The organism is Phytohabitans sp. LJ34 (assembly GCF_052068095.1).
In the GTDB taxonomy this organism is placed as follows: Bacteria; Actinomycetota; Actinomycetes; order Mycobacteriales; family Micromonosporaceae; genus Phytohabitans.
The window spans coordinates 1-92,433 of the sequence record NZ_JBQHDG010000033.1 but is presented as its reverse complement, the minus strand read 5'-3'; the positions used below and the strand labels follow the sequence as shown (position 1 = coordinate 92,433).

Here is a 92,433-nt window from a genome sequence, read left to right as displayed (position 1 = left end):
CTGGGTGCCCGGCTGACCGAGCTCTCCAAGGAGCAGGCCTCGTACCTGGGCGTGCCGATCGAGGGCCCCTACAAGCCCGACCACTACCGCTACTGAGTGAAAGGAGGGCACATGTCGGTCGCCGTCACGGGCTCCATCGCCGTCGACCATCTGATGCGGTTTCCCGGCCGCTTCGCCGAGCAGCTGGTACCCGAGGCGCTGGCGAAAGTGTCGCTCTCGTTCCTCGCCGATGAACTGACCGAGCGCCACGGAGGTGTCGCCGCGAATATCGCCTTCGGCATGGCGCAACTGGGCCTCCGGTCGACGCTCATAGGCGCCGTCGGACAGGACTTCGCCGACTACCGAGCCCGGCTGGAGGCTCACGGCGTGGACTGCTCCTGGGTGCACACCAGCCGGACAGCACACACCGCACGGTTCGTCTGCACAACCGATATCGACATGTGCCAGATCGCGACCTTCTACGCGGGTGCGATGACAGAGTCCGCCGACATCGACCTGACCCCACTGCTCGCGGCCGCCTCCCCGCCCAACCTGGTGCTCATCGGCGCGGACGCACCCGCCGCGATGCTGCGCCACGCTCGGGCGTGCCGCCAATATCCGGTGGCGGTCGCGGCCGACCCGTCCCAACAAATGGCGCGGATGTCGGGTGCGGAGATCATGGAATTCATCGATGGCGCGGACTATGTACTGACCAACGAGTACGAACTGGCACTGCTGAAGACGAAGACCGGCCTCTAGACCGCCGACATCCTGGACCGGATAGGGCACCTCGTCACCACCCTCGGCGCGAACGGCGTCCGTATCCGCCGGCGTGGCGAGCCGGAGATCCAGGTGCCCGCGGTGCCCACCTCCACCGCGCTCGACCCGACCGGCGTCGGCGACGGGTTCCGCGCCGGGTTCTTCGCGGCGATGTCCTGGGGCCTGCCTTTGCCGGACGCGGCGCGGGTCGACTGTCTGCTCGCCGTCGGGGTTCTGGAGGCGGCGGGCCCGCAGGAGTACGCAGTGCGGCGGCGGCCCTTCCTCGACCGGCTTGCCGGTGCGTACGGCGAGGACGTGGCTAGTCGGGTGGCGGATGTCTGGCCAGCGCCATCGATTGCCGTCCGCCGGTAGAGCCTCAACCCGCCGAGAACCCAAGGAGGGACGATGCGTCGGCTTCGACGGTTCTTCCTCCTCGCCGCAAAACACCTGTACCTCGGCCTGGTCTACGTGGGGGCATGGTCAACCCCCGCCGCAATGGGCGAGTTTCTGCACCGCGGGCAGTCCGTCGACGGCTCCGGATGTGGGCCCGCTCCCGGCCATCCCGAGCGGCTCGTTCCAGGTCGACCATTGTCCGAAGTGGAGCGCGGGTTGTGGCGGCAGCTCCTCCCGTGAGCTGCTGTCTGGCCGCTGGCATTCATAAGTGCTGCACTGGATAGTCATCGTCAATGTCCATGGTTCGTGTGGCCAATCCGGACCTGGATACGGCTTAGCATCGAGGCACCGAATCCCTCGGGCCGCGGCGTAAGCGGCCTGATGTCCTGCTGCCCTCGACGTGGACCGGCCGTGCCGGAAGGAGCTGACCGTGAGCGACCAGTTGTGGCAAGCGCTCGATGAGGTTATCGCCAACGTCGTCGCTCCTCAGGCGCAGTTGGTGGATCAACAAGGCACCTTCCCGAGCAAGTCGATGGAGGCGTTGGGGGAGGCGGGCGTACTCGGCGCGACCGTGCCCAAGGCGGACGGTGGCCTGGGCTTCGGCCTCGCTGAGGGCGCCGTGATCACCGAGCTGCTGAGCCAGGCGTGCGGGTCGACCGCGATGGTCACGATGATGCACTTCGCCGCCGTACCGGTCCTCGCCGCGCACGGTCCCCGTGACGTCCTGAGCCAGATCGCGGCCGGCCGGCACCTGAGCACGCTCGCGTTCTCCGAAGCCGGGTCACGCAGCCACTTCTGGTCCCCGGTGAGTACGGCCAGCGCAGCGGCGGACGGCCAGGTGGCCTTGAACGCCCGCAAGAGCTGGGTCACATCCGCCGGCGACGCGGACAGCTACGTATGGTCGAGCAAGCCGCTTGCCGCGGACGGGCCGATGACGCTGTGGTTGGTGCCGGCCGCCACGGCGGGTGTGAGGGTGGCGGGCCCGTTCGACGGGCTCGGGCTGCGCGGCAACGGATCGCGGCCGGTACACGCCGAGAACGCCCGCGTGCCACGGACCGCCATGCTCGGTGCCGATGGCGCCGGACTGGACGTCGCGATGCAGCTGACCCTGCCGTGGTTCCTGGTGCTCAACGCCGCCTTCAGCGTCGGGCTGGCCGAAGCGGCCGTGCGCGAGGCGATCAGCCACCTGACCAGTGCGCGGCTGGAGCACCTCGGCCAGACGCTCGCGGACCAGCCGTTGGTACGCCGTGACATCGGCATGATGCGGCTCCGCACGGACGCGGCACGGGCGATGCTCACCGACACCGTGACGGCCCTGGACGCCGGCCGGGAGGACGCTGGCCTGCGGGTGCTGGAGGTCAAGGCGGTGGCCGCCGAGACCGCGATCGAGGTGACGGACCTCGCGATGAAGGCCTGTGGCGGCGCGGCGTTCCGCAAGGACCTCGGCGTCGAGCGCAGGTTCCGCGACGCCCGCGCGGCCCGGGTGATGGCCCCGACGACCGACCATCTCACCGAGTTCGTCGCCCGCCTAAGCTGCGGCATGCCGATGCTGGACGGTGCCTGATGGCCGGCGCGCTCGTCATGGGAGCGGTCTGCTACGACCCGAAGGTCGTGACGATCTGGACCGGGTTCCGGCGCTGGTTCGTCGACCACGGTCTGCCGTTCGACTTCGTGCTGTACTCCAACTACGAACGGCAGGTGGAAGACCTCGTCGCCGGCCGGACACACGCCGCCTGGAACTCGCCGTTGGCGTGGGTTCGAGCGCGCCGGCTCGCGGCCGCACGCGGTCAGGTGGCCCGGCCGCTCGTCATGCGGGACACCGACCGCGATCTCATATCGGTCGTCGTGGTCCGGGTGGACAGCACAGCCGAGAAGCTGTCCGACCTGGCCGGCTGCACCGTCGCCACGGGCGCGGTCGACTCGCCACAGGCCACGCTCATCCCGCTGGCGAGCCTGGCCGAGCTCGGCGTCGACGTCACAGTGCGCCGCTACGACGTCGGTGTCGGCCTGCACGGCGACCACATAGGCGGGGAACGTGACGCCGCCCGTGCTCTCGCCGCAGGCGAGGTCGACGCCGTCTGCCTGCTCGACGCGACACACCTGACGCTCCTGCGCGAGGGCACGCTGAGCACTGGCGGCACCCGGGTCATCGGCCAAATGGGCCCCTACGACCACTGCAACATGACGGTGGTCGACGCTGCTCCAGCCGACCTCGTGGAACGGTTCGGCGATCTGCTGTTGGGCATGGACTACGGCGACGAGCGATTGCGTCCCCTGCTTGATTTGGAAGGGCTGCACTCCTGGGTGGAAGGGCGGCTGTCCGGCTACGAGGTCCTCGAGACCGCGACGGATCGCCTCGCCTTTTACGGACCCGCCGGACAGCTCACTGCCGCCGGCTATCGGCCGTGATCGAGCAGCGGCTCGACCTGGGCGGACTCGGGTTGGATCGCGGGGCACACCTGCTCCTGCGCCGCGCGCTCGCGCCGCTGCCAGCAGGTACGCGGCTGGCTGTATACGGCCGTGCACCGGCCCTCGCGGTTCACCTTGGCGCCTGGTGCCGCGCGGAAGGCCACCGACTGGAGTCGCCTGAGCCCGCGACGGCGGAACTCCCGGTCGCCGTGGTCGTCCGTGGCGACCGCGACGATCGCCGTTGGCTCGGCGCCACCCGTGCGGGGGCGCCGGACAGAGTCGTCCGGCGCCCACCTGCCCGCTGGGGCCTCGCGCCGAGGGGCGCCCTCGTCGAGGCCGGCGGTCCCGAACCGCGGTTCGACCTCGACGACCGCGACCTGCTCTGGGCCGACGTCGCCCCACGGCTGTACGCGCACGCCGCGGCTCGACAGTGGGATCCGGCCACCGCGGTGCCATGGGACGAGCCGTTCCAGCAGCCCGACGAGGTCGAGGCGGCAGTCGTCCAGGTGATGACCTACCTGACGGAAAACGAGCAGGCCGCCCTGATCGTGCCCGCCCGGTTCCTCGGCCAGATCCATCCACACTTTCGCGAGGTCGTCCAGCTGCTCGCCGTGCAGGTCGCCGACGAAGCGCGGCACATGGAGATCTTCACCCGGCGGGCGCTGCTCCGGCACACCCAGATGGGTACCTCGTCCGCAGGCGGCCGCGCGTCGCTGTTCGCGCTCGTCGAGGAGTCGGACTTCGCGTTGGCGTCGTTCCTGCTATCGGTACTGGGGGAGGGCAGCTTCGTCAACCTGCTGGCGTTCTTGGAAAACCACGCGCCCGACCCGGTCACCCGCCGGGTGGCATGGCTCGCGATGCAGGACGAGCGGCGTCACGTCCTCTTTGGCGTGGCGCATCTGGCGCAGCACGCCGCGGCCGATCCGAAGCTGCGCGGCCGCCTCCGTGCCGCGATCGAACGCCGATACGACGCGCTGCGCGACACCGCTGGGCTCAACGCGGATGTGTTCGACGCGCTCCTACTTCTGGCGGCCGGCGGGTGGAGCACCGAGCAGCTCGAGTCGGGGTACGCGCGGGTGCAGCGGCTGGAACACGACATGGACCAGGGCCGGCGGCGACGCCTGGAGCGGCTCGGCTTCCCAGCCGACGAGGCCGAAGCACTGTCGGCCTTGCACACCCGCAACTTCATGTAGCGCGACCGCGTGTGAAACGCCGGTCCGGACACCGCGCGAGTCTCGGGGCCCGGACCGGCGAGTCAACCTACTGTCGGCGCGCCTCGATGATGTGGTACGGGAAGTAGGCGAGCATCGGCAGCGGCACGACCTGCTCGATGCGGTAGCCAGCGCCGCCGAAGAGCTGGTCGAACTCCTTGCGGGTCCGCTCGCGACCGCCGACCAGCAGCAGCATGGCCAGGTCGATGAGGTGCACCATCGGGTCGAGCGGCGGCTCGTCGCGGACGATGCCCTCGAGCGAGAGCAACGAGCTGCCCGGCTGGGAGGCGCGGTGACAGTTGGCCAGGATCCGCCCGGCCGGTTCGTTGTCCCAGTCGTGCATGATGCCCTTGAGCAGGTACAGGTCGCCGCCGGCGGGCACCTCCTCGCGGAAGTCGCCGCCGATGAGCTCGACGCGGTCGATCAGGCCTTTCTCCGCCATCGTGCGACGGGCCTCGTCCATCACCTCCGGCCGGTCGAACAGCACGCCGGTGGCGTGCGGAGCGGCCGCCAGGATGGCGGAGAGGAAGTGGCCCTGGTTGCTGCCCACATCGACGATGCGCTTGAACCGGGACAGGTCGAAGTTCTGCGCGACAAGTGGGGCTACCATCGCCGTCACCTCGTCGAGGTGCGCGGTCAGCGTCGCCTTCGTCTCGGGATGGGCGTCGTAGTACTCCCACATCGGCATGCCCAGTGCGTCCTGGGCAACCGACCGGTTCTCCATGACACCCGTGTACAAGTGCTCGAACGGCCGAAGGTGGCCCGCCTGGCCCATTCCGAGCGCGAAACCCTGTAGGGACTTGGGACCGGACCGCAGACACTCACTCAACGGCGACGGGCCGAACTTGTCCGAGTCGACGATCTGGCAGAGGCCGAATGCCGCGGCGGCGCGCAGGAAGCGCAGCAGAGACTCCGGATGCGCACCGGTCAGCTTGGCCAGTTCCGTGCTGCTCACCGGGCCGTCAGCGATGTGGTCGGCGATGCCCAACCGGGTCATGACGAAGACCAAGGCGGTGGTCTGGTATCCCAAGCCGAGCCGCATGACCTGCAACGGGGGCGGCTCCTGACCAGGAGCCGCGGTTGGAGAAAACGTTGGCTGTCCCATGGACGCAGGCTATCGACGGCGAACCCCAGCAACACTGGGGTTTCTACCGGTGGGGTCCACTCGCTGGCTCATTATGCTCGCCGCGACCATTCAGCGCCCGGGCCGGGGGTTGCACGATGAGCCTGAACATAGAAGCCCAATGCTGCATCGTGGGCTGTGGCCCGGCCGGAGCGATGCTGGGGCTTCTCCTGGCGCGCCGCGGAGTCGACGTCGTGGTGCTGGAGAAACACATCGACTTCCTACGCGACTTCCGCGGCGACGACATCGCGGCGGCCACCATAGAGATCCTCGACGAGATAGGTCTGGCCGAAGAGTTCCTCGCGCTGAGCCCACGTCGCGTCCGCGCTGTGAAAGCGCATACTGCGTCGGGCACCATGACGCTCGCCGACCTGAGCCTCGTGCGGACGAGGTTCCCGTTCGTCGCGGTGGTGCCACAGTGGGACTTCCTTACCTTCCTGGCGGCCGAGGCGGCGCTCGAACCAGGTTTCCGCTTGCTGACGGGCGCAGAGGCGACGGACATCATCGAGCAAGACGGCGTCGTCCAAGGGGTGCGCTTCCGGAGTGGCGACGAAGAAGGCGTGGTACAGGCGGCGTTGACCGTCGCGGCGGACGGTCGCACGTCCCTGCTACGGGACAAGGCGGCACTGCCGGTCGTCGCCACCGCTCCGCCGATCGACATGATGCTGTTCCGGTTGCCGCGCCGCGCGACAGACGAGGCGAGCGACGCGATCGATATTCACCTCGGCGCCGGCTGGGCCATGGCCCGCCTCGACCGGGGGGACTACTGGCAGGCGGCCTGCATGATTCCGAAGGGAGCGGCCGATGTCGTTCGCGCCGCCGGCGTGGACGCCTTCCGCGACGCCATCGCCGAGGTCATGTCCGATCTGGCCAACCACGTCGGGGCATTGGAGACATGGGATCAGATCCATCTGCTCTCCGTACAGACCAACCGGCTTCGGCGGTGGCACCGTCCAGGACTGCTGTGTATCGGCGACTGCGCCCACGCCATGTCTCCGATCGGCGGCACGGGCGTGAACTTCGCTATCCAGGACGCGGTGGTCGCGGCCAACCGCCTCACCGAACCGATCAGGCGCGGCGACGTCACCACACGCGACCTCGCTGGCGTGCAACGGGAGCGGCAGTGGCAAGTGCGCATCATGCAGCTGCTTCAAAGCCGCCTGACGAAGGGCTACGTAGCGGCCGCCGGCGACAAGCCTGACGGCATTCGCGGCCTCGGGCAACGGATCGGCCCGAAGCTGCTCAACCTGCCCGGGTTCTGCGCGCTCCGCAGCCGGATCACCGCGCTGGGCCTTCGGCGCGTGCACGTCGCGCCGGAGTTTCGGGTCGCGGCGCGCCAGCCTCCGGACGGTAGGCACCCATAGCAACATCCGGTCGCCCTCGGGGGAGGGGCGACCGGATGCCGCCGGGGCGGGAGAGAGTGCTGCCCCTGGCCTACTCTTTGACGGCCCGAGCGACGGCCGAGATCGGCGACACCGCAATCGTCGGCTGCGGACGGAATCCGGCCTGCTCCAGCCACTCGCGGGTCACCTCGGCGCCGTACGGCTCGCCACCCATGGTGTTGTTGACCACGAGGATAAGCCCGATGGTGTACGGGAACGGCGTCTCGCCGTGCTCCCACATGTGCGCGTGGATGACCACCTCGCCACCATGCGGCAGCCAGCCGTACACATGCTGGATCAACGCCTGGGCCCGCTCGGGGTCGAAGCCCTCCACCACATTGGACAGCAGTACCACGTCGCCGTCGGGGAACGTGTCGGTGAAGATGTCACCGGGCCGCACGGTGATCCGGTCACTGAGACCGGCCGCCGCGACGTTCTCGCGGGCGAGGTCGCACACCGCCGGTCGATCGACCGCCGTGACCCGCAGGTCCGGATTGGCCTGGGCGAGGGCGATCGAGTACGCGCACGAACCGCAGCCCAGATCCACCAGGTGGTGGTGCCCCTTCAGGGAGGTGTGCTCGGCAAGGCCGCCGGCCATCATCAGCGACGCCGCGCGAGTGATCCGGGCGAAGCCCACCGGACCGCCGAACGCGGGGTGGTCCTTGTCGCCGTCCAGGCGAATGGGGGCGTTGTCCCGCAACGCCTTCGTCAGCTGCGCGAAGCGGCCGAAGTGCGCGTCCTGGTGAGCGACGAGTGCACCCATGTACTCGGGTGCGCTGCTGACGAGGTGCCGGCTCGCGACCGGCGCGTTGCGGAACACGCCGTCGGCGTCACGGTCTACCAGGCGCTCGCCGTGCAGCGCCATCAGCAGCATGCGCGCGGAGCGGTCCGGCAGGCCGACGCGGTTGCCGATCTCCGCGGCGGTGCCCGGTCGCTCCTCCAGCGCGTCGAACAATCCCAGTTCGACGGCCGAGAACAGGGCCTTCGAGGAGAGGTAGCTGAACATGAGGCGGTGCAACCGGACGGTCTCCTGCGACGGCCAGCCAGCCGTAACGGCGGCACCCGAGGCATCGTCCTGCGCGGATGTCTCGGCCAGTCGTTCGTCGTACTCGTACGGCTCCTCCGACAGGAAGACGCTGCGGGTCGGCGGGCGCTCGGCGGGTGCGACCAGCAGCAGCTCGGCTCGCTCGTCGGGGCCGGTGGCGAGCCCGTGGGCCTCGCCGCGGGGGATGAAGACGACATCACCCTTACGCAGCGCGTACGCGCGGTTCTCCGAGGGGAGCTCGACGCGCAGGCTGCCGCTGAGAACGTAGATCTCGTGCTCCCACTCATGGTGGTGCGGTGGCGTGGCTCCGTTGGGCGACAGCTCGAAGATGCTCATCAGGAAGCGGTCGGCGCCGTCGGGCGTGTCGATGACCCGCCGGATGACCACCTGCTTCGCGCCCGGCTCCCGAACGATGTCCGTAGGCACGTCTTTGGCGTTGACAATCTTCATGTGTGCTCCCGCTCGCAGCTGCGTATCCCTTTGAGATATTTGCGGCACCGACGTGGCGAGGATAGGGGCCGTGGCGCGCGCCATTGACCGGTGCAAACCCTAGGGCGGGCACGCTATGGCGTCGCGCGATCCTCGATCCGGAAGACGGGATAGTTGGTCACCAGCCGGCTCAGGTCCTTGTCCGTCATCCGTTTCGGATTCACCTTGAGCCAGGCCCTTGCGAAGAAGTGGTAGCGAGCGACCAGGTCGCGCATGAAGATCACTTTCTCGTCGCCGGCCAACTCCACCGCCCGGACGGGTACTGCCCGACCTTTCGTGCGGAGCTCTGCCTCCGCGCCGGCACGAAGATTTCGGGCCCACTCCGTCTGGCCATAGAAGCCGACGACGTGCCGGTTTCCGTTGGACACGCTTATACCCACCGGGCGCTCGTACCAGCGACCCGAGCGGCGGCCGCGTACGGCGAGCACTTGGACGCTGTCGAGGCCACCCCGGTCCATGAAGCCGCCGAACCCGAACCGCAGGATGAGCCAGCGCATTGCCGGGTCGTAGACCCGCCGGCGGAACGCGGTCGGCCGCCTGTAGAAGCGCACCGCCGTCATCGCCACCACCGCCTCGCCTGAAGTCTCGTACCCATGGGCGCGGCGGAAGCGTAGCGGCCGGCGGAGCCGGCTGCCCTGGGGTAACCCCCGGTGCGTGGGCCGTTGAGCTGCCGTATCGGTTGCAGGTGCGAGGGTCCTGGAGGCATGTGTGGCAAAGCGGAGGAGAGCGCATGGACGGCGAACCGGTCGGCGGACGGTCAGGCTCGGCAGCCGGGACGGCGGGTGACGCGCTCGACCCCCGACGGTGGAAGGCTCTGGCCCTGCTCGGCATCGCGTTCCTGATGATCATCCTGGACGGGACCATTGTGCTGACTGCGGTGCCCTCGATGAAGCAGGACCTGAGGCTTTCCACTGGTGGCGTGCAATGGGTGATCACCGCATACGCGCTGACCTTCGGCGGCCTCATGCTGTTCGGCGGCCGCCTGGCCGACCTGCTCGGGCGGCGCCGGGTCTTCATGGTCGGTATGGTCCTGTTCGTCGCCGCGTCGCTGTTGTGTGGCCTCGCCTGGTCCGGCGGTGTTCTCGTGGGCGCTCGCGCCCTACAGGGTATGGCCGCCGCGGTATTGGCCCCGAGCGCCCTCGCCATCGTGATGACCACCTTTCCGGAGGGACCGGAACGCAACACCGCCCTGGGCGTCTGGGGTGGGCTCGGCGGGATCGGCGCCACCGCCGGCCTGTTGGTGGGTGGCAGCGTCACCTCGGGGCTCGGCTGGGAGTGGATCTTCTTCATCAACGTCCCGGTCGGCCTCGTGGCGTTGGCCTTGAGCCCGGTGCTGCTTCGGGAAAGCAGCGACCGGAGACGGCCACGGGCCTACGACCCGGGCGGCGCCTTCACCATCACGGCTGCGCTCACGCTAGTGGTGTACGCCGTCGTCAAGGCTCCGTCGACCGGCTGGACGGACCTGCGCACCATCGGCATGCTTTTCACGGCGGCCGCGCTGGCCGCGCTGTTCGTGCTGATCGAGTCGCGTTCGGCCGCGCCACTCCTACCGCTGCGTATCTTCCGATCCCGGACGGTGGTGGGCGGCAACGTGGCCATCTTCGCGGTCGGCATGGCTGTCGACGGCGCTCTTTTCATCCTTACCCTTTACGCCCAGCAGGTACTGGGATACTCGGCCGTCCAGTTCGGCCTCATGACTGCGGTGATGACCGGCATGGCGATCGTCGGTGCGCTCACCGGGCAGGCGGTGGTGACGCGGATAGGCCTGCGGCCGGTGATGCTCGCGGGCATGCTGCTCGTCGGGGGTGGCTGCCTTCTCCTGACGCAAATCTCCGCCGAGGGCAGCTACGTCGACGATCTGCTCGCGGCGATGCTCGTCTTCGGCCCAGGGCTGGGAGCCGCGTTCGTCGCCGCCCAGATAGCCGCGCTCACCGGCGTGCACGAGCAGGAGTCCGGGCTCGCCTCGGGTTTGGTCGACACCGCGTTCAACATCGGCGCCGCGCTCGGCATCGCCATCGCCTCGACCGTCGCCGTCTCGCGGACAGAGGAGTTGCTCGCACGCGAGAACGCCGCCGCTCCAACCGGCTCAGCCCTCACCGAAGGGTTCCAGGTCGCGTTCGCCGTGACCGCGGTCTTCGTCCTCATCGGACTGGTCGCCGCGCTGGTGCTGCCGAGCCGGCAAGACCGGCGCGAAGGCGCGACCGGTACCGCCGAGGCGGCACCGGTCGCAGGTGGCGCCGAGGGGTAGATCCCTAACCGGGGAGCAGGTTCGAAGTCACGCGCGGTCCGCGACGATGATGCGCATGGGTATCTCGGCCTGTCGATGCAGTCGCATGTCCTTGTACCCGGCGGCGGAGAGCATCCGCCGGTAGGTGCCGGCGGAATGCGCCTCGCCATTCTCCGTCCACACGAGCATCAGCAGCGAGAACAGATGAGCCTCTGGGCTGTCCCGGACCGGACCGTCGTCGGCGGTGATACCGACCAGGATCAGCTTTCCGCCAGGGTTGGTGACCGCCGCGACCCGCCGCAAGAGCTCCGTGGCGCGCTCGGGGGTGTGGTGGTGCAGGACGTTTGTGATCAACACGAGGTCGTAGGGTCCGCCGAGGTCGAGCGTGAACATGTCGCCAGCGATGGTCTCCACCCGGTCCGCGACCCCCAGCCTGGCCGCGTGCTTCTGCGCGATCTCGAGGACCCGCGCGCTGTCCACGGACCAGACCCGCGCCTGTGGGTGCTGCTGCGCGATCGTGAACCCATACTTCCCGTGCCCGCAGGCCAGGTCCAGGACGTGCAGACGCTCGCGTTGCGCCGCCCAGTCGTAGATGGTGCCGGTCAACCGGGCCACCGTTGGCTTGGTCACCGCGCTGGCGTGAGTGGCGAACTCCTCGTAATAGCCGTAGTTCAGCTGCTCCGCGTTCTCCGCGATGACCGGGCCGCCGCGCCGCACCGCCTCCGGCAGCCGGCCCATCGCCTCCCACTCCCACCGGCTGGTGAGGATGCGGCTCAGCTCGCCGAGGTACCCGTCGCGCGTGGGATCCAAGGTCTCGGCGGCCAAGGGCGCGAGGCGGTAGACGCCGTCCGCTTCCTCCAGGACGTCGATGGCAACAAGCGCGTTGAGCAGCAGCCGGGACCCCCTGGGTGCCAGCTCGAGGTCCCGGGCGACCTCGTCGGCGGTCGCCTGCTGCTCCGCGAGGCGGGCGAAGACGCCGAGCTCGATTCCGGTGCGGAGCAGGGCGCTCTTCTTGTAGGCCAGCAGCGTCTGGAAGATCTCGGCCGATGCCTGCACGGGCACCTCCCGTCCTGGTCGGGCTTTGTGCGGTCAGGCTACGAAGCCGCCATCGGGCGGATAATCGGGAAAACCCTAGGCCGCACCGGCTTCAGCGGGCGAGCAGGCCTCCGTCGATGACGAAGCCGTGCCCTGTCATGTAGGTCGAATCGTCCGTGCACAGCCAGACGACGGCGTGCGCGATTTCCGGAGGATCTGCCATGCGTCCAACGGGAACCATGTTCGCGTAGATGGACTCGTCCACCGGGGTCCCGTCCGGTAGGACGGGCAGGAACCGCTGCATCATCGCGGTGCGGGTAGGTCCTGGGCAAAGCGCATTGATCCGGATTCCCTGGGCCGCGTACTCGAGTGCGGCGGTCTTGGTGATGCCTATGATCCCGTGCTTGCTGGCAATATACGCGCCGTTGTTGGCGATGCCGATCATGGACGCGGCCGACGCTCCGTTGACGATCGATCCGCGGCCCTGTGCGAGCATCGGCGGCAACTGATACTTCATACACAGCCACACGCCCTTGAGGTTGGTCGCCAGCACCTCGTCCCAGTCGTCCTCGTCGGCCTCGTGCACGACCTGGTCGGCGACGCCGGCGGTGCCGGCGTTGTTGAAGGCGCAGTCCAGCCTCCCGAAGGTCTCCAGAGTCTGGTCCACCATGGACCGGACCTCGGCGCCGTGTGCGACGTCGCATTTCACCGTGAGCGCCCGCCGTCCGAGGTCAGTGATCTGCCGGGCGGTTTCGCCGCAATCCGCCACGTCGGCCAGCGTCACATCCGCGCCCTCCGCGGCGAGCGCGATCGCGGCCGCCTGGCCGATCCCCGCGGCGGCGCCCGTGACGATCGCCACGCGACCGTCGAGCTTGCCCTGTCCCATCATCCGTCTCCTCGGCTTGTCTCGGTGGCATCCAGCAGGAAGCGACCCCGACAGGTCTATGGCCGCATGGTCCTGGACTCCGCTCAGGAACCGCTCAGGCCACGTGGTGGGCGATCCTGACCGGTTCCTGAGCGACTACGGCCATGCTGGGGCGACGCCGACCGCAGAGGAGCGGACGTGGATGAGTTCGTCTTGTCGCCGGAGCTTCAGGCCGTCCAGAAGATCAAGGAGTGCGCCTGGGGCATGGTCTCCACCAGTGTGCTGGTCGCCGCCATCCGGCTCGGTCTGCCGGACGTGGTCGGCGACGAGCCGGCCACCGCGGAGGCGCTAGCCAACAAGGTCGGCGCTGAGCCGGAGACGCTCGGCCGGCTGCTGGACGCTCTTCAGAGCAGGGGTGTCTTCACCCGCACGCCGGACGGCCGGTACCGCCACAACGAGGTGTCCCGCCTACTCCGCGACGACGACCCCAACAGCGTGAGCTACCTCGTGCAGTGGATCGGCCACCCGTTGCTGTGGCCGCTGTGGCCGCGGCTCGACGAGTCGATCCGCACCGGGGAGGCGGTGTTCCCGCAGATATATGGCAAGCACGTGTTCGACTACATCCACCAGGACGACCCGGCTGCCGGCATGCTGCTCAGCCGCGGCATGAACCAAGCCAGCAACCACACCTCCGCAGCGGTCGCGCGGTCGCTCGACCTCTCAGATGCCAGGGTGGTCGCGGACATCGCCGGTGGCCAGGGACACCTCCTCAAGACGATCCTGGAGCAATACCCGGAGATACGAGGCGTCCTGTTCGACCTGCCGCCGGTGGTCGCCGGCGCTCACGCCGACCTGCGCACCGGACCCCTCGCCGACCGCGTCGAGATCCTCGGCGGGGACTGCCGGGCAGAGGTGCCGGTAGTCGCCGACGTCTATCTGTTGAAGAACGTGCTGGAGTGGGACGACGACTCGTCAATCGCCACCCTGCGCAACGTCGCCACCAGCGCCCGCCCCGGCGCCCGCGTGCTGGTTATCCAAACCCTTGCCGATCACAACCCGGAGCCGCAGGTGACCACGGCGCTCGATCTGCTACTGCTACTCAACGGCGCCGGACACAAGCACACCAGCGCCCAGGTGCGCGGCTTGTTCGAACGGTCTGGGCTAAGCTTCGTCGGCGTCCGGCCCACCGGGACATTTCTGTCCTTCGTCGAGGCGGTCGTTCCGGACGCACCGCGATGACCGTCGAGGAGGGTCGGGTCGACTGCTGCATCGTCGGGTGTGGCCCAGCCGGCGCCATCCTTGGACTGATACTGGCACGGGCCGGCATCGACGTGACGGTCCTGGAGAAGCACCAGGACTTCTTCCGCGACTTCCGCGGCGACGCGATCCACCCACCCACCCTCGGCGTGCTCGAGGAGCTCGGCCTGATCGACCGCTACCTCGAGCTGCCGCTACAGCGCGACCTCGCCATCAAGATCGTGACGAACGACGGTGTGCTGCCGCTGACCGACTTCGCCAACCCGAAGGCGAAGTACCCCTACGTGACCTACGTGCCGCAGTGGGATTTCCTAAACCTGCTCACCGAGGAAGCGAAGCGATACCCCAACTTCCGCCTACTCATGCAAGCCGAGGGAGTCGACCTACTCAGTGACGAGGGCGCCATCTGTGGGGTCCGGTACCAGACCCCGGACGGGCTCCGCGACCTCACCGCTCCGTTGACCGTCGCCGCGGACGGCCGCCGGTCACGGATGCGCACCTGCGCCGGCCTCGTCCCCAAGGACTTCGGCGCTCCCATGGACCTTTTGTGGTTTCGAATCTCGCGCCTGCCGACGGACCCGAAAGAGACCTTCGTGCGGCTCGTGCCGGGTTACGTCTTCGCCATGGTCCAGCGCGGTTCGTACTGGCAGGTCGGCTACGTGGTGCCGAAAGGCACCTACCAGAAGCTGCGCGTTCACGACGTCGGCGCCCTCCGCACGATCCTGCGGCATGCGCTGCCGTTCCTCGGTTCTCGCGTGGACGAGTTGCAGTCCTGGGATCTAGTCGGCTTCCTCGAGGTGCAGGTAAATCGCCTCACCAAGTGGCACCGGCCAGGCTTCCTGTGCATCGGTGACTCCGCGCACGCGTCGTCGCCGGTCGCGGGGTTCGGGGTCAACATGGCCGTGCACGACGCGGTCGCAGCCGCGAACGCCGTCGCCGGCCCACTCCTGCGGGGCCGGGTCACCGAGCGCGATTTGGCCCGCGTCAAGCGGAGACGGCAGCTACCCACCATCCTCACTCAGGCGGTGCAGCGGTTGGTACAGCGGGACATCGTCGAGGTGCCCGACCTCCTGGACCCGGAGCGACTCGCCGCGCTGCCGACCACATTGGACTTCGACAACGAGGTGGACCTACCGTTGCCGGTGGCCACCCGACTCTTCCGCCGCCTCACCGGCCGTGTCATCACCGCCGGGCTACGAAGCGAACACATCCGCGTTTGACTACTCAGGCGTCCTGTCCTCGGTGGACATGTCGGCCGGGACGAACGCGACGGCGCGTGTCCAGGCGGCGGTGGCTCCTTCGATCAGCACCGGCAGCGCCATGACGACGTACCCTGTCGCGGGCAGCGCCTGGAGGTTCCGCAAGCGTTCGATCTGGTAGTAGGGCCGCCGCCGGCCGATCATGTGCGCCGGCCACAGGGTCGCCCGGTCACCGGTCGCGAGAAAGCGTCTGATGATCTTGTCGAAGGAGCCGTCGAACCCGTCGGCATCGGTGCCGATCACCCGGACTCCTCGATCCACGAGCTCCTCGACGACTTCCGCGGAGATCGCCTTGTCGCGTTCGGTGTGGATCAAGACGATGGCACCGTCGTAGTCGGCAACTCCGCTGGCCTCCGCCGCCGCCTTGATGTGTCGAAGCTCGACCTGCCAGCCAGATATGCCGGTGACATCGAGCGTCACGCCCGGGCCGACAAAGGCCTCGAGCGGCGCGTCGTTGATATGGCCGCGGCTGCCGTCCTCGGGTGGACCGTAATGGCCAGGCGCGTCGATGTGCGATCCAGCGTGTGCGGAGGCGCTGACCATCTCATGCCGCAGGAAGGCGGCATCCGGAAAGTCGTCGGCGTGCAGCCGTCCCATCGCCTCGGGAACGATGTGGCCAACCATGCGTTCACACAAGATCCGCGCGCCGTCGGCGGCCTCGACCACGTCGATGCGCGTCTCGAACGGCCCCTTCTCGTGGACGGTGACGTCGCAGGACAGGTCGACGATCCGGCACGCCATGAGGTCACGTGCGAGCGTGAACGCGACGCTCATTCTTTCCTCCCCCGTGCGGGTGAGCAGACTGTGGCCATCGGGCCGGCCAGGCGCCAACATTGTGGCCCCACAGGATCAGGCGCCGATCAGGAACGGCTCAGGCCCGCCCTGGTGATGCCCCTAGTCCAGGCGGCCGCCTCGGCCGCTACGTTGAGCCCTGTCCGGAGAGGTGAGGGCGGTATCCGCTCCTCACGCCGTGCGCGGCTGGTCGCCGCTCTAGGCCAGGGGCGAGACATGGATCGCAGATCGGGCGGGATGGACATCGGAGTGCGGATCCAGGTGCTCGGTGACTTCAGCGTGCTCGTCGCCGGCCGCGACGTCACTCCCAGCGCACCGAAACTCCGCCAGATCCTCGCCGTGCTCGCGCTCCGGTGCAACGAAGTCGTTCACCTGGAGGCGCTCGTCGACGAGGTCTGGGCCGACCGTCCACCTAGGAACGCCGCCGCCGCCCTACACACCTATGTGTACGAACTGCGCCGGGAGCTCTTTGCCGAGGTTCCAGCGGATGCGACGAGGTTTCTCCAGACTCGGCAGCACGGATACGTAGCGCAGGTGCCCGCCGAGGAGATCGACGTGACCGTCTTCGAACGGCTCGTGGCCGATGGCGGCACCGCGCTCTCCAACGACGACGCCGCCAGAGCACGCGAGCATCTCGGAAACGCCCTGTCGCTGTACCGCGGTAGGGCACTGGCGAACATCCGCTGTGGCGAGCTCTTGACCGGGCACGTCACCCGGTTGGAAGAGGGCCGACTTCGGGCGCTGGACATGCGCATCGAAGCCGACCTGCTGCTAGGACGCCACCAGGAGGTGATCGGTGAGCTCAGAGCCATCGTTGGGGATCAACGATTCCACGAAGGCTTCCACGCCAAGCTGATGCTCGCCCTCCACCGCTCAGGTCGGCGCAACGAGGCTCTGGACACGTACCAGGTGCTCCGCCGGCGGCTCGTCGAGGAGCTTGGCATAGAGCCCGGGCGGACTGTGCAACGGCTCCAGCGCGCGCTGGTATCCGCCGACGCGGTGCTCGAACCGGCCATCCGCCCGCGTGTTCTCACATCGCCGCGGGCGACCCCGCCGGCGCAGCTGCCCAGAGACATCCCGGACTTCACCGCGCGGGAAACGTTTCTGCGTAGCGCGGAAGCTCGGCTAACCGACAACCAGCGGCGGGGTGCGATCCCAATCCTGTCGATTCGCGGCATGCCAGGTGTGGGCAAGACCGCCGCCGCGGTGCACCTGGCCCACGCGGTCCGGGATTCGTTCCCTGACGGGCAGCTCTTCGCCCGCCTCGGCGGCACCGACGCTACTCCCGGCGGCGCCTCCGAGTTCGCCGCGTTGTTCCTGCGGGGGTGTGGGATGGCCGCCACCGACGTACCGGCCTGCGCGGCGGAGCGCACGGCGGCACTGCGGACGTGGAGCGCCGACCGGCGCGCACTCGTGGTCTTGGACGACGCGGCGTCGGCCGATCAGGTCCAGGCACTGCTGCCCAGTGGCGCCGGATGCGCCGTCATCGTCACCAGCCGGTTGCCGCTGTACGGGCTTCCCGGTGTGGAGACCTCCGAGCTCGCTCCGTTCGATGTCGAGGACGGCCGCAAGCTGCTCGCACGGATACTCGGCGAACAACGGGTGGCCGCGGAGCCGGCGGCCGCTATTGAGATCGTCCGGATGATGGGCGGCCTGCCTCTGGCTCTACGCCTGATCGGGCAGCGCCTCACCGCCTTCCCCGGCATGCGATTGGGCGCTTTTCTGGCCACGCTGTCCCAGACACTCCAGGCCCGGCCGTTGTCCGCGCTGTCCACCGTGGGGCTGGACCTGCACGCCGCGCTGGCGAGCAGCTACCGGAAGTTGAGCGAGCAGGATCAGCGCGCCTTCCGGCTGCTTTTGATGCTCCGGGACGATCAGTTCAGCGCCCGGGACGCTGCACGCGTGCTTCTGGTGGACCCCGTGACGGCCGAGCTGGCTTTGCTGCGGCTCGCCGACGCTCACTTCGTCCAGGTGCTGAGCGCTGGCACTTCGGCGGAACATCGCTACGTCCTACACAGCGTCATGCGGGCCTTCGCCCTGGAGTGCCTGATGACTGACTCGCCGCCCGTCGACGACCAGCCGGCCGACGATCGCCATCTCATCGAAGTCGACCCAACCCCTGACCTTGTCGGCCGCATGCTAGCCCGCATGCCCTGAGGTTGATCGCATGGATACCCCGAATCTTTCCCCGGCCCGTATCCGGCTGATTTTCGCTGGTCTCGCGCTGGCCCTGCTGGTCGCCGCGCTCGACCAGGCAGTCGTGGCCACCGCGCTGCCGACTATCGCAACCGACCTTGGTGGGCTCAGGCACATCGCCTGGGTGGTGACCGCGTACCTGGCTGGCGTGGCGGTGTCGACCCCGCTGTCGGGAAAGCTTGGCGACCTCTACGGTCGCAAGACGGTGTTCCTGGTGGCCGTCGTGGTCTTCGTCGTTGGATCGGCGCTGGTCGGGCTGGCACAGTCCTTGGAGCAGCTCATCGCCTTCCGCGCCCTGCAAGGCGTAGGCGGGGGCGGTCTGCTGACCGTGACCGTGGCGATGGGCGCCGACATCGTGAGCCCGCGGGAGCTTGGCAAGTACCAGGGATTCTTCGGTGCTGCTCTGGGCGGGGCGTCCGTGATCGGCCCTCTCATCGGCGGACTGTTCACCGAGCACCTCAGCTGGCGCTGGGTCTTCTACATCAACCTTCCCATCGGAGCCGTCTGCTTCGCCGTCGTCGCGCTGGCGCTGCCCTCGGCGGTCGGGCGCGGCACCGGCCGCCGCTTGGACTTCATCGGCTCTGCGGTGCTTGCGTGGGCCATTGTCGCCGTTGTCTTGGTCACTTCTTGGGGCGGGGCACAGTACGCCTGGAGCTCCTCCACCATCATCCTCTGGGCGTCGCTCGGCCTGGCCGCGATCGTGGTGTTCATCGCGGTGGAGTGGAAGGCCAGCGATCCGGTGCTGCCGCTGGGGCTGTTCCGGGACCGCGCCTTCAGTGTCGCGTGCGCGTCGAGTTTCTTCGTCGGCTTCGGCATGTTCGGTGCGATCGCATTCCTCCCGTTGTTTCTCCAACTCGCCAAGGGCGAGGGACCGACGGACGCGGGGCTCCTGCTACTGCCACTGATGATGGGCCTCACCGTCGCCGCCGTCGTAGCCGGTTTGGTCATCACCAAGACCGGCAGGTACAAGGTCTTCACCGTGCTGGGGCCATTGGTGGCGGCCGGCGGCATGCTCCTGCTGCAAACGGCGGAGCCGTCGACCTCACGGACCGCCATCACCCTCTACATGATCCTCGTCGGCCTGGGCATCGGCCTGTGCATGCAGGTCCTGGTGCTCGTCGCACAGAACACGGCCTCACCAGACACCATCGGCGTCACGACGTCCACGGTCGCCTTCCTGCGCACGATCGGCGGTGCCGTGGGGGTCGCCGTGCTCGGTGCCCTCTTCAGCCGGCAGGTGACCACCGGCCTCGCCGACCTGGCGCCCGGCGGCAGCATCGACATCCCATCGGGCCCCGGTGCCACCGTGTCCTCCGACGCGATCGCGCAACTGCCGCCGGACGTGCGGGCCACGTACGTCGAGGCGTTCGCGGGCGCACTCACCGACGTCTACTTGTGGATCGCCCCCGCATTTGCCGTGGCCGCCCTGATCGCCGTCGCGCTACGAAATGTGCCCATGCGCCGCGAGGGGCCGGCGGCCGCGCCGGAATCCGCCGCGCGGCGGGACCAGACCGTTGACCCTGAACGAGGAGAGCTGCCATGACGGATACCCACGAGAAACGGATCACCCAGAACGCCTCTGCGCTCGACCTGGCTATGCGGCTACGGCAGATGATCTCGGCCTACCAGGTCTCCCAGGCAATCCACGTCGCCGCGGCCCTGGGTGTGCCCGACCTCCTCCAAGACGGCGCCAAGCCATGCGATCACCTCGCCAGGGTGACCGGGGCGGACGAGGACGGCCTCTACCGGCTGCTGCGGGCCCTCGCCGGCGTCGAGATCTTCACGGAGGTCGCGCCACGGACGTTCGCGCTGACGCCCCTGGCGGCGCTGCTGCGGAGCGACGTCGACGGCTCGCTGCACGCCTTGGCGGTGCTGAACGGGCAGGACTGGTTCTGGCGGCCGTGGGGACGGCTCGCCGACGGCGTCCGGACGGGTAGCAGCGTCTTCGAGCCGATCTTCGGCGTGCACTTTTTCGAGTACCTGCAACAGAATCCGGCCGCTCGCGGCGTCTTCCAGAAGGCACTGGCCGGCGCGAGCTCGCGCGCCGCCGTGGCCGACATGTACGACTTCTCCGCCAGCCGGAGGGTGGCCGACATCGGCGGGGGACACGGTGCGCTGATCGCGGCCATCCTCGGCAAGTACCCGCAGGTGCACGGCATCCTGCTCGAACGCGCGGCGGTGCTCGAGGGCGCCAGGCGCTATCTGGAAAGCGCCGGCGTCCTCGACCGGTGCGACCTGGTGGAGAGTGACTTCTTCGAATCGATCAGCGCCGAGGCGGACACGTACATCCTCTCCCAGGTGCTGCACGACTGGAACGACGAGGCGGCCCACCGGATCCTGTCCAACTGCCGCAAGGCGATGGCTTCCGACGGCAAGATCCTCGTCGTCGAACGAGTGCTCCCCGAGAGCGGGGTGCAGAAAGGCCCCCTGATGGACCTCAACATCCTCGTGCTGATGGGTGGCCGGGAAAGGACCCAGAAGGAGTACGAGGTACTCCTGGCGCGCGCCGGCTTCCGCACCACCCGGGTGCTGGAGATGGGCGAGGCGTGGAGTCTCATCGAAGGTGTTCCTGCCGAGTGAGCTTCGCGAAGCCGGTCTCACACCAGACCCGTACGGGGTAGGTTGCCTGCCGTGGCGTCCGACGATGAAGCAGTGTCCGATCCCGACGTGCTCGTGGTGGGCGCCGGTCCCACCGGGCTGAGCCTCGCGGCTCAGCTACTGCTACACGGTGCCCGGGTCCTCGTCGTCGACCGCCAACCGGATCGGGTCCACGAGTCCCGGGCGCTCGCGGTCCAGCCCCGCACCCTGGAGGTGTTGGAGCCGCTGGGCGTCACCGACCAGCTCGTCGAGCTCGGCAACCGGGCGGTGCAGCTTCGCATGCACTTCCCGCACCGATCCGTGACCATTCCGCTGTTCGACATCGGAACCACCGACACCGCCTACCCCTACCTGCTGTTCATCTCGCAGGCCGAGACCGAGCGGATCCTGGGCGAGCATCTCGCCGCCCGCGGCGTCGTCGTGCGCCGAGGGGTGGAGCTGACCGCGCTCACGCAGGACGGCGACGCTGTCCGGTGCCAGCTACGGGCGGAAGACGGGACAGAGACCGCAGTTCGGGTGTCCTATGTGGTCGGTTGCGACGGTGCGCACAGCACCGTACGGGAACAGGCAGGCATCGACTTCGTCGGCGGCGCGTATCCCCAAACCTTCGTCCTCGCCGACCTGGAGGCGGACGGCATCGAGCCCGGTGCGGCGCACACGTTCCTGTCCGGCCAGGGCATGTTGTTCTTCTTCCCGCTTGGGCGGCCGGCCACCTGGCGGGTGCTCGCCATGCGGCAGCGCAGCGACCCGACGCCACCGGGAAAGCCGGTCACCCTGGACGAGGTGCAACGACTCGTCGACCCGTACACCGGAGGGCGGGTGCGGCTGCGTGACCCGGTATGGATGACTAACTTCCGGCTGTACAACAGGGGTGCGACCCGGTATCGCTCGGGGCGGGTGTTCCTCGCCGGGGATGCCGCGCACATCCACAGCCCGGCCGGCGCCCAGGGCATGAACACCGGCATCCAGGACGCGGTGAACCTCGGGTGGAAGCTCGGTCCGGTCATTGGCGGCCTCGCCCACCCGGCGCTGCTGGACACGTACGAGCCGGAGCGGGCTCCGGTCGGCCGCCGGGTGCTGCGCTTCACCGATCGGGCCTTCACAATCTCCACGTCGACCACGCCGCCGTTGCCTTTCATCCGCACGAGGATCGCGTCCCGGCTGGCTCCGCTGGCTCTGAAGGCCAAGCGGGCCCGGGCGTACATGTTCCGGGCCATCTCCCAGCTGGCCATCCATTACCGGCGCAGTCCGCTGTCGTCCGAGGGTCCCCGCCCGCCGCGGCACGGGCCCAAACCGGGTGACCGGCTTCCCGACGGCTCGGTCGTCCACGATGGACAGGGTAAGACTCTCCATCGGGCGTTGGACCCGGTCGCCTGGACCATCCTGCTGTGCGGTGACGTGGCGGCGTGGGACGCCGACGGCTTGGCCCGGATCCCCGACCGGTTCGCCGCGCCTGTCGCCATCGTGCGGCTGACCCGTCGGGCCGGCGTCCTGACCGACCCGGATGGCCGCCTGCTGCACCGGCTGGGCGTCGCGCCGGGCGCCGCGGCCCAGTATCTGGTGCGCCCCGACGGGCATGTCGCCTACCGGGCCGGCGCCGGTGACCTCGGCGGGCTGGTGCGGGTTCTCGACCGCTGGCTGCTGCCACGCTGACGGGCGAACCGCCGGGTGTCAGTTGTTCGGCCGCGCCGCGTCGGCCGGTGAGGTGGCCCGGTGCCGCTCCTCGATCCGGTCGCGTACGTGAGCCAACTGGGTACGGCTGGTGCGGTTCAGGCGCTCGGTCATGGCCGCGTCGTCAAACGGCGCGTCCGGCTTCATCTGGAAGTCCTGGACCCAGCGCATCGACACCGAGCAGCCGTCGTCCTGGTACTCCCAATAGAGGTTCATGTACTCGAAGGGGCCCGTCTCGATCCGGTGGGCTCGCACGGTCCGGGTGGCCGGGTCGGGCGTCCGCTCGGAAACCCACGTCCATTGCCGGCCGCTTTCGTCCGGATGCGTGGTGAGCCGGAACCGTATCGTCGTTCCGTTGTCCGCGATGATCTCGGCGGATGCGTATTCGCTGAACAGCTCCGGCCAGGAGCGAACGTCGTTTGTCATGGACCAGACCAGGTCCATCGGGGCGTTGATGACGATCGCGTTATCGGTGTGTCCCGGCATGTGCGATGCCTCCAATTGGACTTGGCGGTGATGCTGGGCTGAGCCCTTCGCCGCTGCCGCCCCTCCAGCCATGAGTGGCGGACAGCAGCGTCATGGCGCGACCAGCGGACGACTCCGGAGGGCTTACCGCGGCGGCACCTCGGGTCTCGCGGAACCACACCACGACCTCGCTGTGGCGAAACACCGTGCTGCTGAGGAGCACGCGACCGGGGGCGCCCACGCTGTCCAGCAGGCCAGCGGGCACACGAGCCGGCCCGGTGTGCACCGGCAACAGCAGCGCACACCGGTCGACCCGGCCATCCGCGGCGAGACGGTCACGGTCCATACGCTCGTAGTGGGTGGTCGTCTCCATCACGGTCGCCGCGACGAACGTGGCATCGCCCGATGGTCGCCAGCAGCCGGCCAGCGCTTGGGTGATCGGCGCCCGCCGCGATCGGCCGGACAGGCGAGCGTCAAGGCCGTCGAGGTCGTCCTCCGTGTCGGTGACATGGAGAACCCGGCCATTCTTCGCCAGCGTCATGCCCGGCAGGTAGTACGCCAGCACGCCCGCGACCGCGCCGGCTGTTTCCGGTTCGACGGTGAAGGTGAAGGCGTAGCGATTCATGGGCTATCCACGGTCGTAGTTGACGCATTGCGTACGACGAAATGATTGACGGCTCCGGCCGGCGGTGGTGGGCAGCCTATTCCGGCTGGTCAATCAAGGGCAACACATAAGTCTGCCCCTATGACATTGACAATCGCGGGTGGATATCGGTGAGGCGCGGCCGCAGGACAGTACGTAGCAACGCTACACTAGCGGCCCGATCTAGGCTAGCATCACTACCTATAGCGTTGCTACACCAATCGGTCCCCTGCCGTACGAGGAGTCCCGATCATGAGTGACGAGCCGATCCAGGCCGGCGACCTCCACAAGAGGTACGGGAACGTCGAGGCGATGGCCGGGATCGACCTCACGGTGCCCGCGGGCACCGTGCTGGCCCTGTTGGGCCCCAATGGCGCCGGCAAAACCACGGCAGTGCACATCCTTACCACGCTCGTGCGACCGGACTCCGGATGGGCTCGCGTGGCGGGGCATGATGTCGTGCGCGAGGCGGCGAGCGTCCGCGCCACCATCGGACTTGCCGGGCAGCTCGCGGCGGTGGACGACTTCTTGACCGGTCGGGAAAACCTCGAGCAGATCGGCCAGCTCTACCACCTGGGGCGGCGTGCGTCGCGCCAGCGGGCAAGCGAGCTGCTGGAGACGATGGACCTGGCCGACGCGGCGCACCGCACCGCCCGCACGTTTTCCGGCGGCATGCGTCGTCGCCTCGACCTTGCCGCGAGCTTGGTCGGCCGCCCGCCGGTGCTCTTCCTGGACGAGCCCACCACCGGGCTGGATCCGCAGGGCCGGATCGCCTTGTGGGACGTCATCCGTCGCCTCGTCGACGACGGCACCACCGTGTTGTTGACCACGCAGTACCTGGAGGAGGCCGACCGGCTGGCCGACCAGATCGTCATGATGCACCTCGGCCGGGTGATCTCCCGAGGCACAGCCGACGAGCTGAAATCCGCCTACGGCGGTGATCGCCTAGAGCTGCGCCTCGCTGATCCATCCGACAGCGCCCGGGCGGCGGGCGCGGTAGCCACGCTGGGCACGGGGCAGGCCCAGACAGACGCCGACGCCGGGGTGGTGACCCTGCCCGTCGACGACGGCGCTGCCGCATTGCCGGCTGTCGTCCGCCACCTGGACGGCGCACAGGTGAAGCTGTCCGGCGTCCTGTTACGGAGGCCAAGCCTCGACGACGTGTTCTTGGCGTTGACCGGAAGCAGCCCGGACACGACCGCCGACGCCAAGCGGCACGTGCCCGCCGAAGCCGGCTGAGCCGAACCGGAGGAGCACATGACAATGACCAGCCTGCATCCGGTCTCGACGCCGGTGCGGATCCTGACCGACGTGGCGGTGATGACGCGGCGGAACGTGTACGCGCACCTGCGGATGCCCGCCCTGATCGCTGCGGCGACCGCGCTGCCGATCATGTGGGTGCTGCTGTTCAACTTCGTCTTCGGCGGCGCACTGCGGCCGGCCGGCATGAAGTACATCGACTTTCTCGTCCCCGGTGTGATGGTGCTCGCCGTCACTTTCAACCTCAACAACGCCGCCGTCGGGGTGGCGGAGGACCTCAACCGGGGCATGGTTCACCGCTTCCGGTCCCTGCCGATGACCCGCTGGGCGCTGCTCGCCGGTCGGGCGGTCTTCGACACTACGCGCAATCTGCTCGCCATTTCCGTCGTGTGGGTGGTGGGCGCTCTGGCCGGCTTTCGCTTCCACAACGGGCTCGCCGGGGCGATCGCCGCCGTCGCGTTGGCCCTGGCGTTCGGCTTCGCGATGTCCTGGCTCGGCGCGTTCATCGGGCTTGTGGCGCGCGGCGTCGAGACCGCCTCGATGGCGAGCCTGTTGCTGGCTATTCCGACGGTGTTCGTCGCTTCGTTGTTCGTGCCGGTCAGCAGCATGCCGGGGTGGCTACAGGCCGTCGCCAAGATCAATCCGGTCACGCCGGCGGTGGACGCCACCCGCGCCCTGATTCTCGGCGGGCCGGTGGCGCGGCCCGTGTTGCAGACGCTGGCCTGGACCGTGGGACTGCTGGTCGTCCTGGTTCCGCTAACCGTCGTCCGCTACCAGCGCATCCGCACCTAGCCGGCGCCGCGGTCGGCCTGGGGTTTTCCCTGGGAAGGTTGCACGCTGCCCGTCTCTACCATCGGGTGGCCCGAACGTCAGGAGGTCAGCGATGCCGCGCATCCAACACAGCATCCATATCAGCTGCCCACCCGCCATCGTGTTCGAGGTCACCAACGACATCGACCGATGGACCGAGCTGTTCGACGCCTACCTGCACAGCGAGGTGCTGACTCGGGAGGACTCGGGCAGGTTCAGCAAGCTGACCTTCCGCTTGCGCACCGAGGGCTTCGACTGGCGATCGTGGCGGATCCTCGACCACCGTGACCTCGTCGCTATCTCGGCACGGGAGGAGCCGCTGTACCCGTTCCTGTACATGCATCTGCGGTGGACGTACCGGCCCGAGCGGGACGGCACCTTGATGACGTGGACGCAGGACTTCGAGGTGGACCCTGGCCATTCCGTCAGTGGCGCGGCCATGAAGGAATGGATGGACGAGCACGGGTACAAGAACCAGCAGCGGATCAAGCTCATGCTGGAGTCCAGCGATTTCGTCACGCGGAGGTAGGCATGACCAGCACCGTCCAGTCTCTGGGCCGCCTTACCCAGTACGCGCACGGCGGTGGGTGCGCGTGCAAGATCCCGCCCGGGGAGCTGGAAGAAGTGGTCGCCGGCCTGATAAAGCCAGACGACTTCACCGGTATGCCAGGCGAGCTGCTGGTCGGGCTCGACAACGGTGACGACGCCGCCGTCGTCCGGATCGACGAGCAGCAGGCGGTGGTGCTCACGACCGACTTCTTCACGCCCGTGGTCGACGACGCGTACGACTGGGGACGAATCGCGGCCGCCAACGCCCTGTCGGACATCTACGCGATGGGCGGCTCGCCCCTTGTGGCGGTCAATCTGCTGGCCTGGCCGCGGGGCGTTCTGCCGTTCGACCTCGCGCGAGAGGTGCTACGTGGCGGCCTCGACGTCGCGCGGGCAGCCGCGTGTCACGTGGCGGGCGGGCACAGCGTTGACGACCCCGAGCCGAAGTACGGTATGGCGGTCACCGGTCTGGTGCGGCCTGACCACCTGATGCGCAACGACACGGCGCTGGCCGGCGAGCCGCTGACCCTGACCAAGCCACTCGGCCTCGGCGTTCTCAACAACCGGCACAAGAGCACCGGCGAGGTGTTTCCGCACGCGGTGGAGACGATGGTGACGCTGAACCGCGACGCGGCCGCGGCCGCGGTCCGATCCGGAATCCGTTGTGCCACGGACGTTACGGGCTTCGGTCTGCTCGGCCATTTGTTGAAGGTCGCGCGCGCCAGCGGCGTGACCGCCGTGGTCGACTCCTCCGCGGTTCCGTACCTGGACGGCGCACGGGAGTCGCTGCGCGACGGCTTCGTCCCGGGCGGCAGCCGGCGTAACCTCGCCTGGGCGCAGCCGCATTGCGAGCTGTCCGCGGTGGACGAGGCGGAGGCGATCCTGCTCGCCGACGCGCAGACGTCCGGCGGGCTACTGCTGGCCGGCGAGATCCCCGGCTCGCCGGTGATCGGCGAGTTCGTACCGCGGGGCGAGCACCTCGTCGTTGTCCGATAGACGGCCCAGGATCCCGCCCTAGGGTTTTCCCGATTAACCGGATGGCCGCGTGCTCCGTACGTTTACGGCACGGCTTCTGTCGCAGAGCACCGCGCAGAGCGGGATTGGTGGTCTCGAGGTGATTGACGCATGAGCCCAGGCAGCGCTGTGAGCGGCGAGCAGGCGATCCTCATCGCGGACAAAAAATGAGCGGCGCGGAGCAGATCGGCCCCCGGCGGGTCGCGATCACCGGACTCGGCGTGATCAGCCCGCTCGGCATCGGCAAGCAGCGGTACTGGCAAGGGCTCGTGGACGGGCGCAGCGCCACCAAACATCTGTCCAAAGTAGAGAGTTGTGACCTCTACGACGGGTTCGAGTTCGGCTCCAACGTCCTGGCCGAGGTGGAGGACTTCGACCCCGTGGCCGTGGGGCTGCCGGAGGAGGTCCAGCGGCTCGACCGGTTCATCCAGTTCGCGGTGGCCGGAGCGATGCAGGCCATCGGCGACGCGGCCCTTGACGTCAAGGCGGTGGAACGGGACAGGTTCGGCATCGTCCTCTCCACCGCTATCTGCGGCACCCGGCAGATGGAACGCGAGTTCATCGCGTCCACGGATCGCGGCCAGCGGCCCGTCGATCCGACGAAGGTGGGTCCGGACCTGTACCTCGCCTCGATGTCCAACACGCCGAGCGTGATCCTGGCAGCGCTGACCGGCGCCCGAGGGCCGTGCATCACCCTCTCCACCGGGTGCATCGGCGGCGTCGACGCCATCGGCTACGCCTTCGAGAGCATCCGCTACGGCGAGGCGGACGTCGTCGTGGCCGGGGCGAGTGAGGCACCGATCACGCCGATCACTACCGCGTCCTTCGAGATCATCAACTGCCTGTCCCGGCGGCACAACGACCGGCCAGCTACGGCTTCGCGGCCGTTCGACGCGGATCGCGACGGGTTCGTGTTGGCCGAGGGCTGCGGCGTCGTCGTCCTCGAGGAGTGGGAGCACGCGCTGGCGCGCGGCGCGCACGTCTATGCCGAGATCACCGGGTTCGACCTGAGCTGCAACGCGTTGCACATGACCGACCTGCTGTCCGACGGCGCCGACCTGGCGCGCACGATGACCGGTGCCCTCGACGACGGCGGCTTGGCTGCGGAGAGCGTGGACCACGTCAACGCGCACGGCAGTTCGACGCCGCAGAACGACCGGTGCGAGACGAAGGCTCTCGTCCTCGCCCTGGGCGAGCACGCTCGTCGGATCCCCATCAACTCCACCAAGTCCATGACTGGCCACCCGCTTTCGGCGGCCAGCGCCCAGGAGATCGTCGGGTGTGCGCTCGCCCTTGAACGTGGCTACATCCACCCCACCATCAACTACGAGCGCCCCGACCCCGAATGCGACCTGGACTACGTACCCAACACCGGTCGACCGTGGCGTGGTGATGTGGTCCTCTCGGACGCCAGCGGCTTCTCCGGCCTCCACGCCACCTTGGTGCTCCGATCGGCGGGGGCACCGGCATGACACACGTTGTGATCACCGGCGTCGGTGCGGTCACGCCGGCGGGCATCGGGCCTGAGGCGCTATGGGCGCAGGCGCTCTCCGGCCGTTCCCGGGTCCGGCAGATAGACCGGTTCGACGCGTCGCCGTACCTCTGCCAGATCGCGGGGCAGGCGGACGCTTTCGTCGCGACCGACTGGCTGCCGGGACGGTTCGTGAAGAAGACCGACCGGTTCACTCACCTGGCCACGGCCGCCGCGGGCGCCGCCATCGAAGACGCTGGGCTGCGGATCAGCCGGCCCGACGGGGTGGCGCCGGAGCGGGTCGGCGTCACGGTCGGCAACGTGCTGGGCGGTTGGGAGTTCGCCGAGCGCGGCTTGCGCGACCTGTGGGCGAAAGGCCCTCGGGACGTCAGCCCGTACCAGGCCACCGCGTGGTTTCCGGCGGCGCCGCAAGGCAACATCTGCATCACCTTCGGCATCAAGGGTCGCGCGCGCACCTTCGTCTGCGACCGCGCGAGTGGCGCGTACGCGATCGTCCACGCCGCCGAGATGATCAGGCGCGGCCACGCCGATGTCGTGATCGCGGGCGGCTCAGAGCAGCCACTGTCCCCGTACGCGTGGGCGTGCTGCGAGACGGGTGGCTTCCTCACTCCGCATGGCAACAAGCAGCCCGAGGTGGCGTACCGGCCTTTCGACCGCGGGCATACAGGTACGGCGATCGGTGAGGGCGCGGCCTTTCTCGTCATCGAATCGGCCGACCATGCCCGGAGCAGGGGCGCCAAGATCCACGGGGAACTCGCCGGCTGGGCCACCAACACCGATGGATACGCCCCCACCTACACGATCGAGCCCAACGGACGCACGCTCTCGCGCGCCATCGCGCAGAGCATGGAGCGCGCCGGGATAGCGGCGGGTGACCTCGGTTGCCTGTACGCGGACGGGTCGGGCGTACCTCGCGAAGACGCCGCGGAGGTGGCCGCCATCAAGGGCGCACTCGGCTCACACCGTGACGACGTGCCGGTTACCGCCGCCAAGCCGGCGACCGGCCACCTCATGGGCGCGGCTGCTGTCGCCGACGTCGTCGCCGCGCTCCGGACGCTGTCGCACGGACTGGTGCCGCCGGTAGCCAACCTGGAGCGGCCGGCCGCTGGGTTCGACCTCGACTTCGTCACCGGAACCGCGCGTGATCTGCGGGGCCGGCAGTCCGTCGCGGTCGTTTCACGCGGCCTGGGAGGGGTGAACGCGTGCCTGGTGCTGAAGCGCTGGCCGGGCTGACGCCGACGCGCGAGCCGTGGCGTCCACCCGGCGCTCTCGGCGTGGACGTCGTTTCGGTCCGCCGGTTGCGCGAGATGGTGGAGCGAAGCGGGACAGCGACTCTCGAGCGGCTGCTCACCCAGCGGGAGCTTGCCGACGCCCACGGCGCGCGTGGCCTGATGTGGACCAGGCTCGCGGGCCGGATCGCGGCGAAGGAAGCGACCAAGAAGGTGTTCGGCAGCCGCGGCCAGACCGCCCGCTGGACCGAGGTCGAGGTACGCATCGGTGATCACGGTGAGCCCTACGTGGAGCTGCACGGACGCACCCGCGAGGCCGCCGAGCGCTGCGGCCTCAGGCAGATGCTGCTGAGCATCTCCCACGAGAAGGATCTGGCCGTCGCAGTCGTACTGGGATGGTGAGAAACGACCGCCGGAGGGGAGTCATGGAAATCCGTGAGACCTTGGTCGAGGTGTTCCGCGAGCTGAAGATCGATCCGACCGGGATCGAGCCGGACAGTCGCCTGCGCGAAGATCTGGAGATCGACTCGACGGAAATGGTGGAGATCGCCGTGGCCCTCGAAAAGCGGCTGTCGATCAGCATTGACACGGACGACTTCCTCGCGTTGAAGACCTTCGGCGACATGATGTGGCACGTTGCCGCCGCAGGATTGCCTGCCTCGTCCTAGGGTTTACCCGATTCTGCGGCGCCCGCGCCGGCACTAGCTTCTGAGCTGGTTTATTGGCGCAGCAGGATTCGGGGTCACAGGTGGCCATGTCTTCTCGCAAGCGAATCGTGTGGATCGTCCAGCAGGGCGTCTGGGACATGCCGAAAGAGTCGATGCCGTTGGCCGCAGGTTACCTCAAGGCGGCGGCGTTGGCATGCGAGCCGATACGCGACGAAATGGAGATCCGAATCTTCAATTTCGGCGGCGGCGACCCGGTGACCGTGATGGCGGAGACCATGTTCGCCGAAGGCCGCCCCGACGTCATCGCGTTCTCCGTTCAGGGTTGGAGCTACTTCACGTTCGGCAACATCGCGGAGGGCTTCAAGCAGATCCACCCGGAGGGTTGGGTCGTGTTCGGGGGCACCCACGTCGCCAACCAGGCCAACCGGGTCTTCCGGCAGTTCCCTGAGGTCGACCTCGTCGTCAACGGGGAGGGCGAGTTCGTCTTCCGGGACATCCTTCTGGCCTACCTCGCCGGCCAGTCACCGGGCGAACTGCACGCCATCGGCGGCATCAGCTTCCGCGACCCCGAGGGCCAGATCGTCACCACCAAGGAACCGGAACGCATCCTCGACCTGGACAGCATCCCCTCGCCGTTCCTGACCAACGCGATCCCGCTGACCGACTCGGTCGGCGACTTCCGGTACGACGTGGCGCTCATGGAGACCAACCGCGGCTGCCCCTACAAGTGCGCGTTCTGCTACTGGGGCGGGGCGGTCGGCCAGAAGGTCCGCGCGTTCTCGCGGGAGCGGCTGCGCGAGGAGCTGGAGATCTTCGCGTTCCACAAGGTCCACACGATCGTGTTGTGCGACGCCAACATCGGCCTCCTGCGGGAGGACCTGGAGTTCGTCGAGGACGTCATCCGCCTCCGCGAGAAGCACGGCTACCCGCGTGCCGTGGAGGGATCCTGGGCCAAGAACAAGTCCAAGTCCTTCTACGACATCGTGAAGCGGATGAAGCAGGTCGGCATGCGTAGCTCCTTCACCCTCGCCTTGCAGACGCTGGAGGACTCGGCGCTGGAACAGATGCAGCGCCGCAACATGAAGGTAAACCAATGGGAGGACCTCGTCCGCTGGCTGCGCGCGGAGGGCCTCGACTGCTACGCCGAGCTCATCTGGGGTTCACCTGGCGAGACGGTGGACTCCTTCTTCGAAGGCTACGACAGGCTCGCCCGGCACATGACCCGGATCGCGGTCTACCCGCTCCTGCTGCTGCCGAACACCGACTACTCGGTCAACAAGGCCACGTACGGCTTCCAGACCGTTCGGGGCGAGAACGACGACTTCGAGTACGTCCTGGCGCACAACACCATGACGATCGCCGAGAACCTCCAGATGAAGCGCTTCATACTCTGGGCGCGGTCGGTCGCCGAGCACCTGGTGTTCCGGCACATCTGGGCACCGCTTCGGGAGTACGCGGGCCTGACACAGTCCACGGTGATCCGAAACATGGTCGCCTGGTTCGAGACCGCCGCCCACCCGGCCGCCGTCCGGCTCGCGGCGGTCGCGGCCAAGGTGGAGCGGGTGCCCAGTGCCGTCCCGGTGTTCCTCCGGCAGTTCTACGGTGAGCCGGACATCGACGACGTGCTCGCCACGTGGTGGCAGGAGGCCATCGTCCCGCTGCTGCCGGCGGCGTACGTCGAATTCCTCACCGAGGTCTTACGGTACGACTGCCTGACCCGGCCGGTGTTCGACCTGCCCGGGCTGGATGGCGCGAAGCTACCGATCGTCGACATCGACGGGGAGCCCCACTTCTGCCGCTCGGACGTTCGGTTGACGTATGACGTGCCAGCGGTGCTGGCCGATCTGGAAAGAGGCACAAAGCGAGAACCGGCGCCGAAACCGACGCGACTGGCAATCTTCTCCAAGGTTGGCTTTCATCAGTGCTACGCCAGCCATGAAGAAGGCTTCTATTACGTCGGTCACACGCACGAGGAATTGCGTGCCGAAGGCAAGGATGTGCGACCGTACGCTGCGGCAGACCAGGTCTGAGTGTCCACCAATATGGACGTCTGAGATTGCTGACCGCGTAGTATGTCTATACCTCGGGTATTGGTTTGCGGGATCGATAAGTGGTACCCAATACGTCTATTCATCGTGACTGATCAGTCGATGTGCTGACGATCATAGGTGGGACCTTATTGGTGAACGTCTTTCTTGACTCGCGAATTCATCGGCGCGCATACTCGAAATTGTCATGGCGGCCGAGATGAAGCGAGGAAATGCATGGCCGGGATGAAGTGGTTTTGGCGCGCGGTGTGCGCGCCACAGTGCTCCGACGCGTGCCAGACCAACTGCCCGGGGTGCTACGCAATGTCGGAGGAGTGGGAGCAGCAGGGGATCGTCACGCCGGTCACCGGCAAGCAGGCCCCCAAGTTCCGCTGGAGCAAGGTCGGCGAGCTGTGGTCCTGCTGGTCGAAGAGCGCGTCGGCCCGCATGCTGGCCAGGCTCGACCCCCGCAGCTGGGGCCGCCGGCGGGCGAGCTCCACCGTCAACGCCACCGCGTCGGCCGGATGTGGCTGCCACGGTGACAGCGCCATACCCTCCGTCGACGTAGGGATCAAGCTGACCACACGGGCCGACGCCCTCCGCGGCGGCGTGCAGCAGCACTACGACGCCCACGCGAAGAGCGTTCGCGCCGGTGCCGACGGCTGCTGCGGCGGTAGCACCGCTGCCGGGCTGCCCGAGGAGGTCAGCTGCGTCACCGACTACGCCGAGGGCGACCTACAGCAGGTTCCGATGGACGCGATCGTCGCGTCGCTCGGCTGTGGCAACCCGTTCGACCGGGCCGGCTTGTCGGCCGGCGAGGTCGTTCTGGACCTCGGTTCGGGCGGTGGCCTCGACGCGATCGTGGCGGCCCGCCGGGTCGGGGCCGAGGGGCATGTCTTCGGTCTGGACATGTCGGACGAGATGATCGCGTTGGCGCGAGCCAACACCGCGAAGGCCGGCCTGACCAATGTGGCCTTCCTCAAGGGCGACATGGAGTCCATTCCACTGCCGCGCGGGTCGGTCGACGTGATCATCAGCAACTGCGTGGTGAACCTCGTGCCCGACAAGGCGCGGGCGCTCGCCGAGGCGTACCGGGTGCTCCGTCCTGGTGGGCGGCTAGCGATCTCGGACATCGTGACCCGGCTACCTGTACCGGCCGAGATGCGAGACGACCTGAGCGCGTGGGCCGCCTGCATCGGCGGCGCGCTGACCGTCGACGAGTACCGCGAGCGGCTCACCGCGGCGGGATTCGTCGACATCGAGGTGGACCGCGAACGGGAGTACACGGCGCGGGACGCCGAGCTCGGCGGGGTCGCGCCCATCCTCGAGCGGGCGGGGCTCGCGGACGCGCTGGCGCTCGGCTTCGCCAACACCAGCGTCCGAGCCCGCCGGCCGGGCGTCGCGGACCAGGCCGAGAAGGTCCTGGTTCCGTCGTCGTCGGCATCCACCGACTGACGGCATCTGCCGTTCAGAAGAGGGGAAGGAAGGTATGACAACAACCCAAGAACGCGAGACGGTGGCGCCGGCGGTATCGCCGGAGGAGATCGCCGCCCGGCGGCTCCAGGCCGATCCGGCGGACCGGGTCATTTTCCGCGTCGCCGGCCTCTACGGGGTGTCCACCCACAGCGCACCGTTCCCGATCAGCAAGACGGAGAGCATCGACTCCGGTGTCGTCTCGATCACCCTCGATCCCGAGTCCGGCGCATCCGGCAACGTCGGGATCATGGACTTCGAGAAGCGGTATCTGCGCGTCCGTTACAACGTGCACGCCGTGTTCCCGGCGCTGCATGAGCTGGTCATGTCCGGAAAGCACGACCTGAGCCTGCTCGGACCCGTGCGCGCGACCGCGACCGACGAGTGCGCGGTCACCGAGGACTACAGCGGCTGGCGCGCCCTCGGGTGCATGGACTTCCTGCCCGGCTCCATCTGGGCCGGCGCCTCCGGTGGTTGAGACGGCCGCATAACCTCCAGTTTGGAGGACACGCTTCTCGGCCTTCGTGAGGGTCGGGCCGTCCATGTCGGATACGACACAACCTTCTTGATCAATTGGCCGCAACATCTCGGCGGCGGATCCATCAACCTTTCCCTCGAAGGCGCCATGGTGCTCATTCCCGAGCTCGGCAGCCGGTGAGGAGATTCGGCGCGCACGGAAACGGGCGGGACCACGTCGGTTCCGCCCGTCGCGCGACCGCGACCACCACGACCGCGAGGAGCGGATCATGTCCTATCTGCGCAACCAACCGCCCGGATTCGTCTTCCTGGCCCATCCCCGTGACGCCCAGGACCTCCACCACGTCCGAGGCAGCTCCGTGGTTGCGCAGCACAGTGCCACCGAAGAAGAGTTCCAAGAGAAGATGCTCTCGCTCCCACCGACGATCACCGGCGAGGTCACCTTCGGGTTCGATGTCCTCCGCGGGGAGTTCCTCGTCGTCCTCTGCCTCCCGGACACCATCCTCTACTCCCAGGGCCGCGAGCAGATCGATCAGGCGGTCCAGGTGGCACAGTCCCGTGGCGCACGGGTCATCGGGCTGGGGGCGCTTACGGCGCCGGCCACCCGCGGCGGCCTGACCCTGGTGCCGAAGCTTCCCCGGGGTATGACCGTGACCACCGGCAACGCCTACACCGCGGCGGTCGCGCGGCGCAACGTGGTCGAGGCCAGCGAAGTCCTGGCAACTGGTGAGGGCGCCACCGTCGCGGTCGTCGGTTGCACCGGTTCGGTCGGAGTGGCTGCCTCGCGGCTGCTCGACCGGGAAGGCTTCCGGCTGGTGCTCGTCGGGCGTAGTCAGACCCGCGTCCGCAAGGAACTGGCCGATCTCGTGCCCCGGGCGACGGTATCCGGATCCATCGCCGACGTCGGGCAAGCGGACATCATCCTGCTCCTCACCGGGGACCCCTCCGCATACGTCACGCCTGACCTGGTCAAGCCCGGCGCGATCGTCCTGGACCTCGCCCACCCGCTGAACATCCAGAAGGAGGACTACCCGCGCTTCGAACAGCGCGATGTGCGGGTCGCCCAGGGCGGCCTGGTGAACATCCCGGGCTATCACCTCACCACCGACCTGCGCTTGCCGGACCGGCACAGCGCCCTGGCATGCCTGGCCGAGACCTACCTGTTCGCCAAGGAGGGCATCACCGAGCACTCCGTCGGCCAGGCATCAGTGGACTTCGCCATCGAGATGGAGGCCGTCGCCGCGCGCCACGGCGTCCGCACCAGGCCGCTCAACCTCGACGCCACCGTGGGTGCGGCAGGATGAGCGTGAACGACGATCGGACCATCAGCGGACGCTTCGGCGTCGCCATCGCGGCGGGCGTACCCGTTCTCGTCCTGGTATCGATGGGACCAGTGGCCGCACTCGTCGGCAACGCCTCGATCGTGGTGTGGCTGGTGTCGGCGGTGATCGGTTTACTGATGGCCGTCATCTTCGCCGAGCTCGCCGGCGGCTACTCCCGTGTCAACGGGGGCGTGGCCGTGCTTGCCGCCGAGGTCCTTCAGCCGCGCAGCCGTGCCCTGGCCCGCGTCGCGCAGTGGAGCTACTGGTTCGGCTGGAGCCCAGCCCTGGCGATCAACGGGCTGCTCGTCGGTGCATACGTGCAGCGGATCGCCTTCCCCGACGGGCCCGCCTGGACCGCCGCTCTCGTCGCCGGCCTGGTCCTGACCATGAGCGCGACAGTCAACCACTTCGGCATGCAGGTCGGCGCGCGGTTGCAGGTCGTCCTGGTCGCCTGCGTGGTCGCCGTGGTCGGTCTGTTGTTCTTCGGCGCGCTTGCCAAGGGCAACATGAACGTCGACAATCTGCACCCGTTCGCGCCGCCGGACGGGTGGCTCTCGAGCGCGGGGGTGCTGGGCTTCGCTGGCGGGCTCTTCATCGCTGGCTGGAGCGCGTACGGCTCGGAGCTCGCGCTGTCCTACGCGACGCGCTACCGCAGCGGCGTGATGCAGGCCATCCGGGTGCTGGTGGTGGTGGCCCTGGTCAGCGTCTTCGCGTTCGGCGTCATACCGTTCCTGCTTCTCACGGTCGTGGGACCAGAAGGGCTGCGCGCCGATCCTGCCGATGCCTTCCTGATGCTCAGCGAACGGTCGACCGACGTGGGCGCCAACGTGGTGCTCGGGGTGTTGGTTCTCGCTTTGGTGCTCGGTCTCAACATGATCGCCCTGGCCTCGTCATGGACGCTGCACCAGATGAGCGCCCGTGGCGACGCGTGGCCGGCGTTGGGACGGCTCAACCGGCACGGGATGCCGGCGCAGGCGTTGCGCTTCGACGTCGGAGTCAACCTGCTGCTGATCGCCGTGCTGACCGCCCTCGCCCGCGGCAACACGGCGCAGGTGCCGATCGCCCTGCTGGCCGCGGCGAACGTCGGCTACTTCATCAGCATGACGTTGGCGCTGGCGGCCGCCTGGCTGAACCACCGACGTCCGGTGCGCCGCGGGCTGCTGCGGCTGCGCACCGGCCTGGCGCGGTTGGGGCCCGCGATCGCCGGACTGAACATCCTCATGCTCGCCTCCGCCGCCTGGGCGTGGGGCTGGCAGAACATCGCCGTCGGGACATTGATGCTTGGCGGCATCGTGGGGCTCGGCGCGATCGCGCGCCGCGGGCGGCGAACGACGGCGCCGACCGATGTCACGATGCCGGCCTGCTGGGGCCGAGCCGAGGCGGCCACCGCTCCTCGGCAGCCCGGAATCCGATACTCGCGGGAGAGAGGTGGCGATAGCCATGACAGCGCGGGGCCGCATCGTGTCGACGCCCGGAAACAACTTCGTTCTGGAGCAGTTGTCTGACCGGGAGGTCCAGTCCGGGCAGGGACGGACGTTTGTGTTGGAACAGTTGACCGACCGAGAGTTGCAGGTCCTCGGACTGGTCGCGGCGGGTCGCCGCAACCGAGAGATCGCCGAGGTGCTCAACGTCACGATCAAGACAGTGGAGTTTCACCTGAGCAACATCCTGGGGAAGCTGAACGCCCAATCACGCACCGAGGCGGTAACGCGCGCCTGGCAGGTGGGCATGCTCCGCCTCAACGCCTCCTGAGCCGGGCGGTTGCCATGCCGAAAACGAACCCCGCCGCCGGCCGCCAGAGCCTCGATCCGAGGCGTGCGGTGCCAGCAACCGACACGCTGCTCAACGACCCCCGCCTCGCTTCCGCTACCGAACGGCTCGGACCAGCCGCGGTGCGCCGGGCCATCGCCACCGCTCAGGATCTGGCCCGCCGTGGGCAGATCAGTGCCGCGCAGGTGGCCGGTGCCGCTGTGGCTGCGCTGCCGTGCCGCGCCACCACGCTCCGGCCGGTCGTGAACGCCACCGGCGTGCTGGTTCACACCAACCTCGGCCGTGCTGTCCTGTCGCCGGCCGCGCGCGCCGCGGTCGAGGTGGCATGCGGCGCCACCGACATCGAGTACGACCTCTCCACGGGCCTTCGGAGTCGGCGGGCGGCCGGCCTCACGGCAGCGCTCGCGGAGGCGGTCCCCGCGGCCGAGGACGTGCATGTGGTGAACAACAACGCCGCTGCCCTGGTGCTCGTCGCGACCGCGCTCGCCCGCGGCAGCGAGATCATCATCAGCCGGGGCGAACTCGTCGAGATCGGCGATGGGTTCCGAATCCCCGAGCTGCTGCGGTGCACCGGCGCCCGGCTTCGCGAGGTCGGTACCACCAACCGCACGTCGTTGCAGGACTATCGCGACGTCATCGGACCGGCGACGGCGTTTATCCTCAAGGTGCATCCGTCGAACTTCCGTGTCGACGGCTTCACCCGGGACGTCGGGGTCGGCGAACTCGCGGCGCTCGACGTTCCCGTCGTCTACGACATCGGCTCCGGACTCCTCAACCGCGAGCCGCTTCTCCCCGACGAACCGGACGCTGACAGCGCGCTGCGTATGGGCGCGGCACTCGTCACCGCCAGTGGTGACAAGCTGCTAGGCGGTCCGCAGGCCGGCCTCCTGCTCGGCAAGCGCGAGCTGGTCACACAGCTGCGCCGGCATACTTTGGCGCGGGCACTCCGGCTGGACAAGCTCACCGCTGCGGCACTGGAGGCGACGCTGCGCGGACCGGCGCCGCCCACCGTGGCCTCGCTCCGTGCGCCGGTGAAGCAGTTGTGCCGCCGGGCCGATGCGATGGTCTCGCGGTTGGCCAGCCACGGCATCGACGCACAGGTCATAGAGAGCTGGTCCGTCGTCGGTGGCGGCGGCGCCCCGGGTGTGCGGTTGCCGAGCCGTGCGGTGAGCCTGGACGACCGGCTGGCGGCGCCGTTGCGCCGGTCGGATCCGGCGGTGGTGGGGCACCTCGAGCAGGGACGACTCCTGCTCGACATGCGGTCCATCCCGGAGGATCTCGACGACACGGTCGGCAGTGCCGTCATCGCCGCGGCGCTGAGCAACGGGAGCCACTGATGCACGTCCTCGCGACTGCCGGACACGTCGACCACGGAAAGTCCACTCTGATCCGCACCCTGACCGGGATGGAGCCGGACCGGCTCGCCGAGGAACGCGATCGCGGCCTGACCATCGAGCTGGGGTTCGCATGGCTGACACTTCCCTCGGGCCGGCAGGTCGCGTTCGTGGACGTCCCCGGCCACGAGCGGTTCCTGGGAACGATGCTCGCGGGCGTGGGCCCGGTGCCGGCAGTACTGTTCGCGGTCGCGGCGGATGAGGGCTGGATGCCGCAGTCCGAGGAACACCTGGCGGCCTTGGACGCTCTCGGCGTCCAACATGGACTGCTCGTCGTGACGCGCAGCGACCTGGCGGACCCGGCTCCGGTGCTCGCGGCCGCCCAGCAACGCATCGGCGAGTCCAGCCTCGGCAAAGTGCCGGCGGTGGCGGTCAGCGCGACGACCGGAGCCGGACTGCCAGAGTTGGTTGCCGCCATCGACGAGGTCACATCCGACCTACCGGCTCCAGACCTGACCGCGCCTGTGCGCTTGTGGCTGGACCGCGCCTTCTCCATCCGGGGCAGCGGCGTCGTGGTGACCGGCACACTCGGCGCCGGCACGATCAAACTCGGTGACGAGCTGGAGCTCTCACCTACCCGACACCGGGTACAGGTCCGCGGACTCCAGACATTGGAACAGCCCGCACGGTTGGTCGGATCGGTCGCGCGGGTCGCCGTCAACCTACGTGGCGCGGAACGATCAGCGATCTCGCGGGGAATGGCGCTCTTGACGCCAGGGCAATGGTCCCTGCCAGATGCGATCGACGTGCGCCTCGATCAGCCCGAATACGCGGAGGCGACGGACTGGGACATGCCCGGTGCCGCCGTGCTGCACATGGGCTCCGGCCGGACTGTCGCACGGATCAGGCCGCTCGCCCGCGATCAGCGACGGCTGGCCGCCCGGTTGACCCTGCGAGACAGGTTGCCGCTCCACATCGGTGATCGCGCCGTCCTGCGCGACGCGGGACAGGCCCGCGGGGAGACCCGGATCTTGGCCCGGGTGACCGTGCTCGACGTACGGCCGCCGGTGCTTCGGCGGCGCGGCGACGCCGCCAACCGTGGCACGCGGATGCTGGCCCTGGCGGACATCCCCGACGGCGCGGTCGTCCTGGCCCAACACGGCGTGCTGCGGAAAGCCGACTTCACGATGATGGGTGTGGCACCGCCCGACGTTCCGGCGGTGGGGGAGTGGCTGCTCCATGCGGGCCGTCGCGGCGAGCTGGGTGAGCAGCTGGTGTCGCTGGTCACCGAATACGCCGAAGCCCATCCGCTCGAGAGGGGCATGCCGCTCGACGCGGCCCGGCGCGCGCTGTGCCTTCCCGACCGGCGGCTGGTGGCGGCGCTCATGCCGCCGCCGCTGCGCCTGGTGGAAGGCCGGATCCGCACCGCGGACCAGGCCCAAGTACTGCCGGAGCCGCTCGCCAGCGCCGTACGCGCGGTCGTCACCGAGCTCACCAAGTCGCCTTTCCGCGCGCCGGAGCAGCAGGAGCTGGCCGCGCGTCGCCTGGATCGCAAAGGACTCGCGGCCGCCGAACGCGCGGGCCAACTCCTCCGGATCGCCGACGGGATAGTGTTGGCTCCCGGTGCCGACCGGGAGGCGGCCAAGATTCTGGCCACACTCCCGCAGCCCTTTTCCGCGTCGGATGCGCGGCAGGCCCTGGACACCACTCGCCGGGTCATCATCCCGCTGCTGGAGCTACTCGACCGCGAGGGGTACACCGAACGCGTCGATGCAAACCAGCGTCGCTGCCGCCTGCCGGACTGATCGCTGTCGTCTCGTCAGCGCGCCGCGGCGGCCAAGACAGTGTGTGCCGCCCGACGCGCCTGGGAGGGCATCTGTGGCAGCCGTCCCGTGACCGCGGGTTGAAAACCGACGAACGCCAAGCCCGGCGCCCCTGCGCACGGGCCGCCGTCGCCCCGGATCAGTCGACCCTGCCGATCGAACACGTCCAGTTCGGCGGCGAGCTTCTCCACCCGACTGCGGTAGCCGGTCGCCGCCAGCACCATGTCGGGCCGCACCACGCTGCCGTCGACGAGGTGTACGGCCGTGGCCGTGAAGCGGTCGACGGCGGGCAGCAGGCTCACACGTCCGGCCCGCAAGGCGGGCACGATGCCGTCCGCCACGACTGGCTCTGTCCCGTGCCGATGCAGCGCGGTGCCGAGGCCGGCGGCTGGTCGTGGCAGCGGGTCGGGCCAGGTCGACCCGAGCATGCGATGAGTCAGCGCGCCGGCGGCGTCCAACAGCCACCGCGGTGCATGCCTGGTGGCGGGCAGCGGGGTGAGGGGGTACGGCCCGAGCTGTCGCGGGAAGAGGTTCGTGCAGGAGCGGACGGACAGGTCGACCCGCGCCGCGCCGCCCTCAGCCAACAGCAGGGCGATCTCTAGCCCGCTCGCTCCGCCGCCGATCACCAGGACGTGCTGACCCTGGTGCGGGGCTGGGTCGCGGTAGGCGGCGGCGTGCGCGAAAGCGCCGTCGTACCGGTCAAGTCCGGGCCATGGCGGGACTACCGGGCGATCGAACGGTCCCGATGCGACGACAACCGCCGCCGCGGCCAACTCACCCTTGGACGTGTGCAACCGCCACCGGCGGGAGTCGCTACCGTGCCCGGGAACGATCCGCTCGACGTCGACCTGGGTTTCGACGTCGAGGTGATGAAGGTCCGCGTAGTGCTCCAGATAGGAGATGTAGTCGTCGCGCGAGACCCAGCGGCCAGCCCGTCGCGGGATCCCATACCCGGGCAGGCAGGAAAGCCAGCGGACGGTGTTGAGCCGAAGCCCGTCGTACCGGCCTCGCCAGTTGGCCCCGACGGCCTCGCCGCGCTCGAGGAGTGTGGCCCGCACACCGCGCCGCCGCAGGACGGCCGCGACCGCCAACCCGGCTGGCCCCGCGCCGACGACGACGATTTTGGACATCTCAGGACCGCCGACCTTGGAGCATGACGAACGGCCGGTAGTCCACACCGGATAGCGGCTCCGCGCGCACCAGCTCGTATCCCGCGTTGTTGAAGAGCTCTTCGAATTCGTCGATCGTCCGCTCTCGGCCGCTGACGGTCAGCAGCGAGTTGATGTCGATGAGATGGGCCACCGGGTCGTGCGGTGGCCCGTCCGGCAAGACGCCTTCGAAAGCGACGAGCGTGCTGGCCGGAAGTGCCGCCATGTAGCAACTGTCCAGAAGCCACGAGGCGGAGTCGTCGTCGCAGTCGTGCAGCACTCCCTTGAGGACGTACAGGTCTCCTCCCGGGGGCACCTTCTGGAGAAAGTCGCCGCCGACCACCGTGACGCGGTCGCTGAGACCTACTGCATCGATCATGGTCCGCGCTCGGTCGGCAACCGGCGGTCGGTCGAAGAGCACTCCCGTGGCGTTTGGCGTGGACCGGAGCAGCGCGGACAGCAGGCGGCCACGGCTGTCGCCGATGGCGACGATCCGTCGGTGCTTATCGAGGTCCACTGTGCGCCGCAGCGCGGGCAGGATGACCTCCTCGATGTCCACGAGCCGTTCCGACGTGGCCAAGCGTCCTTCGGGATGCGTGTCCCGGTACTCCCACGCGTTCATCCCGAGGACGTCCGGTGCTACCGCTCGGTTCTTGATCACAGATTCGGCGAGATGTGCCGCGGTCCGCCAATGGATTGGTTCGCTGGCCGCGACTGCGATTTCCCGCAGCGAGTGAGGTCCTCGGCGGAGGCAGTCGCTGAGCGAATTGATCGCGAATGTCTCGCCGGCCAGCTCATCGAGTAGCCCGAGGCTCGCGGCGGCGCGGAGCAGGCGCAGCATGCCGACTTGATCGGCACCGGTCACTTGCGCCAGCTGAGCCGCGGTACCGGGCCCCGGGGCTAGATGATCGGCGATGCCGAATCGGGCGATCGTCGCGACGACAGCGGTGACGTGGTGACCCAGGATCATTTGCAGCACCGCACGAATGGGTGCTCCGGCCGGCGAGCTGTTGTGCTGTCCGGCTATGTCGCTGCCCATGTTGGGACGCTATCCTGTTCCGCAGATAGTAAACCTAGGGTTTTACCGGGTCCGCTTCATATTCAGTGGTGTACATCAATTCGAAAATAGTGTGATAAGGATATTCTTGCGGTTTGGCGGATGCGCGCCAGCGGCGGTGGCCGGGCGGGCCGTCATCTACGTTGAGTGCTGAGGCCCAGCCCTACAGTGGTGTCATAGTAGGACATAGCGGATAGTCCGTCGCGCGCCTTACGGACTTGCGTGTTACCTTAGGCTAACCTTCTGCCGGTTGCTGTTGGCACAAGAAACACCTTCCATGACGAATGTTAGCAATGGGCCGCGTGGTGGTCTTAAGGTACTTCGTCACAATCCAACAGTGCGATCTTGGGTGTCGAACGGGTGTCGAAATGATTGAAGGTTCGCTATAGTTGTTAACCGGTCGCGTGCACGGGGGAGGCTTATTGTGCGCAGACGTGAGACAGATTCGCGGCGCTCGTCGGGGCCTCAGGGCGACCGGCGAAATAGCAGTCCCGCGTCGCCTCCCGGCGCCAGACCGTCACGACCCGAGGCGCTAGCCGACTCCAGCCTGGTGACCGACTCGTTCCTGCGACCCACCTACACCTTGGAGCAGATCCGCACCTTCCTCGCCGTGGCGTCGCGTGAGCATGTCACCCACGCCGCGCAGGTTCTGCGCTTGAGCCAGCCCGCCGTCACCCAGCAGGTCCAGCTGCTGGAGCGTGCGCTCGGCATCCGATTGCTGGAGCGGGTCGGCCGCAACGTGCGGCTGACGACCGCGGGCGTGGAGGTCGCTGGCGTTTGTCTCCTCGTCATGCGCGCGCTGGAAAATCTCGAGAAGGTCGTGCAGGGGCTGCGCGGCCTCGATCGCGGCTCACTCACCATCGGCGCCAGCGAGCTGGCTGCCAGCTTCTACCTTCCCGCGGTGCTCAGCCAGTTCGCCGCGACCCATCCCGGCATCACGGTGGGCGTCGTCGTCGCCGCGGGCGAGGAGGTGTGCGCGGACGTCGCGGCGGGAAACCTCGAATGCGGCCTGGTCGATGGGGCACACGAAGCCCATCCCAACCTCGTACGGACCGAGGTGGACTCGACCGAGGTGGTGCTTGTGTCGCACCCGCGCCACCCGTTCGCCACCAAAGCCAAGTGCTCACGAGACGTGCTTCGCGCGACGCGATACCTGGTCTGGGAGGCGGGTTCGACCACCGAGGCCCTTGTCGAGGAGACGCTCGGCGACCACTACGGGATCGCCGCGCAGATGTTCGTAGGCAGCATGGAGGCCGCGCGTCGCTCGGTGCTCAGCTCACCCAACTTCCTGACGGCGTTGCCGTCGGTCGCGGTCGCCGGCGACCTCGCGTCGGGTGCGCTGGTGGCGCTACGGCAGGAGTGCGGCCGGCTACCGGTGTACGCAGTACGTCGACAGGGACCGGACAACCCTGGCGTCGAGGCGGCCTGGCAGATGTTGATCCGCGCCGGTGGTGACCCGTCATGAGGACTCATACGCAAATCTGTGCGACCCGACCTGCCTGCATCTCGATCCGGCACGTCTGGAGCGAGGCGACCTCCTCGTCGCGGTGACTGGACATGACGACGGTGGCGCCCTGCTGCACCAGGTCCTTGATCGCCGTCAGTACGATCCTGGCCGAACCGTCGTCCAGGTGAGCGGTCGGCTCGTCGAGAATCAACAGCTGCGGCTGCGGGGCCAACGCCCGGGCAAGTGCGACTCGTTGACGCTCCCCGCCGGAAAGCGCGTGCGGAAACGAACCGTGTTTGTCGTCGAGACCGAAACGGTCGAGCCATGACCGCGCCTCGCGGCGGGCTTCCGAGCGCGATACTCCTGACCGCCGGACGCCAGCCGCCACGTTGTCCACAGCGGACAGACTCTCGAACAAAGCCAGCTCCTGCTGCACGGTGCCGGTGCGCCGCCACGCCAACTCGGCCTCGCGGCGACTCCGTCCCGGCATCCACGACCCGAGCGCCCAAACGCGACCGGCAGACGGTGGGCAGAGCCCGTTGATAGCGCGCAAGAGGGTCGTCTTTCCGGCGCCGCTCGGGCCCGCGAGCACCACCCACTCCCCGTTGCAGCAGTTGAACGTCACATCCTGTACGAGGGTCACCTCGCCGACGCAGACGCTGAGGTCGCAGCAGCGGACATTTACACAGCGGTCATCCATTGGGCCAAACCTCGATCTTTCCTTGGCGGGGGACGGGTGCCGTCGATGACGGGCCGAACCAGCGGTCGTAGATCTTGTCGTACTCGCCGGAGGCGGCGATGTCCTGCAATGCCAGGTTTACCGCGTCGCGCAGTGTCGAGTCGTTCTTGCGCATGGCGATGCCGTCGAGCTTGACGCCGGTGCCGCCGGGCACTTGGAGTACGGCGAGGCCGGGCTCGTTGCGGGCGTAGCTCGCGAGTACCTCGTAGTCCTCTGTCCATCCGGCGATCGCGCCTTGCTTCACCGCGACGAGGGCGGCCCGCTTGTCGCCGAATTCTTCGATCTCCGGCTCGGCGGACACGCCGTTGCGCTTGAGCCAGGCCTTCCAGTTTCCGATGGAACTGCTGCCGCGGCTGGCCCCGACGCGCTTGCCCACCAGGTCCTGATAGGACTTGGCCCTGTCCTTCCGGACCACGAACGTCTGCACCGAGTAGAAGTAGGTCTGGCTGAAGTCGACCTGGGCTCCGCGCTTCCTGGTCTTGCTGATGCTCGCGACGGAAAGGTCGACCTTGCCGTTGTGCAGGAAGCTGATCCGGGTGAGCTCGTCGACCTTCACCATCTCGAGCTTGACCCCCCACCGCTTGGCGATGGCGGTGGCGATGTCGTTGTCGAAGCCCACCCATCTGCCCTGCTCGTCGTACGAGCTGTGGGGCGGGTTGTCGACCCGGCTGCCGACGCGGAGAACACCGCGGGACTTGATCTCGTCCAGCAGGGATGTCCCCGAGCCGGAGTTCGCCTTCCCCGTGTCCGCGCATCCCGTGCCGCCGACCACCAGCCCAGGAAGGAGCAGGAGGGTGGCCGCCAACAGACCCGTCTTGGTTCGGGGTATTCCTCTCATGTGCGTTCACCTCGCATAGCGTGCGAATCGATTGGTCAGGTACGACAGGGTCCGAGTCAGCGCGGCGATCGTGGCCAGGTAGATCGCGGCGGCGGCGAGGAGCACCAGTAGCCAGCCGCGGGTGTTGGTGCGTTCGCTAAGGAGGCGAGCGACCGTCGTGAGCTCGCCGATGCCCAGGACGGTGAGCGCCCCGGTGTCCTTCAGCAGGGAGACCCAATGGGTGCCAAGCGCGTCCAGCGAGCGCCGCAACGTCCACGGAATCCGAAACGTCAGCCATTCCCGGACGCGCGAGATGCCGAGCAGCCGGGCTTGTTCCCGCAGGGCCGGGGGATAGGTGGCCAGGTAGGCCCGCAGTGCCTCGCCGACGTGCGACAACGAGTACAGGAACAGGGCGACGAAACCGCTCGCCAGCAACGGCAGGGTGGTCGTCTGGGCCAGCGCGAACACCACCAGCAGCAAAGGGATCCCACGCAGCAGGGCTAGGACTCCCTGCACCGACAACGTCAGACCGGGCGCGGCCACACAGGCGGTCGCGTACAGCGTGCCGGCCAGCACGGCGAGGCCGCCGGCGACGACCGCCGCCAGGACGCTGAGCAGCAGTCCACCCGGCCTCTGGTCTGGTAGCCCGATCAGCAGGTCCACGATCATGTGCGACTACCGATGAGCACTCGGGGCACGATCCGTGGCAGGCCAGGACGGCCCCGTCGGGAGCCCAGGCGGTGCTCGACGGCGCGGGTGGCCACCCAGATGAGGAAGCTGAGCGCTACGTATACGCCGGCACCGATCGCCGCGTACCGGGTGACCTCGAATGTCTCGTGAGAGCGCCCCTGCACCCATCCGAACAGGTCGACGATCGGAAAGAGTGCCGCGAAGCCGGTGTTGTGCAGGTGATGGACGAGTCGCGCGCCGGTCGGTGCGAGGCTCGCGAGAGCGGACTCGCGAGCCAGGAGCCTGAATCGCTGCCCTGGTGTAAGCCCGAGGACCCGTACCTGCTCCAGCCGCGCCGTGCCGAGGGACCGGTATCCGGAGCGGAAGATGACCGCGAGGTGGCCGGTCGATCCCAGCGCCAACGCGACCGCGATCGCCCAGCCCACAAGGGCCATGCCGTCGGACGTCCCGGGAAACGGGTTGGGCAGCCACGCGGGCGGCACCTGGGGCATGGCGGCGAGGCCGGCTACGACCACGAGGAGGCTGGTGGGGACGCCCCGGGTGAGCAGTATGACGAGGTCAGCTGGGCGCCGCGCGATCCATGACCGGCTGAGCGAACCGGTGGCCAGCACGACCGCGAACGTCAACGCCGCGATAGCGCTTGCCGACCACAGGACCAGCGTGCCGAGGATCGCCGTCACGATCGCCCCTGGCATCGGCGTCGACTATTCGCGCGCCGCCACAGCCTGTCCGGGCCTGGGTTTGGCGCCGTTCATCGAGGGCGCCTCCGCGTCGGCATACTCCCACTCCACCCGGACACGTACGTCGACGCCCTCCCGCACGGAGGACGTGACCGTGCAGTGCTTCTCGAAGACCTCCTCGCACCGCCGGGTACGGCCCGAGTGCTCAGTCAGCACCGGGCGCAGCACCACATCCACATGGTCGATCCGCGGCAGGCCCTCCTGGTTGGGAGCCACCACGGCGACGACCTCGGAGCTGAAGTTTTCGACCGGCAGGTGCGCGTGGCGAAGCGTCTCCAGCAGGCTGGCCGACAGGCAGTGAGCGATCGCCGATCCCAGGAGCGCCGGCGTTGCCGGCGCCGAGGCTTCGCCCACTGGGTCCGGTTCGTCCGATGCATACGGGCCACCGTGCGGCCGGCCGTCCTCGCCGGCCTGGGACAGGAACCGGTATCGGTCCTGGTGCTGGAGATCGACGCGGAAGTATCGACGGTCCTGGCCTCGCATGTCCATCTTGGAGCCTTCCTGCCGTCACACGATGGTTCGCGTGGGATGTTGGCCGGGTGTGATGCCGGGACGGCTGTCACCGTGTAGGGACGCTTGCCCCGCTGAAGGCACAAAAAATGGGGCGCCACCCCCGGCACGCCGTTGCGCGTCTAGAAAATGTCGGCCCGCTTCGGTGTCGACGGTCACATCCTATTGACGGATACGTAGCATTGCAATACATAAGCCTATTTCATTTCGCCGAGAGGATGACATTCATAAGGCTGTCTTATGGAACGTATGGACCGCTGCTGTTCGCCTCTCGTGGCATTGACGATGGCCACCGAGGCGCAGTAGGTTTTCAACCGGAGGTGTGTGGGTGCCTGGTGGTCCCCGCGGTCTTCAAAACCGACGTGGCCGAGCACCTCGGCCAGGCGGGTTCGATTCCCGTCCACCTCCGCCATGAAAACCGCGAGGTTTTCTTGATTGATACCAAACGTCCCCACGTGGTCGGGCTCTCTTTGTCAAATCGTAGCGGTCACAATTCGGGATCGAAGAATGTGCATCCTAGGTGCAGGCTTTTGTGGTGGCCCCCAGCCCTCTCCGGGCGCGGCGAGAGAGCACATCCACCAGGAGCATGAGCCCCAGCGTCGCGATGACCAAAGTCGAGACCTCGTCGTAGCGGAACAGCCGCAGCGAGATGGCCAGGTCCTGGCCGAGCCCGCCGGCACCGACGAAGCCAAGGACCGTGGACGCGCGGATGTTGCACTCGAACTGGTAGAGGATCACGGACACCAGACCGGTGCGCGCCTGCGGCACGATCGCCAGCGCCGCTGTCGCCGCCCGGCCGGCGCCCGTGAGTCGCAGCGCCTCGACCGGCGCGGGGTTCACACCTTCCAGTTGTTCGGCGGCGAGCTTCGTCAGCATCCCCGTGCCGTGTAGCGCCATGGCGAGCGTTCCGGCGGCCGGCCCCGGCCCCACGATGGCGACGAGCAAGAGAGCCCACACCAGATCGGGAACGCCCCGGAGTACGGCCGAAAGTAGCCGCACGAGGACACGCAGCGGGGCCCAGGCGCCGACGCCACCGGCCATGACGGCGGCCATCGGAGTGCCGATCACGATGCCCAGGACCAGCCCGGTCACAGCGATCTGCACGGTTTGTGCGATTGCCTTGAGGACGTCCACGAGGAAATCGGGCGAGGTCTGCGGCCGCAGAAAGCCCTCCGCGAGCCGGGCCCCGCCGGACCTTCCCTCCCAGAGCGCGGTCAGGCTGATGCCGCTGCCTTGCGCAGCCCAGGCCACGACGGCGCACGTGAGCAGGACCGACCATGTCAGGGCGTGGCGGGTCCTCATGTCTCAGGGGACCCGGCGGTACAGGCGGGACAGATCGTCGTCGTCCAGGGCGGCGCCGTCATGAACGAGGCGGCCCTGGCGAAGGGCCAGCACTCGCGTGAACCGCGCGGCGACGGCCTGGTGATGAGTGGCGACGACGACCGTCTCCGCGCCGCAGTCATGGATGGCTTGCGTGGCCGCGTCCGCGCTTACCGGGTCGAGGCCGGCGGTGGGCTCATCCGCGAGCAGAAGCCGCGGCTGGGGGAGTAGCGCTCGGACCAGCGCGATTCGCTGCCGCTGGCCGCCGGACAGCTGGTCGACGCGCTGGCCGAGGCAGTCGCCGATGCCGTGCCGCTCGGCGAGATCCGCGAGTCGGTCCGCGTACCGGGCCGGAACCCTGCCGCGCAGCACGCGGATCCAGTCGCCGGCGTGCCAAGCGCCCGCCGTGCCCATGAGAGCGTTGAGTCGACCGCTGAGGCCGAGGACCAGGTCGCCGCCCTGCCGCAGGAATCCCGCCGCGGAACGGACGGCCAACCGATCGGCGGCCGTACCGTACGGATCGCGCCCGCCGACGCGGATGAGGCCGCTCGCCGGGACCGCTCCGAGGAGTGCACGCAACAGCGTCGACTTTCCTGCCCCCGAAGGGCCGAGCAGGGCGACCCGTTCGCCGGCCCTGATGTTGGCGGCGAGGTCGCGCACCGCGGCGGTCGGGCGGCCGGAGAAGTGCACCGTGAGTCGATCCACCCGGAGGTCCATCTATGACGTCGCAAGCAGTCCGAGGCGGGTGGCCTGTTGGCGGATCTCCTCGTAGTCCGCTGCGCCGACCGCGGCATATCCGCGTGCGCGCATAAGATCGAGGAGTGCGGCATCGGTGATCGAGGTAAAGGCGTCGACCAGCGCACGTTTCGCCGGCTCGCCGAGGGCATCACGCATCACCCACGGGTAGCCCTGTACCTGCCGTTGCTGGACGACTCGAAGGGCACCCTGCGGTACCTTTCCCTCCTTCTCCAGGCGTCGAAGGATGCGTAGCTCGATACCACCCGCGTCGACCTTGCCGGACAGCACCGCTTGGGCGGTCGCGTCGTGGCCGCCGGTGAACAGCACCCTCGCGAGTGGCGGGCATTCATCCATCTTGCGGACCGAGCACCGCGCCCCGGCCTCGCTGAGCATGATCCGTGGGTAGAGGCTCCCCGACGTGGAGCTGACATCCCCGAAGGCGAATGAGTGGCCAGCGGAGACGATGTCACCTTGCAGTTTCTGGAAGGGAGCCTCGCGCCGGACCACGATCGCGGAGTCGTAGCGCGGCGTCCCCGTCAGCTGGTCGATCTCGGTCACCAGCGGGGTCAGCTTCGCCTGCCGCTCAGCCTGCACGTACGTCAACCCGCCGAGGTAGGCGACGTCGATGCGGTCGCCCACCAACGCCGCGACGACACCGGCGTAGTCCGCCGCCACGAACAGCTCGACATCAACGCCCAGTCGTTCCTTCAGATAGGCGGCGAACGGCTCGTACTTCGCCTTCTGCTGCTCGGGTGCGATATTCGGAATTAGGCCGACGCGCAAGGTCCTGGATATCGGTCCGGTCGATTCGGATCCCGAACTGTCCGAGCCGCAACCGGCTTGGGAGATGCCGACCATAATGGCGATCGAGAGCAGCGTCAACATCGCACGGCGCACGGCGGTCTCCTGACGGAAGTCGCGGACGTGTCGTGCAACCGAGTGTGCCCGCCCAAGACGGGGTGGTCAAGAATGCGACAAAGAATAAGCGCCGCCTCATCAATGCTATTAGTCGCTACCTTTGTTCTTCATCTTGTCTGCAATTCAGGCGTCGCCGATGCCTTTGTGTACCGCGGCCACCAGCGCGTCCACCGCTGTACGTACGTCGGCTTCCGTGGTCGTCCTACCAGCGCTCAGGCGGACCGCCGCGGCCGCGCGCTCCGGCGGCATGCGCATGGCCATAAGCACGCCGGAAGGCTCGCCGGTACCGGTGTGGCAGGCGGATCCGGTCGATGCGGCGACCTGAGGTGTCGCGGCCAGCAGTGAGCGGCTGTCGACCCCCTCGATGCTGATGTTGAGGGTGTTGGGCAGGCGCAGCGTCGGGTGCCCGTTGAGGTGCACCGCTCGGGTGAGTCGCGCACGAAGCTCCTCGTAGAGCAGATCCCGCAAGGCCCGCAGCCGCTCACCTTCACCGATTAGGTTTTCCTTCGCGAGGACGCTGGCTCTCCCGAGGCCGGCGATGTACGGCACGTTTTCCGTCCCCGACCGGAGACCGCCCTCCTGCCCACCGCCGTAGGTGGTCGCGTCCAGTCCGATCTCGTGGCGGCGTACCAGGGCGGCGATGCCCTTGGGCGCGTACATTTTGTGCCCCGCGAGACTCAACAGGTCGACCTCGAGCGCGGCGACGTCGATGCTGATCTTTCCCGCCGCCTGGCACGCGTCCGTGTGGAACAACGCCCCGCGCTTGTGGGCCAGGCGGGCGAGTTCGGCGATCGGCTGGATCGTGCCGGTCTCGCCGTTGGCGTACTGGATCGACACCAGCAGCGTCGTGGCGTCGATCGCCGAGCGGGCCTGTTCCACGTCGACCAGCCCGTGAGCGTCCACGTCGAGGACGACAACGTCGCAGACACCGGCCCGCCGCAGCGCGGCGCAGGTGGCGAGGACGGAGGGATGCTCGGTTGCCTGCGTGACGATCGTCCGCCGGCCGTGGGAGGCACTCGCCAGGACCGCTCCGCGCAAAGCCAGGTTGTTCGCCTCCGAGCCGGAGCCGACGAATACGAGGTCCTTGGGATCGCAGCCGACGAGGCCGGCGGTCTGCTGCCGCGCCTCGTCGACAGCCTGTCTCGCGACCAGGCCGTATCGATGGCCGCTGGACGGGTTGCCGAAGTGCGTCGTCAGGTACGGGAGTGTGGCGGCAACGACCGCGGGGTCTACCGGGGTGGTGGCGTTGTGATCCAGGTAGACCGGCATACGCGGTGCGGCCAGCCCGTCCGATGCTGGCCGGCTGTCCATCAGATCTCCGCGCTGATCCGGCCGAGGTCGGCGAAGGGAATCGAGCCGTTGGGGCAGGTGCAGTTCGTCAGGCCGTCGCAGCGGGCTTCGAGGACCTCGGCAAGCGCGTCACGGATGGCGGACAGGTGGGCGATCTTCTGATCCATCTCCTCGAGCTTCGCAAGGGCCCGCTCGCGAAGGGCGCCGCTGGCGTGACGCCGCCTACCGGCTTCGAGGAGGTCGGAAACCTCGTCCAGTGTGAAGCCGAGCCGCTGTGCCGCCTTGATGATCCGCAGCAAGGACACAGCCTCCGGCGGATAGGAGCGGTGGCCGCCGGGACTGCGCATCGGCTGGGCGAGCAAGCCGCGTCGTTCGTAGTAACGCAATGTCTGGATGTTGACGCCGGCCGCCTGCGCGAGCTCACCGGAGCGCATCCCCGAGCCGTTCATGTGTCCGCCCCGCGCGCCAGGCTGACACGGTGCACGAGCCCGTCGAGGACTGCTGTCTGTCCATCCGGGACGCGTATGTCGACGATCAGTCCTTCGCGTTGCCGCTCCACGGCGAACTCGAAGAACGCACAGCACGTGCTTTCGCGCCGAACAAGGTCACGTGTGACGGCCTCGACGTCGTTGTCACCGACCAGCACGAGCTGGAGGTGCTGGCCGCTGACCCGACGCTGTTCACGGACGGCGCTGGCGAACAGACGGTCGAGCTCATCCAGCCGCAGCGGATGCTCGGCGACGGGCAACGTACACGCGTCAGGCATCACCCAGGTCATGAGACTCCCGATCTACGCCTCGACAGCTGTTGGCAGCGTCCCCCTCGACGGTAACCCCGTACCTCGGTACCGATTGCAACCCCTCAGCGACTACAAGTTTGGATGTCGAGAACAGTCAGGGTAGCAACGCTATCTATAGCGTTGCTACCCTCGTGCGTGACTCGGACATCACGCGTAGCTTCGATGTCCAAAGTCTGGGGAGGCCACATGCGCACCATCGACTGGCGGCATGACCGGATCGTGGCCATCGACCAGACCCGGCTACCGCACGAACTCGTCCTGATGGAGATCGACACGGTCGAAGCTCTCGTCGATGCCATCAAACGCCTCGTGGTCAGAGGTGCACCGGCACTCGGTGTCGCCGGTACCTTGGGGGTCGCGCTCGCCGCGCGGCTCAGCGCCGGTGACCCGTCGATGGTGGCCGCCGCCGCTGCGGCGGTTCGTGGAGCGCGGCCAACGGCGGTAAACCTGGCGTGGGGAGTCGACCGCGCCTTGAGGCCGCTGGATCAGGGCATCGACGCGGTGTTGGCCGAAGCGCTGGCGGTGCTGGAGGAGGACATCGCGTGCAGCCGCGCACTCAGCGAGCGCGGAGCCCGCTGGCTGATGCAGCACGTCACGAGTCCGGTCGCCCTCCAGACCCACTGCAACGCCGGTGCCCTGGCGTGTGTCGAGTGGGGGACGGCGCTCGGCGTCGTCCGGGCTCTGCACGAGCGCGGCGCTCTCGGCCACGTGTTCGCGGCCGAGACGCGTCCTCTGCTGCAAGGCGCTCGGCTCACCGCATGGGAGCTGGCCCAGATGGGCGTCCCGCACACCCTGGTCGTCGACTCCGCCGCTGCCTCGGTCCTGGCGCGTGGACTCGCGAGGGCCGTCGTCGTCGGCGCGGATCGGGTGACCGCCAATGGTGACGTGATCAACAAGGTGGGCACGTTCCCCTTGGCTCTGGCGGCCGCATACGCCGAGGTTCCCATGGTGGTGGCCGCGCCCGAGTCGACGATCGACCTTTCCACACCCACCGGCAACGACGTCGACATCGAGGTTCGCGGCACCGATGAGATCACTCGCTGGGGCGACGTCAAGGTCGCGCCGGACGGGACCGACACGCTCAACTATGCGTTCGACGTGACGCCGGCGGCGCTCGTCACCGCCATCGTCACCGACCGCCGCGTCATCCTTCCCGCCATGGGCGGGCGCCCTGACGATCAACCCGCCGCCGACCGGTAAGGTCCCGCGCCCGGAGGAGCCGGATCGAATGCGCAACGACTGGGACGACGCCACGGCCCCGTCCCCATCTCAGCCTCTCGCCCAGCTCGTCTACGCTTCGCGCCTGCTCGGGCGGGAGCGAGTCTCGTGCTGCACCGGGGCAGCAACAGCTCGGTCAAGACCACCATGACGCACCTGACGGGCGAACCGGTCGACATCCTGCACGTCAAGGGCAGCGGCTGGGATATGGCGACGATCGAGGCGGACGGCTTCGCCCCGCTGCGCCTCGACCGCCTGCGCGCCCTGTTGACGCTGGACAAACTCAGCGACACCGACATGATGAACGAGCTTCGCTGCGCGTCCATCGATGCCAGGGCGCCTGATCCGAGTGTCGAGACTCTTCTGCACGCACTCCTGCCGCACACCGCGGCCCTGCATAGCCACGCGATCCTCCAGCAACGGGCCGACCACCACGGCATGAGCGTCGGGGAGTACAAGCGGCGCAACCTGCTACACACGGAAATCACCAGCGCCCGGGTCGGCGAACTGGTGGCGGTGATGTGCTCAGACGCGTTCGGGGCAACCACGGGCGCGCAGATCCGATCGACGGGGGCAACGAGCGGGTCATCTGACCACTACACGACCTCGAAGTTGCCCATCATCGCCATGTCCTCGTGCTCCAGGTTGTGGCAGTGGAAGACGAACCGTCCCTTGTGGTCGGTGAAGCGGGCGATGACCGCGACCTGCTCGGCCGGGCGCAGGTCGACGGTGTCCTTCCACCCGGCGTCGTACGGCCCGGGATCTCCGATGCCCCGCTGTAGGACCTGGAAGTGGACCAGGTGGATGTGGACGGGATGATGGAAATCGCTCGTGAACCGCCAGATCTCCACGTCTCCGAGCTTTGGCGTGGCGTCGGCGCGCGACGGATCGAACGGTCGCCCGTTGATCTGCCACTCGTGCTCCAAATTGCTGCGGAAGACGAAGCGGCGCGTGGTCACCGCCTGCTCTGGCCGCAGCACCTCGATTGTGGACAGCCGCTCCGGAACCGCGCTGTCGTCGCGGGCCTGACGCCGCACCTGGAATCGCATGATGTGTCCGGCGGTGCCGCTCCCGAGGCGGTTGAGCAGCGTGACCGCCTGGCCGACGGGGTAGCGGGAGAAGTCGACGACGAGGTCGAAGCGTTCAGCGGGCGCGATCTCGATGCTGTCATGCGAAATCGGGCGCTCCAGCAGGCCACCGTCGGAACCGATCTGTACGAGACCGGATCCGTCCGGTGGTGGCGGGTCGAGCGCAATCCGGTATCGGCGAGTGTTGGAGGCGTTGAGGATGCGGAAGCGGTAGCGCACCGCGTCCACGTCCAGCACCGGCCATGGACTGCCGTTGACGAGGATGATGTCGCCAACCACCCCCTGGCGGTACGGCGTTTCGACGCCGTGCTGGTGTAGCAGGCTCGGATCCAAGGCCGGATATCGTAGCGAACCGTCGGCGGCGAACGCACGATCGGCGATCATGAGCGGGATCTCCCGCTCCCCGGCCGGTAGCGGCAGCGCCGCCTCCTCGGCGTCACGGATCAGGTGGAAGCCCGCCAGGCCGCGCCATACGCCAGGCCCCGTGAAGTCCATCCGGTGGTCGTGGTACCAAAGCGTGGCGGCACGCTGTACTACCGGGTACTCGTACTCGCGGCTTCCAACGAGGACGCTGGCCCGGGGATCGGGGTGGCTTGCGGCATGGTGCCCTGCGTCCGCGCCTCCCTCAGGGATCAGGAGATCGGTGGGGTAGCCGTCGCTGGAGGCCGGCGTATGGCCTCCGTGTAGGTGAACCACTGTCGGGGCGGGCAGCAGGTTGCGATGACGGACAACTGTTCGCCGCCCGCTTCGCGAGACGATGGTCGGCCCCGGAAACTGGCCGTCGTAGCCCCAGATCTCGGTCGGTACGCCTGGCAGGATCTCGACCGTTGCCGACCTCTGTGTGACGTCGTACCGGTCGGTCCCTCCGTCCGATATCGGGGTCAGGACGGGCGGGATACGCAATGGCACGCGGAACGGCTCGGGCAGCGGCAACTCGCTGCGCAACAGGCGCCCTGTCTCCGCTGACGACGCGAGCCAGGGAATGGTCGCCCCGACGGCGGCCGCGGCACCCGCCCCGCCCACGAGACCCAGCACGCGTCGGCGACTCAGCCGGGGCTTCATCGTCGTTCCTCCGATGCGGCTGTCGAGCGGCGTACTCCGAAGGTGGGCCGCCACGCCCACAGCGTGAGCAGCACGGACGCGGCAAAGACCGCCACAGCGAGCGGGACGTGGACGCCGATGACGCGCAGGAGGCCGGAGGCGATCTGAAGTGGCTCGGCGATCGAGACAGCCAGGCAGGCCAGCGCCGGCCAGCCCCGACCGCGACCGGGCCGCCAATAGAGGATCGCCAGAGCGGTCTCGGCCAGCCCGAGGGCGCCGACGACCTGCGAGTTGATGAAGTGCAGGCGGAGCATCTCGAAGTCGCCCGACAGGAACCGCCCGGCGAAGACCGCCTGGACGAACACGGCGAGCATGTGCGCCGTTATCACGATCCGCAGAGCCCAGCGGATGGGCCACGCCACGCGCGCGGGCCCTGTCGTCGATGTGGCCGCTGGTGACGTCTGAGCTGTCGCGACCTGCTCCATGATCGCTCCCAGGTGGATGTGTAGCGTCGCTATAGTATAGCAACGCTACGCCCTCTCTGAACGTGCTGGTCCGTGAGTCGGGCCGCGCTTGACGGCACGACGGCGCCTCCCGTTTGATCAGGCGATGCTGATATCAGCACACCATGATGTGATACACCTGCTGGCCGATCCGCTGCGGGCGCGAATCATCGAGCTGTTAGCCGACGGGACCGCGTGCACCTGCAATCTGGTCGCGGACACGGGTGCCACCCAGTCGAACGTGTCCAACCATCTGCGGGTGCTGCGGCAGGCGGGTGTGGTGCTGGCGGAACCGCGCGGGCGGTACACGTTCTATCGGCTGCGTCCGGAGGTCTTCGACGGCGCCGCTGGATACCTCGCCTCGCTCGCCGAGCGGGCGCGGGCCAGGGCCAGGTCCCGGATGGCGGCAAGGTCAGGGCAGAGACCACACAGACGCTCAAGTTCTGCTTGGTGTTCGTCGGTGAGGTTGTCGATCGGGCGCATGATCCAGCCGGTGATGTCCCGGGTCGGTGGCGGTGCTGGTGGCACGGGTGCTGGGGTGTTGCGGCCCCGGATGCTGATCAGCCAACGGCGCAGCGTCCGCTCGGCGCCTTTGTAGCCGCGGTCCCGGATCTCGGCCAGGATCTGGTTGGTGCCGATCACGCCTTCCGTGACGCGTTGGTGCAGGTAGGGCTTGAACGGGTCGAGGATGCTGTCCCGGGTGGTGCTGTCGGGCCGAGCAGGTCCTCGGGGGTGGCGGCGTCGGCGTAGCGGCGCACGGTCTTGGGGTCCAGGCCGAGCCTGCGGGCGATCGTGTAGACACCAACGCCCTGCTCGCGCAGGGCGTGGACGTCGGCGTGCCGGGTCCGGGTGCGCTGCTGGCGCAGCCCTTCCGGCGCCGGCTCAGCCGTCAGTGCCGGTTCTGCCGGTGCTGGCTGTTCGAGCGGCGGCTGTAGGCAGCGGCGGTGATGGGCCAACCGCCTGTTCACCGCGTCGGACAGGTTGTGCAGCAAGTGCCACCTGTCAGCGACCTGGACGGCGGCGGGTGCGCTGCGCAACGTCATCCGGCCCTCGCTGGGCCCGAGCCGGTCGGCCAGCCGGGAGCCGGCTCGCCCGCCCAACGCCAAAGCGACCGCCTCCATCCCTTGCCGCGCCAACGCGCTGAATCGGCCATGGCGTGCTGTGACGCCGTCGATCTGCTCGGCGAAGATCCGGCGTACGCAGTCGGCCAGGATGCAGAAGAACCGTCGCACCCGCAGGTGCAGCACGGTCTCCCGCCCGGCGACCGGCGTATCGAGTAGCCAACGCTCGTACCGGCTGTGCACCCGCCGCGACACCGTCGAACAGTCCGGACATCTCGCGGCGACGCTGCCGCTCTCGGCATGCACCCGTACCGTCGGGCCCTTGGCCAGCACGTTCGTGATGCGTAGCCCGGACAGGTGTGGGAACAGGACGGCGAGAAGCTCCACTATGGACACGGAGCATGATCTACCATCGATCGTCCACGATCACCGAGACCGTGCCAGAGCCAGTATTCACCGGCCGCGGACACGAGATCCATACCTTGACCGCGAGCGGACCAGGCCAGGCGCAGCTCTACGGAGTGCGGATTCTGTGTCACCACGTAGTTCACGAGCCCGGTCGTGCACCTTGTGGTGCGCGCCTTGCGCACGGTGGCATCCAACTCGTCGTCCAGTCCCGGGGTGTTGCCGGGCTTATCGGCTGGGCCGGCGTACGTCGGTTCGTCGGGGTGGCCGGGTCGGGTCCGACCGCGCGGGCCGTCGCACCGGCGGGGCCGGTGACCCAGACCTGTTGGAGGACGTCGTCGATGTCGCTGAGCGCGACCTTTGATGGTGACGTCGGATATTGGAACTCTCCGAATGGGCTACCGCAGATCGTCCGGTCACCCGCCCAGCCTTCGGCCGGCCGCAGGCGCCGCTCTTCGTTGAAGTCGCCCGTCGACCATGAGCACGCGCTCAGCAAGCATCGACCAGGCACCCGCCGGGAACTCGTCGTGACGCTTCGTAACGAACGGATCGTGGCAGATGAGCGCGGCCAGATGAGCGCGGCCGTGCCATTGAAGCAGAGAGTCCTTTGGAGGACGAATCGTCGCCGTCAGAATCGGTACCCATGGTCCCGAACCGGCACCGCGAGCCTTTCCCCGAGTTCTGCCAGTGTCTCGGGGCAGTGGTAGTACCACCGCATCCGGCTGACCAGCCCGCCTACCGTGTCGACCCGCATAACCTCGACCAGCGCTTCCGGCAGCGAGCCGTCGACCGGCGCCTGCCACATCAGCACCAGCGGCTCGCCGTCGAGTTCACCGACCTCGGCGCGGTAGCGCACGTCGGACTCGATAACGAACATGTGGTGCAGCGAGCCGTTGCGCATCGCTTCGGCGCCCTCCTCGTGCACGACCCCAACCAGCACCGACTCGGCGCCGTCGAGGAGCAGCGCAACGATTCGTTCCACGTCGTAGGCGCTGAAGGCCGCTGCGAGCGCCTCGATGACCGCCCGGTCGGGCTGCGGGCGCCGCCGCGCCGGGGCGCGCCCGCCAAGCCGTTCCCGGCCGCGGTGCAGCGCAGCCTTGACCGCGCCCACCGTGGTACCGAGGATCCTGGCGATGTCGGCAAGAGGGTAGTCGAAGACGTCCTTGAGTACGACCGCCGCCCGTTCCTGCGGGGCGAGGAGGGTTGCGAGCTCGCCGAGGGCATCGCGCACCTCCAGCGGGTCCGCACCGCCCAGCGCCGCCGTGTCCGGCACCTCGACGAGCGCGGGCCGGGGTCGCCGCCACGCGTCGATGTAGGCGTTGGTGGCGATCCTGATGAGCCACGGCAGCACCCTGTCGATCCGGTCGAAGCTGTCGGCCGCCCGGCTGAACGCCCGGGTCAGCGTCTCCTGCACCAGATCCTCGGCGTCCCATATGTCACCGGTTAGCCGGCGGCAGTAGCGGTGCAGCTCCGCACGCACCGGGTCGACGCGCTCGAAGAACGCCTTCCGAGCTGCGCGGACACCGGTGAGAAGATCATCATCGAGTACCGTCATACCGTACTCGACGGGCCGACCATCCGCCGGGATACGCGTTTCGGGACACGCGTTTGCTCGGCTCGGCTCCCCGCACCGGCATGAAGCAGGCTCGCCGTTTACAAGGGGTGTGCTGCACGGCCAGACCTGCCCTGTTTCGCAGCGCGGCCGAAGCTGTGCCGCTCAACGCCGTTACCGTCGGCATTCGAACGAGAGATCATTATTTCATGATCAGATGCGCACGCATCGGAGCCAGATGAGGATGTTCCGCTTGACGTCACTTGTGACGACAGGTCAGCGGTTGGTGCGGTCGTGTCTCGTTTCGTGCGAATCGGGGCGGCGGCTGACGTCGGCGGCGTAGGTGGTCCAGTCGCCGCTGGCGGCCTGTTGCCAGGCGACGGCGACCTTGATGTGGATGCCGAGCAGGCGGGCAAGGATCGCGGCGGGTATTTCGGTGGCGAGGGCGAATAGGGCGGTGGATCGGGCTCGGGCGGGGTGGATGCCGAGGGTGGCGAGTCGTTGGCTGAGCCGGTCGGCGCTGATGTGCTGGGCGGGGCGTTGGCCGGGGAACAGCCAGGGGGTCTGGTCGGGGTGTCCGATCACGGTATAGGGACGGCGGTCGGCGATGAGGTTGAGGACGAGCGCGTCCAGCGGTTCGGGCAGGATCGTCGGTGCGCTGCCCAGCCGGAGCGCGACCTTCCCGTTCGCGGTGCTGACGTGGTCGACGGTGAGCGCGCTGATGGTGCTGAGGCGTTGGGCGTAGAGCAGAAGCAGCAGGCCGGCGACCCGGTCGGGGGTGGCGATCGTGTCGTCGTGCAGCAGCCGTCGGGCGGTGGTCCATCGGCCTTCGGTGTCGTGTGGGCCGGCGGGACCGTCCCACCTTCGGGCGGCGAAGGTCAGGCCGGTGGCGTGCCGGTGGGCGGTGGCCCGACGGATGAAGTGGCTGGTTTCGTCGCGGTAGCTGGCGTTGTCACCGGCTGCCCATTGGTCGAGGTCGAGTTGGGTGCAGCTGGCCAGGGCCAGGTTGCGGTTGGCCAGCCAGTTCAGGAAGTTGACCGCGGCTGTGGTGTGGCAGCGCACGTTGAGCGCCTGCAGGCGGCTGGCGTGGGCGGTGCCGAGCCGGCGGCGGAGCCGACGGAGGTGGTGCCAGACGGCGTAGCGGTGCAGCAGCTGCCGTTCGGCCGGGTCGGTGCGGGTGGCGATGGTGGCGGTGATCCACCGTTGGAGCGTGACGAGTCGTTCGTCCCTGGCGGGCAGCGTGCCGCCGGCGACCAGGACGGCCCGGAGGTGGTCGAGGGTTTTGCCGGCGGGTAGGTCGTCGAGCAGGTCGTGGGTGAGCACCCGACGGTCGGCGGCGATCTCGGTGAGCAGGTGGGCGACGGCTGGCCGGGACAGCCACGCCATCGCGGTGACCGGTCGAGGTACCGCGATCAGCGCCTGTCGCAGCGCGGCGAGATCGGCCTTGACCAGCCCGGCGCCGCCGGCGAGGACGTCGTCGGTCCGCTGTGTCAGGGTGCAGCGGTGGCAAGGGCGGTGCGGGCTGAGCTGCCAGGTGTCGCGGCAGATCGGGCAGCGGTCCCAGAACGATGGGTCGGGGTTGACGCAGTGGGCGCACAGCGGTTGTGTGCGGGTGCCGCCTCGGACCGACGCGACGGTGCCGCAGCGGCTGCAGGCCGCCCACCGCGACTGGCAGAGGTCGCACCACGGCTGACCGGTGGCCCGGGAGATCTCGCACGGCCCGGACCGTCCGCAGATCCCGCAGGTCATAGTCGGGCGCGGGCGGCAGCTTTGGCACCACGGACCGCCTGGGGTACGGGTGGCGACCCGTCGTCGGCGTCGGCAGCCGACGCAGTCTTCCAGGTTGATGGGATCGTTGCTTAGGCAGTTCGGGCACAGCGGACGGCCGGCGGGGTCGCGGGTTGCCGGTTCCCGCACGGCGCCGCAGCGGGCGCAGGGCACTGCGGCGGCGTGGGCGAAACAGGTGCGGCAGACCCGCTGCCCTTCGAGGCGTTTAGACTGGGCGACCACCCGGCTGCAGCGGGGGCACGCTGGGCGGGTGATCGCGGTGGCCCCAGCGGTCGTCCGGATCGTGCGCGAGACGGGTAAGCCGATCGCTGTGGTCGCCCGGGACCTGGGGATCAACGAGGGCACGCTTGGGAACTGGGTGAATCAGGACCGGCGGGCTCGGGGCGAGGCCGCCGCGTCCGGTGGGTTGGGTGAGGACGAGCGGGCCGAGTTGGCTCGGCTGCGTAAGGAGAACGCCGAGCTGGCGATGGAGCGGGATGTCCTCAAGCGCTCCGTGGTCCTGTGGGTGAAGGAGGCGATGAAGTAGCCGTGGCCGTCTTCATCAGCTCCCAGAGGACCGTCCATGGTGTGCCGCACGCAGTGACCTGCCGCGCCCTGGCAGTGTCCGAGTCTTGGTACTACAAGTGGCGCGACCGCCGGCCCACCGGGGTCGAGAAACGGCGGGCCGAGCTCGACGAGGCGATCGGTGAGGTCTTCGACGCCTCCGGCGGCACCTACGGCTCGCCTCGGGTGAACCTCGATCTGCGGGCGGCTGGCTGGCGGGTCGGTGAGAACACCGTCGCCCGGCGGATGGCCGCGCTCGGCCTGGCCGGGCGTGCGCCGAAGCGGCGCCGCAACCTCACGAAACAAGGAAAGCGGTCGGCTGCGCCAGACCGAGTTCATCGCAAGTTCGGTGCGCCGGCGCCGGACGTGTTGTGGTGCGGCGACATGACCGAGATCGTCACCGACGAAGGCAAACTCTATTTGGCCACGGTGATCGACCTGTTCTCCCGCCGGCTGCTCGGCTACGCCATGGGCGCCCACCACGATGCCGACCTGGTCGTGGCGTCGCTGAACATGGCCGCGGCCACTCGCGGCGGCGGCGTCGAAGGGGTGATCTTCCACTCCGACAGGGGCAGTGAGTACACGTCCGAGGCCTACGAGACCGCCTGCGGTCGCCTCGGCGTGCTGCAATCAATGGGCCGGGTCGGCTCCGCCCTGGACAACGCCGCCGCCGAGGCGTTCAACTCCACCATCAAGGTCGAGTACATCCACCGGCAGCGGTTCACCACCCGACACCAGGCCCGCACCAAGATCTCGACCTGGATCGTCGACTTCTACAACCAGCGCCGCAGACACAGCGCATGCGACGGCATGTCACCCACCGACTACGAACACTTCACGGCCGAGGCCAGGAAGGCCAACGCCGCATAACGACACCCTCCACGATCTTGGGGGATTGACAATCAGACGGGATGGTTACGGCAAAGTCCCTGATCAGGCGACCCGTCCCACAACACCGGAAAGCGCCGCCGATAGCCTGTCCACGCCTTGAATTCGCGGGCTCCTCGCCCATCCGACGCAATTCCCGAGGCTCGGCGTAGTGCTCGGTCATCCGCTCGGAGACGTGGCCGAGGTAGCGCTTGATGTGCTGCAGGCTGGCGCCGGCCGCCAGCAGCTTGGTTGCCAGCGTGTGGCGGGCCTGGTGTGGGACCGCGGGGCCGAGGTCGAGGTGGAGGACCCAGCGGCGGAAGTGGGTGTGGAACCGGCTGTGGCTGACAGGGTAGGTGCCGTGTGGGTTCTTGTAGCCGCGCGGGAACAGCGCCATCGTCGCGCGTTCCTCAGCGGTCGGTGTGCGGGCGTAGCGATCCTGGAATCGGGTGACGGTCTTGCGTTGCCGTTCCCGCAGCCGCTGCAAGGTGTAGTCGGGGATGCGGATGGCCTCGTTGTAGTTGCCGACCTTGCTCTGGTCGTGCCACAGCAGCGGCACGCCGTTGTGAAGCCCGATGCAGTCCAGCCGCAGGTCGAGGACCTCGCCGGCGCGGCGCCCGGTCGCCACGATCGTCTCCCAGATGTCGCGGGCTCCCCGGTCGGTGACATCCGCGCCGGCCAGCATCTCCAGGTTCGACTGGTCGGCCAACGCTCGGGCAGTGTCGTCGTGGAACGGGCTGCGCGGCCGGAAGACCGGCTTATCACCCGGCGGGAAGGCGAAGACGAACGCCCGATCCAGGCCGATCGGGTCGGTGCGGCCAGCTTCCAACGCCGCCCGCATAACCTGCGCAGGACGTCGAACGTGCTGTTGCGGGTCACGCTGGTGACGGTTGCCGGCTTGGTGGTGGAGTTCGGCCGCAGCGCTGGCAGCCGCTCTCGCGCCCGGCGGTGGTCGGCGACGAATTGCTCGACGTGCTCGGTCGACAGCATGGACGGGTCGTGGCCGGCCGCGGGCGCAAAGGCGTCCAGGAACGCACCCAGTTCCTGGACGGCGACCCGGATCGCGAAGTAGGTGCCGCGCCCGCGGGGGCAGTCCACCGAGCGCAGCAGGTCCGCCAGGTGCTCCCAGAGCAGGTCGCGCAGCCACCGTTGCGGGACCCCGGTCAGGTCGAACCTGCTGTTGAGCTTGCTGATCCGGCGCCCGAAGTGCTCTAACTCGATGTACCCGGCCGCCTTGCTCTCGCTCGGCGTCACGTAGACGATGTCCAGGTCGCGCAGGATCTCAGTCACGATCATCCGCTCGTGCTCTCCGGCCCCGCCCAGGTCGTAGTCGTGCAGCGATCCGAGGCTGCGGCAGGCCTCCACGACGCGCAGGATCGAGTGCATCCACCAGCGAGTGTGGTCGGTGCGCTGGGCGTAGGCGTGCAAGCCCCATTTGAGTTCCACCTTGATCAGGGGCTGCATGCCGTGCAGGCTGATCTGCCCGGGCGAGGAGCCGGCTGGACCTGGCGGCACCACCGCCGAAAGGCCGGCTCGTCCTCGTAGCTGACCGGGACAGCCCACGCCGCGACGCTCGAACCAGCGCCCCCAGTTCGACGGCAGCCGAACCGCGGGACTCGCCGGGTCAGGTCGGCGTCGGCCTGCTCCTGCGGCCACCATAGGTCGATGGAACGGGTCCCCTTCACCCCATCCACCAGGTCACGATCGGGCGAACGGCACCACCATCTGGTCTTCATCGGCATCGACCTGGACGCCGCCACTCCAGTCCGGTACGCCTGCGCTCCCGCGACCAAATCGACGGACGGCCTCGGGCGTGCTGACCCCGCTTCGCGCTGTCCCGGATGCGGTTTCGGCAGATGGCGCTGCGCGGCGAGCTTCCCGGTGTACGCACGGCGTCGTGGTAGCCGGCCGCCCAATGCGGTTTCGGCGACGAAAGGCGTAGCTGGTAGCCGGGTCGCTACGCCGGCTGAACCTGGGTCACGACCAGTGCGTGGTCGCCGGGACAGGCGGCGCGGACGGTGGCCACGGTGCCGGTGACGCGGACCTTGTCGCCGTCGGCGAGCCGTTCGGTGGGCGCGCCGCTGAGGCTCCAGCGCTTGCCGGCTACCAGGAGGGTGATGCAGGCGCCGTCGCGGCTCACGGCACCGGTCAGTGTGCGTCGACCTTTGACGAGGTCGCCGCGGCGGTCGTCGGGTGGCGGTGGGGTAGCACCCGGTGCCGGTGGCCTGGTCGCGCCGGTTGGTGGCGGGACCGCGGGGGCGGTCGGGCTGGGGCCGGGGTTGGTCGGTGCGGGCTCCTGCCGGTCCGGGCTCGGGGTGCCGCCGGTCATCGGGGCTGTCCTTGCTGGTTGGTCGGCCTCGTCCGCGGGGCTGGTGCAGCCGATGAGCAGGGGCGCCAGCAGGACGACGGCGAGCCATCTCCGCATTCTGGTAAGACGGCGGGGTGCTGGGTGCGGTTCCCCGGGTGGGCCGGGCTGGCCCCGTCGCGGTGTGCGGCGGGGCCGGCCGGCTGGACGGGTTACAGCAGGGATAGTGGTGTCTTCCAGATGCCGCGGCCGTGGGTGGCCGCGTAGAGGTGGCCGTCCTGCGAGGCGTGCAGGTCGAACACGGCGGTCAGCGGCAGGGAGAGGCCGGGCACCGTGATCGGCAGGCCGACCATGCGCCATTTGATGGTGTTCGGGGTGGCGCGTTTGTCGGCGACGAACACACCGAGGTCGGTGCTGACCACGAGCTTGTTGCCGACGATCACGAGGTCGGTGGCGGGTACGTCCGGGAAGCCGACCGACAGGTCGGTCCAGGCCACCGTGACCTGGCCGGCGGCGTTCTTGGCCAGCTTGCCGCGGTACACGTGCTTGACGCCCGCGCCGGGGCCCTCGATGAACCGCCGGTTGAAGCCGTTGAACACCAGATAGACGGTGGAGTTGCTGGGGTCGGACGGGTCGAAGGTGACCGCGTTGGGAAAGCGGTTGGGCAGGCCGGTCAGGTCCAGTTCGGTCCAGGTGCCGCCCCAGTTGGTGGCCACGCCGCGGGTGAAGCCTTCGCTGTTGCAGTTGGCCTGGCCGCACCAGGACGCGATGTAGGTGTCCTTGGCCGGGTCGGCAGGCGCGGACGGGTCGGCGACTGCGTCCATCCCGACGATGAGCCGGGCGCCGGTGGTGTCGGTGGCGTACTGCTGTATCCAGCCGTTGCCGTCGTCCGGGTCCGCGTTGGCTTCCTCGGCGGTGTAGGCGAATCCGTAGTCGTGCCGCCAGAAGGAGTTGCCGCCGGCGACGAAGCGTTCGCTGGCGCCGTCGCGGACGTTCTTGGACCCGCGGACGATCCGGAACGGTGCGGTGAAGCGTGCGTTGACATCCGGGACGGTGATGTCGAAGACGGCACTGGTCGAGCCGTCGGACTGGCCGCAGTTCTTGGTCATCCACAGCGCCAGGAAGGTGAACTCGTCGAGGATCTGGCAGCCGTCGCGGGTGTTGACGATGGTGTCGCCGCCGTCGCCGCCGAACGGGCTGACCTGCTCGCGGGCGCCGGCCCGTAGCAGCGAGCCGCCGTTGTCCTGCAGGCCGCCGGCGACCAGGTAGCCGCGCCGGTTGGGGTCCTTGCCGGTGCCGACCGAGTAGTACTGCAAGGTGCGCAGGCCGTTGTTGTGGTTGGTCCAGTCGGTGGCGTGGCCGGCCGCGTCCTCGGCGCTCTTGCCGGGTGCGTTGGGTCGGGAGTAGACGCCGCCGTCGTTGCCGACGTACAGCACGCCACCGGAGATGGCGATGGAGTGCTGGTCCGGGTGGGTGGTCGACGGGCAGCCGCCGTCCGGGTCGGAGGCGTCGTAGCAGTCGAAGCCGAAGTTCCAGTACGGGCCGATGGTCTTCCAGGTGGCCCCGCCGTCCTCGGTCTCGTAGACCTCTTCCAGGCCGAGGTAGATGTGGTTGGCGTTGGCTGGGTCGACCTCGACGAAGTTGTTGTACCAAGCCTGCACGCCCGGCGGGTAGTCCTGGTCGGCACCGATGGCCGAGCCGGAGTCTTCGAGCTTGGCCGAGTCGGCGACCAGCGTCCACGGGCCGAGCAGGCTGCTCGAGGTGAACACGCCCTGCAGGGCGACGATCGACGGTGCCTCCAGCACCATGGCGTACCGCGACCCGTCCGGCGAGACGGAGAACTCGGCGTTGCCGACGTCGGCGTTGTCTACGTCGCCGGTCAGCGCCGTCTTGGCGAAGCTGCCCGGTCCGCCGCCGGTGGTGGACAGGTAGAAGCCGTTGTACGCCGCGCCCGAGCGCCACGCCGCGTTGGCCAAGATGACCCGGCCGCCCGTGCCGGGCTGGATGACGACGTCGTTGACGATGTTGTTGTACGGCTTGCTGATGTCGGCGTCGTCGGCCGGGTTCGGCATCAGCACCAACTCCCACGCCTGGCCATGCTTGGCCGGGTTCGTCGAGTGCCGCCACAGCCCGCGGGTGGTCGCCGCGTACACCCGTCCGGCGCCGTCGAACTTCAGCTGGTTGATGCTGCGCGACTCCAACTCGGTGCCGCCGACCCGATCGGCCTGGCTGAAGCTGGACCGCGATGCGTGCCGGAGCCGGTAGACACCCGCGCCGGTGTACGAGGTGGCGCCGGTGTTGGCCTCGCCGGTGGCGTACCACAGGGTGTCCGCGGCCGCGTCGTAGACCAAGTCGCCGGTGGACAGTGCGAGGATGCGGTCCGAGATCGGTGTCCACCGGCCGCCGGGTCCGAGCTTCTTGCGGAACACACCGCCGTTGGCGCCGCCGGCGAACACGTAGCCGCCGCCCACCGCCAGTCCGGTGATCCGGCCGGCGACGTTGCCCCAGCCAGCGCCGGAGTTCGAAAAGACAGGATCGCGGTAGTTCGGATCGTCGGCGTCGTATGCCTGACCGGTCACCTCACGCCAGGGCGCGAACGTGCCCGGCAACCCCTTCATCTGACCCAGCGCCTCACCGTACTCACCCGGCGCCACCGACCCGTACGGCGCCAGCCGCGCCACCGCCTCCTGCATGGCGAAAGTCTTCAGACCAGCCGACCCGGCATGCGTCCCGGCCGCCGGCTTCGGATGTTTGATCGGCCGCTCAGCATCGGCGGCCACTGCCGGACCCTGCACGGTCGCCACCACAACCAGCGCCGCGATAGCGACGGCAACGCCTTTGAACCCACCAGATCTGATTCGTCCACTGTGAACGAGCACGCCTGATGCCCCTCTCACCCCAGGTTTCCCCGACGGCGCCCTCATGGGCACCGCACCCGACATCGGACCGTAGTTCGCCGACTACACCAAGGGGAATAGGCCAACAGAGCCTGTCAAGCGTCGATCGGATAACGACCTCGGTCATCGCGCGCCGGAGACGCAGTCACATCTCGCGGTGAGATCCCGATCACCCGCGCCGCGCTGCTCGCAATGAAAATCATTTGCGATAGCATGAGCGGGTCGGAGACGGGTCGGTGTGTGGGGTGGTCTGGTGACTGGTGAGCCGAGGGGCGCCGGGGTGCGGCGCCGTGCGGTGTTGACCGGCGCGCTGGCGGCGGGGCTGGCCGGTGTGGCCGGGTGCGGCGCTGACTCTGGGGCCGGGGCGGCGGTGTCGTCGTCGCCGCGGCGGGGTGGCCGGTTGCGGCTGGTCGCGTTGGGTAGCCCGACCGGTGGCCTGAATCCGTTGACGGCGACCGACGGCGCCAGCTTCATCGCGATGTTCCAGGTATATGACCAGTTGGTGCGCCTGGAGGGCGACCGTGTGGTGTTGTCGCTGGCGGAGTCGGTGGAGCCGAACGCGGACGCCACCGGGTGGACGATCCGGATCCGGGACGGGGTGCGGTTCCACGACGGCCGGGCGGTGACCGCGACGGACGTCGCGTACTCGTTGCGGATGTTCGGCGATCCCAAGCGCAGCCCCACCTTCGGTTCGCTGTACGCCGATGTGGATCTGGCGAAGCTGAAGGTCCGCGACGCCCGGACCGTCGAGGTCCCGCTGAGGCGGGCGCGGGGTGACCTGGTCGAGTCGGTGCTGGCGCAGATGTCGCTGGTCTTCCCGGACGGCACTACTGACCGGGACTGGGCTAAGGGTGTGGGCAGCGGCCCGTTCCGGTTGGTGTCGGCGGCCGCGGGCGGGGGCGTGACGCTGGCCCGCAACGGCGAGTACTGGGGTGGTGCGCCGCTGCTGGACGAGGCCACCATCGCGGTGGTCACGGATCCGGCCGCGCGGTTGAACGCGGTGCGCGGCGGGCAGGCCGACTACGCGGTCGATGTCACCCCGGCCAGCGCGCGTTCGGTGGCGAACTCGCGGGATGTGCGGATCCGTCGGGGTGGGCCGGGCAACTCGCTCGGGCGCAGCTTCGAGATGAACGTGCAGACCGACCCATTCCGCGACGCGGAGGTGCGCCGCGCGTTGCGGCTGCTGGTGGATCGGCAGCAGTTGGTGGACAACGTGCTGCTTGGGCAGGGGCAGGTCGGCAACGACGTGTACGGGCTCGGCCTGCCCGGCTACAACACCGAGCTGCCGCAACGCACCCGGGACGTGGAGCAGGCCAGATCGTTGCTGGCCAAGGCGGGCGTGACCCGGTTGACGATCAGGGCGGCCGACCTGGTGGCCGGCACCGTCGACGCGGCCCGGCTGCTGGCCGAACAGGCCCGCGAGGCAGGTCTTGCCATCACCGTGGAGCAGGCACCAGCGGACACCTACTTCGACGACTACCGGGGCGTGCTGAGTACGCCGTTCCAGGCGTTCTACTTCATCAACCGGCCCGCGGCGACGATGATCAGCACGTTCACTGGATCGAATGCGGCGTTCAACATCACCGGTGTGCGCGGCGGCGACTTCGACCACCGGCTCGCCGCGGCCCGCGCGACCGTCGACGACACGGCCCGCCGGCAGCGGTTCGACGAGCTGCAGCGCTACCTGTGGGATTCCGGTGGCGACATCGTCTGGGGGTACGCCGAGCAGCTCGATGCGGTCCGTCCCGGTGTGGATGGTGTGCGGCTGAGCCAGTCGGTGCCGCTGCTGGCCTCGGCCTACCTGCCGGCGTGATGGGCGTTTCCATGCTGGGTCGGGTGCTGCGGCTGGTGGCGGCCGCGTTGGCGTTGCTGCTGGCGGTCAGCGTGGTGTTGTTCGTGGCGGTGCAGGTGCTGCCCGGTGACCCGGTCACGCAGGCGTTGGGCAGCAACTACACCCCGGAGCGAGGTGCCGAGCTGCGGGCCCAGCTTGGGCTGGACGCGCCCGTGGCCGAGCAGTACCTGCGCTGGCTGGGCGGCGCGCTGCGCGGCGATTTCGGTACCAGCGCGGTCACCCGGACCCCGGTCGGTCCGGTGGTCGCCGACCGGGCCGGTAACAGTGTGGTGCTGGCGGTGGTCGCGTTCGTGGTGATCGCGGTGGTGGGTGTCGGCGCGGGTCTGTTGGCCGGCGCGAGGCCGGGCAGCGGGCGGGACCGGGTGGTCTCTGCGGTGACGCTGACGCTGACCGCGGTGCCGGAGTTCGCGCTCGCCGCTGTGTTGGTCGCGGTCTTCGCGTTCGGCCTGGGCTGGCTGCCGCCGGTGTCGCTGCTCGCGCCCGGGACGGGGCCGGTGTCGCAGCCGGCGGTCCTGGTGCTGCCGGTCGCGTCGCTGGCGTTGTACGGGGGTGCGTACACCGCCCGGATGGTCCGCGGGGTCGTCGCCGAGGTCGCTACCGGTCCGCACGTCGAGGCGGCCCGGATCGTCGGGCTGCCGGAGCACCTGGTGCTGCGCCGGCACGTGCTGCCGCCGGCGGCCGGAGCGATCGCGCAGGTGCTGGCGCTGCTGGTGCCGTACCTGGTCGGGGGAGCACTGGTGGTGGAAACGGTGTTCGCGTACCCCGGGTTGGGTGCGCTGTTGGCCAGCGCGGTCCGGGCCCGGGACGCGGTCCAGGTCGAAGCGGCCGGCCTGGTCCTGGCCGCCGTCGCGATCACCGGGTTCCTGGCCGCCGAACTGTTCCACGGTCGGTCCGGGCGCCAGGCGGCCCTGGCCGTGGGGGGCGGGAGATGAGAGCCGGACGGTTGCGGACGGTCGCGCTGGTGCTCGTCGCCGCGCCGGCCGCGCTCGCCGCGGCGCTCGCGTTGGCTGGCCCGCACCTGGCGCCGCACCGGGGCGACGCCATCGTGGGCATCCCGTACGAGCCTGCCCGGCCGGGCCTGCCGCTGGGCACCGACCACCTCGGCCGCGATGTGCTCTCCGGCCTGCTGGCCGGTGCTCGCGGTGTGGTAGTCGTGCCGGTCCTCGCGGTGGCGCTGGGCAGCCTGGTCGCGGTCCCGTTGGGGCTGCTGGCCGGCTGGCGGTCCGGGCGCGGCAGCCGGCTGCTGCTGCGGGCCACCGAGCTGCTGCTGGTCCTGCCGCCGCTGCTCGTACTGGTGATCGTCGTCGGTTCGCGGGCGCCCGCCGGTCTGGTCGTGGCGGTGGTCGCGCTGCTCGGCGTGCCCACCAGCGTCCGCTACCTGCGCGGCGCGGCCGCCCGAGTGGCGGGCAGCGGCTACGTGGAGCACGCCGTCGCCATGGGCGAGCGGCGGACCGCGATCCTGGCCCGCGAGCTGGCGCCGGCCCTGGCCGGTCCGATCCTGACCGACGCCGGCCTGCGCCTGGTCGGCTCGATATACCTGGTGGCCACGCTGAGCTTCCTCGGGTTCGCGCCGATCGGCGGGCAGAACTGGGCGACGATGGTGGCGCGCAACGCTGACGCCGGCGGCCTCAATCCGGCGGCGCTGCTGGCCCCGGGGTTGTGTGTGGTGGCGTTCACGGTCTCGGTGAACCTGCTCGCGGATCGCCTCGCCGGCCGACTGCGGGGTGCGCGATGACCGCGCCGCTGGACATCACCGACCTGCGCGTCACCGGTCCAGTGGGGCGGCCCGTCGTCGACGGCATCGCTCTGCGTTTGCAGGCGGGGGAACGGGTCGGGGTCGTCGGCGAGTCCGGCGCCGGCAAGACCACCCTCGCGCTGGCGGCCCTGGGGATCATCCGCCCCGGCCTGCGCCTGGCCGCCGGCCGGGTACGGCTGTGCGGGCAGGACGTCTTCACGCTGCCCGAGCGGGCGCGGCGACGGCTGCGCCGCCAGCACACGGCCTGGCTGGGGCAGGACCCGGCGGCCACGCTCACCCCGACAATGCGCGTCGCGAACCAGATCGGCGAACTGCTCGAACCCGCTGAACGCGATCCGGCCGCGATCGGCTGCCGCCTGGACCGTGTCGGCCTGCCGACCGACGCCGGGTTCCTGCGCCGGCTGCCCAGCGAGCTGTCCGGCGGGCAGCAGCAGCGTCTCGCGCTGGCCCGTGCGCTTACACGTGAGCCGCGGCTGGTGGTGCTCGACGAACCGACCAGCCGGCTGGATCCCGGCACCCGCGCGCTGGTCGTCACGGAGCTCGACCGGCTGCAACGGCAGCAGCGCTTTGCCCTGCTGGTGATCAGCCACGACCTCGACCTGGTCGCCCGGCTGGCCGACCGCGTGGTCGTCCTGCGGGACGGGGTGCAGGTGGAGACCGGCGACTGCCGGCCGACCCTGCGGACTCCCGCCCATCCGTACACCCGGCGCCTCGTCGACGCGTACCCGGATCCGCGCGCCGACTGGCCCCGCAGCGCGCCGGCCGCGGATCCCGCGGTGCTGTGCGTGCACGGCCTGAGCGCCGGATACGGTCACGGCGACGTCGTCCACGACGTTGGCTTCGAGGTACGGCCCGGTGAAGCGCTCGCCCTCGTGGGAGCCAGCGGCTCTGGCAAGTCCACCCTTGCGCGCTGCCTGGCCGGCTTGCATCAGCCCACCGCCGGTCAGGTCCGGGTCGCGGGCCATGTCCTGGCGCCGGCCGCCGAGCGGCGCAGCCCCGAGCAGCGCGGTTGGCTGCAGCTCATCCCGCAAGACCCGTACGGTTCGCTGAACCCGCACCGGCGCGTCGGCGCTGCGGTGGCCCGCCCGCTGCGGCTGCTGCACGGCATGTCCCGGCGGCAGGCCGCCGCGCGGGCGGTCGAGTTGCTGCACCGGGTGGGGCTCGGCGCCGACCTCGCCGGCCGCCGGCCTGGGCAACTGTCCGGTGGCGAACGGCAGCGGGCCGCCATCGCCCGGGCCCTCGCCGCCCGGCCGCGTGTGCTCGTGTGCGACGAGATCACCTCGGCGCTCGACCCCACCGTGGCAGACTCCATCGTCGGCCTGCTCGACGAGCTGCGCCGCGACGAGGGCGTCGCCGTGGTGTTCATCACCCACGACCTCGGCCTGGTCCGCCGGATGGCGGACACCGTCGCCGTCCTGGAAGACGGACACCTGGGCGAGTACGACACGACCGAAGCGGTCCTGAGCCGGCCACGGTCTGTGGCCGGCCGAGCGCTGGTAAATGCCGCACCGTCGCTGCACGCCACCCTCGCCACGGCTCTTTCCTTGGAGGCGTCGTCATGACCGACCAGAACAGCAACGACACACCGCTGACGCTGTCCGGTGGGGTGCGGTCGCTGCTGCCGTTCGCCCGCCCGGACTGGCCGCGGTACGCGCTGTCCGCCGTCCTCGCCGCTGCCGGAGCGCTGTGCCGGCTGGGTCCGCTGTACGTCATCCACCAGGCCCTGCGCCACTTGGTCGACGGCTCCGCCACCCGTACCGACTTCTACCGGCTGGCGCTGCTGGCGCTGGTATTCGTGGTCGCCCAGTACGTGCTGTTGGGCACGTCGATCTGGATCTCGCACCGGGCCGCGTTCGCCACCCTGTACCGGCTGCGGCTACGCGTCGGGGTGCGGCTGACCCGGGTACCGCTCGGCTTCGTTACCAGCCGCCAGTCCGGCGCCCTTCAGCGGACCATCTCCAACGACGTGGAACGGCTGGAGCTGTTCCTGGCCCACGCGCTGCCGGACCTGGTCGCCGCCGCGGTGTCCATCCTCGCGCTGACCGCGTGGATGGCAGTGGTCGACTGGCGGCTGGCGCTCGTCGCCCTCGCCACCGTGGTCGCCGGACTGTGGCTGATGAACGCGTCGATCCGGCGCAGCGGGAAGGACCAGCTCGGCGAGTACATGGTGGCGATGGGGCGGATGAACGGCTCGCTGGTCGAGCTGATCCGCGGCCTGCCGGTGGTGCGCACCTTCCACCGGCCCGGCCAGTTGTACGGCGAGACCCGTGACGCGGTCACCGACGCCGCCCGCTTCCAGGCCCGGTGGGGGCGGCAGTTCCTGCCGCTCTACACCGGCTTTCAGGTGCTCGCCGCCGGCACCGTCGTCACGATCGCTCCGGTCGCCCTGATCCTCTACCACACCGGCCACCTGACCGCCGCGGACCTGCTGTTCTTCGCCATCTTCGGGATCGGCTACGGGGTACCCGTGCTCCAGCTGACCGAGCTGAGCGTGCAGCTCGGGCACCTGTCGCTGGCCGCCGGGCTGGTTACCGCGCTGCGGGACGCCGGTGAGCTACCGGAAACCACCGACCTCGCCCAGATCGGCGAACCGGCCATGGAGTTCGACCGGGTGAGCTTCCGCTATCCCGGTGACCAGTCGGCCGCCGATGCCCTGCACGAGGTGAGCTTCCGCGCCGGACCCGGGACCGTCACCGCGCTGGTCGGGCCGTCCGGGGCTGGCAAGACCACGGTCGCGCGGCTGATCTGCCGCTTCTACGACCCTGACGCCGGCACCGTGCGGGTCGGCGGGACGGATGTGCGGGACATGCCGTTCGCCCAGCTGATGGAGCAGGTCACGTTCGTGTTCCAGGAGACGTTCCTGTTCGACGATACGGTGGCGGCCAACCTGCGCCTGGCCAAGCCCGACGCCAGTGACGCCGAGCTGGTCGCCGCAGCCCGCGCCGCCCACATCCACGACACCGTCATGGCGCTCCCCGACGGGTACGCCACTCGGCTCGGGGAGCGCGGCGGCCGCCTGTCCGGCGGGGAGCGGCAGCGGCTGGCGATAGCCCGGGCGCTGCTCAAGGGCGCGCCGATCATCGTGCTCGACGAGGCCACCGCGTTCGTCGACCCGGAGAACGAGCTCGCCCTGCAAGAGGCGATCACCGCACTCACCGCCGGCCGCACCGTCATCATGGTCGCCCACCGGCTGTCCACCGTGGCCGGAGCCGACCAGCTGCTGGTCATGGACGGCGGCCGGATCGTCGAGCGCGGCCGCCACGACGAACTGCTCGCCCGCGATGGCCTGTACGCCCGGATGTGGGCCGCCTTCGAAGGCGCGCAACAGATTTCGGTGTCGGCCGCCGTGCACGCTCAGGAGGCATGATGACCACCACGACGTACCGGGGTCCGATCAGGGCGGTGTGGCAGCTGTTCGGACCGTACCGCCGCCGCCTCGCCGTGGGCGTCGCGCTGCGGTTCGCGCAGGCGCTGGTCGGTGCGGCGCCCGTGGTCGCGCTGGTCTGGACCATCGAGCGTGTCCGCACTCAGACGCTCACCGCGCCGGTGGTCACCACCGCGATCGTCGTCATGGTGGCGGCCGCCGTCGTCCAGTACGGCCTGGCGATCGCGGCCAACCGGTTCGCCTGGATCTCCACGTACGAGGCGATCGGCGACGCCCGGCTACGCGCCCTGGAACACGTGCACCGCGTGCCGCTCGGCACGCTGCGGCAGCGCGGCACCGGCGACGTCAGCTCCGTGCTCACCACGGACTACGAGGCCGTGTCCACCTTCGCCAGCGTCGGCATGCAGCAGCTACTGGGCGCCGCCGCGCTGCCGGTCTTCGTCTTCGCCGGCCTCCTTGTGCTCGATCCGGCGATGGCCGCCGCGACCACGGCCAGCGTCCTGGTCGCCGCGCCGCTGTTCTGGTGGGCCAACCGCTACTTCCGGGCCAACGCCCTGGACCGCGGCGACCGAATGGCCGCCAGCGCCGGCCGGATCGTCGAATACGTGCAGGGAATCGCGGTGATCCGGGCGTTCGACCGCACCGGCGAACGCCTCGGCTGGTACCGCGACGCCGTGGCCGACCTCCGGGCCGTCAACGACCGCCTCGCCGTCCGGCTCACTCCGATAGCGCTGCTGACCATGGGCACCGTGCAACTCGGCGTTCCCCTGGTCGTCGCCGCGGGTGCGTACCGCCTCTTCGGTGGCGGCCTCGACGCCGCCGCCCTCATCGCCTTCCTGGTCCTCATCCTGCGCGTCTACAACCCGCTGCTCGAACTCGCCTCCAGCGTCGAACAGGTCCGCCTCGCCGACGCCGCGCTGGAACGGATCTGCCGGCTCCTGGCCCTGCCCGCCCAGACGTACCCCGACGCCCCGGTGGCCAAGCCCAGTGAGCCCAGCGTCCAGCTGGATGGGGTCACCTTTGGCTACCAACCCGACCAGCCCGTGCTGCACGACGTCAGCTTCGCCGTCCCCCCGCGCACGGTCACCGCGATCGTCGGCCCCAGCGGAGCCGGCAAGACCACCCTGCTCAACCTCGTCGCCCGCTTCTGGGACCCGGACAGCGGCGCCATCACCGTCGGCGGCACCGACCTGCGCCACCTCTCCGCCGACCAACTCTTCGACACCATCACCCTGGTACCCCAGGACGTGTACCTGTTCCAGGGGACCGTCCGAGACAACATCGCCCTCGGCAACACCGACCTCACGCCGGCCGCCGTCGAGGCCGCCGCCCGCACCTCCCAGGCCCACGACTTCATCACCGACCTACCCCACGGCTACGGCACACCCATCGGGGAAGGCGGCCAGACCCTGTCCGGCGGCGAGCGGCAACGTGTCTCCATCGCCCGCGCCGTCGCCAAGGGCGCACCCATCCTGTTGCTCGACGAAGCCACGGCCGCGCTCGACCCGATCAACGAACACGCCGTACAGCAGGCCTTGGCCCGGCTCGTCCAGCACCGCACCGTGTTGGTCGTGGCCCACCGGCTCAACACCATTCGCGACGCCGACCAGATCATCGTCCTCGAGTCCGGCAAGGTTGCCGAGACCGGAACCCACGACGAACTGCTCGCTGCGGGCGGTCTCTACACCCGCATGTGGCACGAACGCACCAAGGCCAGCCAATGGCAGCTCAACCCGACACCCCCAACAGGAGGGCTGACGTGATGCTCCCGCCGCATGCGCAACCCGGCGCAGTCGACGTGCGGACCGACACCCGACCCGCCGTCACCGTGCTGTCCGGGTTCTGGCCCGCCGCCACGTTCGCGACCGCCCGCGCGCTGCTGGCCGTCGACCCGTCGCTGCTGCTGGTCCGGCACGACCTGGCCGGCGTACGGGACGGCGTCGTGCACCGGATCGTACGCACCGGCTCCGGCGTACTGGAGGACGAGCGGGTCAGCCTCGTCCACGGCTGTGCCGCCTGCACCCTGCGCGAAGACGTGCTGCCCACCCTGGTACGGCTGGCACGACAGCATCCGTGCCACGACCTCGTCCTGATCCTCCCCGAGGCCGTGGAGCCGCAGACGCTGGCCGCCGCGTGCGAGTACTGCCTGGTCGACGGTGCCCCGGTTACCGAGGCGGTGCGTTTCGACTCGTACGTCACGGTCGTCGACGCGGCCCGCCTGCTCGGCGGCCTTTCCAGCACCGACGAACTGGCCCGCCACGGCCTGCACGCCGCCGACGACGACCATCGCACGGTCGCCGACGTGATCTCCCGGCAGATCGAGTACGCCGACACGATCGTCCTCTGGGGACAGTCCACAGAGGGCAGCTTCGACACCACCCGCCTTTCCATACTGCTGCACCGGATGGCGCCGTGGGCCGCCCACTTCACGCTCGGCGAGCCGGTCATCGACGGCACCGCGCTGGCCGCCCGGTTGCGGCACACCGGCCGGCACCGCCCGGACACCCCCGCCGTCCTGGCGCGCGGCATCGAGGGGCATACGGTCGGGGTTCACGAGCCGATCCCGGACTGCGGTGTGGTGTCCGCCGTCTTCCGCGCCCGCCGGCCGTTCCACCCCGGACGGCTGCACAAGGCCCTCGAAGGGATCACCGACGGCGTCCTGCGCTCCCGCGGCCACCTGTGGCTGGCCAGCCAGCCGGACACCGTCGTGGCCTGGGAGTCGGCCGGCGCTGGCCTTTCCATGGGCTCGCTCGGATCGTGGCTAGCCGCGCTCCCGGACGCCGGCTGGGACGAGGAAAGCGACATGCGCAGGCTGGCCGCCGCGATGGAATGGGATCCGTACTACGGTGACCGGCACAGTCACCTGGTCTTCATCGGCCTGGACCTCGATGCTGTCGGCCTGCACCGGCTGCTGTCCGCATGCCTGCTGTCCGACGGCGAACTGGCCACCGGCGAGGAAGTGTGGCGGCATTGGAGCGACCCGTTCGCCGGCTGCTTCACAACGCAGGCGCAGCCATGAGCGACCGCCGCCCCGGCCCGGTGCGGACGACACGTATGCCGGCCGCCGACAGCGGCGCCCTCAAAGCGGTGGTGCGTCAGGTCCTCGGCCTCGATGACCGGCACACGGTCGTCGTACAGCAACTGAGATGTGCCGAACCAGACTGTCCACCGGTGGAGACGGTGGTCGCCGTGCTGGCGGCCGCGAGGCGCCTCGGCGGTGGACCATCCACAAGCCACTGTCCGATGTAACCGGCCAAGACGTCCGCGACACCATCACCCCTGGAGGCCAGCTGTGACCGACACCCGGGTACCCGTGACCGTGCTCACCGGCTTCCTCGGCTCGGGCAAGACAACCCTGCTCAACCGGATCCTCACCGAGCAGCACGGCATGCGCATCGCCGTCATCGAGAACGAGTTCGGCGAGATCGGCATCGACGACGCCCTCGTCCTGGACGCCGAAGAAGAGATCTTCGAGATGAACAACGGCTGCATCTGCTGCACCGTGCGCGGCGACCTGATCCGCATCCTCGGCGCGCTGATGCGCCGCCGGGACCGCTTCGACCGGATCCTGGTCGAGACCACGGGCCTTGCCGACCCAGCACCTGTCGCGCAGACCTTCTTCGTCGACGACGAGATCCGCGACCAGCTGCGCCTGGACGCCATCATCACGCTCGTCGACGCCAAGCACATCCTCACCCACCTGGACGAGGTCAAACCCGAAGGGGTGGAGAACGAAGCCATCGAACAGGTCGCCTTCGCCGACCGCATCATCCTGAACAAGACCGACCTCGTCGCCGACGCCGAGCTGTGTGACATCCGCACGCGGCTGCGGCAGGTCAACGCCCTGGCCGAGATCATCCCCGCCCAGCACGGCAAACTCGACCTGAACCGGATCCTGGACGTGGGCGCGTTCGACCTGTCCCGCGTCCTGGAAACCGACCCGCGGTTCCTCACCGACACCGATCATCAGCACGACGCCACCGTCACCTCGGTCGGCATCCAAACGCCGGGCGAGGTCGACGTCGACAAGCTCAACGACTGGCTCGGCGAGCTGCTGGCCACCAAGGGCGTGGACATCTTCCGCTCCAAGGGCATCCTCGCCCTCGCCGGACAAGACCAGCAGTACGTGTTCCAGGGCGTACACATGCTCTTCGACGGCGACGACGGCCGCCCCTGGCGGGACGGCGAGCCGCGCACCAACCGCCTGGCCTTCATCGGCCGCAACCTCGACCGCGGCGAGCTTGAGGCCGGGTTCACCGCCTGCCTGACCGGAGCCGCCGCGTGAGCACCACCACCGCCGAAGCTCTCCTCTGGCAGACCACTGTGGACGATGTACCGGTCGCGCTCGCCACCGCGGGCGGGCTGGTCGCGGTGGCCGGCGCCGAAGGCACCTGCACCATCTACGACGCCGACACCGGCGAAACATCCGCTTCTTTGGCGGTCGACGGCGGACTGCTCGACGCCGCTTTCTCCCCGGACGGCGCCCACCTGGCGCTGACCGGAACGGCCGGATATCAGCTGTGGCACACCGCCGACCGCCGCCTCGACACACCACGAGCGGACGGCTGGTCTGCCCGCGCCCGCTGGGCCGGCGACGACCGGGTTGCCATCGCCTGCGGCCGCCACGTGGTGGTGCACGCCGCTGACGGTGCCGTGTTGTGGCAGACCGGTCCGGCGCCGAGCACGGTCACCGACCTGACCTGGCTGCGGCAGGGCCGGGAGATCGCGGTGTCCGCCTACAACGGCGTCTACCGGTACGCCCGGCACCGCACCGACCCGGTCGGCCACTACCCGTACCCCGGCTCGCACCTGGCCATCGCGGCCACCGGCAACCAGCGGTGGATCTGCACCGGTAACCAGGACCGCAGCGTGCACATCTGGCGCACCCGGGACGGCAACGAACTGGAGATGGCCGGCTTCCCCGACAAGGTCACCCGGCTGCTGTTCGATACCACCGGCCGCTGGCTGGCCAACAACGGCGCCCCGGACCTCACCGTGTGGGACTTCGCTGGTAAAGGCCCCGCCGGCACCTCCCCACGCATGCTGCGCGGCCACGACGCCTCCGTGACCGCGATGGCGTGGCGGCCCGGGACCGCCGCCGTGCTGGCCACCGCCGGCCGGGACGCCGCCGCCGCGCTGTGGCGACCCGCCACCGGCACCGCCGGCAAGCCGTCGCGCCCGGCCGCACGCCTCGACCTGGACGCCGCCGGCACCGCCCTGGCCTGGCTCGACCCGCAGCGGCTGCTGATCGCCACCCAGCTCGGCACGCTCCGTGCAATCGACACTGCCCAGCTCGCCCCAGCCCGTTGACCGAGGGAAGTGAACCGATGCCCGCCGATCCGTACGCGGAGTCCGGAGAGTTCATCGACGTGCTCAGCCAGGACGCCTGGCGAGCCCTGGGCGCCCCGATCAGCGACGCGCTGCGCCAGGCGGCGCCGGGGCAGGGACCGATCGTCGACATTGGCGCCGGGACCGGACTGGGCACCCTGCTGGTCGCGGACACCGTTCCCGACGCCGAGGTCATCGCCGTCGAACCGTCACCGATCCTGCGGGCCGTACTGCTGTCCCGTCTCGCCGCCAACGACGGGTTGCGGCGGCGCGTCACCGTCCAAGCCATCGACGTCGACGGGATGCGGCTGCCGCCACGCCTCGGCGGCGTGCTCGCGATCAACATGATCGGGCACCTGACCCCCGCGCAGCGCCGCCGCTTCTGGGCGGACCTGCGACCGCGGCTGGAGCCGGCCGCGCCGCTGATCGTCAACTTGCAACCGCCCACGGAGCCGACGGTCATCCCGGAGAGCCCGTTCACGTCGGTGCCGATCGGTCGACGCACCTACCAGGGCAGCGGCGGCGCCCGTCCCGCCGGCGACGACATGGTCACCTGGACCATGCGGTACCGGATCCTCGACGAGGACGGCGCCGTCGACAGCGAGTTCGTGGCGGAGTACCCGTGGCACGTGCTGTCCCCGCAGGACCTGCTCGACGAGCTGACCGCCGCCGGGTACGCCGCCACCGCCCGCGAGCTCGACGTGGTGGTGGCCCTACCCCGCACCTGACCCGTCACGGTCGCGTGCTCCATGCGGAGGCGCGTAGCAGCCGCAGCCCGTTCAGGGCCACGATGATGGTGGAGCCCTCGTGGCCGGCCACACCCAAGGGGCAGGTGGCCGACGATGTCCCAGGTGGCGAGCACGGTGATGAACGTGGCCGGGATGGCCAGGTTCGCGATCACGTAGCGCCGGGCCCGGCGGGACAGCGCGATCAGCGCGGGGACGGTGCTCAGGTCGTCGCGGGTGATGACCGCGTCGGCGGTCTGCAACGCCAGATCCGACCCGACCCGGCCCATCGCGATCTCGGCGTGCGCGGCGGCCACGGCCGGGGCGTCGTTGACCCTGTCACCGACCACCAGCAGGCGCTCGCCGCCGGCCTGGAGGTCGTGTACGGCGGCCACCTTGTCCTGCGGCAGCAGGCCGGCGCGGACATCGCCGATGCCCACCTCGGCGGCCACCCGCGCCGTGGCGCGGGGATTGTCCCCGGACAGCAGCGCCGGTGCTTGTCCAGTTAGGACGGTGAGCCGGGCGGTGGCCTCGGCGGCCGCGGGGCGTACCCGGTCGGTCAGCCCCAGCACGCCGGCCGGGACGCCGTCGACGGTTACCACGACGGTGGTGTGCCCGGTGTTCTCGAGGTCGGCCACCATCCGCCGCACCGGCTGGTCGGCGGCGCTCGCGCGGCCGACCGTGATCGGCAGCCCGTCGACGTCGGCCCGCACGCCCCGTCCGGGCGCAGAGGTGAATGCGCTCGCGGTGGGGATGTCCAGGCCGGCGGCGCGGGCGGCGGCCACCACGGCGCCGGCGAGGGGGTGTTCGCTGGCCTGCTCGGCGGCCGCGGCCAACGTCAGCAGCCGGTCAGGATCGGTCACCGGTCCGCCGGGCAGCGGCCGGACCGCGGCCAGTCGCGGCGTGCCTTCGGTGAGGGTGCCGGTCTTGTCGAAGGCCACCAGGCTGGTCTGGCCCAGCCGCTCCATCACCACGGCCGACTTGACCAGCACGCCGTTACGGCCGGCGGTCGCGATCGCGGCCAGCAGCGGCGGCATCGTCGCCAGCACCACCGCGCACGGCGACGCCACGATCATGAACGTCATCGCGCGTAGCAACGCCTCCGTGAATTCCTCGCCGAAGGCGAGCGGCGTCGCGAACAGGACCAGGTCGCTACCACGACGGCGACCGAGTAGCGCTGCTCGACGCACCGGACCAGGTGGTCGGCGCGGGTCCCCCAAATGCCGCTGGGGCACCGCACAAGGTGTCAATCAGCGTCCGTCTCTGTCCGAGTTCGGAGCTGCCGCGCTCGGAGTCATGACGCTCGCGGTACGGCGTCACCGCGAGTTGACCCCGGTCTGGATCGCGTTCGTGCTCGGGGTGCACCCCTTCCCGGTCGCATGACTCATCCTGCACCCCGGCCGTACACTCCGAAGCCCGTTCGGTGAAGCAACCCGACCCACATCGGCCCGCCGCGAACGCATATACACCCGCTCAACGGGTATACGACAAATGACGCCTCTAATCCACCTCCGGCTGGACAGCGTCGCCGCCATATCGATCGGACGCCAGGGGGCGGCGTCGTCAGGGACCGGCCGTCGAGGTTCGTGTCCAGTCTGACATGAGCGTTGATCGCACCGGTGTATTTCCGCATGCGGAACGCACCCCAGTGGAGAGGTAAATCGATGGCGTCTTCGTCTTTGCTGAACCGTGTCATGGCCTTCGTCCGCAGTCCGCACGGCCGTCAACTGATCGACCGGGGCCGGCAAGGCATGAACCGCCGTGGCAACCAGGGCCGACCGGGCACGGCCCACCCTGGGAACCAGAGCAAGCTGCGTACCCTCCTTTCCCGCTTCAACCGACCCCGCTGACATCACCGCCGGTGCCGCCGGCCCGACGAGAACGCTCGTGCGGCCGGTTCGGCGTACCGGCCCGGGCACGACTTCCTCGCCGGCCCCGGTGGGACGGGCGACACAGAAGGAGACCGCGCGTGCAGATCCAGGTCCACACGGACAAGAACGTGACCGTCAGCGATGGAATGGTCCAGCGCCTCCAGGCCGAACTCGAGTCCGCGCTGTCGCGTTTCAGTCATCAAATCACCCGCGTAGAGGTCCACCTCGGCGACGAGAACGCCGGAGGGTCCGGCGGCTCGGACAAGCGATGCATGATCGAGGCGCGGTCCGCGGGAAAGCAACCGGTCGCCGTCACGCACCACGCCGCCTCCGTGGGCGAGGCGTGCAGCGGTGCCGTACACAAGCTCGCGGCCCTGATCGGAAACAGGCACGGGCGGTCGAACAGCCATAAGGGCGGAGAGTCCATCCGTCGCCTGGAGGTAGGCGAAGGACTGAGCTGACCGCCGCCAACCGACGGCTCCGTGGTTACCTGTCACAGGGCGGCACGAAACGGCCGCCCTGTTCCAAGGGGACGGTTCGTGTCAGATCGTTTCGGAGCCATCGACGACGGCGCGGGCGAGTTCGGATAGCCGGCGGTTGTTGGTGCGGGCGGTGCTGCGGAGCAGGATGAACGTCTGATCCACGTCGACGTGCGGAGCCGAACGAAGGCGGCCTCCGCGCTGATACCGAGCTGGACCAGGATCATGCCGGTAGCCTGGTGCGCCTGGGCCTGGTGCGCGGTCGGGTCGTCGCGTTGCCAGGTCAGCTCCGCGGTGTCCGGCTGCGTCCCGGCCGCTGTGTCGAGCAGCAACATGGACGCCGTTTCGGCGAACGCCAACGCGTCGGCCGGCTCATGCTGGCTCAACGGCCCGGGACGGGTCCGGTACAGATCCAGCACCCCAACCGGATCGCGCCGACCTGCAGCGTTCCGAAGGTGTGCTTGCAGACCGCGTGTTTGAAGTAGTTGGCCCATCCGCGCATGATCTGGTTGAGCCGGGTCAGCACGTCCCTGGGTGGTTGCTGCGACAACCTGCCGGTGAGGGCACGGACCTTGTCCTTCAGCGACCGGATGGGCCGGTCGGCGATGAACGTGTAGACGTACCACTTGTTCGTACCTCGCTTGCGGCGCCACTGGATGCGGAACCTAAGGAAGTCGAACGACTCGCTCATGTGCACGATCCGGGTCTTGGCCGGCGACAGGCGCAGACCAAGGGGATCGAGCACCGTGGCGATCTCTTCGCGCAGGTTTTCGACGTCGTCGCGGGTGCCTGCACGAGGATGACGAAGTCGTCCGCGTAGCGGACTATCCGCCAGCTCGGCAGGCCCTTGGCGCGACGCCGGGTGCGTCGGCGTGGCGTACTGAGCACCCGCCGTCCAGCCACGGCCTGTGCACGTGCTCATCGAGCGCGCTCAGGGCGATATTGGCCAGCAGCGGGGACAGGATGCCACCTTGCGGCGTGCCGGTGAGGCTGTCCTCGTGCACCCGGGTCTCGGCGAGCACACCGGCTTTGAGGAACGCCTTCACCAGCGCGAGCATACGATCCGATAGCGTAAGCCAAGTTCGACAAGGTGCCTGACGGAGGCTTAGTTCACCGCGAACTCGGTCTTGCGGGCCTGGCTGACCCGACGTTCGCGGTAGAACACCATGCCGAGTAGGCCAAAATGGACGGCATTGACGATGAGGAACGCTATGCCGTCCCACCGCGAGAGGACGCCGTCATGCCCGAGCAAGCCGCTGACCGCGCGCATGACGAGGCCAGCTAGCACCGGGAGCACGTAGAACACGAGGTTGGCGATCGCCGCGGCGATGCCGAGCACGTAGAACGGCAAGTAAAGCCGGGCGATGCGCCGTTCCCGAGCGGGAATGCCGCTCAGATCGAGTCGGGCCTTTCCCCGCGATCGCCGCCATCGATCGTTCAGGATGGCCTGCACGTCCTGGGTGAGGTTTCCGGTCCGAAGCCAGTTCGTCAAGACGAAGTAGAGATCGGTGCGCAGGAAGATGGCGAACTGGTACGCGATCTGGGCTCCGACGATGTAGGCGATCACGGTCGGCACTCCGCCGCCGACTCCGGCCATCCGCAACGCGGTACAGGCCAACAGCACCGCCAAGTCGAAGGTCATGCCGGCCAGATACGGTGCATACCGTTCCCGCCGTGGGACGGCGCGAATTCCGCTCATGTCGGTCTGTGCGACCAGGAAGTAGAGACGCCGACTGATTGAAAGCGAGGCCACGCAGCCGCGGGCCCGCGCGGCCAGCATGTGGGCAAGCTCGTGGAGGAAGAGCATGACCCACACCAGGAGCACCAGTAGCAGCAGGTTGAGGCTGGCCTGAAGGTCGAGCAGCGCGTTCGCGGCGTGCGGGATCAGGTCGGGGCGAAGGACGAAGAGCACCGGCACGGCGAGCCACACCCCGGCGTAGAGCAGGCGCATCGGCGGCGCAAGGATCCAGGCCACCCGGTGTTGTGGCAAGGAGGCGAGCAGGCGCCAGCCACGACCGGCCGACTCGGCCGCCGCGGGGCTGGTGGCGGTGCCGTCGACGGCCTTCACGAATCCGCAGTCCAGCAGTCCCGTGACGAATTCGTCCAGCTCGGGCGCGACACCGTAGATGGCGGTGAACCTTCGCCGGACCTCGCCCAGTGTGAACCCACTGTCCAGCCAGGACAGCAGCCGGATGCCCTCGGCGGGCAAGGCGATGAACACTCCGGTCTCGGGCCGCCCGACCTCCTGGACACCGTCGTCCTCGGGGCCGATCGCCAAGGAATGAAGTTCGACGCGGGCCTGGTCCGTCAGGGCGATTCCCATGCTGCCGCCTCCTTCGTGGCCGCGGCTACGGGTCCGCAGGCCGGGCAGTCGTCGCGCCGGCGGCCGTCCATGTAGCGGAGCTCCAGGCGTGCCAGGTCGACAACCATGCGCCGGTTCAACATGGCTGGGCGCGTGGCGCCGGTCAGGTACTTGGCTGCCTCCATGGCGACGACGCTGCCGAGCAGCCCGGCGACGGGTGCCGTGCATGGGTTGGCCGCGGAATCGGAGAGGTGTTCCTGGATGTACCTGTTCATCGTTTCGAGCCACGGGAGCTCGTCGGCTCCGGCGAGTTCCACGCAGGCATAGCAAGCCGTCTCGAATGGCACGTGTAGGAACGCGCTGGCCGTGAGTCCGGCGTTGCCGCCGCGGATCCATGGCACCCGTTCGGCGATGGTGGCCGCGTTCAGCCATTCGTAGATCAGCCGCCGGGGCCGGTCCGCGGCGCAGACCAGCAGGTTCCGTCCTGCGATCATGGCGCGGGCCTGGTCCGGTCCGGACAACCGCTCCCGCACGGCGGTAACGCGGACGTGCGGGTTGACCTGTGCCAGGCGGTCGGCGGCCGCGGCGACCTTCGGCCGGCCGATGTCCTCCTCGGTGTAGAGCACCTGGCGGTTGAGGTTCGCCAGCTCCACCACGTCGTAGTCGACGAGAAGCAGTTCGCCCACGCCGAGCGCGGTCAGCGCCAGCGCCGCGTATGTACCCAGCCCGCCGACCCCGAGCACGGTGACTCTCGCGCTCTTGAGCCGATGTTGCATTTCGTATGCGGTCGCCGTGTCCGAGGGAAAGTGCGAGAAGAATTCGATGTTGCGGCGGTACCGTTCCACTTCCTCGGCCGAGAACGTCGCGGGTGGCAGCTCGGCCGCATCTTCCAGATAGCCGGCAGTGGCCAGTGCGGCTACCGCCGACGTAACGTCCTCGGGGCTCACTTTCGGGTCGTAGCGGTGCATCTCGCGGGCGAGATCGGCGTGGGTGTTGCTGCCGTCCAGCAGTTTGAGGAGATGCCAGGTGTGACCCTGTTCGTCGTCATCGAGTTCGGCGGCGAGCCCAAGATCAAAGCCGCCGATTCTGATCTTGCCATTGCCGAGCGGAATGGGCGGGAATACGGTCTTGACGCGCGGCCGTTCCACGATCTAACTCCCTGTTTTGTGCGAAAAGCGCCGACACCGATGCGTCGCTGGCCGGCGCGGAACTGTCTTCCGCGCCGGCACTCTTGGGTCAGCAGTCCCCGGAGATCGGACAGAATACGGTCGTCTCGATCTTTTCGAGCCGACGGATCTCGATCTTCATTCTCGCTACCTTTCGCTCACCGTGTCGCCAATACCTGGCAATCCCTTATAGCTCCGGCGCGGCCGGGGAGTCATTGGGTTCCGGGTGGCCTGAACCTGCAATGGCGTGAAATGACATGCCGGCCTGCCGGTCCGTCGGGCCGGTGGTAGCGGCGGTTACACGGCCAGCAGCGTGAGGACGTAGGTGGCCAGCAGCACGGCTCCCTCAGGCCGGGTCAGACGCAGCCCGCGGCGCAGCAGTACCCACGCGAGTCCGCTGCTGAGGAGCATCGTCAGCAGCAGCGCCGCCCCTGCGGTGGCCGGCCGGCCGGTGCCTGAGGCGAAGCCGATGACCGCGCCGCCGGCGAGGCTGTTGAACAGGTTGCTGCCGAAGAGGTTTCCCACCAAGAGCTCCGACTCGCCGCGGCGCTGGGCCTGCACGGTGGTGACGAGTTCAGGTAGGGAGGTGCCTACGGCGACGATGGTGAATCCGATGAGTACCTGTGAGGCGCCGAGGTCGGCGGCGATCGCGGCGGCGTTGCTGACCAGCAGTTGTGCGCCTGCCAGGACGCCGGCCAGCCCGGCGGCGGAGCGGATGGGTTCGAACCAACCCGGCGGTCGCCGTCCGGGCGTGGGGAGGTCCAGGACGGCCGGGTCTTCGGTGAACGTGGCCACGTCTTCGGCGAGCTCCTGGTTGCCGCGGGGCGTGCGGGCCCAGCGCAGCAACAGCGCCAGCGCGCCGAGCGTGGCGGTGGCGAGCACCGCACCGGCGGTCCGGCCGAGTCCGGCCCACGCCAGCGCGGCGAAGAGGCCGACCGCGCAGACGGCGAGCGGCACTTCGCGGCGGAGCACCTTCGAGGTGATCGCCATCGGACCGATGAGCGCCGCTACGCCGAGGATCAGGGTCAGGTTGAGGATGTTGGAGCCGACGATGTTTCCCACGGCGATTCCGGTGTCGCCGCGTGCCGCGGCCACCGCTGATACGAGCAGCTCGGGTGCGGAGGTGCCCAGGCCGATGACGATCACACCGACCACGACGGCGTTGATCCGCAGCCGTCGCGCGAGTCGGGACGAGCCCAGCACGAGGTGGTCGGCGGCGATGGTGAGCAGGGCCAGACCGGCGGCGGCCAGCGTGATTTGAACGAGCATGGCGTGCTCCTGGGCTCGACGTGTCTCGACATCGCCGACCAGGCTTCCCGGCACACCAGGCCGTCACGGTACCGCACCGGTGCCACCGGAAGGGATCTATATAAGACAGTTCAAAGCTATGGATCCATCGATGTTCGTTCGGTACAGTTCGTTCAGCATCCTTTGAACGCCGAGGTGTGGTGATGAGCGAACCGACGCCAGGTGAGCGCGAGTTCATCGAGCGGATCGGTATGTTCTTCGAGACCTTGGGCACCGCACGGATGATGGGCCGGATCTATGGCTGGCTGATGATCGGCCCAGAGCCACATCAGTCGATCACCGAGTTGGCGGCCGCGTTGCGGGCCAGCAAGGCCTCCATCAGCACGGTCATTCGGCAGCTGGAGCTGGGTCAGCTGGTGGAGCGGGTGCCGATGCCGGGTTCTCGGCAGCATCACTACCAGCTCAAGCCCGGCGGTTGGGCGCAGATCCTGCGTGCGCGGGTGGCCCGGCTACGGCCGGGCATCGAGGCGGCCGAGTTCGGGCTGTCGATCGTCGGGAAAGACCGGTCGGTGCAGCGCGAGCGGCTGCACGAGCTGATGGACTTCTTTGACTTCGTCGGTGTGGAGTACGGCGAGGAGCACGTGCGGCGGTGGGAGGAGCACGCCGAGAAGGCAAGGGCCCGGCGGGCGGGGGAGCGGCGATGAGGGCTGTTGCCGTCGCGCCGCGCGGACGGATGCGGTGCTCGTGTGCGGCCGCGCGTAAGGCGGACTCGGATCCGCCGCGCTGACGGTGGTAGGGCTTCTCACTCATGCGTGTTCGATCCGCATCGCGTCATGCCGCGCGGTGCCCCTCTCCTTCTCTCCATTGTGGAGTGTCAACGTGAGCGTTCAGAACGGGGCGGCGATCGACATCGCCGGCCTGACCAAATCTTTCGGCCGGGCCAAGGCGCTCGACGGGCTCGACCTGACCGTAGAGCCCGGCGAGGTGCACGGTTTCCTCGGCCCGAACGGCAGCGGCAAGACCACGACGATCCGGATCCTGCTGGGCCTGCTGCGCGCCGACGGCGGCACGGTGCGGATGCTCGGTGGCGACCCATGGCGGGACGCCGTCGCCCTGCACCGCCGCCTGGCGTACGTGCCCGGCGACGTCAACCTGTGGCCGAACATCACCGGCGGCGAGGTGATCGACCTGCTCGGCCGGATGCGCGGTGGGCTGGACCGGGCCCGGCGGGACGAGTTGCTGGAGCGTTTCGACCTCGACCCGCGCAAGAAGGCCCGCACCTATTCCAAGGGCAACCGGCAGAAGGTGGCGCTGGTCGCCGCGCTCGCTTCGGACGCCGAACTGTTGCTGCTTGACGAGCCCACCTCGGGCCTCGACCCGCTGATGGAGGCGCAGTTTCAGCAGTGCGTTCACCAGGTCAAGCGCGAAGGGCGCACGGTGCTGCTGTCCAGCCACATCCTCGCGGAGGTGGAAGCGCTCTGCGACCGGGTGAGCATCATCCGGCTCGGCCGCACGGTGGAAACAGGCACGTTGGGCGAGCTACGCCACCTGACGCGTACCTCGATAGCGGTGGAGACGGCGCAGCCGATGGCCGGTATCGACTCCTTGCCGGGTGTGCATGACCTGGTCCTGGAGGACCACCACGCACGGTTCGATGTGGACACCGCGAAGCTTGACGAGGTGGTGCGGCGGTTGGCGCCGCTGGGTGTGCGGAGTCTGACGAGCACGCCGCCGACGCTGGAGGAGATGTTCCTGCGGCACTACGGCGACCAGGACGCATCATGACCGGCTTCGGTGGGCTGTTGCGGTTCATGCTGCGGCGGGAGCGGTTCGCGCTGCCGTGGTGGCTGCTGGGCGCCGCGCTGCTGGTTCTGGTCCAGTCCACGCAGAGCCAAAACCTCTACGACACGGCTGAAGACCTGGCCAAGCTGCGCCAGACCATCGGTAGCAACACCGCCGCGATCGCGATGAGCGGGCCTACCCGCCTGCTGGATTCCATCGGTGGCGAGGTGGTGTTCGAGATCTTCTGGTTCGTGTCCGTGGTGGTCGCGCTGATGAGCATGTTCCTGGTGGGGCGGCACACCCGCTCCGATGAGGAGTCTGGCCGGGCCGAGCTGGTCCGCTCGGCCCGCGTCGGACGCCACGCCACGCTCGCCGCCGCGCTGACGCTGGCCGGGCTGGCCGACCTGACCGCCGGGCTGCTGGTGTTCCTCGTGGCCGTCGGGACCGGGCTGCCGGTCTCCGGGTCCGTTCTGTTCGGTGCGGCGATCGCCGCCGTGGGCGCGGTCTTCGCCGCGCTGACCGCCGTGGCCGTGCAGGTGTTCGAGAACGCCCGGGCCGCGTACGGGGCGGTCGCGCTCGCCCTTGGCACCGCCTCCGCGCTGCGTGCCGCCGGCGACGTCGGCAACGGCGCCCTGTCGTGGTTGTCGCCGATCGGCTGGGGTCAGCGTACGTTCCCATACGTCGACAACCGGTGGTGGCCGCTGGCCATCCCGGTGGTGGCGGTCGCCGTACTCGGCACGGTGGCGGCGGCGCTGCTGGAGCGCCGCGACTTCGCCGCCGGGTTGGTGCGACCCCGCCCGGGACGGGCTACCGCCACCACCGCGTTGGGCTCTCCGCTCGGACTGGCCTGGCGGCTCCAGCGCGCCTCGCTGGCCGGCTGGGCCACCGGCCTGTTCCTTCTCGGCGCCGCCTACGGATCGATCGGCGACAGCATCGAGCAGTACGTGGCCGACAACCCCGAGGTGGCCGACTTCCTACCCGGCGGCGCGGCCGACATCCTCGACTCCTTCCTGGCGCTGACCGCGATGACCCTCGCGCTGATCGCCGCCGCGTACGCGGTCGTCACCGCCCTGCGCATGCGCGGCGAGGAGACCTCCGGGCGCGCCGAGCCGGTGCTGGCCACGGCAACGAGCCGCGCCGCATGGCTGGCCAGCCACCTGAGTGTGGCGGCTGTGGGCAGCGCCCTGGTGTTGACCGCGGCCGGACTCGGCGAAGGCCTCGCGTACGGGCTCACCGTCTCCGACGCCGGTCAGATTCCACGCCTGATCGGCGTCGCGCTCGGCTACCTGCCGGCCGTGTTGCTGGTGGTCGCGGTCGCGGTCCTCGGCATCGGCTGGCTACCCCGGGCAGCCGCCGCGCTGTCCTGGGCCGTGTTCGGGTATTGCGCGGTGATCGCGCTGTTCGCCGACTCGTTCAACATCCCCGAGTGGCTGCGACGCGGCTCTCCGTTCGCGCATACACCGCGAGCGCCACTCGACCCGCTCACCGCGACACCGCTACTCGCCCTCGGTGCCCTCGCCGCGGTGCTCGCCGCGGCGGGGTACCGCGGTCTCCGCCGCCGCGACCTGAGTTTCTAGCCCGAGCCGCTGGGGGCCGGTCCGTCAAAAGGCCGGCCACCGGGCGGATCAGGCGGTGAGCGCGGTCAGGCCACCGACTCACCGAGATGCGGGCCTCACAGGTGTGGTGTTTCCCCGCGGAAGCTGGTGGCGCCCCATTCCCGTTCGACGATCGAGCAGAAGGTCGCATCCACCGACGCGTCGTCACCGAGATGGATTTGTGGTGCCTGGGTCCGCAGGGTCTGGTCCCTCTGCACGAGGTACGCGTAGCTAAGGGGGCAACCTGACTCTGCCACGGCTGCCAACCCTCGCCACAGATAGGTGGTCCAGCGGCTCATCTCGGCACTCCCTTTAGGCGGCGACCACGGCGAGGTCGATTGCGCGGTCGGTGCGCTCCCAGGTCAGCTCGGGCAGCTCGCGGCCGAAGTGGCCGTAGGCGGCGGTCTGCCGGTAGAT

General features: G+C 69.1%; 85 protein-coding genes, 1 tRNA gene and 4 pseudogenes. 51 read left to right on the top strand and 39 right to left on the bottom strand.

From position 1 onward, the window contains the following. The 6 genes and pseudogenes from ACTMTJ_RS41315 to ACTMTJ_RS41290 form a co-directional block, all read left to right on the top strand. The coding region (locus ACTMTJ_RS41315; RefSeq protein WP_441222463.1) for an adenosylhomocysteinase at nt 1-96 on the top strand (96 nt) is incomplete at its 5' end. Nucleotides 97-111: 15 nt separating this feature from the next. Beyond that, nucleotides 112-1,110, top strand: a pseudogene (locus ACTMTJ_RS41310) (carbohydrate kinase family protein). Nucleotides 1,111-1,143: 33 nt separating this feature from the next. After that, on the top strand, nt 1,144-1,371 hold the full coding sequence (locus ACTMTJ_RS41305; protein WP_441224221.1) for a DUF6059 family protein: 228 nt from the start codon (nt 1,144-1,146) through the stop codon (nt 1,369-1,371). A gap of 190 nt (nt 1,372-1,561) precedes the next feature. Beyond that, nucleotides 1,562-2,695, top strand: a complete 1,134-nt coding sequence (locus ACTMTJ_RS41300) for an acyl-CoA dehydrogenase family protein (protein WP_441224220.1) — start codon at nt 1,562-1,564, stop codon at nt 2,693-2,695. After that, the gene (locus ACTMTJ_RS41295) at nt 2,695-3,540 is read left to right on the top strand and encodes a phosphate/phosphite/phosphonate ABC transporter substrate-binding protein (RefSeq protein ID WP_441224219.1); all 846 of its coding nucleotides are present in this window, start codon (nt 2,695-2,697) and stop codon (nt 3,538-3,540) included. The genes ACTMTJ_RS41300 and ACTMTJ_RS41295 overlap by 1 nt, the downstream gene beginning before the upstream one ends. Next, nucleotides 3,537-4,733 carry a ferritin-like domain-containing protein gene (locus tag ACTMTJ_RS41290; RefSeq protein WP_441224218.1) on the top strand — a complete coding sequence of 399 codons (1,197 nt, stop codon included), beginning with the start codon at nt 3,537-3,539 and terminating at the stop codon, nt 4,731-4,733. The genes ACTMTJ_RS41295 and ACTMTJ_RS41290 overlap by 4 nt, the downstream gene beginning before the upstream one ends. 67 nt (nt 4,734-4,800) lie before the next feature. On the opposite strand, the gene ACTMTJ_RS41285 is transcribed toward ACTMTJ_RS41290, so the two are convergent. Then, on the bottom strand, nt 4,801-5,856 hold the full coding sequence (locus tag ACTMTJ_RS41285; RefSeq protein ID WP_441224217.1) for a methyltransferase: 1,056 nt from the start codon (nt 5,854-5,856) through the stop codon (nt 4,801-4,803). 116 nt (nt 5,857-5,972) lie between these two features. Between ACTMTJ_RS41285 and ACTMTJ_RS41280 the strand changes: the two genes are divergently transcribed. Beyond that, entirely contained in the window at nt 5,973-7,238 is a 1,266-nt protein-coding gene (locus ACTMTJ_RS41280) for an FAD-dependent oxidoreductase (RefSeq protein WP_441224216.1), read from the top strand. A 70-nt stretch (nt 7,239-7,308) separates the two neighbouring features. Here ACTMTJ_RS41280 and ACTMTJ_RS41275 read toward each other — a convergent pair whose 3' ends face one another. Beyond that, a complete protein-coding gene (locus tag ACTMTJ_RS41275; protein ID WP_441224215.1) occupies nt 7,309-8,751 on the bottom strand; it encodes a methyltransferase in 1,443 nt (480 codons plus the stop codon). A 113-nt stretch (nt 8,752-8,864) separates the two neighbouring features. Beyond that, a complete protein-coding gene (locus ACTMTJ_RS41270; protein WP_441224214.1) occupies nt 8,865-9,350 on the bottom strand; it encodes a nitroreductase/quinone reductase family protein in 486 nt (161 codons plus the stop codon). A gap of 170 nt (nt 9,351-9,520) precedes the next feature. Here ACTMTJ_RS41270 and ACTMTJ_RS41265 point away from each other — a divergent pair, with 170 nt between their 5' ends. Beyond that, a complete protein-coding gene (locus ACTMTJ_RS41265; RefSeq protein ID WP_441224213.1) occupies nt 9,521-11,038 on the top strand; it encodes an MFS transporter in 1,518 nt (505 codons plus the stop codon). Nucleotides 11,039-11,065: 27 nt separating this feature from the next. Here the strand turns inward: ACTMTJ_RS41265 and ACTMTJ_RS41260 are convergent, their stop codons facing one another. Both ACTMTJ_RS41260 and ACTMTJ_RS41255 read right to left on the bottom strand, forming a co-directional pair. After that, complete coding sequence (locus ACTMTJ_RS41260) at nt 11,066-12,079, bottom strand: class I SAM-dependent methyltransferase (RefSeq protein WP_441224212.1); 1,014 nt, start codon at nt 12,077-12,079, stop codon at nt 11,066-11,068. Between the two features lie 85 nt (nt 12,080-12,164). Then, nucleotides 12,165-12,938, bottom strand: a complete 774-nt coding sequence (locus ACTMTJ_RS41255) for an SDR family oxidoreductase (RefSeq protein ID WP_441224211.1) — start codon at nt 12,936-12,938, stop codon at nt 12,165-12,167. A 177-nt stretch (nt 12,939-13,115) separates the two neighbouring features. Between ACTMTJ_RS41255 and ACTMTJ_RS41250 the strand changes: the two genes are divergently transcribed. Then, nucleotides 13,116-14,156 carry a methyltransferase gene (locus ACTMTJ_RS41250; RefSeq protein ID WP_441224210.1) on the top strand — a complete coding sequence of 347 codons (1,041 nt, stop codon included), beginning with the start codon at nt 13,116-13,118 and terminating at the stop codon, nt 14,154-14,156. Beyond that, a complete protein-coding gene (locus ACTMTJ_RS41245) occupies nt 14,153-15,394 on the top strand; it encodes an FAD-dependent oxidoreductase (RefSeq protein WP_441224209.1) in 1,242 nt (413 codons plus the stop codon). Before ACTMTJ_RS41250 ends, ACTMTJ_RS41245 begins: the two co-directional genes overlap by 4 nt. Here the strand turns inward: ACTMTJ_RS41245 and ACTMTJ_RS41240 are convergent, their stop codons facing one another. Continuing rightward, the gene (locus ACTMTJ_RS41240) at nt 15,395-16,207 is read right to left on the bottom strand and encodes a cyclase family protein (RefSeq protein ID WP_441224208.1); all 813 of its coding nucleotides are present in this window, start codon (nt 16,205-16,207) and stop codon (nt 15,395-15,397) included. A gap of 267 nt (nt 16,208-16,474) precedes the next feature. On the opposite strand from ACTMTJ_RS41240, the gene ACTMTJ_RS41235 reads away from it, so the two are divergent. The 4 genes from ACTMTJ_RS41235 to ACTMTJ_RS41220 all read left to right on the top strand — a co-directional run bounded on the left by ACTMTJ_RS41235 (nt 16,475) and on the right by ACTMTJ_RS41220 (nt 22,672). Beyond that, on the top strand, nt 16,475-18,382 hold the full coding sequence (locus tag ACTMTJ_RS41235) for a BTAD domain-containing putative transcriptional regulator (protein ID WP_441224207.1): 1,908 nt from the start codon (nt 16,475-16,477) through the stop codon (nt 18,380-18,382). Nucleotides 18,383-18,392: 10 nt separating this feature from the next. After that, entirely contained in the window at nt 18,393-19,964 is a 1,572-nt protein-coding gene (locus ACTMTJ_RS41230) for a DHA2 family efflux MFS transporter permease subunit (protein WP_441224206.1), read from the top strand. Then, a complete protein-coding gene (locus ACTMTJ_RS41225) occupies nt 19,961-21,001 on the top strand; it encodes a methyltransferase (protein WP_441224205.1) in 1,041 nt (346 codons plus the stop codon). The genes ACTMTJ_RS41230 and ACTMTJ_RS41225 overlap by 4 nt, the downstream gene beginning before the upstream one ends. A 72-nt stretch (nt 21,002-21,073) precedes the next feature. Further along, on the top strand, nt 21,074-22,672 hold the full coding sequence (locus ACTMTJ_RS41220; RefSeq protein ID WP_441224204.1) for an FAD-dependent monooxygenase: 1,599 nt from the start codon (nt 21,074-21,076) through the stop codon (nt 22,670-22,672). Between the two features lie 18 nt (nt 22,673-22,690). On the opposite strand, the gene ACTMTJ_RS41215 is transcribed toward ACTMTJ_RS41220, so the two are convergent. After that, nucleotides 22,691-23,176 carry an SRPBCC family protein gene (locus tag ACTMTJ_RS41215; protein WP_441224203.1) on the bottom strand — a complete coding sequence of 162 codons (486 nt, stop codon included), beginning with the start codon at nt 23,174-23,176 and terminating at the stop codon, nt 22,691-22,693. Next, nucleotides 23,157-23,780, bottom strand: a complete 624-nt coding sequence (locus ACTMTJ_RS41210) for a hypothetical protein (protein ID WP_441224202.1) — start codon at nt 23,778-23,780, stop codon at nt 23,157-23,159. Before ACTMTJ_RS41210 ends, ACTMTJ_RS41215 begins: the two co-directional genes overlap by 20 nt. A gap of 270 nt (nt 23,781-24,050) precedes the next feature. On the opposite strand from ACTMTJ_RS41210, the gene ACTMTJ_RS41205 reads away from it, so the two are divergent. The 16 genes from ACTMTJ_RS41205 (at nt 24,051) to selB (ending at nt 41,028) form a co-directional block, all read left to right on the top strand. Continuing rightward, complete coding sequence (locus tag ACTMTJ_RS41205; protein ID WP_441224201.1) at nt 24,051-25,037, top strand: ATP-binding cassette domain-containing protein; 987 nt, start codon at nt 24,051-24,053, stop codon at nt 25,035-25,037. A 24-nt stretch (nt 25,038-25,061) separates the two neighbouring features. Then, nucleotides 25,062-25,850 (top strand): ABC transporter permease, encoded by a 789-nt coding sequence (locus ACTMTJ_RS41200; RefSeq protein WP_441224200.1) that lies wholly within the window; start codon nt 25,062-25,064, stop codon nt 25,848-25,850. A gap of 91 nt (nt 25,851-25,941) precedes the next feature. Beyond that, complete coding sequence (locus ACTMTJ_RS41195; RefSeq protein ID WP_441224199.1) at nt 25,942-26,397, top strand: SRPBCC family protein; 456 nt, start codon at nt 25,942-25,944, stop codon at nt 26,395-26,397. Between the two features lie 2 nt (nt 26,398-26,399). Continuing rightward, nucleotides 26,400-27,413 (top strand): selenide, water dikinase SelD, encoded by a 1,014-nt coding sequence (gene selD / locus ACTMTJ_RS41190; RefSeq protein ID WP_441224198.1) that lies wholly within the window; start codon nt 26,400-26,402, stop codon nt 27,411-27,413. A 185-nt stretch (nt 27,414-27,598) separates the two neighbouring features. Beyond that, nucleotides 27,599-28,903 (top strand): beta-ketoacyl-[acyl-carrier-protein] synthase family protein, encoded by a 1,305-nt coding sequence (locus ACTMTJ_RS41185; protein ID WP_441224197.1) that lies wholly within the window; start codon nt 27,599-27,601, stop codon nt 28,901-28,903. Next, nucleotides 28,900-30,156: a beta-ketoacyl-[acyl-carrier-protein] synthase family protein gene (locus ACTMTJ_RS41180; RefSeq protein WP_441224196.1), complete on the top strand. Its 1,257-nt coding sequence runs from the start codon at nt 28,900-28,902 to the stop codon at nt 30,154-30,156. Before ACTMTJ_RS41185 ends, ACTMTJ_RS41180 begins: the two co-directional genes overlap by 4 nt. After that, nucleotides 30,126-30,554: a holo-ACP synthase gene (gene acpS / locus ACTMTJ_RS41175; RefSeq protein WP_441224195.1), complete on the top strand. Its 429-nt coding sequence runs from the start codon at nt 30,126-30,128 to the stop codon at nt 30,552-30,554. Before ACTMTJ_RS41180 ends, acpS begins: the two co-directional genes overlap by 31 nt. Before the next feature lie 23 nt (nt 30,555-30,577). Beyond that, nucleotides 30,578-30,820, top strand: a complete 243-nt coding sequence (locus ACTMTJ_RS41170) for an acyl carrier protein (RefSeq protein ID WP_441224194.1) — start codon at nt 30,578-30,580, stop codon at nt 30,818-30,820. An 86-nt stretch (nt 30,821-30,906) separates the two neighbouring features. Then, nucleotides 30,907-32,850, top strand: a complete 1,944-nt coding sequence (locus ACTMTJ_RS41165; RefSeq protein ID WP_441224193.1) for a KedN5 family methylcobalamin-dependent radical SAM C-methyltransferase — start codon at nt 30,907-30,909, stop codon at nt 32,848-32,850. A 321-nt stretch (nt 32,851-33,171) separates the two neighbouring features. Further along, nucleotides 33,172-34,302 (top strand): arsenite methyltransferase, encoded by a 1,131-nt coding sequence (gene arsM, locus ACTMTJ_RS41160; RefSeq protein ID WP_441224192.1) that lies wholly within the window; start codon nt 33,172-33,174, stop codon nt 34,300-34,302. Between the two features lie 34 nt (nt 34,303-34,336). Continuing rightward, on the top strand, nt 34,337-34,798 hold the full coding sequence (locus ACTMTJ_RS41155; RefSeq protein WP_441224191.1) for a hypothetical protein: 462 nt from the start codon (nt 34,337-34,339) through the stop codon (nt 34,796-34,798). A 268-nt stretch (nt 34,799-35,066) separates the two neighbouring features. Then, nucleotides 35,067-36,101, top strand: coding sequence for a hypothetical protein (locus tag ACTMTJ_RS41150; protein ID WP_441224190.1), 1,035 nt, complete (start codon nt 35,067-35,069; stop codon nt 36,099-36,101). Beyond that, nucleotides 36,098-37,624 carry an APC family permease gene (locus tag ACTMTJ_RS41145; RefSeq protein ID WP_441224189.1) on the top strand — a complete coding sequence of 509 codons (1,527 nt, stop codon included), beginning with the start codon at nt 36,098-36,100 and terminating at the stop codon, nt 37,622-37,624. Before ACTMTJ_RS41150 ends, ACTMTJ_RS41145 begins: the two co-directional genes overlap by 4 nt. Before the next feature lie 34 nt (nt 37,625-37,658). Then, nucleotides 37,659-37,871 carry a response regulator transcription factor gene (locus ACTMTJ_RS41140; protein ID WP_441224188.1) on the top strand — a complete coding sequence of 71 codons (213 nt, stop codon included), beginning with the start codon at nt 37,659-37,661 and terminating at the stop codon, nt 37,869-37,871. A 14-nt stretch (nt 37,872-37,885) separates the two neighbouring features. After that, complete coding sequence (gene selA / locus ACTMTJ_RS41135) at nt 37,886-39,226, top strand: L-seryl-tRNA(Sec) selenium transferase (protein ID WP_441224187.1); 1,341 nt, start codon at nt 37,886-37,888, stop codon at nt 39,224-39,226. Then, complete coding sequence (gene selB, locus ACTMTJ_RS41130) at nt 39,226-41,028, top strand: selenocysteine-specific translation elongation factor (protein WP_441224186.1); 1,803 nt, start codon at nt 39,226-39,228, stop codon at nt 41,026-41,028. The genes selA and selB overlap by 1 nt, the downstream gene beginning before the upstream one ends. A gap of 14 nt (nt 41,029-41,042) precedes the next feature. On the opposite strand, the gene ACTMTJ_RS41125 is transcribed toward selB, so the two are convergent. Both ACTMTJ_RS41125 and ACTMTJ_RS41120 read right to left on the bottom strand, forming a co-directional pair. Continuing rightward, entirely contained in the window at nt 41,043-42,176 is a 1,134-nt protein-coding gene (locus ACTMTJ_RS41125) for a flavin-containing monooxygenase (RefSeq protein ID WP_441224185.1), read from the bottom strand. Nucleotide 42,177: 1 nt separating this feature from the next. Further along, the gene (locus tag ACTMTJ_RS41120) at nt 42,178-43,233 is read right to left on the bottom strand and encodes a methyltransferase (protein ID WP_441224184.1); all 1,056 of its coding nucleotides are present in this window, start codon (nt 43,231-43,233) and stop codon (nt 42,178-42,180) included. Between the two features lie 568 nt (nt 43,234-43,801). Here ACTMTJ_RS41120 and ACTMTJ_RS41115 point away from each other — a divergent pair. After that, complete coding sequence (locus ACTMTJ_RS41115; RefSeq protein WP_441224183.1) at nt 43,802-44,716, top strand: LysR family transcriptional regulator; 915 nt, start codon at nt 43,802-43,804, stop codon at nt 44,714-44,716. A 4-nt stretch (nt 44,717-44,720) separates the two neighbouring features. Here the strand turns inward: ACTMTJ_RS41115 and ACTMTJ_RS41110 are convergent, their stop codons facing one another. Genes ACTMTJ_RS41110 through ACTMTJ_RS41090 form a run of 5 tightly spaced genes read right to left on the bottom strand, consistent with a single transcriptional unit; the run spans nt 44,721 to nt 48,173 of the window. Beyond that, on the bottom strand, nt 44,721-45,398 hold the full coding sequence (locus tag ACTMTJ_RS41110; protein ID WP_441224182.1) for an ABC transporter ATP-binding protein: 678 nt from the start codon (nt 45,396-45,398) through the stop codon (nt 44,721-44,723). Beyond that, on the bottom strand, nt 45,391-46,275 hold the full coding sequence (locus ACTMTJ_RS41105) for a transporter substrate-binding domain-containing protein (protein WP_441224181.1): 885 nt from the start codon (nt 46,273-46,275) through the stop codon (nt 45,391-45,393). Before ACTMTJ_RS41105 ends, ACTMTJ_RS41110 begins: the two co-directional genes overlap by 8 nt. 6 nt (nt 46,276-46,281) lie before the next feature. Continuing rightward, nucleotides 46,282-46,923, bottom strand: coding sequence for an ABC transporter permease subunit (locus ACTMTJ_RS41100; RefSeq protein WP_441224180.1), 642 nt, complete (start codon nt 46,921-46,923; stop codon nt 46,282-46,284). Beyond that, on the bottom strand, nt 46,920-47,639 hold the full coding sequence (locus tag ACTMTJ_RS41095; RefSeq protein ID WP_441224179.1) for an ABC transporter permease subunit: 720 nt from the start codon (nt 47,637-47,639) through the stop codon (nt 46,920-46,922). The genes ACTMTJ_RS41100 and ACTMTJ_RS41095 overlap by 4 nt, the downstream gene beginning before the upstream one ends. Before the next feature lie 9 nt (nt 47,640-47,648). After that, nucleotides 47,649-48,173, bottom strand: coding sequence for an OsmC family protein (locus tag ACTMTJ_RS41090; protein ID WP_441224178.1), 525 nt, complete (start codon nt 48,171-48,173; stop codon nt 47,649-47,651). Nucleotides 48,174-48,510: 337 nt separating this feature from the next. On the opposite strand from ACTMTJ_RS41090, the gene ACTMTJ_RS41085 reads away from it, so the two are divergent. Next, a tRNA-Sec gene (locus tag ACTMTJ_RS41085) sits at nt 48,511-48,606 on the top strand. A 104-nt stretch (nt 48,607-48,710) separates the two neighbouring features. Here the strand turns inward: ACTMTJ_RS41085 and phnE are convergent. The 6 genes from phnE to ACTMTJ_RS41055 all read right to left on the bottom strand — a co-directional run bounded on the left by phnE (nt 48,711) and on the right by ACTMTJ_RS41055 (nt 53,238). Beyond that, nucleotides 48,711-49,496 (bottom strand): phosphonate ABC transporter, permease protein PhnE, encoded by a 786-nt coding sequence (gene phnE / locus ACTMTJ_RS41080; protein ID WP_441224177.1) that lies wholly within the window; start codon nt 49,494-49,496, stop codon nt 48,711-48,713. Between the two features lie 3 nt (nt 49,497-49,499). Then, nucleotides 49,500-50,219, bottom strand: a complete 720-nt coding sequence (locus ACTMTJ_RS41075) for an ATP-binding cassette domain-containing protein (RefSeq protein WP_441224176.1) — start codon at nt 50,217-50,219, stop codon at nt 49,500-49,502. A 12-nt stretch (nt 50,220-50,231) separates the two neighbouring features. Beyond that, entirely contained in the window at nt 50,232-51,149 is a 918-nt protein-coding gene (gene phnD, locus ACTMTJ_RS41070; protein ID WP_441224175.1) for a phosphate/phosphite/phosphonate ABC transporter substrate-binding protein, read from the bottom strand. 144 nt (nt 51,150-51,293) lie between these two features. Beyond that, nucleotides 51,294-52,481: a cysteine desulfurase family protein gene (locus tag ACTMTJ_RS41065; protein ID WP_441224174.1), complete on the bottom strand. Its 1,188-nt coding sequence runs from the start codon at nt 52,479-52,481 to the stop codon at nt 51,294-51,296. Next, nucleotides 52,481-52,909 carry a MerR family transcriptional regulator gene (locus ACTMTJ_RS41060; RefSeq protein ID WP_441224173.1) on the bottom strand — a complete coding sequence of 143 codons (429 nt, stop codon included), beginning with the start codon at nt 52,907-52,909 and terminating at the stop codon, nt 52,481-52,483. The genes ACTMTJ_RS41065 and ACTMTJ_RS41060 overlap by 1 nt, the downstream gene beginning before the upstream one ends. After that, complete coding sequence (locus ACTMTJ_RS41055; RefSeq protein ID WP_441224172.1) at nt 52,906-53,238, bottom strand: hypothetical protein; 333 nt, start codon at nt 53,236-53,238, stop codon at nt 52,906-52,908. The genes ACTMTJ_RS41060 and ACTMTJ_RS41055 overlap by 4 nt, the downstream gene beginning before the upstream one ends. Nucleotides 53,239-53,445: 207 nt before the next feature. Between ACTMTJ_RS41055 and mtnA the strand changes: the two genes are divergently transcribed. Continuing rightward, entirely contained in the window at nt 53,446-54,459 is a 1,014-nt protein-coding gene (gene mtnA / locus ACTMTJ_RS41050) for an S-methyl-5-thioribose-1-phosphate isomerase (protein WP_441224171.1), read from the top strand. A gap of 90 nt (nt 54,460-54,549) precedes the next feature. Here mtnA and ACTMTJ_RS41045 read toward each other — a convergent pair whose 3' ends face one another. The 3 genes from ACTMTJ_RS41045 to ACTMTJ_RS41035 form a co-directional block, all read right to left on the bottom strand. Continuing rightward, complete coding sequence (locus tag ACTMTJ_RS41045; RefSeq protein ID WP_441224170.1) at nt 54,550-54,912, bottom strand: hypothetical protein; 363 nt, start codon at nt 54,910-54,912, stop codon at nt 54,550-54,552. A gap of 161 nt (nt 54,913-55,073) precedes the next feature. Continuing rightward, nucleotides 55,074-56,687, bottom strand: a complete 1,614-nt coding sequence (locus tag ACTMTJ_RS41040; RefSeq protein ID WP_441224169.1) for a multicopper oxidase family protein — start codon at nt 56,685-56,687, stop codon at nt 55,074-55,076. Then, the gene (locus tag ACTMTJ_RS41035; RefSeq protein WP_441224168.1) at nt 56,624-57,028 is read right to left on the bottom strand and encodes a hypothetical protein; all 405 of its coding nucleotides are present in this window, start codon (nt 57,026-57,028) and stop codon (nt 56,624-56,626) included. The genes ACTMTJ_RS41040 and ACTMTJ_RS41035 overlap by 64 nt, the downstream gene beginning before the upstream one ends. A gap of 187 nt (nt 57,029-57,215) precedes the next feature. Between ACTMTJ_RS41035 and ACTMTJ_RS41030 the strand changes: the two are divergent. Further along, nucleotides 57,216-57,386, top strand: a pseudogene (locus tag ACTMTJ_RS41030) (ArsR/SmtB family transcription factor); the annotation flags it as partial. 35 nt (nt 57,387-57,421) lie between these two features. Here the strand turns inward: ACTMTJ_RS41030 and ACTMTJ_RS41025 are convergent. The 4 genes from ACTMTJ_RS41025 to ACTMTJ_RS41010 form a co-directional block, all read right to left on the bottom strand. Then, complete coding sequence (locus tag ACTMTJ_RS41025; protein WP_441224222.1) at nt 57,422-57,751, bottom strand: hypothetical protein; 330 nt, start codon at nt 57,749-57,751, stop codon at nt 57,422-57,424. Further along, nucleotides 57,748-58,566: a transposase family protein gene (locus ACTMTJ_RS41020; protein ID WP_441224167.1), complete on the bottom strand. Its 819-nt coding sequence runs from the start codon at nt 58,564-58,566 to the stop codon at nt 57,748-57,750. The genes ACTMTJ_RS41025 and ACTMTJ_RS41020 overlap by 4 nt, the downstream gene beginning before the upstream one ends. Before the next feature lie 637 nt (nt 58,567-59,203). Further along, entirely contained in the window at nt 59,204-60,130 is a 927-nt protein-coding gene (locus ACTMTJ_RS41015; protein ID WP_441224166.1) for a sigma-70 family RNA polymerase sigma factor, read from the bottom strand. Nucleotides 60,131-60,403: 273 nt separating this feature from the next. Further along, nucleotides 60,404-61,876 (bottom strand): hypothetical protein, encoded by a 1,473-nt coding sequence (locus ACTMTJ_RS41010; protein WP_441224165.1) that lies wholly within the window; start codon nt 61,874-61,876, stop codon nt 60,404-60,406. Nucleotides 61,877-62,165: 289 nt separating this feature from the next. On the opposite strand from ACTMTJ_RS41010, the gene ACTMTJ_RS41005 reads away from it, so the two are divergent. After that, entirely contained in the window at nt 62,166-62,441 is a 276-nt protein-coding gene (locus ACTMTJ_RS41005) for a transposase (protein ID WP_441224164.1), read from the top strand. Nucleotides 62,442-62,443: 2 nt separating this feature from the next. Then, on the top strand, nt 62,444-63,328 hold the full coding sequence (locus ACTMTJ_RS41000; RefSeq protein WP_441224163.1) for an IS3 family transposase: 885 nt from the start codon (nt 62,444-62,446) through the stop codon (nt 63,326-63,328). Here the strand turns inward: ACTMTJ_RS41000 and ACTMTJ_RS40995 are convergent. Continuing rightward, nucleotides 63,294-64,166, bottom strand: a complete 873-nt coding sequence (locus ACTMTJ_RS40995; protein WP_441224162.1) for a tyrosine-type recombinase/integrase — start codon at nt 64,164-64,166, stop codon at nt 63,294-63,296. The genes ACTMTJ_RS41000 and ACTMTJ_RS40995 overlap by 35 nt on opposite strands. A gap of 913 nt (nt 64,167-65,079) precedes the next feature. Between ACTMTJ_RS40995 and ACTMTJ_RS40990 the strand changes: the two are divergent. Further along, nucleotides 65,080-65,229: pseudogene (locus ACTMTJ_RS40990) on the top strand (30S ribosomal protein S14); the annotation flags it as partial. A gap of 53 nt (nt 65,230-65,282) precedes the next feature. On the opposite strand, the gene ACTMTJ_RS40985 reads toward ACTMTJ_RS40990, so the two are convergent. After that, nucleotides 65,283-65,750 (bottom strand): DUF5818 domain-containing protein, encoded by a 468-nt coding sequence (locus ACTMTJ_RS40985; protein ID WP_441224161.1) that lies wholly within the window; start codon nt 65,748-65,750, stop codon nt 65,283-65,285. 92 nt (nt 65,751-65,842) lie between these two features. After that, complete coding sequence (locus ACTMTJ_RS40980) at nt 65,843-68,323, bottom strand: glycosyl hydrolase (RefSeq protein ID WP_441224160.1); 2,481 nt, start codon at nt 68,321-68,323, stop codon at nt 65,843-65,845. A gap of 457 nt (nt 68,324-68,780) precedes the next feature. Here ACTMTJ_RS40980 and ACTMTJ_RS40975 point away from each other — a divergent pair, with 457 nt between their 5' ends. The 10 genes from ACTMTJ_RS40975 to ACTMTJ_RS40930 all read left to right on the top strand — a co-directional run bounded on the left by ACTMTJ_RS40975 (nt 68,781) and on the right by ACTMTJ_RS40930 (nt 81,576). Further along, entirely contained in the window at nt 68,781-70,340 is a 1,560-nt protein-coding gene (locus ACTMTJ_RS40975; RefSeq protein ID WP_441224159.1) for an ABC transporter substrate-binding protein, read from the top strand. Next, nucleotides 70,340-71,311: an ABC transporter permease gene (locus tag ACTMTJ_RS40970; RefSeq protein WP_441224158.1), complete on the top strand. Its 972-nt coding sequence runs from the start codon at nt 70,340-70,342 to the stop codon at nt 71,309-71,311. The genes ACTMTJ_RS40975 and ACTMTJ_RS40970 overlap by 1 nt, the downstream gene beginning before the upstream one ends. Next, nucleotides 71,308-72,114, top strand: a complete 807-nt coding sequence (locus ACTMTJ_RS40965) for an ABC transporter permease subunit (RefSeq protein ID WP_441224157.1) — start codon at nt 71,308-71,310, stop codon at nt 72,112-72,114. Before ACTMTJ_RS40970 ends, ACTMTJ_RS40965 begins: the two co-directional genes overlap by 4 nt. Beyond that, entirely contained in the window at nt 72,111-73,697 is a 1,587-nt protein-coding gene (locus tag ACTMTJ_RS40960; RefSeq protein ID WP_441224156.1) for an ABC transporter ATP-binding protein, read from the top strand. Before ACTMTJ_RS40965 ends, ACTMTJ_RS40960 begins: the two co-directional genes overlap by 4 nt. Continuing rightward, nucleotides 73,694-75,502 carry an ABC transporter ATP-binding protein gene (locus tag ACTMTJ_RS40955; RefSeq protein ID WP_441224155.1) on the top strand — a complete coding sequence of 603 codons (1,809 nt, stop codon included), beginning with the start codon at nt 73,694-73,696 and terminating at the stop codon, nt 75,500-75,502. The genes ACTMTJ_RS40960 and ACTMTJ_RS40955 overlap by 4 nt, the downstream gene beginning before the upstream one ends. Then, complete coding sequence (locus ACTMTJ_RS40950) at nt 75,502-77,283, top strand: ABC transporter ATP-binding protein (RefSeq protein ID WP_441224154.1); 1,782 nt, start codon at nt 75,502-75,504, stop codon at nt 77,281-77,283. Before ACTMTJ_RS40955 ends, ACTMTJ_RS40950 begins: the two co-directional genes overlap by 1 nt. Further along, nucleotides 77,280-78,539 (top strand): CobW family GTP-binding protein, encoded by a 1,260-nt coding sequence (locus ACTMTJ_RS40945; RefSeq protein WP_441224153.1) that lies wholly within the window; start codon nt 77,280-77,282, stop codon nt 78,537-78,539. The genes ACTMTJ_RS40950 and ACTMTJ_RS40945 overlap by 4 nt, the downstream gene beginning before the upstream one ends. Before the next feature lie 273 nt (nt 78,540-78,812). Next, nucleotides 78,813-79,805 (top strand): CobW family GTP-binding protein, encoded by a 993-nt coding sequence (locus ACTMTJ_RS40940; protein ID WP_441224152.1) that lies wholly within the window; start codon nt 78,813-78,815, stop codon nt 79,803-79,805. Then, entirely contained in the window at nt 79,802-80,830 is a 1,029-nt protein-coding gene (locus ACTMTJ_RS40935) for a WD40 repeat domain-containing protein (protein ID WP_441224151.1), read from the top strand. The genes ACTMTJ_RS40940 and ACTMTJ_RS40935 overlap by 4 nt, the downstream gene beginning before the upstream one ends. Before the next feature lie 17 nt (nt 80,831-80,847). After that, the gene (locus ACTMTJ_RS40930; RefSeq protein ID WP_441224150.1) at nt 80,848-81,576 is read left to right on the top strand and encodes a class I SAM-dependent methyltransferase; all 729 of its coding nucleotides are present in this window, start codon (nt 80,848-80,850) and stop codon (nt 81,574-81,576) included. Nucleotides 81,577-81,791: 215 nt separating this feature from the next. Here the strand turns inward: ACTMTJ_RS40930 and ACTMTJ_RS40925 are convergent. Next, a pseudogene (locus tag ACTMTJ_RS40925) lies at nt 81,792-82,541 on the bottom strand (HAD-IC family P-type ATPase); the annotation flags it as partial. Between the two features lie 1,001 nt (nt 82,542-83,542). Here ACTMTJ_RS40925 and ACTMTJ_RS40920 point away from each other — a divergent pair. Continuing rightward, nucleotides 83,543-83,905, top strand: a complete 363-nt coding sequence (locus tag ACTMTJ_RS40920; RefSeq protein ID WP_441224149.1) for an HPF/RaiA family ribosome-associated protein — start codon at nt 83,543-83,545, stop codon at nt 83,903-83,905. 32 nt (nt 83,906-83,937) lie between these two features. Here ACTMTJ_RS40920 and ACTMTJ_RS40915 read toward each other — a convergent pair whose 3' ends face one another. From ACTMTJ_RS40915 to ACTMTJ_RS40890, 6 genes are all read right to left on the bottom strand, one after another. Further along, nucleotides 83,938-84,342, bottom strand: coding sequence for a hypothetical protein (locus ACTMTJ_RS40915; RefSeq protein ID WP_441224148.1), 405 nt, complete (start codon nt 84,340-84,342; stop codon nt 83,938-83,940). Continuing rightward, a complete protein-coding gene (locus tag ACTMTJ_RS40910; protein WP_441224147.1) occupies nt 84,306-84,668 on the bottom strand; it encodes a group II intron maturase-specific domain-containing protein in 363 nt (120 codons plus the stop codon). Before ACTMTJ_RS40910 ends, ACTMTJ_RS40915 begins: the two co-directional genes overlap by 37 nt. A 79-nt stretch (nt 84,669-84,747) precedes the next feature. Next, a complete protein-coding gene (locus tag ACTMTJ_RS40905; RefSeq protein WP_441224146.1) occupies nt 84,748-84,981 on the bottom strand; it encodes a hypothetical protein in 234 nt (77 codons plus the stop codon). A 47-nt stretch (nt 84,982-85,028) separates the two neighbouring features. Next, nucleotides 85,029-86,246: a hypothetical protein gene (locus ACTMTJ_RS40900; RefSeq protein ID WP_441224145.1), complete on the bottom strand. Its 1,218-nt coding sequence runs from the start codon at nt 86,244-86,246 to the stop codon at nt 85,029-85,031. Beyond that, a complete protein-coding gene (locus tag ACTMTJ_RS40895) occupies nt 86,231-87,373 on the bottom strand; it encodes a HesA/MoeB/ThiF family protein (protein WP_441224144.1) in 1,143 nt (380 codons plus the stop codon). Before ACTMTJ_RS40895 ends, ACTMTJ_RS40900 begins: the two co-directional genes overlap by 16 nt. Nucleotides 87,374-87,688: 315 nt before the next feature. Beyond that, nucleotides 87,689-88,660: a calcium/sodium antiporter gene (locus tag ACTMTJ_RS40890; RefSeq protein WP_441224143.1), complete on the bottom strand. Its 972-nt coding sequence runs from the start codon at nt 88,658-88,660 to the stop codon at nt 87,689-87,691. Between the two features lie 182 nt (nt 88,661-88,842). Between ACTMTJ_RS40890 and ACTMTJ_RS40885 the strand changes: the two genes are divergently transcribed. The 3 genes from ACTMTJ_RS40885 to ACTMTJ_RS40875 all read left to right on the top strand — a co-directional run bounded on the left by ACTMTJ_RS40885 (nt 88,843) and on the right by ACTMTJ_RS40875 (nt 91,998). Beyond that, nucleotides 88,843-89,343: a GbsR/MarR family transcriptional regulator gene (locus tag ACTMTJ_RS40885; protein ID WP_441224142.1), complete on the top strand. Its 501-nt coding sequence runs from the start codon at nt 88,843-88,845 to the stop codon at nt 89,341-89,343. Between the two features lie 175 nt (nt 89,344-89,518). After that, on the top strand, nt 89,519-90,424 hold the full coding sequence (locus ACTMTJ_RS40880; protein WP_441224141.1) for an ABC transporter ATP-binding protein: 906 nt from the start codon (nt 89,519-89,521) through the stop codon (nt 90,422-90,424). Continuing rightward, nucleotides 90,421-91,998, top strand: coding sequence for an ABC transporter permease (locus ACTMTJ_RS40875; protein ID WP_441224140.1), 1,578 nt, complete (start codon nt 90,421-90,423; stop codon nt 91,996-91,998). Before ACTMTJ_RS40880 ends, ACTMTJ_RS40875 begins: the two co-directional genes overlap by 4 nt. 95 nt (nt 91,999-92,093) lie before the next feature. On the opposite strand, the gene ACTMTJ_RS40870 is transcribed toward ACTMTJ_RS40875, so the two are convergent. Then, the gene (locus tag ACTMTJ_RS40870) at nt 92,094-92,315 is read right to left on the bottom strand and encodes a hypothetical protein (protein ID WP_441224139.1); all 222 of its coding nucleotides are present in this window, start codon (nt 92,313-92,315) and stop codon (nt 92,094-92,096) included. Between the last annotated feature and the right edge of the window lie 118 nt (nt 92,316-92,433).

Bases quoted from the DNA above. Each gene is read 5' to 3' on its own strand.
- ACTMTJ_RS41305 (WP_441224221.1), top strand. From the start codon at position 1,144: ATGCGTCGGCTTCGACGGTTCTTCCTCCTCGCCGCAAAACACCTGTAC.
- ACTMTJ_RS41295 (WP_441224219.1), top strand. From the start codon at position 2,695: ATGGCCGGCGCGCTCGTCATGGGAGCGGTCTGCTACGACCCGAAGGTC.
- ACTMTJ_RS41285 (WP_441224217.1), bottom strand. From the start codon at position 5,856: ATGGGACAGCCAACGTTTTCTCCAACCGCGGCTCCTGGTCAGGAGCCG.
- ACTMTJ_RS41280 (WP_441224216.1), top strand. From the start codon at position 5,973: ATGAGCCTGAACATAGAAGCCCAATGCTGCATCGTGGGCTGTGGCCCG.
- ACTMTJ_RS41275 (WP_441224215.1), bottom strand. From the start codon at position 8,751: ATGAAGATTGTCAACGCCAAAGACGTGCCTACGGACATCGTTCGGGAG.
- ACTMTJ_RS41270 (WP_441224214.1), bottom strand. From the start codon at position 9,350: ATGACGGCGGTGCGCTTCTACAGGCGGCCGACCGCGTTCCGCCGGCGG.
- ACTMTJ_RS41265 (WP_441224213.1), top strand. From the start codon at position 9,521: ATGGACGGCGAACCGGTCGGCGGACGGTCAGGCTCGGCAGCCGGGACG.
- ACTMTJ_RS41255 (WP_441224211.1), bottom strand. From the start codon at position 12,938: ATGGGACAGGGCAAGCTCGACGGTCGCGTGGCGATCGTCACGGGCGCC.
- ACTMTJ_RS41245 (WP_441224209.1), top strand. From the start codon at position 14,153: ATGACCGTCGAGGAGGGTCGGGTCGACTGCTGCATCGTCGGGTGTGGC.
- ACTMTJ_RS41240 (WP_441224208.1), bottom strand. From the start codon at position 16,207: ATGAGCGTCGCGTTCACGCTCGCACGTGACCTCATGGCGTGCCGGATC.
- ACTMTJ_RS41230 (WP_441224206.1), top strand. From the start codon at position 18,393: ATGGATACCCCGAATCTTTCCCCGGCCCGTATCCGGCTGATTTTCGCT.
- ACTMTJ_RS41225 (WP_441224205.1), top strand. From the start codon at position 19,961: ATGACGGATACCCACGAGAAACGGATCACCCAGAACGCCTCTGCGCTC.
- ACTMTJ_RS41215 (WP_441224203.1), bottom strand. From the start codon at position 23,176: ATGCCGGGACACACCGATAACGCGATCGTCATCAACGCCCCGATGGAC.
- ACTMTJ_RS41210 (WP_441224202.1), bottom strand. From the start codon at position 23,780: ATGAATCGCTACGCCTTCACCTTCACCGTCGAACCGGAAACAGCCGGC.
- ACTMTJ_RS41205 (WP_441224201.1), top strand. From the start codon at position 24,051: ATGAGTGACGAGCCGATCCAGGCCGGCGACCTCCACAAGAGGTACGGG.
- ACTMTJ_RS41200 (WP_441224200.1), top strand. From the start codon at position 25,062: ATGACCAGCCTGCATCCGGTCTCGACGCCGGTGCGGATCCTGACCGAC.
- ACTMTJ_RS41195 (WP_441224199.1), top strand. From the start codon at position 25,942: ATGCCGCGCATCCAACACAGCATCCATATCAGCTGCCCACCCGCCATC.
- selD (WP_441224198.1), top strand. From the start codon at position 26,400: ATGACCAGCACCGTCCAGTCTCTGGGCCGCCTTACCCAGTACGCGCAC.
- ACTMTJ_RS41185 (WP_441224197.1), top strand. From the start codon at position 27,599: ATGAGCGGCGCGGAGCAGATCGGCCCCCGGCGGGTCGCGATCACCGGA.
- ACTMTJ_RS41180 (WP_441224196.1), top strand. From the start codon at position 28,900: ATGACACACGTTGTGATCACCGGCGTCGGTGCGGTCACGCCGGCGGGC.
- ACTMTJ_RS41170 (WP_441224194.1), top strand. From the start codon at position 30,578: ATGGAAATCCGTGAGACCTTGGTCGAGGTGTTCCGCGAGCTGAAGATC.
- ACTMTJ_RS41165 (WP_441224193.1), top strand. From the start codon at position 30,907: ATGTCTTCTCGCAAGCGAATCGTGTGGATCGTCCAGCAGGGCGTCTGG.
- arsM (WP_441224192.1), top strand. From the start codon at position 33,172: ATGTCGGAGGAGTGGGAGCAGCAGGGGATCGTCACGCCGGTCACCGGC.
- ACTMTJ_RS41155 (WP_441224191.1), top strand. From the start codon at position 34,337: ATGACAACAACCCAAGAACGCGAGACGGTGGCGCCGGCGGTATCGCCG.
- ACTMTJ_RS41150 (WP_441224190.1), top strand. From the start codon at position 35,067: ATGTCCTATCTGCGCAACCAACCGCCCGGATTCGTCTTCCTGGCCCAT.
- ACTMTJ_RS41145 (WP_441224189.1), top strand. From the start codon at position 36,098: ATGAGCGTGAACGACGATCGGACCATCAGCGGACGCTTCGGCGTCGCC.
- selA (WP_441224187.1), top strand. From the start codon at position 37,886: ATGCCGAAAACGAACCCCGCCGCCGGCCGCCAGAGCCTCGATCCGAGG.
- selB (WP_441224186.1), top strand. From the start codon at position 39,226: ATGCACGTCCTCGCGACTGCCGGACACGTCGACCACGGAAAGTCCACT.
- ACTMTJ_RS41125 (WP_441224185.1), bottom strand. From the start codon at position 42,176: ATGTCCAAAATCGTCGTCGTCGGCGCGGGGCCAGCCGGGTTGGCGGTC.
- ACTMTJ_RS41120 (WP_441224184.1), bottom strand. From the start codon at position 43,233: ATGGGCAGCGACATAGCCGGACAGCACAACAGCTCGCCGGCCGGAGCA.
- ACTMTJ_RS41110 (WP_441224182.1), bottom strand. From the start codon at position 45,398: ATGGATGACCGCTGTGTAAATGTCCGCTGCTGCGACCTCAGCGTCTGC.
- ACTMTJ_RS41105 (WP_441224181.1), bottom strand. From the start codon at position 46,275: ATGAGAGGAATACCCCGAACCAAGACGGGTCTGTTGGCGGCCACCCTC.
- ACTMTJ_RS41100 (WP_441224180.1), bottom strand. From the start codon at position 46,923: ATGATCGTGGACCTGCTGATCGGGCTACCAGACCAGAGGCCGGGTGGA.
- ACTMTJ_RS41095 (WP_441224179.1), bottom strand. From the start codon at position 47,639: ATGCCAGGGGCGATCGTGACGGCGATCCTCGGCACGCTGGTCCTGTGG.
- ACTMTJ_RS41090 (WP_441224178.1), bottom strand. From the start codon at position 48,173: ATGGACATGCGAGGCCAGGACCGTCGATACTTCCGCGTCGATCTCCAG.
- phnE (WP_441224177.1), bottom strand. From the start codon at position 49,496: ATGAGGACCCGCCACGCCCTGACATGGTCGGTCCTGCTCACGTGCGCC.
- ACTMTJ_RS41065 (WP_441224174.1), bottom strand. From the start codon at position 52,481: ATGGACAGCCGGCCAGCATCGGACGGGCTGGCCGCACCGCGTATGCCG.
- ACTMTJ_RS41060 (WP_441224173.1), bottom strand. From the start codon at position 52,909: ATGAACGGCTCGGGGATGCGCTCCGGTGAGCTCGCGCAGGCGGCCGGC.
- ACTMTJ_RS41055 (WP_441224172.1), bottom strand. From the start codon at position 53,238: ATGACCTGGGTGATGCCTGACGCGTGTACGTTGCCCGTCGCCGAGCAT.
- mtnA (WP_441224171.1), top strand. From the start codon at position 53,446: ATGCGCACCATCGACTGGCGGCATGACCGGATCGTGGCCATCGACCAG.
- ACTMTJ_RS41015 (WP_441224166.1), bottom strand. From the start codon at position 60,130: ATGACGGTACTCGATGATGATCTTCTCACCGGTGTCCGCGCAGCTCGG.
- ACTMTJ_RS41010 (WP_441224165.1), bottom strand. From the start codon at position 61,876: ATGACCTGCGGGATCTGCGGACGGTCCGGGCCGTGCGAGATCTCCCGG.
- ACTMTJ_RS40995 (WP_441224162.1), bottom strand. From the start codon at position 64,166: ATGCGGGCGGCGTTGGAAGCTGGCCGCACCGACCCGATCGGCCTGGAT.
- ACTMTJ_RS40985 (WP_441224161.1), bottom strand. From the start codon at position 65,750: ATGCGGAGATGGCTCGCCGTCGTCCTGCTGGCGCCCCTGCTCATCGGC.
- ACTMTJ_RS40980 (WP_441224160.1), bottom strand. From the start codon at position 68,323: ATGCAGGAGGCGGTGGCGCGGCTGGCGCCGTACGGGTCGGTGGCGCCG.
- ACTMTJ_RS40970 (WP_441224158.1), top strand. From the start codon at position 70,340: ATGGGCGTTTCCATGCTGGGTCGGGTGCTGCGGCTGGTGGCGGCCGCG.
- ACTMTJ_RS40965 (WP_441224157.1), top strand. From the start codon at position 71,308: ATGAGAGCCGGACGGTTGCGGACGGTCGCGCTGGTGCTCGTCGCCGCG.
- ACTMTJ_RS40960 (WP_441224156.1), top strand. From the start codon at position 72,111: ATGACCGCGCCGCTGGACATCACCGACCTGCGCGTCACCGGTCCAGTG.
- ACTMTJ_RS40955 (WP_441224155.1), top strand. From the start codon at position 73,694: ATGACCGACCAGAACAGCAACGACACACCGCTGACGCTGTCCGGTGGG.
- ACTMTJ_RS40950 (WP_441224154.1), top strand. From the start codon at position 75,502: ATGACCACCACGACGTACCGGGGTCCGATCAGGGCGGTGTGGCAGCTG.
- ACTMTJ_RS40930 (WP_441224150.1), top strand. From the start codon at position 80,848: ATGCCCGCCGATCCGTACGCGGAGTCCGGAGAGTTCATCGACGTGCTC.
- ACTMTJ_RS40905 (WP_441224146.1), bottom strand. From the start codon at position 84,981: ATGCTCGCGCTGGTGAAGGCGTTCCTCAAAGCCGGTGTGCTCGCCGAG.
- ACTMTJ_RS40900 (WP_441224145.1), bottom strand. From the start codon at position 86,246: ATGGGAATCGCCCTGACGGACCAGGCCCGCGTCGAACTTCATTCCTTG.
- ACTMTJ_RS40890 (WP_441224143.1), bottom strand. From the start codon at position 88,660: ATGCTCGTTCAAATCACGCTGGCCGCCGCCGGTCTGGCCCTGCTCACC.
- ACTMTJ_RS40885 (WP_441224142.1), top strand. From the start codon at position 88,843: ATGAGCGAACCGACGCCAGGTGAGCGCGAGTTCATCGAGCGGATCGGT.
- ACTMTJ_RS40875 (WP_441224140.1), top strand. From the start codon at position 90,421: ATGACCGGCTTCGGTGGGCTGTTGCGGTTCATGCTGCGGCGGGAGCGG.
- ACTMTJ_RS40870 (WP_441224139.1), bottom strand. From the start codon at position 92,315: ATGAGCCGCTGGACCACCTATCTGTGGCGAGGGTTGGCAGCCGTGGCA.